At 63.2% G+C, this 114051-nt stretch carries 95 protein-coding genes and 7 pseudogenes (2 of these 102 running past the window's edge); 63 read left to right on the forward strand and 39 right to left on the reverse strand.

From position 1 onward, the window contains the following. Together WJU18_RS02085 and WJU18_RS02090 are read right to left on the reverse strand one after the other, a co-directional pair. Nucleotides 1-323, reverse strand: the 5' end (the start) of a protein-coding gene (locus WJU18_RS02085) for an ABC transporter ATP-binding protein (RefSeq protein ID WP_423458523.1). Its footprint begins 811 nt before the window's first position; the window shows 323 of its 1134 coding nt (coding positions 1-323); it begins with the start codon at nt 321-323; the stop codon falls past the left edge of the window. A 54-nt stretch (nt 324-377) separates the two neighbouring features. After that, a complete protein-coding gene (locus WJU18_RS02090) occupies nt 378-1427 on the reverse strand; it encodes an extracellular solute-binding protein (protein ID WP_423458524.1) in 1050 nt (349 codons plus the stop codon). A 373-nt stretch (nt 1428-1800) separates the two neighbouring features. On the opposite strand from WJU18_RS02090, the gene WJU18_RS02095 reads away from it, so the two are divergent. The 5 genes and pseudogenes from WJU18_RS02095 to WJU18_RS02115 all read left to right on the forward strand — a co-directional run bounded on the left by WJU18_RS02095 (nt 1801) and on the right by WJU18_RS02115 (nt 7240). After that, on the forward strand, nt 1801-3504 hold the full coding sequence (locus WJU18_RS02095) for an acetolactate synthase large subunit (protein ID WP_423458525.1): 1704 nt from the start codon (nt 1801-1803) through the stop codon (nt 3502-3504). A gap of 78 nt (nt 3505-3582) precedes the next feature. After that, nucleotides 3583-4050, forward strand: a pseudogene (locus WJU18_RS02100) (M81 family metallopeptidase); the annotation flags it as partial. Between the two features lie 52 nt (nt 4051-4102). Continuing rightward, nucleotides 4103-5008, forward strand: coding sequence for an MlrC C-terminal domain-containing protein (locus WJU18_RS02105; protein WP_423458526.1), 906 nt, complete (start codon nt 4103-4105; stop codon nt 5006-5008). Nucleotides 5009-5049: 41 nt separating this feature from the next. Beyond that, on the forward strand, nt 5050-5886 hold the full coding sequence (locus tag WJU18_RS02110; protein WP_423458527.1) for a LysR family transcriptional regulator: 837 nt from the start codon (nt 5050-5052) through the stop codon (nt 5884-5886). A 154-nt stretch (nt 5887-6040) separates the two neighbouring features. Beyond that, nucleotides 6041-7240, forward strand: a complete 1200-nt coding sequence (locus WJU18_RS02115; RefSeq protein ID WP_423458528.1) for a pyridoxal-phosphate-dependent aminotransferase family protein — start codon at nt 6041-6043, stop codon at nt 7238-7240. 4 nt (nt 7241-7244) lie between these two features. On the opposite strand, the gene WJU18_RS02120 is transcribed toward WJU18_RS02115, so the two are convergent. Next, entirely contained in the window at nt 7245-8735 is a 1491-nt protein-coding gene (locus tag WJU18_RS02120; RefSeq protein WP_423458529.1) for an amidase, read from the reverse strand. Between the two features lie 228 nt (nt 8736-8963). Between WJU18_RS02120 and WJU18_RS02125 the strand changes: the two genes are divergently transcribed. Together WJU18_RS02125 and WJU18_RS02130 are read left to right on the forward strand one after the other, a co-directional pair. After that, nucleotides 8964-10301: an NAD(P)/FAD-dependent oxidoreductase gene (locus WJU18_RS02125; RefSeq protein WP_423458530.1), complete on the forward strand. Its 1338-nt coding sequence runs from the start codon at nt 8964-8966 to the stop codon at nt 10299-10301. A 21-nt stretch (nt 10302-10322) separates the two neighbouring features. After that, nucleotides 10323-11660 (forward strand): aspartate aminotransferase family protein, encoded by a 1338-nt coding sequence (locus tag WJU18_RS02130; RefSeq protein ID WP_423458531.1) that lies wholly within the window; start codon nt 10323-10325, stop codon nt 11658-11660. Here the strand turns inward: WJU18_RS02130 and WJU18_RS02135 are convergent. Then, nucleotides 11657-12145 (reverse strand): Lrp/AsnC family transcriptional regulator, encoded by a 489-nt coding sequence (locus WJU18_RS02135; protein WP_423458532.1) that lies wholly within the window; start codon nt 12143-12145, stop codon nt 11657-11659. The two genes, WJU18_RS02130 and WJU18_RS02135, sit on opposite strands and share 4 nt — an antisense overlap. A gap of 178 nt (nt 12146-12323) precedes the next feature. On the opposite strand from WJU18_RS02135, the gene WJU18_RS02140 reads away from it, so the two are divergent. From WJU18_RS02140 to WJU18_RS02160, 5 genes are all read left to right on the forward strand, one after another. Beyond that, nucleotides 12324-15926, forward strand: a complete 3603-nt coding sequence (locus WJU18_RS02140) for an indolepyruvate ferredoxin oxidoreductase family protein (protein WP_423458533.1) — start codon at nt 12324-12326, stop codon at nt 15924-15926. Between the two features lie 238 nt (nt 15927-16164). Beyond that, complete coding sequence (yajC, locus tag WJU18_RS02145) at nt 16165-16506, forward strand: preprotein translocase subunit YajC (RefSeq protein WP_423458534.1); 342 nt, start codon at nt 16165-16167, stop codon at nt 16504-16506. A 286-nt stretch (nt 16507-16792) separates the two neighbouring features. Beyond that, the gene (secD, locus tag WJU18_RS02150) at nt 16793-18682 is read left to right on the forward strand and encodes a protein translocase subunit SecD (protein ID WP_423458535.1); all 1890 of its coding nucleotides are present in this window, start codon (nt 16793-16795) and stop codon (nt 18680-18682) included. 24 nt (nt 18683-18706) lie between these two features. Further along, entirely contained in the window at nt 18707-19657 is a 951-nt protein-coding gene (gene secF, locus WJU18_RS02155) for a protein translocase subunit SecF (RefSeq protein WP_423458536.1), read from the forward strand. 61 nt (nt 19658-19718) lie between these two features. Continuing rightward, nucleotides 19719-22010, forward strand: coding sequence for a DUF1631 family protein (locus tag WJU18_RS02160; RefSeq protein ID WP_423458537.1), 2292 nt, complete (start codon nt 19719-19721; stop codon nt 22008-22010). Between the two features lie 372 nt (nt 22011-22382). Here the strand turns inward: WJU18_RS02160 and WJU18_RS02165 are convergent, their stop codons facing one another. The 3 genes from WJU18_RS02165 to WJU18_RS02175 form a co-directional block, all read right to left on the reverse strand. Then, entirely contained in the window at nt 22383-22886 is a 504-nt protein-coding gene (locus WJU18_RS02165) for a DUF494 family protein (RefSeq protein WP_423458538.1), read from the reverse strand. Nucleotides 22887-23282: 396 nt separating this feature from the next. Beyond that, nucleotides 23283-24431: a DNA-processing protein DprA gene (gene dprA, locus WJU18_RS02170; RefSeq protein WP_423458539.1), complete on the reverse strand. Its 1149-nt coding sequence runs from the start codon at nt 24429-24431 to the stop codon at nt 23283-23285. A gap of 122 nt (nt 24432-24553) precedes the next feature. Further along, nucleotides 24554-25861, reverse strand: a complete 1308-nt coding sequence (locus tag WJU18_RS02175) for a LysM peptidoglycan-binding domain-containing protein (protein WP_423460916.1) — start codon at nt 25859-25861, stop codon at nt 24554-24556. A 189-nt stretch (nt 25862-26050) separates the two neighbouring features. Between WJU18_RS02175 and def the strand changes: the two genes are divergently transcribed. The 11 genes and pseudogenes from def to WJU18_RS02230 all read left to right on the forward strand — a co-directional run bounded on the left by def (nt 26051) and on the right by WJU18_RS02230 (nt 37308). Further along, nucleotides 26051-26578, forward strand: a complete 528-nt coding sequence (gene def, locus WJU18_RS02180; protein WP_423458540.1) for a peptide deformylase — start codon at nt 26051-26053, stop codon at nt 26576-26578. Then, on the forward strand, nt 26578-27168 hold the full coding sequence (locus WJU18_RS02185; protein ID WP_423458541.1) for a hypothetical protein: 591 nt from the start codon (nt 26578-26580) through the stop codon (nt 27166-27168). Before def ends, WJU18_RS02185 begins: the two co-directional genes overlap by 1 nt. Nucleotides 27169-27242: 74 nt before the next feature. Then, nucleotides 27243-27740: pseudogene (locus WJU18_RS02190) on the forward strand (methionyl-tRNA formyltransferase); the annotation flags it as partial. Between the two features lie 197 nt (nt 27741-27937). After that, nucleotides 27938-28243 (forward strand): hypothetical protein, encoded by a 306-nt coding sequence (locus WJU18_RS02195; protein WP_423458542.1) that lies wholly within the window; start codon nt 27938-27940, stop codon nt 28241-28243. Further along, the gene (locus WJU18_RS02200; protein ID WP_423458543.1) at nt 28240-29406 is read left to right on the forward strand and encodes an AzlC family ABC transporter permease; all 1167 of its coding nucleotides are present in this window, start codon (nt 28240-28242) and stop codon (nt 29404-29406) included. The genes WJU18_RS02195 and WJU18_RS02200 overlap by 4 nt, the downstream gene beginning before the upstream one ends. A 191-nt stretch (nt 29407-29597) precedes the next feature. Then, the gene (locus WJU18_RS02205) at nt 29598-30791 is read left to right on the forward strand and encodes a phosphoglycerate kinase (protein WP_423458544.1); all 1194 of its coding nucleotides are present in this window, start codon (nt 29598-29600) and stop codon (nt 30789-30791) included. Between the two features lie 61 nt (nt 30792-30852). Beyond that, nucleotides 30853-32415, forward strand: a complete 1563-nt coding sequence (locus WJU18_RS02210; RefSeq protein WP_423458545.1) for a phospholipase D family protein — start codon at nt 30853-30855, stop codon at nt 32413-32415. A 283-nt stretch (nt 32416-32698) separates the two neighbouring features. Continuing rightward, nucleotides 32699-34132, forward strand: a complete 1434-nt coding sequence (gene pyk, locus WJU18_RS02215) for a pyruvate kinase (protein WP_423458546.1) — start codon at nt 32699-32701, stop codon at nt 34130-34132. A 190-nt stretch (nt 34133-34322) separates the two neighbouring features. Then, entirely contained in the window at nt 34323-35387 is a 1065-nt protein-coding gene (fba, locus tag WJU18_RS02220) for a class II fructose-bisphosphate aldolase (protein WP_423458547.1), read from the forward strand. 44 nt (nt 35388-35431) lie between these two features. After that, nucleotides 35432-36337: a phosphoribosylaminoimidazolesuccinocarboxamide synthase gene (locus WJU18_RS02225; RefSeq protein ID WP_423458548.1), complete on the forward strand. Its 906-nt coding sequence runs from the start codon at nt 35432-35434 to the stop codon at nt 36335-36337. Between the two features lie 107 nt (nt 36338-36444). Further along, entirely contained in the window at nt 36445-37308 is an 864-nt protein-coding gene (locus WJU18_RS02230) for a hypothetical protein (RefSeq protein WP_423458549.1), read from the forward strand. Nucleotides 37309-37423: 115 nt separating this feature from the next. On the opposite strand, the gene WJU18_RS02235 is transcribed toward WJU18_RS02230, so the two are convergent. Together WJU18_RS02235 and WJU18_RS02240 are read right to left on the reverse strand one after the other, a co-directional pair. Next, entirely contained in the window at nt 37424-38233 is an 810-nt protein-coding gene (locus WJU18_RS02235; RefSeq protein WP_423458550.1) for an aspartate dehydrogenase, read from the reverse strand. Beyond that, on the reverse strand, nt 38230-39051 hold the full coding sequence (locus tag WJU18_RS02240) for an IclR family transcriptional regulator (protein ID WP_423458551.1): 822 nt from the start codon (nt 39049-39051) through the stop codon (nt 38230-38232). Before WJU18_RS02240 ends, WJU18_RS02235 begins: the two co-directional genes overlap by 4 nt. Nucleotides 39052-39223: 172 nt before the next feature. Here WJU18_RS02240 and WJU18_RS02245 point away from each other — a divergent pair, with 172 nt between their 5' ends. From WJU18_RS02245 to WJU18_RS02275, 7 genes are read left to right on the forward strand one after another with little or no spacing between them, the layout of a single operon-like run. Further along, nucleotides 39224-40177 carry an alpha/beta hydrolase gene (locus tag WJU18_RS02245; RefSeq protein ID WP_423458552.1) on the forward strand — a complete coding sequence of 318 codons (954 nt, stop codon included), beginning with the start codon at nt 39224-39226 and terminating at the stop codon, nt 40175-40177. Beyond that, entirely contained in the window at nt 40174-41535 is a 1362-nt protein-coding gene (locus tag WJU18_RS02250) for an amidase family protein (RefSeq protein ID WP_423458553.1), read from the forward strand. Before WJU18_RS02245 ends, WJU18_RS02250 begins: the two co-directional genes overlap by 4 nt. Nucleotides 41536-41576: 41 nt before the next feature. Next, nucleotides 41577-43262 carry an ABC transporter substrate-binding protein gene (locus WJU18_RS02255; RefSeq protein ID WP_423458554.1) on the forward strand — a complete coding sequence of 562 codons (1686 nt, stop codon included), beginning with the start codon at nt 41577-41579 and terminating at the stop codon, nt 43260-43262. A 51-nt stretch (nt 43263-43313) separates the two neighbouring features. Beyond that, a complete protein-coding gene (locus tag WJU18_RS02260) occupies nt 43314-44258 on the forward strand; it encodes an ABC transporter permease (protein ID WP_423458555.1) in 945 nt (314 codons plus the stop codon). A gap of 14 nt (nt 44259-44272) precedes the next feature. Beyond that, nucleotides 44273-45166, forward strand: coding sequence for an ABC transporter permease (locus tag WJU18_RS02265; RefSeq protein ID WP_423458556.1), 894 nt, complete (start codon nt 44273-44275; stop codon nt 45164-45166). Nucleotides 45167-45177: 11 nt separating this feature from the next. Beyond that, nucleotides 45178-46215: an ABC transporter ATP-binding protein gene (locus WJU18_RS02270; protein ID WP_423460917.1), complete on the forward strand. Its 1038-nt coding sequence runs from the start codon at nt 45178-45180 to the stop codon at nt 46213-46215. Then, nucleotides 46212-47243 carry an ABC transporter ATP-binding protein gene (locus WJU18_RS02275; protein ID WP_423458557.1) on the forward strand — a complete coding sequence of 344 codons (1032 nt, stop codon included), beginning with the start codon at nt 46212-46214 and terminating at the stop codon, nt 47241-47243. Before WJU18_RS02270 ends, WJU18_RS02275 begins: the two co-directional genes overlap by 4 nt. A 2-nt stretch (nt 47244-47245) precedes the next feature. On the opposite strand, the gene WJU18_RS02280 is transcribed toward WJU18_RS02275, so the two are convergent. Both WJU18_RS02280 and WJU18_RS02285 read right to left on the reverse strand, forming a co-directional pair. Next, nucleotides 47246-48418 carry a phosphoglycerate dehydrogenase gene (locus WJU18_RS02280; RefSeq protein WP_423458558.1) on the reverse strand — a complete coding sequence of 391 codons (1173 nt, stop codon included), beginning with the start codon at nt 48416-48418 and terminating at the stop codon, nt 47246-47248. A gap of 154 nt (nt 48419-48572) precedes the next feature. Then, on the reverse strand, nt 48573-49694 hold the full coding sequence (locus tag WJU18_RS02285; protein ID WP_423458559.1) for a phosphoserine transaminase: 1122 nt from the start codon (nt 49692-49694) through the stop codon (nt 48573-48575). A 74-nt stretch (nt 49695-49768) separates the two neighbouring features. On the opposite strand from WJU18_RS02285, the gene pyrF reads away from it, so the two are divergent. From pyrF to WJU18_RS02300, 3 genes are all read left to right on the forward strand, one after another. Continuing rightward, nucleotides 49769-50608 carry an orotidine-5'-phosphate decarboxylase gene (pyrF, locus tag WJU18_RS02290; RefSeq protein ID WP_423458560.1) on the forward strand — a complete coding sequence of 280 codons (840 nt, stop codon included), beginning with the start codon at nt 49769-49771 and terminating at the stop codon, nt 50606-50608. 313 nt (nt 50609-50921) lie between these two features. Beyond that, the gene (locus WJU18_RS02295) at nt 50922-51113 is read left to right on the forward strand and encodes a hypothetical protein (RefSeq protein WP_423458561.1); all 192 of its coding nucleotides are present in this window, start codon (nt 50922-50924) and stop codon (nt 51111-51113) included. Nucleotides 51114-51562: 449 nt separating this feature from the next. Then, nucleotides 51563-52375, forward strand: a complete 813-nt coding sequence (locus WJU18_RS02300) for an SDR family NAD(P)-dependent oxidoreductase (RefSeq protein WP_423458562.1) — start codon at nt 51563-51565, stop codon at nt 52373-52375. Nucleotides 52376-52407: 32 nt separating this feature from the next. Here the strand turns inward: WJU18_RS02300 and WJU18_RS02305 are convergent, their stop codons facing one another. The 4 genes from WJU18_RS02305 to WJU18_RS02320 form a co-directional block, all read right to left on the reverse strand. Continuing rightward, nucleotides 52408-53226: a M48 family metallopeptidase gene (locus tag WJU18_RS02305; RefSeq protein WP_423458563.1), complete on the reverse strand. Its 819-nt coding sequence runs from the start codon at nt 53224-53226 to the stop codon at nt 52408-52410. A gap of 68 nt (nt 53227-53294) precedes the next feature. Continuing rightward, nucleotides 53295-53462: a hypothetical protein gene (locus WJU18_RS02310; RefSeq protein ID WP_423458564.1), complete on the reverse strand. Its 168-nt coding sequence runs from the start codon at nt 53460-53462 to the stop codon at nt 53295-53297. 17 nt (nt 53463-53479) lie between these two features. Further along, the gene (locus tag WJU18_RS02315) at nt 53480-54622 is read right to left on the reverse strand and encodes a YeeE/YedE thiosulfate transporter family protein (RefSeq protein WP_423458565.1); all 1143 of its coding nucleotides are present in this window, start codon (nt 54620-54622) and stop codon (nt 53480-53482) included. Next, nucleotides 54619-55575: a sulfurtransferase gene (locus tag WJU18_RS02320; protein ID WP_423458566.1), complete on the reverse strand. Its 957-nt coding sequence runs from the start codon at nt 55573-55575 to the stop codon at nt 54619-54621. Before WJU18_RS02320 ends, WJU18_RS02315 begins: the two co-directional genes overlap by 4 nt. A gap of 228 nt (nt 55576-55803) precedes the next feature. Between WJU18_RS02320 and WJU18_RS02325 the strand changes: the two genes are divergently transcribed. Further along, the gene (locus WJU18_RS02325) at nt 55804-56409 is read left to right on the forward strand and encodes a hypothetical protein (RefSeq protein ID WP_423458567.1); all 606 of its coding nucleotides are present in this window, start codon (nt 55804-55806) and stop codon (nt 56407-56409) included. 23 nt (nt 56410-56432) lie between these two features. On the opposite strand, the gene uvrA is transcribed toward WJU18_RS02325, so the two are convergent. Then, nucleotides 56433-59420: an excinuclease ABC subunit UvrA gene (gene uvrA, locus WJU18_RS02330; RefSeq protein WP_423458568.1), complete on the reverse strand. Its 2988-nt coding sequence runs from the start codon at nt 59418-59420 to the stop codon at nt 56433-56435. A gap of 291 nt (nt 59421-59711) precedes the next feature. Between uvrA and WJU18_RS02335 the strand changes: the two are divergent. Continuing rightward, nucleotides 59712-60868, forward strand: a pseudogene (locus tag WJU18_RS02335) (MFS transporter). A gap of 124 nt (nt 60869-60992) precedes the next feature. On the opposite strand, the pseudogene WJU18_RS02340 reads toward WJU18_RS02335, so the two are convergent. Next, nucleotides 60993-62252: pseudogene (locus tag WJU18_RS02340) on the reverse strand (chloride channel protein); the annotation flags it as partial. 127 nt (nt 62253-62379) lie between these two features. On the opposite strand from WJU18_RS02340, the pseudogene ssb reads away from it, so the two are divergent. Together ssb and WJU18_RS02350 are read left to right on the forward strand one after the other, a co-directional pair. Then, nucleotides 62380-62891 (forward strand): annotated as a pseudogene (gene ssb, locus WJU18_RS02345) (single-stranded DNA-binding protein). 79 nt (nt 62892-62970) lie between these two features. Next, on the forward strand, nt 62971-63585 hold the full coding sequence (locus tag WJU18_RS02350) for a cysteine hydrolase family protein (RefSeq protein ID WP_423458569.1): 615 nt from the start codon (nt 62971-62973) through the stop codon (nt 63583-63585). 23 nt (nt 63586-63608) lie between these two features. Here the strand turns inward: WJU18_RS02350 and WJU18_RS02355 are convergent, their stop codons facing one another. Then, nucleotides 63609-64382 carry a GntR family transcriptional regulator gene (locus WJU18_RS02355; RefSeq protein WP_423458570.1) on the reverse strand — a complete coding sequence of 258 codons (774 nt, stop codon included), beginning with the start codon at nt 64380-64382 and terminating at the stop codon, nt 63609-63611. 153 nt (nt 64383-64535) lie between these two features. On the opposite strand from WJU18_RS02355, the gene WJU18_RS02360 reads away from it, so the two are divergent. From WJU18_RS02360 to WJU18_RS02395, 8 genes are all read left to right on the forward strand, one after another. Beyond that, nucleotides 64536-65540, forward strand: coding sequence for a Bug family tripartite tricarboxylate transporter substrate binding protein (locus WJU18_RS02360; RefSeq protein WP_423458571.1), 1005 nt, complete (start codon nt 64536-64538; stop codon nt 65538-65540). A 29-nt stretch (nt 65541-65569) separates the two neighbouring features. Further along, nucleotides 65570-66337, forward strand: coding sequence for a maleate cis-trans isomerase family protein (locus tag WJU18_RS02365; RefSeq protein ID WP_423458572.1), 768 nt, complete (start codon nt 65570-65572; stop codon nt 66335-66337). A 52-nt stretch (nt 66338-66389) separates the two neighbouring features. Next, nucleotides 66390-67604 carry an FAD-dependent oxidoreductase gene (locus WJU18_RS02370; RefSeq protein ID WP_423458573.1) on the forward strand — a complete coding sequence of 405 codons (1215 nt, stop codon included), beginning with the start codon at nt 66390-66392 and terminating at the stop codon, nt 67602-67604. Nucleotides 67605-67770: 166 nt separating this feature from the next. After that, nucleotides 67771-68952, forward strand: a complete 1182-nt coding sequence (locus WJU18_RS02375; RefSeq protein WP_423458574.1) for an ABC transporter substrate-binding protein — start codon at nt 67771-67773, stop codon at nt 68950-68952. Between the two features lie 146 nt (nt 68953-69098). Further along, entirely contained in the window at nt 69099-69956 is an 858-nt protein-coding gene (locus WJU18_RS02380) for a branched-chain amino acid ABC transporter permease (protein ID WP_423458575.1), read from the forward strand. Beyond that, a complete protein-coding gene (locus WJU18_RS02385; protein ID WP_423458576.1) occupies nt 69953-70966 on the forward strand; it encodes a branched-chain amino acid ABC transporter permease in 1014 nt (337 codons plus the stop codon). The genes WJU18_RS02380 and WJU18_RS02385 overlap by 4 nt, the downstream gene beginning before the upstream one ends. Next, nucleotides 70963-71724: an ABC transporter ATP-binding protein gene (locus WJU18_RS02390; protein WP_423458577.1), complete on the forward strand. Its 762-nt coding sequence runs from the start codon at nt 70963-70965 to the stop codon at nt 71722-71724. The genes WJU18_RS02385 and WJU18_RS02390 overlap by 4 nt, the downstream gene beginning before the upstream one ends. Next, nucleotides 71708-72415, forward strand: coding sequence for an ABC transporter ATP-binding protein (locus WJU18_RS02395; protein ID WP_423458578.1), 708 nt, complete (start codon nt 71708-71710; stop codon nt 72413-72415). The genes WJU18_RS02390 and WJU18_RS02395 overlap by 17 nt, the downstream gene beginning before the upstream one ends. A 5-nt stretch (nt 72416-72420) precedes the next feature. Here WJU18_RS02395 and WJU18_RS02400 read toward each other — a convergent pair whose 3' ends face one another. After that, nucleotides 72421-72807, reverse strand: a complete 387-nt coding sequence (locus tag WJU18_RS02400) for a universal stress protein (RefSeq protein ID WP_423458579.1) — start codon at nt 72805-72807, stop codon at nt 72421-72423. A 236-nt stretch (nt 72808-73043) separates the two neighbouring features. On the opposite strand from WJU18_RS02400, the gene WJU18_RS02405 reads away from it, so the two are divergent. From WJU18_RS02405 to WJU18_RS02415, 3 genes are read left to right on the forward strand one after another with little or no spacing between them, the layout of a single operon-like run. Continuing rightward, nucleotides 73044-73304: a hypothetical protein gene (locus WJU18_RS02405; protein ID WP_423458580.1), complete on the forward strand. Its 261-nt coding sequence runs from the start codon at nt 73044-73046 to the stop codon at nt 73302-73304. Beyond that, the gene (locus WJU18_RS02410; protein WP_423458581.1) at nt 73301-73801 is read left to right on the forward strand and encodes a hypothetical protein; all 501 of its coding nucleotides are present in this window, start codon (nt 73301-73303) and stop codon (nt 73799-73801) included. Before WJU18_RS02405 ends, WJU18_RS02410 begins: the two co-directional genes overlap by 4 nt. Nucleotides 73802-73835: 34 nt before the next feature. Next, nucleotides 73836-74711 carry a ZIP family metal transporter gene (locus WJU18_RS02415; RefSeq protein ID WP_423458582.1) on the forward strand — a complete coding sequence of 292 codons (876 nt, stop codon included), beginning with the start codon at nt 73836-73838 and terminating at the stop codon, nt 74709-74711. A 227-nt stretch (nt 74712-74938) separates the two neighbouring features. Here WJU18_RS02415 and WJU18_RS02420 read toward each other — a convergent pair whose 3' ends face one another. The 6 genes from WJU18_RS02420 to WJU18_RS02445 form a co-directional block, all read right to left on the reverse strand. Continuing rightward, nucleotides 74939-76027, reverse strand: a complete 1089-nt coding sequence (locus WJU18_RS02420) for a sulfate/molybdate ABC transporter ATP-binding protein (RefSeq protein ID WP_423458583.1) — start codon at nt 76025-76027, stop codon at nt 74939-74941. After that, the gene (gene cysW, locus WJU18_RS02425; RefSeq protein WP_423458584.1) at nt 76024-76908 is read right to left on the reverse strand and encodes a sulfate ABC transporter permease subunit CysW; all 885 of its coding nucleotides are present in this window, start codon (nt 76906-76908) and stop codon (nt 76024-76026) included. The genes WJU18_RS02420 and cysW overlap by 4 nt, the downstream gene beginning before the upstream one ends. Then, on the reverse strand, nt 76905-77780 hold the full coding sequence (gene cysT, locus WJU18_RS02430) for a sulfate ABC transporter permease subunit CysT (RefSeq protein ID WP_423458585.1): 876 nt from the start codon (nt 77778-77780) through the stop codon (nt 76905-76907). Before cysT ends, cysW begins: the two co-directional genes overlap by 4 nt. A 73-nt stretch (nt 77781-77853) precedes the next feature. Next, a complete protein-coding gene (locus WJU18_RS02435) occupies nt 77854-78852 on the reverse strand; it encodes a sulfate ABC transporter substrate-binding protein (protein ID WP_423458586.1) in 999 nt (332 codons plus the stop codon). Nucleotides 78853-78987: 135 nt separating this feature from the next. Beyond that, the gene (locus tag WJU18_RS02440) at nt 78988-79173 is read right to left on the reverse strand and encodes a hypothetical protein (RefSeq protein ID WP_423458587.1); all 186 of its coding nucleotides are present in this window, start codon (nt 79171-79173) and stop codon (nt 78988-78990) included. A gap of 15 nt (nt 79174-79188) precedes the next feature. After that, a complete protein-coding gene (locus WJU18_RS02445; protein WP_423458588.1) occupies nt 79189-80193 on the reverse strand; it encodes a sulfate ABC transporter substrate-binding protein in 1005 nt (334 codons plus the stop codon). 423 nt (nt 80194-80616) lie between these two features. On the opposite strand from WJU18_RS02445, the gene WJU18_RS02450 reads away from it, so the two are divergent. Next, entirely contained in the window at nt 80617-81624 is a 1008-nt protein-coding gene (locus tag WJU18_RS02450) for a C4-dicarboxylate ABC transporter (RefSeq protein ID WP_423458589.1), read from the forward strand. A 226-nt stretch (nt 81625-81850) separates the two neighbouring features. Next, on the forward strand, nt 81851-82795 hold the full coding sequence (locus tag WJU18_RS02455) for a PDR/VanB family oxidoreductase (RefSeq protein ID WP_423458590.1): 945 nt from the start codon (nt 81851-81853) through the stop codon (nt 82793-82795). A gap of 90 nt (nt 82796-82885) precedes the next feature. Here WJU18_RS02455 and WJU18_RS02460 read toward each other — a convergent pair whose 3' ends face one another. From WJU18_RS02460 to WJU18_RS02505, 10 genes and pseudogenes are all read right to left on the reverse strand, one after another. After that, on the reverse strand, nt 82886-83368 hold the full coding sequence (locus WJU18_RS02460) for a MaoC family dehydratase (protein WP_423458591.1): 483 nt from the start codon (nt 83366-83368) through the stop codon (nt 82886-82888). Next, nucleotides 83365-84210 (reverse strand): pyridoxamine 5'-phosphate oxidase family protein, encoded by an 846-nt coding sequence (locus tag WJU18_RS02465; RefSeq protein WP_423458592.1) that lies wholly within the window; start codon nt 84208-84210, stop codon nt 83365-83367. The genes WJU18_RS02460 and WJU18_RS02465 overlap by 4 nt, the downstream gene beginning before the upstream one ends. A gap of 37 nt (nt 84211-84247) precedes the next feature. After that, nucleotides 84248-85225 (reverse strand): Bug family tripartite tricarboxylate transporter substrate binding protein, encoded by a 978-nt coding sequence (locus WJU18_RS02470; protein ID WP_423458593.1) that lies wholly within the window; start codon nt 85223-85225, stop codon nt 84248-84250. Between the two features lie 35 nt (nt 85226-85260). Beyond that, nucleotides 85261-86798, reverse strand: a pseudogene (locus tag WJU18_RS02475) (class I adenylate-forming enzyme family protein). Between the two features lie 23 nt (nt 86799-86821). Continuing rightward, a pseudogene (locus tag WJU18_RS02480) lies at nt 86822-88329 on the reverse strand (carboxylesterase/lipase family protein). Then, nucleotides 88326-89702 (reverse strand): Rieske 2Fe-2S domain-containing protein, encoded by a 1377-nt coding sequence (locus WJU18_RS02485; RefSeq protein WP_423458594.1) that lies wholly within the window; start codon nt 89700-89702, stop codon nt 88326-88328. The pseudogene WJU18_RS02480 and the gene WJU18_RS02485 overlap by 4 nt, the downstream one beginning before the upstream one ends. 127 nt (nt 89703-89829) lie before the next feature. Beyond that, nucleotides 89830-91581: a thiamine pyrophosphate-requiring protein gene (locus WJU18_RS02490; protein ID WP_423458595.1), complete on the reverse strand. Its 1752-nt coding sequence runs from the start codon at nt 91579-91581 to the stop codon at nt 89830-89832. Beyond that, entirely contained in the window at nt 91578-92546 is a 969-nt protein-coding gene (locus WJU18_RS02495; protein WP_423458596.1) for a Bug family tripartite tricarboxylate transporter substrate binding protein, read from the reverse strand. The genes WJU18_RS02490 and WJU18_RS02495 overlap by 4 nt, the downstream gene beginning before the upstream one ends. 26 nt (nt 92547-92572) lie before the next feature. After that, complete coding sequence (locus tag WJU18_RS02500) at nt 92573-93247, reverse strand: flavin reductase family protein (RefSeq protein WP_423458597.1); 675 nt, start codon at nt 93245-93247, stop codon at nt 92573-92575. 15 nt (nt 93248-93262) lie between these two features. Beyond that, on the reverse strand, nt 93263-94183 hold the full coding sequence (locus WJU18_RS02505) for a Bug family tripartite tricarboxylate transporter substrate binding protein (protein ID WP_423458598.1): 921 nt from the start codon (nt 94181-94183) through the stop codon (nt 93263-93265). 286 nt (nt 94184-94469) lie between these two features. Here WJU18_RS02505 and WJU18_RS02510 point away from each other — a divergent pair, with 286 nt between their 5' ends. The 7 genes from WJU18_RS02510 to WJU18_RS02540 all read left to right on the forward strand — a co-directional run bounded on the left by WJU18_RS02510 (nt 94470) and on the right by WJU18_RS02540 (nt 104123). Continuing rightward, nucleotides 94470-95576 (forward strand): ABC transporter ATP-binding protein, encoded by a 1107-nt coding sequence (locus tag WJU18_RS02510; RefSeq protein WP_423458599.1) that lies wholly within the window; start codon nt 94470-94472, stop codon nt 95574-95576. Beyond that, the gene (locus WJU18_RS02515; protein WP_423458600.1) at nt 95573-97315 is read left to right on the forward strand and encodes an ABC transporter permease; all 1743 of its coding nucleotides are present in this window, start codon (nt 95573-95575) and stop codon (nt 97313-97315) included. The genes WJU18_RS02510 and WJU18_RS02515 overlap by 4 nt, the downstream gene beginning before the upstream one ends. 8 nt (nt 97316-97323) lie before the next feature. After that, on the forward strand, nt 97324-99207 hold the full coding sequence (locus WJU18_RS02520) for an AMP-binding protein (protein ID WP_423458601.1): 1884 nt from the start codon (nt 97324-97326) through the stop codon (nt 99205-99207). 52 nt (nt 99208-99259) lie between these two features. Further along, nucleotides 99260-100423, forward strand: a complete 1164-nt coding sequence (locus WJU18_RS02525; protein ID WP_423458602.1) for a thiolase domain-containing protein — start codon at nt 99260-99262, stop codon at nt 100421-100423. Between the two features lie 10 nt (nt 100424-100433). Then, on the forward strand, nt 100434-100826 hold the full coding sequence (locus WJU18_RS02530) for a Zn-ribbon domain-containing OB-fold protein (protein ID WP_423458603.1): 393 nt from the start codon (nt 100434-100436) through the stop codon (nt 100824-100826). Between the two features lie 32 nt (nt 100827-100858). Then, entirely contained in the window at nt 100859-103000 is a 2142-nt protein-coding gene (locus tag WJU18_RS02535; protein WP_423458604.1) for a 3-hydroxyacyl-CoA dehydrogenase NAD-binding domain-containing protein, read from the forward strand. A 64-nt stretch (nt 103001-103064) separates the two neighbouring features. Continuing rightward, on the forward strand, nt 103065-104123 hold the full coding sequence (locus tag WJU18_RS02540; RefSeq protein ID WP_423458605.1) for an ABC transporter substrate-binding protein: 1059 nt from the start codon (nt 103065-103067) through the stop codon (nt 104121-104123). A gap of 6 nt (nt 104124-104129) precedes the next feature. Here the strand turns inward: WJU18_RS02540 and WJU18_RS02545 are convergent, their stop codons facing one another. Next, nucleotides 104130-104990: an IclR family transcriptional regulator gene (locus WJU18_RS02545; RefSeq protein WP_423458606.1), complete on the reverse strand. Its 861-nt coding sequence runs from the start codon at nt 104988-104990 to the stop codon at nt 104130-104132. Between the two features lie 221 nt (nt 104991-105211). On the opposite strand from WJU18_RS02545, the gene WJU18_RS02550 reads away from it, so the two are divergent. The 3 genes from WJU18_RS02550 to WJU18_RS02560 all read left to right on the forward strand — a co-directional run bounded on the left by WJU18_RS02550 (nt 105212) and on the right by WJU18_RS02560 (nt 108891). After that, entirely contained in the window at nt 105212-106441 is a 1230-nt protein-coding gene (locus WJU18_RS02550) for a 3-hydroxyacyl-CoA dehydrogenase NAD-binding domain-containing protein (RefSeq protein ID WP_423458607.1), read from the forward strand. Nucleotides 106442-106525: 84 nt separating this feature from the next. Beyond that, nucleotides 106526-107758, forward strand: a complete 1233-nt coding sequence (locus WJU18_RS02555; protein WP_423458608.1) for an acyl-CoA dehydrogenase family protein — start codon at nt 106526-106528, stop codon at nt 107756-107758. Between the two features lie 149 nt (nt 107759-107907). After that, nucleotides 107908-108891 carry a protocatechuate 3,4-dioxygenase gene (locus WJU18_RS02560; RefSeq protein WP_423458609.1) on the forward strand — a complete coding sequence of 328 codons (984 nt, stop codon included), beginning with the start codon at nt 107908-107910 and terminating at the stop codon, nt 108889-108891. A 45-nt stretch (nt 108892-108936) separates the two neighbouring features. Here the strand turns inward: WJU18_RS02560 and mnmA are convergent, their stop codons facing one another. The 3 genes from mnmA to WJU18_RS02575 form a co-directional block, all read right to left on the reverse strand. Continuing rightward, the gene (mnmA, locus tag WJU18_RS02565) at nt 108937-110103 is read right to left on the reverse strand and encodes a tRNA 2-thiouridine(34) synthase MnmA (protein ID WP_423458610.1); all 1167 of its coding nucleotides are present in this window, start codon (nt 110101-110103) and stop codon (nt 108937-108939) included. Between the two features lie 27 nt (nt 110104-110130). Further along, a complete protein-coding gene (locus tag WJU18_RS02570) occupies nt 110131-110886 on the reverse strand; it encodes a sulfite exporter TauE/SafE family protein (protein WP_423458611.1) in 756 nt (251 codons plus the stop codon). A gap of 132 nt (nt 110887-111018) precedes the next feature. Then, nucleotides 111019-111501, reverse strand: coding sequence for an NUDIX hydrolase (locus tag WJU18_RS02575; protein ID WP_423458612.1), 483 nt, complete (start codon nt 111499-111501; stop codon nt 111019-111021). Nucleotides 111502-111701: 200 nt separating this feature from the next. Between WJU18_RS02575 and WJU18_RS02580 the strand changes: the two genes are divergently transcribed. The 3 genes in view from WJU18_RS02580 to WJU18_RS02590 are tightly spaced (at most 48 nt apart) and all read left to right on the forward strand, a layout consistent with a single transcriptional unit that may run on beyond the window. Further along, nucleotides 111702-112844 (forward strand): Re/Si-specific NAD(P)(+) transhydrogenase subunit alpha, encoded by a 1143-nt coding sequence (locus WJU18_RS02580; protein ID WP_423458613.1) that lies wholly within the window; start codon nt 111702-111704, stop codon nt 112842-112844. A 5-nt stretch (nt 112845-112849) separates the two neighbouring features. Beyond that, the gene (locus tag WJU18_RS02585) at nt 112850-113683 is read left to right on the forward strand and encodes a hypothetical protein (RefSeq protein ID WP_423458614.1); all 834 of its coding nucleotides are present in this window, start codon (nt 112850-112852) and stop codon (nt 113681-113683) included. Between the two features lie 48 nt (nt 113684-113731). Beyond that, on the forward strand, nt 113732-114051 hold the 5' portion of the coding sequence (locus WJU18_RS02590; protein ID WP_423458615.1) for an NAD(P) transhydrogenase subunit alpha. 4 nt of this gene lie beyond the right edge of the window; only the first 320 of its 324 coding nucleotides appear in the window; it begins with the start codon at nt 113732-113734; its stop codon lies off the right edge, out of view.

Below are 114051 nucleotides of genomic sequence, written 5' to 3' on the forward strand. Positions count from 1 at the left end.
CGCAACTGCAAGCCATAGGCAATGTTTTCGAACACGTTCAGATGCGGGAACAGCGCCAGATTCTGGAACACCATCCCGATGGGGCGCCGTTGTGTCGGTATGCCGGCCATATCGGCGCCATCGATGCGGATGCGCCCGGCGCTGGGAGCAATGAATCCCGCGATCAGCCGCAGCAAGGTGGTCTTGCCGCAGCCCGAGGGGCCCAGCAGCGTGACGAAGCTGCCGGGCGCGATGGACAAGTCCACCGCTGACAGAACCTTGGTTTCTCCATAGGACTTGGCCACCGCTTCGATGTCGATGGCGCCGACTTGGCGGTCATTCAATTGCGCACTCACCGGATTTCTGTATTGAGAGGGGTATGAAGGGGCTGCGGCAGATTACTTGGGGGACTTGCCGGCGTTCGCGAGCAACTGTTCCACCTTGTTGATGCGCTCCTCGTGGCGGGCTGCGATCTGCTTCCAATCTGGCACATACAGATGGGTCTTCAACTCCTCCAGCGTCGTGCCGAGGGATTCGACATAGTCGGCCGGCAGTTTGGCGTTGCGATTGGTCGGCAACTGCCCTCCCGCCATGGCTACGGCAGTTTGCGACTCGGGGCTGATCAGGTGATTGAGATAGGCGATGGTTTCCTTGCGGTTGCCTGAACCTTTGGGCGAAACAGCGAGATAGCTCAGTTTCAGGCCGCCCTCCTTGGGGATCACCATCTTCAGGTTTTTCATGCCTTCGCGGTTGAGGTGCCAGATGCGGGTCGAGTACATCGGCATCGCTGTGACCTCGCCTGTGCCCAGCAGCGTGTTGACGTGCGCCAGCGAGGTGTAGGTGGTCAGCGCATTGTCGATCAGGCCTTTGAGCAGGGGGACGCCCGGTTCGATGTTGGCGGCATCGCCACCGGCCGCGCGGGCCATGATGGTCAGGTCATAGGCTGATGCATAGACTGGCCGCGTGACACTGAGCTTGCCCTTCCACTTGGGGTCGGCCAGGCTTTTCCATGAACTGAAGTCCTCGGCCTTGGCGAGGTTGGCGTTGTACGCAATGCCATAGTAGGAGTAATAGGTCGACACGCCGACGATGCGGCCGTCCTTGTTCCGCAGCACGGTTTCGGGCGCCAGGTTCTTGACTTCCGGGATCTCTTCGTCCGTGAAGGGCTCCAGCAGATTCTTGTCGGCCATGGCGACGCCTTCGAAGAAGGTCACATCGACCACACCGTATTGCTTGGCCGCTGGCGAACGTACGGCACCCGCGGTATTCGGCACCTCGACCATGCGGGTGGCGATGCCGGTGGTCTTGGTGAAGGGTTCCTGAACTTTCTCGCGCAGCATCTTGGCGCCGCCACCGCCCCAGGTGGCATGGACGACTTCCGCGGAGGCGGGCAGGGCGGCGAACGCTGCGGTCAAACCGGCAAGCAACAGGGGAAGTCTGGCGCGCATATCAATGTGTCTCCAAATGATTGATTGAAACCCCCGTCTTTGCGGAGGCGGTGCGCCACTGTCCCCGAACGACCGGCCGCCTGTAAAGTTCCATTGTGGGCTGATTTCATAATTAATTTTTATGTTCTCCCGGAGGGGCGTACCGAAGGCCGGGACCAGACGCGGCCGCTTCTCCGCGGAAAGCCGGTGTTTTTGTGGTCGAGCGGATCGGCTCTTTCCATGCCCAGAACAGGTGCGCGGGCTCCGGTGCCAAGCCTCGAACATAACTTTTTTGAATCAAATACATTCATGCGGACCCTATCCTCCGCAAGTCTGGAACCCTAGCATTGCCGAAGCCCTCATCCGGGCCTATTGCAACTCAGGAGACCAACGCATGAATGGGGCAGAGATCGTCGTCCGGACACTTATCTCGCAAGGCATCGACCTTTGTCTGGCCAATCCCGGTACCTCGGAAATGCATTTCCTCGCGGCCATGGATACCCAACCCGGCCTGCGACTCGTCCTGGCGCTGCATGAAAACGTGGCCACGGGTGCGGCCGACGGTTTCGCGCGCATCGCGGGCCGCCCTGCCTCGACTCTGCTGCACCTCGGCCCAGGCCTTGCCAACGGATTGTCCAATCTGCACAACGCCAGCCGGGCGCTCTCACCCGTCATGAACATCGTGGGCGACCATGCGGTGGCACACCGCCGCCTGGACGCTCCACTGACCTCGGACATCGAGGCGCTCGCGCGCACTGTTGGCGTGTCCACCTGTACCGCACAGCCCGGTTCGGACATCGCGGGGGCGACGGCCTCGATGATCGCCCAGGCGCGCGGCCCGGTCCCGGGCGTGGCCACGTTGCTCCTGCCGGCCGATACCGCATGGTCTGAAGCGCCGGAGCATGCCGTAATGCCGCGGGCGGCCGCACGGCCTTCGCCGCCGGAAGCGTCCGCGCTGGACGCGGCGGCGGCAGCCCTTCGCCAGCCTGGCGCGGTGTTGTTCCTCGGATTCGGAGCCCTGCGCGGCCAAGCGCTGGAAGCCGCCGGACGCATTGCGGCCGCCACGGGCGCCGCCCTCCTCGGACAGACCACCAGCCCCGTGCTCGACCGCGGAGCCGGCCGCGTCTGCGTGGAGCGCTTGCCGTTTGCCTCCGATGCGGCACTGCGCCGTCTGGCTGCCGTGCCGGCGATGGTGCTGGCTGGCGCGCGGGCACCTGTGGCCTTCTTTGCGCGGCCGGAGCAACCTGGCCAGCTCTGGCCGCCAGGCTGCCGGATGGTGGAGTTGGCCGCACCGCACGATGATGCGCTGCGCGCACTGACCATGCTGGCCGAGCATATCGGCGCTGCGGCATCGGCAGACGTTCGCCGCTATCCCGCCAAGCTGGCGCATGAAGCCGAGAGCTGGATCGGGCAAGCCCTGGCCTCGTCCATGGCGGAAGACACCATCCTCGTTGACGAAGCCTTGACCCACGCAGTGGCCATCGCCTCGGCCACCGCTGCGGCGGCACCCCATCTGTGCCTGCAGAACATGGGTGGTTCGATCGGCTATGGCGCCCCTGCAGCGACTGGAGCCGCCCTGGCTGCTCCGGGCCGGCCGGTGATCGCTGTCATCGGCGATGGCTCCGCCATGTACACCATCCAGGCCTTGTGGACACAGGCGCGAGAAAAACTTCCGGTGATCACGCTGATCGTCGCCAATCAGGCCTATCGCATTCTCGAGCTGGAGGCGGCCCGAATGGGTGTGCGCGATCCTGGACGGGCGATGGAAAATGACCCCCACGCTTCCCCGCTTCGCGAGGTGCGCTGCCCCCCAGGGGGGCTTTCTCATCTTGGGAGCGGCCCGGCGATGAGAAATGACCCCCACGCTTCCCCGCTTCGCGAGGTGCGCTGCCCCCCGAGGGGGCCGCTTTCTCATCTTGGGAGCGGCCCGGCGATGAGAAATGCACTCCACATCGGCGCGCCCGACCTGGATTTCGTCAAGCTTGCCGAGGGCATGGGCGTACCGGGGCGCCGTGTGCGCAATGCAGCGCAATTGGCCGAGGCGCTGGCCGAGGGCCAGCGCCTGCACGGTCCCATGCTGATCCAGGCAGACGTCTGAGGAGCGTACTCCGTGAGCCGCGTCTTCATCGGAGGCATTGCCACCGAATCCAACTCTTTTGCTGCTGTCCCCACCGCGATGGCCGACTTCGAAGAAGCGGGGATTTTCCATGGCGATGCCACGCAGCACCCGTCCGCTCATTTCACCGCACCATTGCATCGCTGGCGACTCCATGCCGAGGCTGCGGGCCATGCGGTGGTGGAAGGCTTGATGGCTTGCGCCCAACCCGGCGGCATCACCACCGCCCGCACCTGGACAGCGCTGCACGACCGTCTCGTGCAGGACCTTCGAGACGCCGGTCCGGTGGACTTGATCCTGCTCAACCTGCATGGCGGCATGATCGCCGACGGCGAACCTGACTGCGAAGGTGCCTTGCTGCAGGCGGTCCGTGAGATCGCGCCTCGGGCGGTCATCGGCTGCGAACTGGACCCCCATTGCCACCTGACCGACCGCATGGTCCTCAACGCGGACCTGATCGTGACCTACAAGGAATATCCGCATACCGATATCGTTGCGCGGGCTGACGACCTGTGGCGGCTGGCCGCGAAGACCCTCGCGGGCGAGGTGCGGCCTGTGGCCGCGCGGGCGAGACTGCCACATGCTGTCGGTCTGGCACACGACGCGCGCGCCCATGAGCGAGTTCGTCCAGGAGATGCTGGCCGCCGAACAGCGTCCGGGGATCCTGTCCGTCAGCTTCTGCCATGCCTTCGCGCTGGGCGACGTGCCCGGCCTGGGTTCGCGTATGCTGGTCTATGCCGATGGCGACGCCGGGATGGCCCAGGCGCTTGCCAGCCAGATGGCGGAGCGTGTCTGGTCCATCAGGGCGCAAACCCGCATGCATGGGCTCGGTACGGTCGAGGGCGTCAACCAGGCCCTGGCTTACGGTGGCGGGCTGCCAGTCATCATCGCTGACGTCTCGGACAACCCGGGCATCGGCGCGGGGGCGGACAACACCGACCTGCTGGCGGAGTTGATCCGGCGGGAAGTGAAAGGTGCGCTCGTCGGCCTCGTATACGACCCGATGGCTGTCAACCTGTGCCTCGGGGTGGGTGAGGGGGCAGCCCTGCATTTGCGTGTAGGCGGGAAATTCAGTCCACGCTCGGGCGCGCCGCTGGATTTGCGGGCCCGGGTTCTGCGCCTCGCGCGGGGCCAGGAGCAGACCACCGTCGGGGGGCAGCGCATGGGCATTGGCAACGTCGTGCTGCTAGAGACCGAGGAAGGCATTCGCATCGCGCTGAACGATGTACGCACGCAACTCTTTCACCCCGACGCTTTCGCCGGCGCTGGCATCGATTTGACGAGTTGCCCGATCATCGTGGTCAAGTCCACTCAGCATTTCCATGCGGGTTTTGCGCCGCTGGCCGGCGAGATCCTGTACGTACGCACCTCGGGTGCAGTCCGGTTCGAAGGCCCTGCCTCGCCTTACCGTGAGCGAGATGGCGACTACTGGCCTTGCGTGGAATGGCCGACGGGGTGGGCGCATCTGAAATCCGCGTCGGGCTAGAGCCTGCTTACAGGCCCACACTAAATGAGAGACTTGGCGACATGCGCATCAATCACCGCCAACTGGAAGCCTTCAGGCAATTCATGGAATCCGGTACCGTGACGGCCGCCGCCGAGCGGTTGTATGTCACCCAGCCCGCGATGAGCAAGATGCTCGCGGCGCTGGAGTACGACCTGGGCCTCACGCTTTTCGTCCGCGAAAAGAAGCGCCTCACGCCCACGGACGATGCGCGTCTCCTGTACAAAGAGGTCCGGCGCCTCTTGTCTTCGGTCACAGCCATCGAGCGTTTCGCGCAGGATCTGCGCCATATCCGCGCAGGTGACCTGCGCATCGTCACCGCCGCGTCGCTGGGGCATACGCTGGTGGCCGACGCCGTTGAGGTCTTTGTCCGCGAGAATCCGGAAGTCAACGTCGCGCTCGAGATCTCTTCGTCGGTCGGGCAGGATCTGCTGGCGCAGAATGTCGATATTGGCTTTTCGGTCACGCAGTTCCATCATTCCGCGCTGCACTCCGCGCCGCTGTTCCATGCCGATGCGATCTGCGTAGTGCCGAAGGACCACCCGTTCAGCCAACGGGAACGCATTGTTCCCGAGGACCTCGAAGGGGTTGACTTCATCTCCTTCCTGCGCGAAAGCCGCATGCGCCACATCATCGATGCGGTATTCGAGCAAAGCCGCGTGAGCCGGCGCTTGCGCATGGAGGTTTTTCCTCTGCCGAGGCGAACGCGCTGGTTTCCCGCGGATTCGGCGTTTCCATTGTCGAACCGATCAATGTGCGCTACGGCTATTGGCCCGATCTGGTCGGCATTCCGTTTGTGCCCTCGATCGAGTTCACTTTTTCATGGATGCGGCCTCGCGAGCGGGGGAACTCCCGCTTGAGCGATCGTTTCCTGGAAATTCTCACGCAGCGGGTAGCGGACATCGCCGAAGGCGGCGCTCCGGATCTGCCGCGTCTGTCATTGCGCACACCCGCCCGCCCGCGGTAGGCCCGCTCGCGGCGAACTTCCTGCTACCACTGAAATCTCCATCCCCCATGCACGACACTGGCCGCCACTATCTCGCCATTCCCGGGCCCTCGGTGATCCCCGACCGCGTGCTGAATGCCATGCACCAGGCCGCGCCGGATATCTATGCCGGCCCGTTGCCCGATATGGTGCCCGGGCTGTTTGACGATTTGAAAGCGCTGGTGCGCACCAAACACCACCTTGCCGTCTATATGTCCAACGGACATGGTGCCTGGGAGGCTGCCAATGCCAACCTGTTTACGCGAGGAGACAGCGCGCTGGCCCTGGTGACCGGTCTCTTCGGAGAGTCCTGGGCCAAGACCGCTGAAGCCTTCGGGGTGACGGTCACGCGGCTGGATTTCGGGCTTCAAGGCGCTGTTCAGGCGGACCGTGTGGAATCCGCGTTGCGTGCGGATGTCCATCATCGTATTCGCGTTGTCCTGATGTCGCACGTCGACACCACCACGTCTGTGCGCAACGATGTCGCCGCCGTCCGGGCGGCCTTGGACACCGCAGGCCATCCAGCGCTCCTGGCGGTGGACGGCATTGCCTCGATCGGCTGCGATGTCATGGAAATGGACCTTTGGGGTGTCGACGTCTTGGTCGGAGCCAGCCAGAAGGGCATGATGACGCCTCCTGGTTTGGGTTTCGTCTGGCTGAGCGAAAAGGCGCGGCTGGCATGTGAAACGTCTGGATGGCGCACCCCTTATTGGGACTGGACGCCACGCATCCAGCCGGCCTATTTCTACCAGCGGTTCGGTGGCACGGCCCCCACGCACCATCTGCTGGCCCTGCGGGCTTCGCTCGACATGATCCTGCATGAGGAAGGGCTGGAAACCGTGTGGAAGCGGCACGCCTTGCTGGCCCGGGCGGTAGCTGCCGCATTCGATGCCTGGGGGGCGGATCCGCAATCGGCCATCGGATTGAATGTGCCTGATCCAGCTTGCCGATCGCACGCAGTGACCACGGTCCGCTTTCCCTCGCCGATGGCGACGCGTATCCGGCAATGGTTGCAGGCACATGCGGGGATCACGCTTGGCATTGGCATCGGCATGGCGCCCGAGGGTGATCCCGCCGCCGACGGCTACCTGCGTATCGCGCACATGGGGCATGTGAACATGCATATGACGCTGGGAGTCCTCAGTGCCCTGGAGGGGGCCATGCTGGCGCTGGGCGTTCCGCACGCGCCTGGCGGTGCTGCACGGGCCGCGGCCGTGTTGGCCGCCTGATACTTCAGCGGGCTGGCGGCGGGTAGGGGAGAGAGCCGCCTGCACCGGCCAGCGACGGCCAGTGGGATGCCCAGGGCATCATTTCTTCCAGTGCGGCTGCAGTCCCGAGGAGACGGGGCTCGGCATCCCACGGGGCCACCAACTGGACGCCCAGGGGCAGCCCCTGCGCATCGAAACCCGCGGGTACGCTCAAGGCCGGATGCCCGGTCAGGTTGAAGAGCCCGGTGTAGCAATACCACTGCTCGCGCAATGGGCCCACCGTTTCGCCATCGATGGCGAGCAGCTCGTGCTGCTGGTGGTCGACCCGTGGTGCGGCGGACGACACGGTAGGCGTCAGTAGAAGATCGTGGTCCGAGAAAAACGTTTCGACCGAGCGGTACAGAGCAGTCCGGTCCGCAGGCGCGCGCTGGACTTCTTCAAGGGTTTGGGATGCACCTTCTTCCAGGGCATCAACCAGCGAAGGATCCATGCGGTCCCGATGGGTCGCCAGCATCGGCCGCAGCCGGATGTTCTGGTAGGCACGCATCATGGTCACCAGGAGCTGGCGTCCGTTGTTCACCGGCTCCGGGTGCCAACGAACCACGGCACCGGCCTCCTGCAGCAGGCCGGCCGTGCGCTCCAGCGCGGCCCCCATGCCAGCCGAGACGCGAGCATTGCCCATCTTCTCGATCACCAGGACACGTCGCCCGCGCAAGCCGCTCAACGGGTTGTCCCCTTGCCTGAGCGGAGCGAGGTAGTCAGGGGGCTGGACACCGCGCGACCAGGGGTCTTCCGGCGCCGGGCCGGCAATGGCCTGCAGCCCCACGGCCAGATCAGCCACGGTGCGGGCGGCCAACCCCAGCGTGATGAAATTGGTGAAAAGCTCGACTGCCGCTTCGTTTGGAATACGTCCCAGTGTGGGCTTGAGGCCCAGCACGCCACAGGCGGAGGCCGGAATTCGGGCCGAACCCGAACCATCGGTGGTGAGGGACAGCGGCCCCAATCCTGCGGCCACCGCCGCCGTGGATCCGCCGCTCGAACCTCCCGGCGAATACTCGAAATTCCACGGGTTGCGGGTGTGCCCGTAACGCGGGCTCGAGGTCAATGCCTTGTGCCCATATTCCGGCGTAGTGGTCTTGCCCAGCAATACGCCGTCGGCCGCGCGCAGACGTGCCACAGCCACCGCATCGCGGGCGGGAACATTCCCTGCGAGCAGGTGCGATCCAAACGCCGTTTCGAGTCCGGCGGTCGCGATCAGGTCCTTGACGCTGAAGGGAACACCGCCCAGCGGACCCAGGTTTTCACCTCTTGCGAGCCGCGCGTCCAGTGCATCGGCGGTGGCCAGGGCGCCCTCGGCATCGACACAGGCAAATGCGTTGATCTTGGGATCCATCGCGCCGATGCGGTCCAGCATGGCCCGCGTGATTTCTCGAACACTGACCGTGCGCCGCGCCACGGCGTCAGCGATTTGTACGGCAGTCCATTGGTGCAGAGGATGGTGCAGGGGATGGCTCATGCGTCAGTTCAGAAGAGAGAAATCAGAAAGGGCTTTGCCCAATCATCCATGCGCGCGAAATGTGGCGCAAATAGCCAATTCAATCATGATCATTCCTTGCTGGCATGAACTGGCATCGAGGGCGCTTCCATAACGCGCAGGCATCAACTCCATGCCATTCCGACTTTGACGCCTTGGCCGGGCCGTCTTTCAATTGGGGCGTTATTGATTCACCTCCTCATTGCCAGCATGAGCCGCCGAAGCGACGACCTGTTCTCCTCCGATTTCCGCCCCGAACCCTATTGGTGGCGCGAGTTTCGCCCCACGCCACTTGAGACGTCCGACCCCGGCCGTACCCACGATGTCGCCGTCGTGGGCGGTGGATATGCAGGGCTCGCGGTGGCGCTCGAGGTGGCCCGCCATGGCCTGTCGGTCATCGTCTTCGAGGCGGGCCTCTTCGGGGAGGGCGCCAGCACGCGAAGCGGAGGTGCCCTGAGCGCGGGCCTGAGCATCGGCAAGAGCCTTACCGGCAAGGCCCTCGACTATCCGCCCCAGGTGGTTGACATGGTCGTGGGCTGGGCCCGCGACTCCTTCGCGCATCTGGAGCGCTTCATAGAACAGGAGCGCATCGATTGCCACTTCGAGCGGCGCGGGCGCTTCCTCGGCGCCTGCGCGCCGCGGCACTACGATTGGCTCAAGGTGCGCTTCGAGAAACTCCAGCGCAGCGGCGCCAAGGATTGCCGGCTGATCGAGCGTGGCGAGCAACGCCAGGAAATAGGCAGCGACTTCTACCACGGAGGCCTGGTTTTCAATGCGGCGGCCAAGCTGCATCCTGCCTTGCTGTACCGGGGCTACCTGCAAGCCTGCCTGAGGCAACCGGGCATCACCCTGGTGGATCAGACCAGAGTTCATGGCCTTGAGCGCAGCAGCAATGGCCGCGGCAGCGGCTGGGCCCTCGATACCGAGCGCGGGCGGTTCAGCGCGCGGCAGGTGGCGGTCTGCACCAACGGTTATACGGGCGATCTGGTTCCCAAGCTGCACCACCGGCTGGTGCCCGTGGCCAGCCACATCATCGTGACCGAGGAGATACCGCCCGAGCTGGCCAAGCGGATCTCGCCCAATGGCCGTACGTTCTCGGAGACGCGGCGCATCATGCACTACTTCCGGCTCACACCCGACGGCAAGCGCGTGCTGTTCGGAGGCCGCTCCAGATTCACTGAAACGCCCTTCGAGCTCAACGCGAAGCTGCTGCACAACAGCCTGGTCCGGCGTTTTCCAGAACTCGCCGACGTGCGAGTGGCCCACGCCTGGCAAGGCAACGTGGCCTTCAGCGGCGATGCGTTGCCCCACGCGGGCGAATTCGATGGCGTGCATTACGTGGCAGCCTGCTGCGGCGGCGGCATCACCGTGATGCCCTATCTGGGCTCGCAGGTGGGGCAGAAGATCGCCGGCACGGTGACGGGGCAGACCGACTTTGACCGGGTGGCGCTGCCGCCGATCCCTTTCTACCGTGGCAAGCCCTGGTTCCTGCCGGTGGTCGGAACGGCCTTCCGCGTGGCTGACTACGTCGATGAAAACATTCTCTGAACAGGACTGACAGGACTGCCCATGCCCTCTGCTTCCAACGTATCTCTGATCCAGGACATTGCTTCCGCCTGGAGCGCGCTCGAGCCTGAGTTTCTGGCGCGCACCCCTCGAAGCCACGCGCTATTCGAGGGGGCCCTCGCGCATCTTCCCGGCGGAAACACACGCTCCGTCCTGCACGCGGATCCATACCCCGTCTATGCGGCTTCGGCGGAAGGCGCCGAATCCGTGGACGTGGACGGGCATCGCTACATCGATTTCGTCGGGGAGTTTTCCGCGGGCCTTTTCGGGCACAGCGATCCCGTGATCCGCCGCGCCATAGAAGCCGCGCTGGACCGGGGCTGGGTGATGGCTGCGCCCATTGAGGAAGAGCAGCGCCTTGCGTCGCTCCTGGCTGATCGATTTCCCTCCATCGAACAGGTGCGCTTTTGCAATTCAGGCACCGAAGCCAACCTGCTCGCCCTGGCCACCAGCCGCGCATTCACGGGGCGCGACACGGTCCTGGCTTTCGAGCACGGCTATCACGGCGGCGTGCTGACATTCTCCGAGCGGCCTTCACCGATGAATGTTCCGTTCGATGTGCGCCTGGCTCGCTTCAATGATCTGGACTCCGTTGCCGCGCAGGTCAAGGAGATCGGTACCGGTTTGGCCGCGATTATCGTGGAGCCGATGCTCGGGGCTGGCGGCAACATTCCGCCGCTCCCCGGGTTCCTGGCCGGACTGCGCACGCTGGCCGATCGTGCCGGAGCCCTCCTGATTTTCGATGAGGTCAAGACGTCCCGGCTGGGCGCCGCTGGCATGCAGGGGCGCGAGGGGGTGACGCCCGACCTGACGACGCTGGGCAAATACCTGGGCGGAGGCCTTCCGCTGTCGGCGTTCGGCGGCCGGACGGAGATCATGCAGCGCTTCGATCCCAAATCGCCGCAGGGGCTGAAACATGCCGGCACGTTCAACAACAACATCTGTTCGCTTTCTGCGGGCCTCGCGGGTATGGGCATTGTCTACACGCCGGAGCGGGCCAACGCGTTCACCGCCTGGGGAGATGACGTGCGAGAGCGTATCAATGCCCGGTTCCGCGCGATGTCCCTGCCCATGAAGGCCACCGGCGTGGGCTCGATCCTGTCTCCTCATTGCACGACGGGGCCCATCTGCACTCCAGGCGACATTCCGCCTGCCAATGCGGCCATGGGCAAGCTCTTGCACAGGGCCCTGCAGCTGGAGGGCGTGCTGGTCTGCGCGCGCGGTGACATCTATCTCTCGCTTCCCATGACGGAGGCGCATATCGAGCGTCTGGTGGCCGGGCTGGCGAACGTTGGCGACCGTTACCGAGGGCTGATCGAACGCGCTGCCGTGGGTTTCTAACGCGCTTTTCTTTGCGTCAGGTGCCCCAGCGGCAGCGTGCCAACGGCTTTCACCTCGCCCAGTGAAAAGCTGGTGTGCAGGTCTTTCACACCGGGCAGGTTCAGCAGCACATCGCGGGCGAACTGGCTGAAGGCGTCCAGATCGCGGCTGACCACCTGCAGCTCGAAGGTGCCGCTGCCGCTGATGTAGTGGCAGGAAACCACCTCCGGCAGGTGCTTGATGCGCTCCTCCAGCTCGCGCGTGACGCTGCCGGCGTTGCGTTCGGCGTCCAGCCGCACGAAGGCCAGCACGCCCAGGCCGATCTTGTGGCGGTCGATCTCGGCGCGGTAGCCGCGGATGAAGCCGGCTTCTTCCAGCGCCCGCACCCGCCGCCAGCACGGCGCGGCCGAAAGCCCCACACGCTGGGCCAGTTCCGTGTTCGTCAGGCGGCCGTCGGCTTGCAGATGTTGCAGGATGGCCAGATCGTAGGAATCAAGTCTTTCCATGAGTGCTTGATTTTAGAAAGAATATTTCCATATTGGCGTTGGTAAGGGAACGCAAAGAAAACACTTATCACCTCAGGCGGCATACACTTTGCGTTCAAGCCACGGCGATTCCGCCCACCGGTGGAATCCACCGTTGATGCTGCCCACAAGGCGGTGAAGCCACAAGGAGACACGCACGATGAATGCCCCTCTGCCCGAGCACATCCGCAAGGCGCTCGAAACCGTCACGCTCGACGACAAGTACAGCCTGGACTACGGCCACGCCTTCATGAGCGGCATCCAGGCGCTGGTCAAGCTACCCATGCTGCAGCGCCAGCGCGATGCCCTCGCCGGCAAGAACACCGCCGGTTTCGTCAGCGGCTACCGCGGCTCGCCGCTCGGCGGCTACGACCAGGCGCTGTGGAACGCGAAGAAATACCTGCAGGCGCAGAACATCGTCTTTCAGCCCGGCGTCAACGAGGAGTTGGCCGCCACCGCCGTGTGGGGTACGCAGCAACTGGGTTTTGCCCCGCCGGGCTCGAACAAGTTCGATGGCGTGTTCGGCATCTGGTATGGCAAGGGCCCGGGGGTAGACCGCAGCGGAGACGTGTTCAAGCACGCCAACATGGCCGGCACCACGCCCTGGGGCGGCGTGATCGCCGTGGCTGGCGACGACCACGTCGCCAAGAGCAGTACCGCCGCGCACCAGAGCGACCACATCTTCAAGGCCTGCGGGCTGCCCGTGTTTTTCCCCGCGTCGGTGCAGGACATCCTGGACCAGGGCGTGCATGCCTTCGCCATGAGCCGCTACGCGGGCGTCTGGGCGGGCATGAAGACCATTCAGGAGATCGTGGAATCCAGCGCCACGGCGATGATCGATCCCGAGCGCGTTCAGATCAAGGTTCCCACCGATTTCGAAATGCCCCCGGGCGGCGTGCATATCCGCTGGCCCGACGCGGCGCTGGTGCAGGAAGAGCGCCTGTTCAACTACAAGTGGTATGCCGCATTGGCTTACATCCGCGCCAACCGCCTCAACCACAACGTGATCGAAGGTCCGAACGACCGCTTGGGGTTGATCGCCAGCGGCAAGGCCTACAACGACACCCGCCAGGCGCTGATCGATCTCGGGCTGGACGATATCACCTGCCGCCAGCTCGGTATCCGCCTGCACAAGGTGAACGTGGTGTGGCCGCTGGAGGCCACGGCCACGCGCGAGTTTGCGACCGGGCTGCGCGAGATCCTCGTGGTGGAGGAAAAGCGCCAGGTCATTGAGTACCAGATCAAGGAAGAGCTCTATAACTGGCGCGCCGACGTGCGTCCCAACGTAGTAGGTAAATTCCACGGAGACGAGGGTGGCGATTTCTCGGGTGGAGAATGGTCGCACGCCAATCCCATGGGCAACGAGTTGCTGCGCGCCACCGCCGATCTCTCCCCCGCGCTCATTGCGCGGGCGATTGCCCAGCGGCTGAGCAAACTGGGCATCGATGCCGACATGCAGGCGCGCCTGGACCGGCAGCTGGCCATTCTCGATGCCTCCGAGCGCGGCCTGAAGGCACTGGAGATCAGTGGCGCTGGCGCTCAGCGCCAGCCCTGGTTCTGCTCCGGTTGCCCGCACAATACCAGCACCCGTGTGCCTGAGGGCTCACGCGCCATGGCGGGCATCGGCTGCCACTTCATGACCATCTGGATGGACCGCGCCACCGTTGGATTCACGCAGATGGGCGGCGAGGGCGTGCCCTGGGTCGGCCAGCAGCCCTTCAGCAATGAGAAGCACATGTTCGCCAACCTGGGCGACGGCACCTATTTCCACAGCGGTATCCTGGCGATCCGCCAGAGTATCGCCTCGGGTGTGAACATCACCTACAAGATTCTCTACAACGATGCCGTGGCCATGACCGGCGGCCAGCAGATCGGCGAGCGGCCCGAGGGCCTTTCGGTGATCCAGATCGCGCAGAACATGCGCGCGGAAGGCGCCGCCAAGATCACCATCGTCACCGACGAGCCGGAAAAATACGACCATGCCCGCGAGCACGGCCTGCCCGAAGGCATCGAGATACAGCACCGTGACAAGCTCGACGCCGTGCAGCGCGAGTTCCGCGAGATCCCAGGCACCACCGTCATCATCTACGACCAGACTTGTGCCACGGAAAAACGCCGCCGCCGCAAGCGCGGCACCATGCAGGATCCGGCCAAGCGAGTCTTCATCAACGAACTGGTCTGCGAGGGCTGCGGCGACTGCAGTGTGCAGAGCAACTGTCTCAGCGTCGAGCCGCTGGAGACCGAGTTTGGCCGCAAGCGCACCATCAACCAGAGCACCTGCAACAAGGATTATTCCTGCCTGAAGGGCTTCTGCCCGAGCTTCATCACCGTGGAAGGCGGCACGCTGAAGAAGAAGGCCAAGGAAAAGGCCCGCGCCACTCCCCAGGATCTGGGCGCGCTGCCCGAGCCAGTCCTGCCCGCCATGCCTACGGCCTACGGCATCGTGGTGGCCGGGGTGGGCGGTACCGGCGTCATCACCATCGGGCAATTGCTTGGCATGGCGGCGCACATCGAAGGCAAGGGCATCGTCACGCAGGATGCGGCGGGCCTGGCGCAAAAAGGCGGCGCCACCTGGAGCCACGTGCTGATCGGCAACAGCCAGGACGATATCCGCACCACCCGCGTGAGCATGGCCGCGGCTGATCTGATCATCGGCTGCGATCCCATCGTCACGGCGGACAAGGAAACCGTGCTGCGCATGCGTGAAGGCCGCACGCACGTGGCGCTGAACGTGCACGGCACGCCCACGGCGGCTTTCGTGCGCGACGGCGCCTGGAACAACCCGGCCGAGCGCTGTGCCGCCGACATCGGGCGCGCCGTGGGCCCGCAGGGCCTGAGCGGCTTTGATGCCGACGCCATGGCTTCCCGGCTGATGAGCGACACCATCTACGTCAATCCCATGATCCTCGGCTATGCCTGGCAAAAAGGCTGGGTGCCGCTCGGCCGCGAAGCGCTGCTGCGCGCCATGGAGCTCAATGGGGTGCAGGTGGAGAACAACAAGACCGCGTTCGAGTGGGGCCGCCAGGCTGCCCATGACTGGCAGCGTGTCGAGAAGCTGCTCAAGGATGCCAGCGGCGCCGGTGGCGCCCAGGTGATCGAATTCAAGAAGCGCGAGACGCTTGAGTCCATCATCGCCCGCCGCGTCGAGTTCCTGACGGGTTACCAGAATGCCGCGTACGCCAAGCGCTACCGCGATTTTGTCTCCCAGGTGCAGCAGCGGGAAGCCGTCCTTGGCAAGACCGCCCTGAGCGAGGCCGTGGCGCGCTATCTGTTCAAGCTGATGGCCTACAAGGACGAATATGAAGTCGCGCGGTTGCACAGCGATCCGGCATTCGTGGAGCGGATCAAAGGCATGTTCGAAGGCGAATTCACGTTCAACTACTATTTGGCGCCGCCGAAAACCGCCCAGCGCAACGAAAAGGGTGAGTTGATCAAGAAAAAGTATGGCCAGAGCATGCTGCGCAACTTCCGCTGGCTGGCCAAGCTCAAGGGTCTGCGCGGCACCGCGCTGGACATCTTCGGCAGGACCGAGGAGCGCCAGACCGAGCGTGCCTTGATCGGGCAATACCGTGCCAGCATCGAGGAAGTGCTGGGAGCGCTGACCGCGGAGAACCACGCCACGGCGGTCGAAATCGCCCGTATTCCCGAGCAGATCAAGGGCTACGGCCATGTGAAGGAGCGCAACCTCCAGGCGGCTCGCGCACGCTGGGACGAGCTGATGGCCGCCTACCGCCAGCCAGGAGGGCAGCAGAAGGCGGCATAGGTATATTTAGATAGGGATATTAGATGGGGGGATCCTGGAGATACACCTATATCTAAGAGTCCCCGGTTTTACCCCCTCTCTCTGGGAGAGGGGGTAAAACCGGAGTAGAAGCCCGGCGTCTCAAGGGGCGGCTTGGTTTCCAGCTTTCCCAGGCGCTTAGAATATAAGGTTCTCCGCGCTCCCCAGGAGCGCCCGCGCGTGCCTGCGCCCATTCACCGCCTTTTCCAGGAGACCGCTGGTGTTCATTTCCAACGCTTTTGCCCAGACCGCCCCGGCCGCTGCCGCAGAGGGCGGCATGACGTCCTCGCTCATGAGCATGCTCCCCCTGCTGCTGATGTTCGCGGTGCTGTATTTCATCATGATCCGCCCTCAGATGCGCAAGCAGAAAGAGCATCGCGCCATGATCGACGCCCTCGCCAAGGGTGACGAAGTCGCCACCGCTGGCGGCCTGATGGGCCGGGTCACGGCCATCTCCGAAGGCAGCATGACGCTGCAGATCGCCTCGGGCGTCGAAGTGCAGATGCAGCGCAGCGCCGTGGTGCAGGTTCTTCCCAAGGGAACCATCAAGGCTGGTCTTTGATCCATTCCGAGGGTCTTTAGGAACGTGTTTACGATCTCCTCGCGGGTCCCTTGCGCCCGAAAAACTGCGTCTGCGGCGTTGAAAAGCCTCGCGATACCACAGGTATCCCTGCGTTTTTCGCCTTGCAGCCGCAGCTTTTCGAACACAAGAGCCCTCGCGACGAGATCGTGAACACGTTCCAAGTAAAAAGGCCCTGTCATTCCCGCGCAGGCGGGAATGACAGCCGCGCAAGTTCTATTAGCCTGGCCGCCCCCGCCTTGGCAGCCCATCGATCGAGTCTTTCCCCATGAACCGTTATCCGTTATGGAAATACGCCGTCATCGTCGTCGCGCTGCTGGTGGCGGTGATCTACACCCTGCCCAACCTGTTCGGCGAGGCGCCGGCAGTGCAGGTGTCGGCTGGCAAGACTTCCACGAAGATCGACACCTCCACCCAGGAAAGGGTTGAGCAGGCGCTGAAGGATGCCGGCCTGCAGCCGGACATGATCACGCTGGATGGCGGTTCGGTGCGTGCACGCTTCACCACGCCGGACGACCAGCTCAAGGCCAAGGACGCCATCCAGCATGCCCTGGTGCCAGATCCGTCCGATGCCGCCTACATTGTGGCGCTCAACCTGGTGTCGCGCTCACCTGCCTGGCTGACCGCCCTGCACGCCAAACCCATGTACCTGGGCCTCGATCTGCGCGGCGGCGTGCACTTCATGCTGCAGGTGGACATGAGCGCAGCGATCACCAAGCGCCTGGATACGGTGGCCAGCGACATCCGCGTTGCCCTGCGCGAGAAAGACATCCGCCATGGCGGCATCAGCCGTGAAGGCCAGACCGTCGAGATCCGTGCCCGCGACGCAGCCACCCTGGAGGCCGCCCGCCGCGTCATCACCGACCAGCTGCCGGACATGCTGGTGGCGCCTGCCACCGGCTCCGAGAACACGCTGGTGGCCACATTCAAGCCCGAAGCCCTGCGCAAGGTGCAGGATCAGGCCATCAAGCAGAACATTACTACCCTGCACAACCGGGTCAACGAGCTGGGCGTGGCCGAGCCGGTGATTCAGCAGCAAGGCGCCGACCGCGTCGTGGTGCAGCTGCCGGGTGTGCAGGATACCGCCAAGGCCAAGGACATCCTGGGCCGTACCGCCACGCTGGAGATGCGCCTGGTCGACGAAAGCGCGGAAGGCCACGCGGCCGAACTCAACAACGGCCCGGTGCCCTTTGGCTCCGAGCGTTTCCTGCAGCCTGACGGCCGCCCCGTGATCGTCAAGCGCCAAGTCATTCTCACCGGCGACAGCCTGACGGATGCGCAACCTGGCTTCGATTCGCAGACCCAGCAGCCCAAGGTCGATCTGACCGTGGACGCCAAGGGCGGCCGCATCATGCGCGATACCAGCCGCGAGAACCTGAAGAAACGCATGGCCATCATCTTGTTCGAAAAGGGCAAGGGCCAGGCGCTGACGGCACCCGTGATCCAGGGTGAGCTGGGCAACCGTTTCCAGATCTCGGGCTCCATGACGGTTCCCGAGGCCAACGACCTGGCCCTGCTTCTGCGCGCCGGCTCGCTGGCTGCGCCCATGGAGATCATTGAAGAGCGCACCATCGGCCCGAGCCTGGGCGCGGAAAACATCAGCAAGGGCTTCCACAGCGTGATGTGGGGCTTCGTGGTGATCGTGCTGTTCATGTCGGCCTACTACATGCTGTTTGGCGTGTTCTCGGGCATTGCGCTGTCGTTCAACCTGCTGCTGCTGGTGGCCATCCTGTCGATGCTGCAGGCCACGCTCACCCTGCCCGGCATGGCGGCCATGGCGCTGGCGCTCGGCATGGCGATCGACGCGAACGTGCTGATCAATGAGCGCATCCGCGAGGAACTGCGCGCCGGGGCTTCGCCGCAGGCGGCCATTCATGCGGGCTACGACCGTGCCTGGGCCACCATCCTGGATTCGAACGTGACCTCGCTGATCGCCGGCCTGGCGTTGCTGGCCTTTGGTTCCGGCCCGGTGCGCGGCTTCGCGGTGGTGCACTGTATCGGTATCGTGACCTCCATGTTCTCCGCCGTGTTCTTCTCCCGTGGCGTGGTGAACCTCTGGTATGGGCGCAAGAAGAAGCTCAAATCGGTGTCGATCGGCACGGTATGGCGGCCCGAAGCTACTGCGGGCGAGCTGGGTAAACCCGGCAAGACGGTATAAGTCGGGTTCAGGAAGGCCAGATCCATGGAATTTTTCAAGATCAAGCGGGACATCCCGTTCATGAAACACGCGTTGATCTTCAACGTGGTTTCATTCCTTACTTTCGCGCTGGCGGTGTTTTTCCTGGTCACGCGCGGGCTGCATCTGTCGGTGGAGTTCACGGGCGGCACCGTGATGGAAGTCGCCTACAGCCAGCCGGCCGATCTGACCAAGGTGCGCGGAACCGTCTCGTCGCTGGGCTACAACGATGTTTTGGTGCAGAACTTCGGCACTTCGCGCGACGTCATGATCCGGCTGCCGGTGCAGAAAGACAAGACTTCGGCGCAGCAGAGCGCCCAGGTGCTGCAGGCGCTCAAAGCCGACGCGCCCGATGTGGAATTGCGCCGGACTGAATTCGTCGGCCCGCAGGTGGGCCAGGAGCTGGCGATCGACGGCTTGAAGGCCCTGGCCTTCGTGATCATCGGCATCATGATCTACTTGGCTGTGCGCTTCGAGTGGAAGTATGCCGTGGCGGGCATCATCGCCAACTTGCATGATGTGGTCATCATCATGGGCTTTTTCGCTTACTTCCAGTGGGAATTCTCGCTGGCGGTGCTGGCGGCCATCCTGGCGATCCTGGGATATTCGGTCAACGAGTCGGTGGTGATTTTCGACCGTATCCGTGAGGCCTTCCGGCGTTTCCGCAAGATGACTCCGATCGAAGTGATCGACCACGGCATCACCGCCAACATCAGCCGGACCATCATCACCCACGGTTCCACGCAGATCATGGTGCTGTCGATGCTGCTGTTTGGCGGCGAAACGCTGCACTATTTCGCGGTGGCGCTGACGATCGGCATTTTGTTCGGTATCTATTCCTCGGTGTTCGTGGCTGCGGCCCTCGCCATGTGGCTGGGCGTCAAGCGTGAGGACCTGATCAAGCCGAACCGGCGTGAGGGCGACTCCAATGATCCGAACGCAGGCGCGGTCGTGTGAAGCTCGCCCGGCGCGGTGCGTCATGCGATACTGAAATCCGTAATCGCTCGCACTGCGCCTCATGGTGACTTCCTCGTCCCAGTTCATTCTTGACCGCCGCCTGGCACAGCAGGCGCGCGAGCGGTATGCCAAGGCGCTGGATCCGTTGATCACCGGGCTGGCGCGCACCATTCATCAAGAACTGCGAGGCCTGACGCAGGGCAACAGCAGCAACATAAGTTCCGCGCAGCTGGCAATGGACGCCTTCGTCCGTTTCCAAGCCGAATATCGGCGCTGGGCGACAGCGGTGTATCAGGACTGGCGGGCTGCCCTCCAGCGCAGCGGTACGGCCGACGCCAGCATCAGCCAGTCGGCCGCACTGGGGTTGCTGGACGACGAGGTCGTTGAAAAGGAGATCCTGGTCTCGCGTTTCAGTTTGGCGGTCCAGGACAAGGCGCACTGGGAACTCAACCACCTGCGCATGCGTATCCAGCGTCTGGAAGGCGGCAGGGAGTTGGCCGGCGCCGATCTCTTCCGCCCAGAAGTGTTCGCACGCCTGCTGATACAAGCCTGGCTGGATTGCGGAATGACACGCCCGATGTGGGCTTTGGTCCAGGACAGCGTGCATGCCCAGGTCGCCCAGCACCTGAACGAAACCTACCGGGACGTCAACGAATTCCTGGTCAAGAACGGCGTCATGGCGGAGATCGATCTGAAGTCCATGGTCCGGCGCACGGAGGACTCGGGTTCGCCAGCCTCACCAGCGCAGATGCGTGAAGCACAGGAAACGCGCCAGCATGGGGCCGCTTCTCCCATGGCTTCGGCAGCTACGGCCGCGGCGCCTTCTTCTCCCTTGGCGCGCGCGCGCCAGCGTGCATGGGATGTGCTCGGCCAGGTGCGGCGTCTGCTGGCTGACCACACTGCTGCGGGGTCAGCGTCAGGGTACGCTGCGGCGCCCTCTCTGGCATCCACCCCGCCCTCGCCGCCCCTGGCCCGGGCCTTGCTTGAGCGGCGGGATCCCTTCGCACCCACTGAGCTCGCGGCTTCGGGCCAGGCGGTGACGATGGTGATGCCGGTCAGCGTGGAGGTAGCGGCGCTGCGGTTGCGGGAGCGTGCCGACGAACTCAAGGCCAAGGCGGAGGCACCGACCGAAAAGGCCATCATTGAAATCGTGGCCTTGATGTTTCAATCCATTTTGGCCGAGGAGCGTATTCCTGCCTCCGTGCGGGTATGGTTTGCGCGCCTGCAGTTTCCCGTTCTGCGGCTGGCTTTGGCGGAGCCCGATTTTTTCGCATCGGTGGAGCATCCGGCGCGCCGGCTGATCGACCGCATGGGCGCGTGTGCCCTGGGTTTTCACGCGGGCGAGATCGCTGGCAGCCAGTTGGAGCGCGAGATCAAGCGTATCGTGCAGGTGATCGAGCAATACCCGGAAACCGGCCGGCGCGTCTATCAACTGCTGTTCGAGGAATTCAAGCGGTTTCTCGGCCGCTCGCTCACCAAGGGCAGCACCGCACAGCAAGTGGCCACTCTGGCGCAGCAGGTGGAGCAGAAGGAAGCGCTGTCGATCCAATACACCATCGAGCTTCGCAAGATGCTCGCTTCCTTGCACGTGCGCGAGGAGATGCGCGAGTTCCTGTTCCGCGTCTGGGCTGAGGTGCTGGCCATGGCCGCTGTGCGGCTCGGACCGCAGCACGAGCAGACCTTGCGCTACAAGCAGGCGGCCGCTGATCTGCTGTGGGCGATCAGTGCCAAGCCCACGCGGGCCGAGCGCAGCCGCGTGGTGCAGCAGTTGCCTGGTTTGCTGCACAGCCTGCGGGAGGGCATGAACATCCTGGCGATACCGGCTGCCACCCAGGACAGGCACATCAAGCTGGTCAATGACGCCGTGATGCAGGCTTTCGTCTCGCGGGCCGAAGGCATGTCCGCTGAAACGCTCGACGAACTGGTGCGCGGCATCGCCGGCCTGGAAGACGTGGTCACGAACGACGCCGAGGGCGACGTCATGCTCGATCCGGGCCTGATCGAGATGATGTCCGGTGTCGATGCCGCCATGCTGGAAGTGATCGCCATCGGTGGTACGGAGCCTACGCGCCCTGTGCTGGCATGGGCGGAGGAACTCGATCTGGGCGCCTGGTTTGCCCTTGACCGCAGTGGCTCGACGATGCGGGTGCAGTATGTCTGGAAAAGCCAGCGAGGCCAGTTGCACCTGTTTGCCTCCAGCGCCGGCAAGAGCTACCTCGTACAAACGCGCCGCCTGGCCTCCTACCTGCAAGCGGGCTTGCTGGTTCCCATGGAAGACGAAGCCCTCACCGTCCGCGCTACCCGCGAAGCCCTCGCCAAACTGGACGCCGAACCCAGCCGCCTGCTGGGATAAGGCGTTACCCAACCTACGAACCTGCAAGCTCAAAAGGCCGCGGAGCAGGCCATGCAAGTACTGCCGCGGAGCGGGCTTGGCCCGGCCGCTGGCAGCGTCCCCTAGGGGAAGGCGCGCCAGCGCCTCAGGGGGCTTAGTTAGGCAAGCTCAAAAGGCCGCGGAGCAGGCCATGCAAGTACTGCCGCGGAGCGGGCTTGGCCCGGCCGCTGGCAGCGTCCCCTGGGGGAAGGCGCGCCAGCGCCTCAGGGGGCTTAGTTAGGCAAGCTCAAAAGGCCGCGGAGCAGGCCACATACGCGGGCACCCGCGGAGCTGGCTTGGCCAGGCCGCTGGGCGCGTCCCCCTGGGGGAAGGCGCGCCAGCGCCTCAGGGGGATCAATTCCTCCAGCGGCTGCGCACGTCATCGCACAGCTCATCAAGGATCAGCACGTCCGGCTCTGCGCCGACGGACCAATACACCATCAGCACGATGATTTTCAGGTCATCCAGATCCAGTGGCGGTTCGGGGATGGCCAGAGCGCGGTCGATCACCACTTCGCGCAATTCGGGCGGCAGCGCTCCCGCGTCTTCCAGAAAACGGATGCAGGCGATGCATTCGGAACCCAGGCGCTCCATCTCCTGCGGTGCATAGACGCGCATGCTGTCCGGTGCGGCAGGCCAGGTAGGGGGCAGGGCGGCGGCGCGTGGGTTGCGTTCGCTGTCGTCGGGCACCAGCAGGCCGCGTGCGGCATTCTGCAGGCCTTCCAGCCAAGCGAGCGCTTGCTGGATGTCCTTGCGTTCGAACCCGGCCGTGCTCAGCTTGCGGCCGAGCTGCTCGCGATCGGGGCAAGCCGCGCCACCCCAATAGTTTTCGTACACGAACACGAGTACTTCATACATGAAGCCAATATAACACCCCCCTGAGGCGCTTGCGCGCCTTCCCCCCAGGGGGACGCACCTGGCGGCCTGGCAAAGCCGGGATAGGTTCCCCCCTGAGGCACTGCGTGCCTTCCCCCAGGGGGACGCACCCAACGGCCTGGCCAAGCCAGCTCCGCGGGTGCTCGCGTATGGCCTGCTCCGCGGCCTTTTGGGTTCGCTGCGCTCGACACAACCTGCCTGCTGAGCACCATACTGCCGTGCTTTTCAGAGGGAGTTTGCAAATTAAAGAGGCTCCTTCCCCTTCTGGGGGAAGGTTGGGATGGGGGCTCTCGAAGCGCATCAGACCAGCAGAGCTTGTTGGCCGCCCTAGTTCGTAGGTTGGGTTGAGCGAAGCCCAACAGGGGGCTGCTGTGTCTCTCAAGCCTGCACGAGGCGCTGAAACAATCCGCCTGGCAGGCGTGCCACGCGTCCATCGAGTTCCAGTTCCAGCAGCCGGGCTTGCAGCGTGGCGGTAGGCAAGCCTGTGCGCGCCTGCAGGGCGTCCAGGCTGGCGGGGTCCGCGCCGAGCGCCTCCAAAATGCCGGTTTCATCCCGGGCCGGCGCAGGGGGCGTCGAAAGAGGGCTTGGGGAAACCGGGGCCGCTGGCCAATGCAACTCCTCCAGCACATCCTGCGCGCTTTCCACCAGCTTGGCGCCTTGCTTGATCAGGGCGTGGCAGCCGCGTGATTGCGGGCTATGGATGGAGCCGGGGATGGCAAACACTTCCTTGCCCTGCTCGTTGGCCATGCGTGCCGTGATGAGCGAGCCCGATTGCAGCGCGGCTTCCACCACCAGCGTGCCCCGCGCCAGGCCGGAGACCAGCCTGTTGCGTTTGGGAAAATTGGGCGCCAGCGGCGGAGTGCCCAGCGGGTACTCGCTCACGATCAGCCCGTGCTGCGCGATGCGGTGCGCCAGATCCCTGTGCTGGCGCGGATAGACGCGATCGATCCCCGTGCCGATGACAGCAATGGTGGCCAGGCCGAGAGGCTCAAGCCACTGCTGGCTTCCTTCCAGTGCGCCTTCATGGGCGGCGCCATCCACACCCAGCGCGAGGCCGGACACCACCGTCAGCCCGGCGCTGCTGAATGCGCGGGCAAACTGCTGCGCGTTCAGGCTTCCCTGAGGGGTAGGGTTGCGACTGCCCACCATGGCGAGCGCGCGTACCGGCCAAGGGCGTACCTGGCCCAGCAGGTAAAGCATCAATGGCGGGTCCTCAATGGCCAGCAGGCTTTCGGGATAGTCTGCATCACCCAGGGTGACGATGCGCCGGACCGTGCCGCCCTCCGGATCGGCGCTGGCGTCTGCCAGCCAATCGAGCGTGGCCTGCAACTGCTCTGCCAACTTGGGCGGCTCCTGCGTCAGCGCCTTCGCCTGAGCGGGGCTCACCAATTGTTCCAAGGCCGCCGTGCCCTGTTCGAAAATCGCTTGTGGCAACCCGAAGGCGGAGAGTAGCCTGCGCGCACTGTCATTGCCGACGCCAGGCGTCATCGCCAGCCGTAGCCAGGCTCCCAATTCTTCACGGTCCATCGAAACGCTGAAATTCTAAAGGCTGCGGAGCAAGCCACGCCAAGGCACCCGCGGAGCGGGCTTGGCCCGGCCGCTGGGTGCGTCCCCCTATGGGGGGAAGGCGCGCCAGCGACTTAGGGGGGTCATGGTTTCACCAACTTGTCCCCTACCTGGACACCGTCGGAGATTTCCATCACCAAGGCATAGGAAACGCGCTCGAACGGGCGGAACACCAAGGCCACGCCGTTGCGTTCGTCGGGCAGCCGGATCGCCTCGCCTCTTTCCTTCTGGGTTTTGTCGAGCATGCGTTGGCCGGTGGACAGCAGTGCAAGCACGTGACCGTTTTCGATGCCGTCGCGCAGGCCCTTGTTGATCACCACCACCTGGTTTTGAGCGGCATAGCGCACGGCATTCCCGCCATACACCGACACCACCCGGGCATCGATGGGCAGATCCGGCGCGTGCGGCACATAGCTGCGGAAGTCACGCGGCGGCTCGGGCAGCAGGCGGTCACCAGCGCGCATTTCTTCCTTGTTGCTCAGGATCGTGAAGGTGGCGGGCACCGGTAGCGTTTCAGGCTGCCGGGTTTCAACGGTCAGGGAGGTGGCATCCTGCTCGCCTGGCGCCGGCATATTGGAGCGCGGCGCGGTGGACACCGGTTGCGTTTCGAGAGGTTCCTCGGCTTCGCTTTCCCCGCGCACCAGTTCGGCGCTGCCGACGTACTGGCCCTCGTAGCCCAGGATCTCGCCTGAGATCGGGTCTTTCAGGGGAGTGGCGTTGCGGAATATGCGAAAACGCGTCGGCAGGCCCGGCGCCAGCAGGACGGGCGCATCCTCGGGGCCCCGCACGTAGGCCCGGTCTCCCGTGACCAGCAGCACGCGGCGGTCGGTGTTGGTGGCCACGATGCGCGGTGCACGCTCGAAGGTGTCGTCGTCCACCACCAGCGGCTCGGAAAGGAAGGGCTCGATCAGGTGCGGTTGCAGGGTAGGGAGCGGCCCTCCGCCCAGCAACTCGCTGCGGTTGCGCGGAGAAATGCGCACGGTGCCACTGGGCTCGCCGTTCACGCCGCTGGCCATGCGCAGGCGCGCGCGCCCGCCCGAGCGGTCCAGGTAGAGCTGCTGGCCGGGATAGATGAGGTGAGGGTTGCGGATTTCCCCGAGGTTCATGCCCCAGAGAGCCGGCCAGCGCCAGGGAGAGCGCAGGAACTGGCTCGAAATGCCCCAGAGCGTGTCGCCCCGGCGCACGGTGTATTCGTCTGGCGCGTTGGGGGAGAGTTCGGAAAGCGGCACGCCCGCCTGTGCCACCTGCGCCGCCGTGCTGCGTTGCTCTGCGGTGACGGGGTAGCGTGGACCCTGCTGGGCTTGCGCCAGCGCAGGAGAGACCAAGGCCAGGTAGCCGAGAACCGTCAATGCGTGTCGCTGGCCGTTACTCAGCGTAAAACTATGTGTCATTTTCATATTGGCCGAGCCAAACTCTTGACAAAGCACTGTGTATTTTTGCATTCAAGTCCTTGTCGGGGCAATGAAAATGGGAGAGGGTGCCAGCGCGATCAGCAAAAAGTCGCGAAAATAACGACATCTTTACCCGCTTGGAACGTGTTCACGATCTCTACGAGGAGATCGTGAACACCTTCTTAGGACATGGCCCAGCTTTCAATTCTCCGTTATCCCGATGCACGCTTGCATAAAGTTGCCAAGCCCGTGCAGGCTGTCGATGCGCGCATCAAGGCGCTGATCACCGACATGTTCGACACCATGTATGACGCCAGCGGCATCGGTTTGGCCGCCACGCAGGTGGACGTCCATGAGCGCCTGATCGTGATCGATGTCTCCGAAGAGCGCAATGAGCCCATGGTGCTGATCAATCCCGAGGTCATCTGGGCCAGCGAAGAGCGCCTCAGGGGCGATGAGGGCTGTCTCTCGGTGCCCGGCATCTATGACGGCGTGGAGCGCCCGGCGCGCGTGAAGGTGCGGGCGCTGGATGGCGAAGGCCGTTCGCGCGAAATCGAGGCCGAGGGCCTGCTGGCTGTCTGTATCCAGCACGAGATGGACCACCTGATGGGCAAGGTCTTCGTGCAGTACCTCTCTCCGCTCAAGCAGAACCGCATCAAGACCAAGCTGCTGAAGCAGGAAAAGCAGGAGCGCCGGGAGCAACTGGAGAGCACCTGATGACTTCCGCCTGGCCCCCATGGCGGGCACTGCTTGCCGTCGTCGTGGCCTGGACCTTGGCCCTGGCAGGTTGCGCCAGTCAGCCTGAGAAGCTGCCTCCCGGCATGCCGCGCGCCGAAGTGCTGCAAGCCCTGGGCCAGCCCACTGCGACCTATCTGATCGAGAACGGCCAGCGCCTGCAGTACTCCATGCAGCCGGCGGGCCAGCGCGTCTACAACGTCGATCTGGATGCGAGCGGTCGCCTGGTGCGTGCGGAGCAAGCGCTGAACGAGGGCTTGTTTCCCAAGCGTATCCTGCCCGACCGCTGGACGCAGGAAGACGTATTGCGCGAATACGGCCGGCCGGCGCGCATCGAAGCCGTGCACAATTTCAACGGCCGCATCTGGGTCTGGCGCTATGCCGACGGCCCCATCTGGCGGCTGCTGTTCATCGATATTGACCCGCAAGGCATCGTGCGGGGCTACAGCGTGGGTGATGAGCCCATGCCGGACCCCCGGATCCGCCGCGCTAAGAACGTCTTGATCTGTTTTTTCCCCTTTCCCGTTTGGTGGGAGAAGGCTGAACGGAGCAGGCCATCCTGTGATGGGTAAGCCGCCTTTCCGTCAGCGGCATCATTTACTTTTGTCCGGATGTCCGGCCCTCCATTTCCTGAATGTCTTTTTCCATGAAAGTCGCCTTCGCCGGCACCCCCGAATTCGCCAGCGTGGCCCTGGAACGCCTGCATGCCGCCGGCTTCACCATTCCGCTGGTGCTGACCCAGCCTGACCGTCCCGCGGGGCGCGGCATGAAGCTGCAAGCCTCTCCCGTGAAACAGTTCGCCCAGGCTCATGGCATTCCTGTGGTCCAGCCGCGCAGCTTGCGGCTGGATGGCAAGTACCCCGAAGAGGCACAGGCCGCGCGTGCCGCCCTCGAGGCTGCCGATGCCGATGTGTTGGTGGTCGCCGCCTACGGACTGATCTTGCCGCAGTGGGTGCTCGACGGCGTGCCTTCGCCGCGCGAGGGGCGCAGGTGGCTTGGTTGTCTGAACATCCATGCCAGCCTGCTGCCGCGCTGGCGCGGCGCGGCACCCATCCATCGGGCCATCGAAGCGGGGGATGCGCAAACAGGGGTCACCATCATGCAGATGGATGCCGGCCTCGACACCGGCGACATGCTCCTGCTTGAAAAACTGCCCATCGGGGCGCGCGACACCACAGCTACGTTGCATGACAAGCTGGCCGTGCTGGGGGGCGCCTCATCGTGGAAGCGCTCGAAATCGCAGCCTGTGGAGGCTTCAAGCCCGTGCCGCAGCCGTCCGAGGGCATTACCTACGCGCACAAGATCGAGAAGAACGAGGCGAACATCGACTGGTCGCTGCCCGTGGCCGAGATCGAGCGCCGCATCCGCGCTTTCGATCCGTTTCCCGCCGCCAGCACCGTGGTACACGGCACCCCGCTCAAGGTATGGCAGGCGCAGGTACAGACGCAGGAAGATGCGGCTGCCAAGGGCGATGCCGGACGCATCCTTTCCATCGACGACACCGGCATCAGCGTGCAGTGCGGCTCCGGCGTGCTGCGCCTGACTGAGCTGCAGCGTCCTGGGGGCAAGCGGCTGCCGGTGGCGGATTTTCTGCGCGGCTTCCCGCTCGAGGCCGGCGAAGTGCTCGGAGACAAGGCCGCGGTATGAACATGCCTGCCCCCGAGAAGTTGACGCGCGGCCGCGTGGGCACGTGGCTGTCCCAGCGGGTCGAGGCGTTTTCCCACATCGCGCGCCATCCGCTCTACTGGGTCGGCGCGCGCGAAATGGCGGGGGTGTCGGTAGGGCTCACCGCGTGGTCCTTCATGACCGGCGTGGCCATGATCAAGTCCGGCATGTCGCTCACCGAGGCGGTGCTGATGTCGGTGCTGGTCTACGCCGGCAGCGCGCAGCTGGCGGTCATCCCGCTCATCGCGGTAGGCGCGCCCCTGTGGGTGATCCTGGCGACCGCCTTTTGCGTGAACCTGCGCTTCGTGGTGTTCAGCCTGCACCTGCGCGAGTATTTCATGTTCCTGCCCAAGGCCAAGCGCCTGTATCTGGGCTATTTCACGGGCGACGTCACTTACGTGCTGTTCACCAGCCGCTTTCCCAAGCCGGCGCAGACCGACACCCAGCGCCGGGCGCAGATGGCCTACCTTTGGGGCGGCAACATCACCAACTGGGGGTTCTGGCAGGTGATGAGCCTTCTGGGCATCTTTGTCGGCAATGCCTTCCCGACCCGCTGGGGTCTGGAGTTCGCCGGCACGCTCGCGCTCCTGGGCATGGTCTGCTCGCTTGCCACCACGCGCTTGCGCGCGCTGTCAGCCGTGGTGGCGGGCGCGGCCGCCATGGCCGTGTATGGTCTGCCCTACCGGCTCAACATCGTGGCGGCCATCGCCATGGCCGTGGCGGCGTGCATGCTGCTCGAATCCCGTGGCCGCGGGCCAACCCCCAGTTGCCCGGGCCTTCTTCCGACAAGGATCTTCATGGCTGAAACAGACGGCTGGACGCTGCTCGCGATCCTTTGCCTGACGGTGGTCAGCGTGGTCACGCGCAGCTTCTTCTTTATCTCCGAGCGGCCATGGAAGCTGCCCAATTGGGCGCAGCGCGGCTTGCAGTACGCGCCCATCGCGGCGCTCATGGCGGTGATCACGCCCGATATCTTCATGCTGAACGGCCAGCTCACCGTGCCCTGGCGCGATGCCCGCGTATTGGCCGCCATCGTGGCCGCCCTGTTCTATTTCTGGCGCCGCCAGAGTAGTCTGGCCATGTTGGGCACGATCGCCGTAGGCATGGCGGTGTACCTGCCGTTACGGCTGGGGCTGGGTTGGTAGCGCGTCTTCATTAAAATTGATCCCCCGGGGTCCCTCGCTCGCTCAGTGCTTGTTCCCGAAACATGGGGCCTACGCAAACCCGTCGTTTCCGCGCAGGTGGGAATTCAGCGACAACGCCGAGATAGAAGGCGGATGCCTGGATTCCCGCCTGTGCGGGAGCGACGATACGAGACAACTATTCCTTTGCCACCATGAACGTCATCCGCTTTTCAGATCTGTGTACCCAAGGCAAGGCCAAAGGCCAGCGCGTCTTCATCCGCGCCGACCTCAATGTGCCGCAGGATGACGCCGGCCGCATCACCGAAGACACGCGCATCCGCGCCAGCGTGCCCTGCATCAGGATGGCGCTGGAGGCCGGCGCCGCCGTCATGGTGACCAGCCACCTGGGCCGCCCCACCGAGGGCGAGGTGCGCCCCGAGGACTCCCTGGCGCCGGTGGCCGAGCGTCTCGGCGAGCTGTTGGGCATGCCTGTGCCCCTGGTGCGCGATTGGACCGACGGCGTGAGCGTGGCACCGGGCGCCGTTGTGCTGCTCGAGAACTGCCGCTGCAACAAAGGCGAGAAAAAGAACGACGAGGGCCTGTCGCGCAAGATGGCCGCGCTGTGCGATATCTATGTGAACGATGCTTTCGGAACCGCGCACCGGGCTGAAGCCACCACCTATGGCATTGCCCGGTTCGCGCCCGTTGCCAGCGCCGGCCCCTTGCTGGCCGCCGAACTCGATGCCCTGCAGCAAGCGTTGGCACATCCCAAGCGCCCGCTGGTGGCCATTGTGGCCGGCAGCAAGGTCAGCACCAAGCTCACCATCCTGCAAGCCCTCGCATCCAAGGTGGATCAATTGATCGTCGGTGGCGGTATCGCCAACACCTTCATGGTGGCCGCCGGCCTGCCCATCGGCAAATCCCTGGCCGAGCCCGATCTGGTGGATCAGGCCAAGGCGGTGATCGAGGCCATGAAGCAGCGCGGCGCGGAAGTGCCGATTCCCACGGATGTCGTCACGGCCAAGGAGTTCAAGGCAGATGCCCCCGCCGAGACCAAGAAATCCACCGAGGTGGCCGCGGACGACATGATCCTCGACATCGGCCCCGAAACCGCCGAGCGGCTGGCCGCGCAATTTAAAGCCGCTGGCACCATCGTCTGGAACGGACCCGTGGGTGTATTCGAGTTCGATCAGTTCGCGGGGGGCACCAAGGCCATCGCCGATGCCATCGCGCAATCACCCGCTTTCAGCATCGCGGGCGGCGGCGATACCCTCGCGGCCATCGCCAAGTACGGGATTGAAAAAGACGTGGGCTACATCTCCACCGGTGGTGGCGCGTTCCTGGAAGTGCTGGAAGGCAAGACGCTGCCCGCGTTCGAGATCCTGGCCCAGCGCGCGGCCGGCTGAAGCATGGTGGCATGACGCTGCTGCAGCGTAAGCACGTTCTCCGAGCTGAATGGTGAAACCCATGTGGCGCTGGATACTGATTGCAGTAGCCGTGCTGTTCGTGCTTTCGGTGCTGGCCCTGTGGTCCTGGGGGCACTTCGCGCAGCGCGCACGCGGCCAGCCGTCCACAGCCCTGCCGGTGGCGGCAGACGCTACGCGGCTGGACCGGCTGATCGCTCCGCTGTTGGCCGCGCAGGCACCGGGGGCTAGCGGCGCCGCATTGATCTCCCATCCCGAACAGGCCTTCGTCGCCCGCGCCCGCGGTGCCCGGGCGGCCGAGCGCAGCCTGGACGTGCAGTACTACATCTGGCGCCACGACCTCACCGGCCGCCTGCTGGAAAATGAACTGCTGGCTGCCGCCGACCGGGGCGTGCGCGTGCGCCTCCTGATCGATGACATGAACGTGGCCGGCCGCGATGACATATTGCTGGCCATGGACGCCCACCCCAACCTGGAGGTGCGCATCTTCAACCCGGCGCGCAGCCGCGCGGGCGGGTTGCGCCGGGCCATCGAGATGGGCTTGCGCTTCGTCGGCTTCAACCGGCGCATGCACAACAAGGCCTGGATCGCCGACAACCGCCTGGCCATCGTGGGCGGGCGGAACGTAGGCGACGAATACTTCGGCGCTTCGGAGAACACCAATTTCCAGGACGCCGACCTGCTCATGGTGGGGCCGGCGGTGGCGCAGACCAGCGCCATCTTTGATGCGTTCTGGAATTCGGCGGCCGTGGTGCCCTTGGGCGCGCTGCACGAGGGCAGCGCGCGCCTGTCTCCGGAAGCCCTGGCGGCCGAGCGCCGGAAATGGCTCGCCGAGGTCGGCGCGCAACCCTGGGTAAAGGCCCTGGCCGCGAACGACGACACCGACGAAAGACTGCGCCGGGGCGCGGTGACTTTCTACTGGACGCCGAACCTGCGCGTGGTGTCCGATCCGCCGGAAAAAGCAGCTCCCGTGGCCAGCCGGCGCGAGCGCGCGGCATGGCTGCTGTACGACGTCAACGCCCTGCTGTATTCGGCGCGGCATGACAGCTGGCTGATTTCGCCCTATTTCGTGCCGGGCGAGGCGGGCACCCTGATGCTGGCAGGCCAGGCTGCGCGTGGCATGCAGGTGCGTGTGCTGACCAACTCCCTGGCCGCCAATGATGTGCCCCTGGTGCATGCCGGTTACATCGACTACCGCGCCGCGCTGCTGGCGCAAGGCGTATCGCTGTACGAACTGAAGCCGGGCGCTTCCAGTCCTGACCGCGAGCTGATAGGCTCCAGCGGCGCCAGCCTGCACACCAAGGCGTTCGTGGTGGACGGGCAGCGCGGCTTCGTCGGTTCGTTCAACTTCGATCCCCGCTCCGCCCAACTCAACACCGAGATGGGCGTGATGTTCGATCATCCAGCCCTGGCCGCCGAGGTCAAGCAGATGTTCGACCACGGCACCCGGCCCGAATCCGCCTGGCGTGTCACGTTGGCCGAGGACGGCAGCCTGCGCTGGCACGGCGCGGCCGGCCGCGTATGGACCGAGGAGCCCGAAACCGGGGCCGGCCTGCGCTTGCTGGTGTGGTTGATGAGTTTTCTGCCGATCGAATCGCAGCTCTAGTGTCCTGAGTTGCAAATTCGTTGATAAATAAATCTGCCGAAATCGACGTCAGGCAAGCGGTGCGCCGATGCGACGCAAAACGCAGTGATACCGAGTGGTATCGCGAGGCTTTGCAACGCCGCATGGTGTTGATTCTCGGTAGATTTATTCAACGAATTTGCAACTCAGGACACTAGAGTGCCCTGGCGACAGCGTGGTGTCAAAGCAGTGACGTCTTGGCATGCCAGAATGAGCGCTTGCGGGCCACCATGCGGGTGACCCCTATCCCGAAGGATGTACTCCCATGACCTACCGCGCTACCAAAATCGTTGCCACGCTCGGCCCTGCTTCCAGCGATCCCGCGCTACTGGAGGAAATGATCCGCGCCGGCGTCAACGTGGTGCGCCTGAATTTCAGCCACGGCAAGGCCGAAGACCACATCGAGCGCGCACGGCTGGTGCGCGAAGCCTCCGAGCGGGCAGGGCGTGAGGTAGCCATCATGGCCGACCTGCAGGGCCCGAAGATTCGGGTGGGCAAGTTCGCCGAAGGCAAGGTCATGCTGGAGCCGGGTGCTTCTTTCGTGCTCGATGCCGCGCGCAAGGAGCCTGGCGACCTGACTGGCGTCGGCCTCGACTACAAGGAACTGCCGCGCGACGTCAAACCCGGCGACACCCTGCTGCTCAATGACGGGCTGATCGTGCTCACCGTGGATGCCGTGCGCGGCGAAGCCGTGCACACCATCGTGAAGCTGGGCGGTGAGCTGTCGAACAACAAGGGCATCAACAAGCAGGGCGGCGGGCTGACGGCGCCCGCGCTCACCGCCAAGGACATGGAAGACATCAAGACCGCGATGAGCTTCCAGGCGGACTACGTGGCGGTCAGTTTCCCGAAAAACGCCACCGACATGGAAATGGCGCGCCAGCTCTGCAACGTGGCCGCGGCCGAATTCCGCCACAAGCCCTACCTGATTGCCAAGATCGAGCGCGCCGAGGCGATCCCCAGGCTGGCGGAGATCCTGGCGGCCAGCGATGGCATCATGGTCGCGCGCGGCGATCTGGCGGTGGAAGTCGGCAATGCAGCCGTGCCCGCGCTGCAGAAAATGATGATCCGCGCGGCCCGCGCCAGCGACAAGCTGGTGATCACAGCCACGCAGATGATGGAGAGCATGATCACCAACCCGGTGCCCACTCGGGCCGAGGTGAGCGATGTGGCCAACGCCGTGCTCGATGGTACTGATGCCGTCATGCTGAGCGCCGAGACCGCGGCCGGAAAATTCCCGCTGGAAACCGTGCGGCAAATGGCGCAGATATGCGAAGCCGCCGAAGCGCATGATTCCGTGGAACTCGATGCCGATTTCACCGGCCAGACTTTTTCGCGCATCGACCAGTCGATCGCCATGGGAGCGCTTTTCACGGCCTACCACTTGGGCGCCAAGGCCATCGTGGCACTCACCGACTCTGGCTCCACCGCACTCTGGATGAGCCGGCACCGTGTGCGCATTCCCATCTATGCGCTGACGCCCAAGATCGGCACCCAGCGCAAGATGGCGCTGTACCGCAACGTGCGCCCCATGCTCATGGACACCAGCGCCAATCGGGACGAGGCCTTGACGCAGGCCGAAGGCCACCTCAAGCGCCAGGGCATCGTGGACCCCGGTGATGTCTACGCCATTACCTGTGGTGAGCCCATGGGGGCTCCCGGCGGCACCAACATGCTCAAGATCTGCCGTGTAGGCTAACAGGTTAGCCTTTCAACAAGTACGTGACGGAGTTGTCTTGTGGGCGGATTCGCTCACAGGCTGTTACCTGGCTTTTCAAGGTGTCGCCAAGAAAGGGCGGCCAAAGCGCACCCACGGGTAAAATGGCGGGTTAGCCAAGGGTTTAGGCCACATAAGCCCTTTTCTCCCACTTTTTACGACGAATCCGACCATGCCCCTCGTTTCCATGCGCGAGCTGCTCGATCACGCAGCAGCCAACAACTATGGCATTCCTGCTTTCAACGTGAACAACCTGGAGCAGGTGCAGGCCGTGATGGCCGCCGCCGACGAAGTGGGCGCGCCCGTCATCCTGCAAGCCAGCGCCGGCGCGCGCAAGTACGCAGGCGAAAGCTTCATCAAGCACCTGATTGCCGCCGCCGCCGAAGCCTACCCGCATATTCCGCTGGTGATGCACCAGGACCACGGCACCAGCCCGGCCATCTGCCAGGGCGCCCTTGACCTGGGCTTCGGCTCGGTCATGATGGACGGCTCCCTCAAGACCGACGGCAAGACGCCCGCCAACTTCGATTACAACGTCGACGTCACCCAGCAGGTCGTCGCCATGGCCCACAAGGTGGGTGCCACCGTGGAAGGCGAACTGGGGTGCCTGGGCAGCCTGGAAACCGGCGAAGCCGGCGAGGAAGACGGTGTCGGCGCCGTGGGCAAGCTCAGCCACGATCAACTGCTGACCGATCCCGAGGAAGCCGCGCAGTTTGTCAAGGCCACCCAGCTCGATGCCCTGGCCATCGCCATCGGCACCAGCCACGGCGCTTACAAGTTCACCCGTCCCCCCACGGGCGACGTGTTGGCCATCGGCCGCGTCAAGGAAATCCACGCGCGCATTCCCAACACCCACCTGGTGATGCATGGTTCCTCCTCCGTACCCCAGGACCTGCTGGCCCTCATCAACCAGTTCGGCGGCAAGATGAAGGAAACCTACGGCGTGCCGGTGGCTGAAATCCAGGAAGCCATCAAGCACGGCGTGCGCAAGATCAACATCGATACCGACATCCGCCTGGCCATGACCGGCGCGGTGCGCAAGTTCCAAGCCGAAAACCCTGACAAATTCGACATGCGCGAGTGGATGAAGCCCGCGCGCGAAGCCGCCAAGGCCATCTGCAAGCAGCGCTACATCGAGTTCGGCTGCGAAGGCCAGGGCGCCAAGGTCAAAGGTGTGCCGCTCACCGTGATGGCTGAAAAATATGCGAAGGGCGAATTGGCGCAGAAAGTGGTTTGAAAGCGTGAATGCGTTTTGACAGCCCGCCCGCACAGACAGAAATCATGAACACCACCTCAGCCCTGCACACCAGCGCCCTGCACAGCCTGCCCTTGCTTGCGCGCGGCAAGGTGCGCGACAACTACGCCGTGGGCAACGACCGCATCCTGATGGTGGCGAGCGACCGCATCAGCGCCTTCGATGTCATCATGGGCGAGCCCATTCCCGGCAAGGGCCAGTTGCTTACGCAAATGGCACTGTGGTGGTTCGAGCAGTTGAAAGGCATCGTGCCCAACCACCTCACGGGCGATGCCCCCGAAAGCGTGGTGGCGCCTGACGAGGTGGCGCAAGTGACCGGGCGCAGCATGCTCGTCAAGCGCCTGAAACCTATCCCCGTGGAAGCGGTGGTGCGGGGCTACCTGGCCGGCAGCGGCTGGAAGGAATACCAGGAAAACCGTGCCGTCTGCGGCGTGCCGCTGCCGGAAGGGCTGAAAAATGCCAGCAAGCTGCCGCACTCCATCTACACCCCTGCCGCGAAGGCGGAGGTAGGCGAGCACGACGAAAACATCACCTTCGAGCGCACGGTGGAAATGATCGGCCCTGAACTGGCCGCCAGGATTCGAGACGTGAGCATCCAGCTCTACGAGCGGGCTGCCGCCATCGCCCTGAAGAAGGGCATCATCATCGCCGACACCAAGTTCGAATTCGGTTTGGACGATGCCGGCCAGCTGGTGCTGATGGACGAAGTGCTCACACCCGATTCTTCCCGCTACTGGCCCGCCGACAGCTACCAGGAGGGCATCAACCCTCCCAGCTTCGACAAGCAATTCCTTCGCGACTGGCTGGAACAGGCGCGGGTGAACGGCAAGCCCTGGGCCAAATCGCCGCCCGCACCCGTTTTGCCGAAAGACGTGGTGGATGGCACCGCCGCCAAATACCGCGAAGCCATGGTGCGTCTGACCACCGTTTGACGCGCGCTGACCGGCCGGAGCCGGTTCTCCGTGCGATGGAACCAGCCGCCACCGCAGGTTACTCAATGGCGAGGATGAAGATCCATCCTCGCCAATCGTGACCTGCCATGCCCGACTTCGATACCCAAGCCCCCTCGTCTGCGCCCCCTCTGGCGTACGCAGGCTCTTTGCCGGCCGATGCCTCCAAGGTTGCGTTGCACGCGGGGCAGGGCGCTTCCAACGTGGAGGTCGGCCAGGACGAAACCATCCATGCGCTGCTGCACGAGGGCGTCGACGAGTCTCGCCTGGCTATCCAGACCAGCTTCGAGGCGCTTCGCAAAGCCAAGAGCACCTTCACGAATGAGCTCTCGGCAGGCATTTTCTCGGATGAAGAAAAGGACGCACTGGAGTTGCTGGGGCGAGCGCTCGATGAAACGGAGTCTGGCCAGAGAGCGATCGAGCTGCTCGAGCATGCGCGGGTGCGTTCGCGCAGAGGCGTCTGGGGCACGGCCTGGGAACAGCCATCGGATCACGGCGCGAAGCTGGTCGTCACGGTCAGTGAACTGGAAGCACTGGCACTGTGCCGGCAGGCCCTCATGAACGAAACGGATGGCTTGAGCAGCATTGTGAGGCTGCACGCCGGCGCAAGCGAGCGGCAGGCGGAGACCGCCCGGGAGAGCGCAGGGCTGATCGAAATCAACGAAGACCCGCACCCTCGGAGCTTTCCGCAGGAGTGGACCCTGCATCTCGTCCACCCTGGGACCACCACGCCGCTATGCAGCGGACTGCAGTTCTGGTGCGAATATGGCTTCGACGATGGCGATGACTGGCCGGTGTCCGTGCTGGTCATCGACGATCTCGACGATATCGAGACGCTCAGGAGGCCGGGATATATCGAGCGGGCCCTCCAGAAGCAAGACGAAGACAGCGAGTGGCGGCAGGCCGGCAGTCAGGTCCGCATGCAGCTTTTCAGATCACACGCACCCGAATGATGTGCGCCACGCTCTCGACGGCCATGCGCGGGGCGGGGGTACAGGCCATGCCGATGTCAAGCACTATGAAGCGAGGGTGCATCCTGCGGGCTGAGAGGAAGAATCGCGCTGGTTTTCAGGCCAGGCGCAAGGCGTTCGGCCCGCCGCGCAGGTAGGCCACGATGCTGTAGGCCGTGCTGCTGGAGGTCTTGGGGTTGCTGGCGGAGGGGCGTGCTTCCGTCTCGAACTCGAACCGGCCCAGTGCGCTCGCGCCATCCAACCGGTGGCGATTGACCGTGGCCTGAGGGTCGGCAATGAGGCGCACCGCAGTGTCTTCCATGCCCACGCCAGCCAACGCCACGGTGGCGGCCACATTGGCGTTCTTGGGGTAGGCCAGAGCCACTTCGCGGGCATTGCCTTCGAAGATAACGGTGGGGGCTGTCAGTGCGCCAAGATCAAACTGCGTGGCGGCAGGCGTTCCTTCCCATGCCGCTGCCGGCTTGATGCCGGTATAGCAAAGCGTTTGCAGGCCGGCGGCCTTGGCGCTCGTGATGGCATCAATGGCCGCCACGGCGCCATTGAGCACCAGAAGGCGCCTGTCGTTTTCGCGGGCGGCTGTACGAAGTCGCTCCAGCAGTACCTGATCGGCCAGCGAGCCCGACGAGATCAAGCCGAAATCCCGGCCCTGGGACAACGCCTGCTGTCCGTATTGCGGGACGGCGGAGTGGCCTGCGGTTTCGATGACGAGCCTGACATTGCCAGGCAGGGCGGCCAGGCTGTCGGTGACTCGCACTGTGGGCGGCACCATGTTTCTGTATTGATCCGCCTTGCCGGGCCGGACGACGACATGAATGTCCAGTTTCACGCCATCAGCTTCTTTCATCAGCTCCTGCACCACGGTCTGGGCCGTGCCGCCATAGCCGATGAGGGCGATCGGTTGCATCATGCGTTCTCCGAGCTGAGTTGCCGGGCGTAAAGGGTGGCCAGCCGGCTGGCGGCGGTTTGTAACGCCTGGGTCATGGTGGCCTTGTCGGAGTGCTTCATGCGTTCGGACGGCCCTACCAACGAAACCGAGAGGATGACCCCCACCTGTGCCAGCGGCACGGGGGCGGCGACGGCAATCAGCCCACGATCGATTTCCTCCATGCACCAGGCAATACCGGTACGGCGAACCTTCTCGAGTTCGGTTCTCAGAGCCTCCAGGGAGGTCAGCGTTCTGGGCGTTAGCGCGGGAAGCGGTTCGGTGCAGATCTGCCTGACCAGGTCGTCGGGCTGGTAGGCGAGGATGGCCTTCGCGGAGGCAGCGGCATGCGGCGGCATGAGGTGGCCGGGATTGACATAGCCATACCAGTCCCTCGGCGGCGTCATCATCATGATGCTTTCGATTTTCGTACCGCGCAGCATGCTGAGAAATGCGGTTTCGTGGAACTGTTCAGCCAGGTCCCGCAAGATGCCCTGGGACAGCGTGGCCAGGCGGTTGGGAGACACAGCGGCTCCCAGCAGGCGCTTGATGCGCGGCCCCAGCCAGTAGATGCGCCGCGCCGAGGTGCCTTCATCGGCTTCGCTCGAAGGGGGATCGGTTTCCAGGCAGCCGGCATGGAGCAGGCCGCTCAACAGGCGGTGCAGCGTGGCTTTCGGCAGCCCGAGGGTCTCACGCATCTCACCAAAGATCAGTCCCTCCGGATGCTGACTGAGCAGCTCCAGGATCAACAGTTGCCTCTCCAGGACCGCTGGCGCTTTGGGGTCAGTCGATGTTTCTTCCATGGTTCATTGAAGCACAAGGCTCTGAAATCGTGAGCCCGTTCCGGGATATCCGGGCGGGCCCACAAGTTTCTTCTTGACGGCCTCATGACAAGAAAAGCATAATAGTTCCGAATATCGATAGTATAGTTCCGAAATTCGAGACTAAAAAGAAAAAACGGGCAACACGACAGCAATGAGCAACAGTACAGCGGTAGCTTGGGACCGGGCAGGGCATCTGGTTCGAGTCATCTCCCCCGCAGGGGTGGAGATGTGTGGCTTTCACACGCCTGCTGCGAGCGATGCGCCCTTGCTGCTGTGCTTGCACGGGCTGAGCGGCCACATGGATACGAGCTTTGTTTTCGAATTCTTCAAAACCGGCTCGCCCTTGCGTTCGTTTCACGTGCTCTCCATCACCTCCAGCGGGCAGGGCAACATTTCCATGGCGCGCCAGGGCCAACTGCTTGAGTACCGGTTGGGCGGATCGGCCTATGAACGCTTCGAGGAGTGTGTAGGAGACCTGGCAGCTTGGGTCGATCATGCGGCACGGTGCACCTCGGGGCCCATCATCCTCCTGGGGCATTCGCTGGGCGCTTCGAAGGTGGTGCACTACCTCGCCCAAAGCGGGGATACGCGCGTCAAAGGCCTCGTGCTGGCCTCCGCGCCGGATCTGAAGGGGGCGTTCGTCGCGCTGCATGGTCCCGCACGGTTCGAGGCGTTCATGGCCGAGGCACGTGCCCGGGTCGCGCAAGGCCAGGGCCGCAGCCTCATGGGTGAGGACTGCGTCATCGGCCTGCTGCGCCAGCGCGTGTCGGCCCAGACGCTGCTGGACCGCTTTGAAGACGCGAGCGCGGCGGACACGTTCGATTTCTTCGGCCGCGAATCCAAGACGGCCTTTCGCGCCCTCGAGCAAGTGACGGCGCCTGTCCTGGCCATTTACGGGCAGCAAGGTGAAATCGTCGGTGAAAACGGCACGGCATCCGCCCTGGCGCTGCTGAAGCGGCACGCCACACGCGCCGCGTCGTTCGAGAGCCTCATCGTGGCTGGCAACCATTGGTACATGGGGGCCGAGGCCGCGCTCGCGGAGGCTCTGGCGCGCTGGGCCATGGCCCATGGCATGGCATCCTCTGCCGAGGAAGCCCGCGCATGACCTCCACGATCGCGGGACTCTCCGGTGCCTTTGCTTCCCGCCAGGCGGATCCGGCCGAGGTCCTGGAGGCCTGCATCCAGCGCATCCAGGACGAAAGCGCGGGTGCTCCGGGCATCATCGCGTCGCCCACTTTCGAACGGGCGCGGGCATCCGCCCATGCCAGCGCGGAGCGGTGGCGCAAGGGGCAGCCGCTGAGCGCCGTGGATGGCATTCCGATGGTCTGGAAGGACGTGTTCGACATGTCGGGCCAGGTCACCACATGCGGCTCGGCGGTCAGGAAAAACGCCAACCCCGCCACCGAGGATGCCGCGCTGGTCCGCCAACTGGAAGCCGGCGGCGCGGTCAGCGTGGCCCGGACGACACTGAGCGAGTTCGCCTATTCCGGCCTCGGCATCAATCCTTTCGCGGGAACGCCGGTCAATCCATGGGATCCGAAGACGCCTCGCGTCGTCGGAGGCTCTTCCTCGGGCAGCGCCGCAGCCGTGATCCGCGGCTGGGTGCCGTGCGGCATGGGGTCGGATACATCCGGCTCCCTCCGGGTCCCGGCGGCCTTCACGGGCCTCGTGGGGTTCAAGCCCAGCCACGGCCGGTACGTGGCCGGCGGCATGTTTCCGCTGGCTCCGTCGCTCGATACGGCGGGCCCGCTGGTGCGCGATGTCCGCGATGCCAGCTTGCTGGATGCCGTGCTGACAGGCGTGCCGGTGCCCGCCACCGCGCTGCGCGACTGGACTTTCGTCGTACCGGCAGGCCGTGCGCTGGCCGCCAACACGGACGAAGTGCAAGCCGTCTTCGAGCGGGTGCTCGGCCTGCTTCGCGGGCAAGGGGTGAAGTTCGTCGAGCGCGCCTTCGGTGCGTTCGAGGAGACGCGGGATCTGTTCGATCAGCATGGCACTCTTGTGGCTGTCGAAGCGACGCAAGTGCACCGCGAACTGCTGCAAAGCGAAGCCCTCGCCCTGGTGGATCCGCGGATCGCGGCCCGGATGAAGCTGGGGGCGCAGTTGAGCGCGGCCTCGGCGGCGGAGATCACCGGCCGGCGGGCGCCATTGCTCGCGCGGTCGCAGGCGGACATGGCGGCGGGCGAAGTGCTGCTGTACCCCACTGTCTGCATGACGGCCCCCGAGATCGGCCCTCTCAACGAAGACGTTGCCTGGTTCGCCGCCTGCAATGCGCGCGTCCTGCAGAACACGATGCTGGCCAGTTACCTCGATATGCCCACGCTCAGCTTGCCGGCAGGACTGGCGGTCAGCGGGTTGCCGGTGGGCTTGTCGGTCAGCATGGCCGCCGGGCGCGATGCCCTGCTGCTGGCGGTCGCGGAACGGCTGCAGGAAGCGCTGCAAGACAAGCTGCGGGCCGATTGAGTTTCCTTTCCAACCCGCCAAAGCCGAGAACCCTTTCTTTCATGTCCTCCAGGAGCACTTCAGTGAACCGTATCCCCTGCCCCCTGCCCTTGAAATCCGTCGCGGCGGGCGCCGCGATCTGCCTGCTGTCGCTGCTGAACCCGGCGCATGCCCAGGAAAAGACGCTGCGCATCGCCATGACCGTCGGTGACATTCCCCGCACGCTCGGCCAGCCTGACCAGGGGCTGGAAGGCACGCGCTTCACCGGCATCCCCATGTACGACGCGCTGACGCAGTGGGACCTGTCCAAGGCCGACGGCCCCAGCCTCCTGATCCCGGCCCTGGCCACGAGCTGGCAGGTCGACGCCAAGGACAAGACCAAGTGGGTGTTCAAGCTGCGCCCGGGCGTGAAGTTCCACGACGGCTCGGTCTTCAACGCCGGCGCAGTGGTCTGGAACGTGCAGAAGGTGCTGGACAAGTCCGCGCCCCATTTCGATGCCAGCCAGGTCGGCGTGACGACTTCGCGCCTGCCCACGCTGGTCTCTGCCCGCAAGATCGACGACCTGACGGTCGAGCTCACCACCACCGAGCCGGATTCCTTTCTGCCGATGAACCTGATCAACCTCTTCATGGCGTCGCCCACGCACTGGGAAGCCAAGCTGAAGGCGGTGCCGGCCAGCGTGAAGGACCCGGCCGAGCGCGCCAAGCAGGCCTGGAGCGCTTTCGCGGCGGATGCTTCGGGCACCGGCCCGTTCAAGATGACGCGGCTCGTGCCGCGCGAGAGGCTGGAGCTGGTGGCCAACAAGGCGTACTGGGATCCGAAGCGCACGCCCAAGCTCGACAAGGTCGTGCTGTTGCCCATGCCCGAAGCCAACGCGCGCACTGCGGCGCTGCTGGGCAATCAGGTCGACTGGATCGAGGCCCCCGCACCGGATTCCCTCCCGGTCATCAAACAGCGCGGCTTCGTCATTCATTCGAATGCGCAACCGCACGTATGGCCCTGGCAGTTGTCCATGGCGCCGGGCTCGCCCTGGCTGGACAAGCGCGTGCGGCATGCAGCGAACCTGTGCGTGGACCGCGCAGGGATGAAAACCATGCTGGGCGGCATGATGGCTGAGCCCAAAGGCGTGGTACCGCCCGGCCACCCCTGGTGGGGCAACCCGAAGTTCGACATCAAGTATGACGTGAAGGCGGCGCAGGCCTTGATGCAGCAGGCCGGCCACTCCGCCGCCAAACCGCTGAAGGTCAAAGTGCAAATCTCGGCTTCGGGATCGGGCCAGATGCAGCCGCTGCCGATGAACGAGTTCGTCCAGCAGTCGCTGAAGCAATGCTACTTCGACGTCGAATTCGACGTGATCGAATGGAACACGTTGTCCACGAACTGGCGCCTCGGCCCCAAGGACGCGTCAGCCCATGGCTCGAACGCCATCAATGTCAGCTTCTCGGCCATGGATCCGTTCTTCGGGCTGGTACGCTTCTCCTCGACCAAGACGTTCCCGCCGCTCTCGAACAACTGGGGCTACTATGGCAACGCGGAAGTCGACAAGCTGGTGGCTGACGCGCGAACCTCGTTCGACGACAAATCCCGCGATGCCGCGCTGGGCAGGCTCCATGCGCGCATGGTCGAGGACGCGCCGTTCATCTTCGTTGCCCATGACGTCGGTCCGCGCGCCATGTCGCCCAAGGTCAAGAACGTCGTGCAGCCGCGCAGCTGGTACATCGACATCGCGACGATGACCAAAGACTAAAGCCCGAGGGGGCACTTCCGTGCCCTCAGCTCCTGCCTGTCAGCTATCTCCATGCTCGCCTACATCCTGCGCCGCCTCCTTCACGCCATGCCCACCATCCTGGGGGTGGCGCTGGTCTGTTTCGCGCTGGTGCACCTCGCGCCAGGTGACCCGCTCGTGGCTATTCTTCCGCCGGACGCCACGGCCGAGCTGCAAGCGCAGTTGCGCGAACTGTACGGCTTCAACCGCAGCCTGCCCGAACAGTTCTTCAGCTGGGTCTGGCGCGCGCTGCATGGCGATCTGGGCACGTCCATCGCCACCAGCCGGCCGGTCGCGGACGAAGTGTTCACGGCGGTTGGCAACACGCTTCGCCTGGCCGTCGCCGCCACGGCCATTGGTTTCATATTCGGCTGCCTGTTCGGCTTCGTGGCGGGCTATTTCCGTAACTCCTGGATCGACCGGGCCGCCTCCGTGGTCTCGGTACTGGGCGTGTCCGTGCCGCACTACTGGCTCGGCATGGTCATGGTGATCGTGTTTTCATCGCTCCTGGGCTGGCTGCCGGCCTCGGGAGCCGGTTCCGGCGAGTCTCCCTGGAGCACGGATGGGATGAAATTCCTGATCCTGCCGGCCGTGACCATGGCCGTGATTCCCATGGGCATCGTGGCGCGCACCGTCCGCGCGCTGGTGGCCGACACGCTGGAGCAGGAGTTCGTGCTGGGTCTGCGTGCCAAGGGGCTGACGCATTTCGACATCTTCCGCCACGTCGTCAAGAATACCGCGCCCACCGCAATGGCCGTCATGGGCTTGCAGTTAGGCTACCTGCTTGGCGGCTCTATCTTGATCGAGACCGTCTTCAACTGGCCTGGTACCGGTTTCCTGCTGAATGCGGCGATCTTCCAGCGCGACTTGCCGCTGCTGCAAGGCACCATTCTGGTATTGGCCATGTTCTTCGTGGCGCTCAATCTGCTGGTGGACATTCTGCAAACCTTGCTCGATCCCAGGATCGAGCGCGCTTGAAGGAGTGTATTGACATGGACGCCATGCTTTCGTCTCCCGCCACCATGCAGCCGCATCAGGCTCAGCGTGGGCGCGGCTACTGGGCCTCGGTCTGGCTGCGGCTGCGTCGCGACCCTGTAGCCATGGGCGCAGCCATCGTGGTCGTGCTGCTGATCGGCCTGGCTGTGTTCGGTCCCTGGCTCGCACCGGCTGATCCCTATCAAGCCTCTATGCTCAAGCGGCTCAAGCCAATTGGCACCGAAGGGCATCTGCTCGGCACCGATGAATTGGGCCGAGACATGCTTTCGCGCCTGATCGTGGGGGCTCGGCTGTCCCTTTTCATCGGTATCACGCCGGTGCTGTGCGCTTTCGTGCTTGGCTCCATTGTCGGCATTACGGCCGGCTATGCAGGTGGCGCGGTCAACAGCATGATCATGCGCACCGTCGACGTGTTCTATGCCTTTCCTTCCGTACTGCTGGCCATTGCATTGTCTGGCGCTCTGGGGGCGGGGATTCTGAACTCGCTGATCTCGCTGACCATCGTATTCATTCCGCAGATAGCGCGCATCGCCGAGACCGTGACCACGCAGGTACGCGGCCGCGATTACGTGGAGGCCGCGCGCGCCACCGGGGCGGGGTCTTTTTTCATCGTACGTGAGCACGTGCTGGGCAATGTGCTGGGACCGATTTTCGTGTATGCGACCAGTTTGATCGCTGTGTCGATGATCCTGGCATCCGGCCTGTCCTTCCTCGGCATGGGCGTCAAGCCGCCCGAGCCTGAGTGGGGCCTGATGCTCAATACCCTGCGCACGGCGATCTACGTGCAGCCTTGGGTGGCCGCGTTGCCGGGCCTGATGATCTTCATCACCTCTATTTCGTTCAATCTCCTTTCCGACGGCCTGCGCACGGCCATGGACAATAAAGGGTGAGCCGCATGTCTATGGAACCAATAGCCGCCACGGCCACAGGTGGGCAAGGAGTCGAGCCGCTTCTGAAAGTAGGCGGATTGATGAAGCACTTTGCGCTGGCCAAGGGAACCTCTCTGCTGGGCGGACAGCGCAAGGTTGTGCGCGCCGTGGATGGCGTGGACTTCGAGGTCATGAAAGGCGAAACGCTAGGCGTGGTTGGTGAATCGGGCTGCGGCAAGTCGACCACGGCGCGTCTCCTGATGCAACTGATCGAGCCGAGCGCCGGCGAAGTGGTGTTCGATGGGCGCGTCGTGGGCAGCCGCGACTTGCCGCTCAAGGAATTCCGGCGTCAGGTGCAGATGGTGTTCCAGGATAGCTATGCGTCCTTGAACCCTCGGTTGACGATCGAGGATTCGATCGCCTTCGGTCCGCGCGTGCATGGTGTGAAGGCGCGGGAGGCGACGGCACGCGCGCGTGATCTGCTGGCGCGCGTTGGCCTTGAGCCTGGCCGCTTCGCCGAGCGTTATCCGCACGAGCTCTCGGGCGGCCAGCGTCAGCGTGTGAACATCGCTCGTGCGCTGGCGCTGCAACCGCGCATGGTGATCCTGGACGAGGCCGTATCCGCGCTCGACAAATCCGTCGAGGCGCAGGTGCTCAACCTGTTGATGGATCTCAAGGCGGAGTTCGGCCTCACGTATGTATTCATCAGTCACGATCTCAACGTCGTGCGCTTCATCAGCGATCGGGTGATGGTCATGTACCTGGGCCGGGTGGCCGAAATCGGTCCTTCGGATGCGCTGTTTGATGATCCTGCGCACCCCTACACGAGTGCATTGCTATCGTCCATGCCTTCCATGGATCCAGACCATCGCACCGAGGAGGTGCCGCTGGCCGGTGATCCTCCAAACCCTATCGATCCGCCGAGCGGCTGCCGCTTTCATCCGCGCTGTCCGCGGGCGGCCGCGGTCTGTTCAAAGACAGAACCGCCACGCGTGCTGCGTGCGCAGCAATCCGTCGCCTGCCTGATCCACCAGCGCGGCAGCGGCCACCCCGAGGCATTGCCGGCATGACTGCAGAAGGAACCTCCTTGAGTGCCGCCGCAGACCCCCTTGTTCGCCTGCGCGATCTGCACGTCACATTCACGGGCGGCCGCAAGCCTGTGCGCGCCGTCAATGGCGTCAGCCTGGACGTGCGCCAAGGCGAGGTCGTCGCGTTGATCGGAGAATCAGGCTCCGGCAAGAGCGTGACCATGCGCACCCTGCTGCGCCTGCATCCACCTCGTCGCAGCCAGATCTCCGGCGAGGTCAGCGTGGCCGGCCGCGATGTGCTGGCCATGTCTGGCCGCGAACTGGCGGACTATCGGGGCAAGTTCGTGTCCATGATCTTCCAGGAGCCGCTGCTGGCGCTGGATCCGGTCTACCCTGTGGGTGCGCAGATCATCGAGACCATCCGGCGGCACGAGCCTGTATCGAAGGTAGAGGCGCATCGGCGTGCGTTGGAGTTGTTCGAGCGCGTGCGCATACCGAGCCCCGAACGCCGGCTGCAGGCCTATCCCCATGAGATGTCAGGCGGCATGCGCCAGCGCGCGATGATCGCACTGGCCCTGGCTTGCCGACCGCAAGTGCTGTTGGCCGATGAACCGACGACCGCCCTCGACGCCACCGTGCAGATCCAGATCCTGCTGCTGCTGCGCGAACTGCAACGCGACCTTGGTCTGTCAGTCCTGTTTGTCACGCACGACATTGGTGCCGCCGTGGAGGTGGCGGATCGTATTGCCGTGATGTACGCCGGGCGCATCGTGGAAGAGGGGACGGCACGCGAACTGATCCGTGCACCGCGCCATCCCTACACTATCGCGTTGCTCAAGAGCCGTGCACACGGTGCCTTGGCGCGAGGCAGCCGGCTTGAAACCATTGGCGGGGCACCGCCGGATCTGGCAGCGCTGCCGCCAGGCTGTTCATTCGCTGAACGCTGCGGCCTGGCCGAGGAGCGCTGCCGGACTATGCAGCCTGAGGCGGTCACCTTATCGCCAGTCCACAGGGCATGCTGTCTGCGGACTGAGGCCGTGGCTGGGATTGCGACGATGACGGTCGGGTGAACTCAGATCACACGCACCCGAATGACGTGCGCCACGCTCTCGATGGCCTTGCGCGTGGCGGCACCGGGCACGGAGGCCACATCGATCAGGTTGTAGGCCAGTGCGTCGCGGCTGCGGTTGCTCATGTCGATGACGTTGAGGCCTGCTTCCGCCAACACCGAGAGCACGCTGCCCAGAACACCGGCGACATTGTCATTGGCGATGGCCAGGCGTGCCGCGCCTGGGGTCCTGTCCATGCGGATGGCGGGGTAGTTCACCGAGTTGGCAATGTGGCCGTGCTCCAGGAAATCGACCAACTGATCGGCGGCCATGACCGCGCAGTTCTCTTCCGATTCCTCGGTGCTGGCGCCGATATGCGGCGTGGCGATGGTTTTTTCATGCGTGACCAGTCCGGGCTCGGGGAAATCGCTCACGTAGCGGCCCAGGTGCCCGGCATCGAGGCTCTGGATGACGGCGGCGGGATCCACGATGGTCTCCCGCGCGAAGTTCAGCAGCACGGCGCCCGGCTTGATGGCGGCCAGCGCGGCGGCGTTGATCATGTGGCGCGTGCTGTCCAGGGCGGGAACGTGCAGGCTCACGTAGTCGGAGCGGGCCAGCAGCGAAGGCAGGTTCTCCATGCGCTGCACGGAGTTCGGCAGGCGCCAGGCGGCATCGATCGACAGGGCCGGATCGAAGCCCAGCACTTTCATGCCCAGCGCCAGCGCCGTATCGGCCACCATAGAGCCGATGGCTCCAAGGCCGACCAGCCCCAGCGTCTTGCCCCGCAGTTCGCTGCCCGCGAACCGTGATTTTTCCTTTTCAAGCAACTGATGCATCTCGGCCGAATCGGCCATGGCGCTGAGTGAGCGCGCATAGTCAATCCCGGGAAGGATGCCTCTCGTGGCCAGGAGCATGCCGGCCAGCACCAGTTCCTTCACGGCATTGGCGTTGGCACCTGGGGTGTTGAACACCACGATGCCTTGTCCGCCGTAATCATGGACAGGGATATTGTTGACTCCGGCTCCGGCGCGCGCCACCGCCAGCAGAGAAGGGGGCACCGGCTCGCCTTGCAGCTTGTGGCTGCGCAGCAGATAGGCCTCCGCCTGCACAACATCGCTGCCGACCTCGTAGTTTCCGGGGTCGAAGCGCTCAAGCCCTTTCGGGGAGATGGCGTTATAGGTCTTGATCTTGAACATGTGTCTCCTTCCAAAACCGGTGGCAGCCTCTAAAGTGCGCTTACGACCTCTTCACGGATCTGTTGCACACGATAGGCCGCGGAGCAGGCCATTCCAAGGCACCCGCGGAGCTGGCTTTGCCAGGCCGCTGGGTGCGTCCCGGCGCGCAAGCGCCTCAGGGGGTTTGCACCGCCTCATATCCCCAGGCCAGCCAGGGCATCAGTGCTTCCAGATCGCTCTTTTCCACCGTGGCGCCGCACCAGATCCGGATACCGGCAGGGGCGTCCTTGTAGGCGCCGATGTCATACGCGACACCTTCGGTTTCGAGCATTTTCACCAGCGCCTTCACCTTGTCTTCCGGCAGATCAAGCTGCAGGCAGACACTGGTGTTGGAGCGTGTCTCCACGGTCTTGGCCAGGAAGCTGATCCACGGATGAGCCGCGACAAAGTCTTCGATCACTTTCAGGTTGGCCTGGCTGCGCGCGATCGTGCCCGCCACGCCGCCCACGCTTTCGCACCATTTCAGTGCATCGAGGTAATCGGCAGCGCAGAGCATGGACGGGGTATTGATGGTGTCGCCCTTGAACAGGGCTTCGTTCAGCTTGCCGCCGCTGGTCATGCGGAAAATCTTGGGCAGCGGCCAGGGCGGGGAATAGCTTTCCAGCCGCTCCACCGCACGCGGCCCCAGGATCAGCATGCCGTGAGCACCTTCTCCGCCCAGCACCTTCTGCCAGGAGTAGGTGATCACGTCCAGCTTCTGCCAGGGCAGCTCCATGGCGAATACGGCACTGGTGGCGTCGCAGATAGTGAGGCCCTTGCGGTCATCGGGGATCCAGTCGCCGTTGGGCACGCGCACGCCGCTGGTGGTGCCGTTCCAGGTGAAGACCACGTCATTGTCGAAGTTGACCTGGCTCAGATCGACGATTTCGCCATAGCCCGCTTCCAGCTTGCGCACATCGGAAAGCTTGAGCTGTTTCACAACATCGGTCACCCAGCCGGAACCGAAGGATTCCCACGCCAGCATGTCGACGCCGCGCGCGCCCAGCATGGACCACATGACCATTTCCACCGCACCGGTGTCGGAGGCCGGCACCACCGCTACACGATAGCCCTCGGGCAGGCCGAGGATGCGCGCCGTTTCGCTGCAGCAGGCGCCCAGCACCTTCTTGCCGAGCGCAGACCGGTGGGAGCGCCCGAGGCTGGATAACTCCAGCTGTGCGACATCGTAGCCCGGCCGCTTGGCGCAGGGGCCCGAAGAGAAGTTGGGAATCCGGGGTTTGGTCTGAGGTTTTTGCATCTCGGGCTTTTTCGGGGAAAAGGGAGCGAAGAGGCATTCTAGAGTCTGCATAACCACCTAATTAAAATAGGTGAATGACCTTTCTCGACCAACTGCGCGCCGCTGAAAGCGCCAATGCATCGATGTTGTGTGTGGGGCTGGACCCCGAACCTGCGCGTTTTCCGGCTGGTGTGGCCCGGGATGCGGAGGGTATTTACAACTTCTGCGCTGCCATCGTGGAGGCGACGGCCGATCTGGTGATCGCCTTCAAGCCGCAGATCGCCTACTTCGCCGCCCACCGGGCCGAGGCGCAGCTGGAGCGTCTGATTGCGCGCATGCGCGCCGTGGCGCCGCAAGTACCCGTCATCCTCGATGCCAAGCGCGGCGACATCGGCTCTACCGCCGAGCAGTACGCGCGCGAGGCGTTCGAACGCTACGATGCCGACGCGGTGACGCTCTCGCCGTTCATGGGCTTTGATTCGGTGGCTCCCTACCTCAAGTACCCGGGCAAGGGCGCTTTTCTGCTGTGCCGTACCTCCAACCCCGGCGGTGATGATCTGCAGAACCAGCGGCTGGCTTCCGTCCCCGGCCAACCGCTGCTGTATGAACACATCGCGAAGTTGGCGCAAGGCCCGTGGAACACGAACGGACAACTTGGCCTGGTGGTGGGGGCGACCTATCCCCAGGAGATCGAACGCGTGCGCGAGCTCGCGCCCACGCTGCCTTTGCTGATCCCCGGCGTTGGGGCGCAGGGCGGCGATGCCACAGCCACGGTGCAGGCCGGCTGGCGCGGCGCGGCGGGCGCCACCACCGGGCCGGTCATCGTCAACAGCTCGCGTGCCATCCTGTACGCCGGCAACGGGCCGGATTTCGCGGATGCAGCCCGCGCCGCCGCCCAGGCCACCCGGGCGCAGTTGCAGGCTGCGCGCGGCTGAGGCTTCTTCTCCTCACCGCATGCGGGAGAGACTGACACAGGCAGACCTGCCGACTTGAGCCCCGGACCCGCCCCGGCTTCGTCATTCCGGCGAAGGCCGGAATCCAGGGATAGGAAGCGCGGATCCTCAAGTGTTTGCAGTAGGCTTGAAGCGACGGGAATGAAACGCCGGTGTTTGTAGGAGCGTCGATAGCCTGCAAGATACGGCTACAGCCGGTGCGCATCAAAGCTCCTCGGGCCTGAGCTTCAGTTACGGCGCAAGACGCCAATGCGGGAGCCAGCTTCAGTCAAGGCCGGGCAATGGCAGCTATGCGATGGTCACGGAGCAAAGCGATATCGCGGCGGGCCAGGGTGGCTTCGAGATCGATGTGACGGGCACCACGCAGCTGAAGGGCAGTCTGAGCGATAGCACCGCCAGCGCAGACAAGAACAGCCGGAGCACGGGCAAGCTGATCACGGAAGACATTGCCAACCACGGCAAAGTCAGCTGCATCGGCAAAGGCTAGGCTAGGTAACTCGGTGAATCAAGCCCGAAGCCCATCGTTTGAGGGGCTCATCGGCTGTCTTTCCTTCCCAGAGCTCCAGGGTGACCTCCACTCTCGCGGCACGCGCCTTGTCGGCCAGAATCAGCAGCGAAGGCTGCCCTGCGTGGTCAACGAAGCAGGGCGACACCAGCGGGTGATCCGGCGGTATCGTTTGCACATGCCGTAAGATAAAATTAGTTGTACTATTAATAATACTATAGGGTAATATGCATTCCGCCTAAGAAATGACAGAGGACATCACAACAGGTGCCCGCTAACTGGAAGTCTTCAGAGAGCGAGTGTCACGCTGATCACCGAACAGATCGTGATGTTCCGGCGCGGCAACTACGCCGACTAGTGTGAGCACGCCCTAACTGGATACCGGCTCCTTCAGGATTTTTTTGACGTCAACCGATGGGATACATCCGACCATGAACGCTTCACTTACCGCTGATCCGTCTTCCGTTTCGCCGTCCGCCGGCCGGCTTCTGGCAGGCAGGGTGGCCCTCGTCACCGGAGGCGCCTCCGGCATAGGGCGGGCCGCTTGCCTCTCGTTCGCGCGTGAAGGCGCGGCCGTCTGCGTCGCCGATAGGGATCTGGATGGTGCCAAGGCCACAGTGGCCGCCATACAGGCTGAGCTGGGCGAGGCACTGGCGATTCAGGCTGACGTGGCCAGCGAGGAACAAGTGCGGGGCATGCTGGATCAGGTAACGAGGCACTACGGCCGTGTGGACTGTTGTTTCAACAACGCGGGTATTGGCACCCTTGAAACCCACAGCCGGGGGAAATCCCTGGCCGACGTGGAATTCGGCGACTGGCAGCACATGCTGGCCGTCAATCTGTCTGGCGTGTTCCTATGCCTGAAGTACGAACTCAAGCTCATGGGCCAGAAAGGCGGATCGATTGTCAACACGGCGTCGATCGCGGGCCTGACGGCACTGCCGAACTCGGCGGCCTACGTGGCGAGCAAGCACGGCGTGGTGGGGCTTACGCGCAGCGCCGCGATCGAGTACGGCCACCTGGGTATTCGCGTCAACGCGGTGTGTCCTGGCCATATCGCCACTCCGTTGCTGGGCGCAAGCGATCCTGAAAAAGAGCGCCTGCTCTGGAGCCAGAACCCCATGGGGCGCTATGGCACGGCAGAGGAAATTGCGGAGTTGGCGGTATGGCTGAGTTCCGACCGCGCTTCTTTCATCAATGGGGCGGCGTTCACCGCCGACGGAGGGCGCCTGGCGGGGAGGTGATAGGAGATTCCCGCCTTACGGGAATGCCTTGCCTATCTGCGGCCGGACCGTGCGGCCTCATACAGCGGCATGACCTTGGGTACGGCCTCTTGCAGAGCGACCGTGCGGTCCCCGGAGGAGGGGTGCGTGGAGAGGAATCCCGGTCCGCTACTGCCCAGGCTGGCCATTTTTTGCCAGAGCGTGACGGCCGCGCGCGGGTCGTAGCCGGCGCGGGCAGCCAGTTCAAGGCCATACAGGTCGGCTTCGCTTTCCATGTGGCGTGAGAACGGCAGGTCCAGCGCCAGTTGCTTGCCCATGCCGGCGAGCTGAGTGCCGGCTTGGCCGAGGCCCAGCAGCGCACCGCCAATGGAGACCGCCAGGTTGCCCGCCGCGCTTTGCGACATCTTCTCGCGTGTGTGTTCGCGCAGGGCGTGCGCCATTTCATGCCCCATGACGGCGGCAATTTCGTCGTCGGTAAGTTTCAGTTTGCGGATCAATCCGGTATAGAAAGTGATCTTGCCGCCCGCCATCACATGGGCGTTCACGGTGTCTTCGTTGATCAGGACAAGCTGCCAGGGCCATTTGGCGGCATCGGGGCGAAACGTCGAGACCTGCGGGACCAGGCGCACCATGATCGCATGCACGCGGTTGTATTCGGGGCCGCTGGTGATCAGTGAGCCCTCCGAGCGTGCCTCACGGTTCTGCTCGTCGTAGTACTTCAGCGACTGCTGCGTCACTTCCTGCGATGAGACCAGCAGCAATTGCGACCGGCTTGAGCCTCCGGTCGTCACGCTGCCGGTAGTGGAGCTGGCGCAGCCAACGATCAGAAGGGCAGTAGCCGCCAGGGCCGCAAGGGGTGTCCAACGTGTCATGAGAATCCTCCGTCCAGATGGGCCGATTGTGCCAAGCTGTCTCTCATGTCCGCGTCGGACAAAAGCGATTATTTCGGCATGGCGCAATGTCCGCCGTGTACGGTCGAGCCTGAGCCGGCCGCGATGACGGGCGGCTCCAGCCGCAGATTCACGGGATCCGAGTGGGCAAAATCCCAGGCGATGAAGCCTACGAGGGCGAGCCAGAAGATCCAGCGGCGGGTGGCGGTGGTAGTCATGCAAGGCGCTCCGCGGGTCAGAATTTGAAATGTTTTCTTACCCGCACGCCGATCAGCGTACCGAGGAAGGCCATCGGTACCCAGATCCAGCCATGCAGGCTGCCGGTGGAGATGCCGCTGACCATGGCGCCTACGTTGCAGCCGAACGCCAGGCGCGAGCTGTAGCCCATCACGAAGCCCGCCAGCAGGCCGATCATCCACTGCTGAGTCGTGAGCGGGCGCGAGTTCTGCGGGCGTTTGGGCGCGACCCACAGCGCGCCGGCCAGGATGCCGATGTTGGTGATGCTGGTGATGTCCAGCAAAAGCGTTTGCGAGAGGCGCTGCGCGTGGCCGGGATCGCTCCAGAAGGCGTTCTGAGTGGGGTCGAACAGGCCGAGTGCCGTGGCGCCCTTGGCCGCCCATAGCCCGAAGCCGTAGACCACGCCCCAGGGCTGGCCGGCAATGAACAGGTTCAGCGCGGCGAACAGGGCCAAGGCCACGGCGCCCCATATCCAGCGCGCAGGCACGGTTTTGAAGCTGAAGCGCTTGCCGCTCCAGGCCCCGACCCCTACGGCCACCACAGCCAAGGCTACCAGCGTGGCGGCGAGCGCGCCGCCCGCGCCCAGGCGATCCACGAGGCCAATGGGTTCCGCAGCGCCCAGCGCCAGCCAGCCGTTCAGATGCACCGAGCCCAGGAAGCTTCCGAGCGCGAACAGCGGCAGGATGGCCATGTTGAGCGGCACGCCGAGGCCCGCCTTGTACAAGGTGCCCGAGCCGCAGCCGTCGGCGATCTGCATGCACAGCCCGAACACGAAGGCCCCCACCAGAAGGCTGATGGAAAGCGGGCCGAGCGCCGCCGTGGTTTCGGGAAAATGGGCAAGCATCGGCATCGAAAGCACCGCCAGCAGCGCGAGCAGCAGGATCTGCCCGTAAACCCCTGCAGGATCCTTGTTTTCGACCAGATGACGCCAGCCCGTGGTGAAACCGAAGCGCGCCGCCGCAAGCCCCCAGCCCAGGCCTACGCCTACCAGCAGCAGCAGGCCTTGCCGGACGGAAACGGACCACACCAGCCAACTGAAGAGCCCGGCGATGGCAAGCCCCAGCGGGAGGCGATGGGCCCATAGATTGGGCGAGGTAGGTGCCGGCGTGGTGCTGTCGGCGGTAGCGGCGAGCGTGTTCATGGTGCCTTGGTTCCCAGATTGCGATGCGACCAGCTCATGAACTGATAGCGCAATTGCGCCAGCCGGCCTGGCTCGTTCATCATGGGCAGCGGCTTGGCCGATTGAGTCCATTCCACCATGGAGCCTGGATACAGCTTCACATGGGGTTGCCCCAGGATTTCGGAGCGCACGAACCATTCAGTGGCCGACCAGTGGCCGGTGTTGCAGAACGCGATGGTTTCCGCATCGGGCTTGAGCGAGGGGGCATCGGCTTCCTGCTCAAGGGCGGCCTTGTCCATCAGCATCGCGGTACCGAGCTCGAAGTACAGATCGCTGTCGAGGTTGACGGCACCCGGCAACGTGCCCCGGGCCCGTGCGGCTTCCAGCGCGATGCGGCCGGTGAAAAACGGCGCCGGCCGCGAATCGATGAGGTTGACGTTCGGTTTGCCGATCTTGGAGAGGACTTCGGCCTGGGTGGCGATCATGTCCTGGTCCATGCGCGGCTGAAAATGGCTGCGCGCCACGGTGGCGGGCTGGTTGCTGACAGGCAATCCGGCGCCTTTCCAGGCCGTCAGGCCGCCGTTGAGAATGGAGAGATCCTTCATGCCCAGCATCTTGAGCGTCCAGTACACGCGCGCCGCGGATCCGAAATCGGTGGAGTCGATGCCCGTATACACAATGACGATGTGGTCCTCGGGCGTGAGGCCGAGCTCCTGTATCAGAGGGGTCAGTTGGCTGAGGGGCGGCACTGCCCCGGGGTTATCGGCCGGTCCGCGCCAGCGGCTGAAGTAAGGAGCCGACACCGCTCCCGGCACGTGCTGCATGGCGTAGGCATCTGCCTCGCGGACATCCACAATGCGCACGGTGCCCGCCTTGATGAGGGTATTGAGTTCTGCCGGTGTCAGCAAAGGCGGCGCCGCCATGGCCCACGCGGGCAGGCAGAGCGCCGCGAGGGCCAGCAGAAAGCGAAGCATGCGCATAGATCGGAAGAATCGAGGGAAACCTGGAATTTTCTCAGGCGGTGATCGGGTTGTTTATATAGATTTGGAAGAAGCTAATAACTAAAAGTTTTGAAGGCGGTGGGTTGTTGCAGGTGTTCACATATAGCGGGCAAACTTTTCCCGGAAGCCACAGAAGGCGGTGCAATGAGCCCTAAGCTGGTGTTCAAATCACTTGTGCCACTTCAGGCAAGGAGAACACTGATGTCTACCTATTCGTCCCACCCGCAGCGCCGAGGCGCCACGAGAATGACCGCTGCCGTTCTGGCGGCGCTGCTGGCTGCCAGCGTGCCTGCCTGGGCAGACAAACCATCCTGGGCTGGCGGCGGACGCGGTAACGACCAGGGGCAGCAGCGTGGCTGGGAAGACGGCCATGGCAACCGGAAAGATCCGCATCGCCGCCAGCATGACGACCGCGACCATCGGCGCGATCGGGACGATCATCGGGGCAGGGATGATCATCGCAGCCGGGCGCCTGCCCCCCGGGTGGTCTATGGAAGCTATTTCAACGATCACCAGCGCGTGGTGGTCCGCCAGTATTACGAACCCCAGTGGCGTGCAGGCCGCTGCCCTCCGGGCCTGGCGAAAAAGAACAACGGCTGCATGCCCCCCGGCCAAGCCAGGAAATGGCGCGTGGGCCAGCCGTTGCCGCGCGGCGTGACGTATTACGCGGTGCCGCAGCCCATCGTGGTGCAGCTTGGCGTTCCTCCGTCCGGCTACCGTTACGTGCGCGTGGCAGGAGACATCCTGCTGATGGCCATCGGCACGAGCATGGTGGTCGATGCCATCCAGGACATTGCGGGCTATTGAGTGCTATCGAGCGCTTTGAATGCTCACCGGGGTAGCAGCCGCTTGAGGTACCGCCCGGTGTAGCTGGCCTCGTTGGCCGCCAGTTGCTCGGGCGTGCCCGTGCCCACGACCGTGCCGCCGCCCGCGCCGCCCTCTGGTCCCATGTCGATCAACCAGTCGGCGGTCTTGATGACGTCGAGGTTGTGCTCGATCACCACAATGGTGTTGCCGGCCTCGCGCAACTGATTCAGCACCTTGAGCAGCAGGTCGATGTCGGCAAAGTGCAGGCCGGTGGTGGGTTCGTCCAGGATGTAGAGGGTGCGCCCCGTATCCCGCTTGCTGAGCTCCAGCGCCAGCTTCACGCGCTGGGCTTCACCGCCCGAGAGCGTGGTGGCGCTCTGCCCCAGGGTGATGTAGCTCAGGCCCACGTCCAGCAGGGTCTGCAGCTTGCGCGCAATGGTGGGCTGGTCCTTGAAGTAGGCGTGCGCGGCCTCCACGGTCATCTCGAGGATTTGCGCGATGTTTTTGCCCTTCCACAGGATTTCCAGCGTTTCGCGGTTGTAGCGCTGGCCCTGGCACACGTCGCAGGGCACATACACGTCGGGCAGGAAGTGCATCTCGACCTTCACCACGCCATCGCCCTGGCAAGATTCGCAGCGCCCGCCGCCACTTGATTGCGGCACGTTGAACGAAAAGCGCCCGGGGCCGTAACCGCGTTCCTTCGCGGTATTGGTTTCGGCCATCAGTTCGCGGATGGGCGTGAACAGGCCTGTATAGGTGGCAGGGTTGCTGCGCGGCGTGCGGCCGATGGGGGATTGGTCGACCGCAATGACTTTGTCGAACTGCTCCAGGCCTTCCACGGCTTCATTGGGCGACGGTTCATCGTGCGCCCGGTGGATCTGCCGCGCGGCGGCCTTGTGCAGCGTGTCGTTCACCAGCGTGGATTTGCCAGAGCCGGAAACGCCCGTCACGCAGGTGAGCAGGCCCACGGGAAAGTCCACGGTCACGTTCTTGAGGTTATTGCCGCTGGCACCCACGATGCGCAGCACGCCTTCGGGTGCTTTTCCGGCGGCTTCCGCCTCGGCCGTGCTTTCGTACTTGCCGGAGAGGGCCACAGGCGGCGGGGTGCGTCTGGGAATGGCGATGGTGCGCGCGCCGCTCAGGTACTGTCCGGTCACGGAATCAGGGGTCGCGGCCACCTGCTCGAACGTGCCTTGCGCCATCACCCTGCCGCCATGCACGCCAGCGCCAGGGCCCATGTCGACCACATGGTCGGCGGCGCGGATCATGTCTTCGTCATGCTCGACCACCAGCACGCTGTTGCCGATATCGCGCAGGTGCTTGAGCGTGTCGATCAACCGGTCGTTGTCGCGCTGGTGCAGGCCGATGCTGGGCTCGTCGAGCACATACATCACCCCCGTCAGGCCGCTGCCGATCTGGCTGGCCAGGCGGATGCGCTGCGCCTCGCCGCCGCTCAGGGTTTCGGCGCTGCGGTCGAGGCTCAAATAGTTCAGGCCCACGTCGTTCAGGAACTTCAGGCGGTTGCCGATCTCGCGGACTACCTTGTCGGCAATCTCGGCCCTGGCGCCCGTCAGGTGCAGCTCATCGAAATACGCCTTGGCCTCGCCCAGCGTGACATGGCTGATTTCATAGATGGCGCGGCGCTGCGCTCCGTCGCCCAGCTTCACGCTGCGCGCTTCCCGCTTGAGGCGCGTGCCGCCGCAGTCCGTGCAAGGCTGGTGGCTGCGGTAGCGGGCCAGCTCCTCCCGTACCACCTGCGAATCGGTTTCGCGGTAGCGCCGGGCCATGTTGGGCAAAATGCCCTCGAAAGGGTGCTTCTTGCTCACCTTCTTGCCGGCAGACGCGCCGGAGTCGAAGGTATAGCTGAACTTGATCTCTTCCTCGCCTGAACCATGCAAGATGACATGGCGCACTGCTTCCGGCAGGTCTTCGAAGGGCGTTTCGACATTGAACTTGTAGTGCTTGGCCAGGCTTTCGATCAGCGCGAAGTAGTAGCCGTTGCGCCGGTCCCAGCCCTTGATCGCACCACTGGCCAAGCTCAGCGAGGGGAAGGCCACCACACGCTCGGGATCGAAGAACTCCATGGTGCCGATGCCGTCGCAGGTGGGGCAGGCGCCCACGGGCGAGTTGAACGAGAAGAGGCGGGGCTCCAGTTCGGCGATGGAATAGCCGCAGGCCGGGCAGGCGAACCGGGCGTTGAACAGGTGCTCGCGCCCGGATTCCATCTCGAGCGCGATGGCGCGGCCGTCCGCCAGGCGCAGGGCGGCCTCGAAGCTGTCCGCCAAGCGGGACGCTGTGTCAGGACGCACTTTCAGACGGTCGATCACCACGTCGATGTCGTGTTTTTCGGCTTTCTTGAGAGCAGGCAGATTCTCGGTTTCGACGATCTGGCCGTCCACGCGAAAGCGCACGTATCCCTGCGCCTGCATCTGCTCGAACAGCGGGGTGAATTCACCCTTCTTTTCGCGCGCCACGGGCGCCAGGATCATCAGCCGGGTGCCTTCGGGCAACGCCAGGGCCGCGTCCACCATCTGGCTCACGCTCTGCATGGACAGCGGCAGATCGTGGTCGGGGCAGTAGGGCGTGCCGGCGCGCGCGAACAGCAAGCGCAGGTAGTCGTGGATTTCAGTGACCGTGCCGACGGTGGAGCGCGGGTTATGGCTGGTGGCCTTCTGCTCGATGCTGATCGCGGGCGAGAGCCCTTCGATCAGATCGACATCGGGTTTGTCCATCAACTGCAGGAACTGCCGCGCATAGGCCGACAGGCTTTCCACATAGCGCCGCTGCCCTTCGGCGTAGAGCGTATCGAATGCCAGGGAGGATTTTCCGGAGCCGCTCAGGCCCGTGATGACCACGAGCTGGTTGCGCGGAAGATCAAGGTCGATGTTCTTCAGGTTGTGCGTACGCGCGCCGCGCACGCTGATGCGCTGCGCGCGCAAGGCGGCGCCAAGATGCAGGGAATCATCAGCCCCGGTAGCGGGGGCAGGCGTGGGGAGGGAGCGGGCGTTCAAGATGGGGGCTCTCTTTCTCCCTTCCGCTCTGGGAGAGGGGGAAATGCGGACAGCAAGACAACCGCACATTATCGGTGGTACTGGGTTTTTGTGCAGGGAATGAAGAATCGACCGGTTGGAGCGCGTCCCCGGGAAAGTGCAGTCATTCCGCTGGAGGCCAGAGTTCTGCTAAAAACCAGCATTTCCAGGATGATCGACAATACGCCGTTGTCGATGTTTCGGCTGGTGCCTCTTCCTGCGCCCATGTCTTCTGCTGTTCCGCTTTCCCAGAACCCTACCTCTACCCACCGCATGACACCGGCCGAGCGCCGGGCCAGCATGTCGCTGGCGGCGATTTTCGCGTTGCGCATGCTGGGGCTGTTCCTGGTGCTGCCCGTGTTCGCCCTGGAGGCGGCGCGGCTGCCCGGTGGCGATGATCCCGCGCTCATCGGGCTGGCGATGGGGGTGTATGGCCTTACGCAGGCGGTGATGCAGGTCCCCCTGGGCTTGGCCTCCGACCGCTTCGGACGCAAGCGCATCATCGTGCTGGGCCTTCTGGTCTTCGCGCTGGGCAGTGTCTGGGCGGCCTCAGCCGGCAGCGTGCAGATGCTGGCCGTCGGCCGTGGTTTGCAGGGCGCCGGAGCTGTATCAGCCGCGGTCACGGCATTGCTGGCCGATCTGACGCGCGATGAAGTGCGTACCAAGGGCATGGCGATGGTGGGTGCGAGCATCGGCCTCACTTTCGCCATTTCTCTGATGGCCGCGCCCGTGCTGGCCGGGTGGTTCGGCTTGTCGGGCATGTTCGTGCTGACGGCGGTGCTGGCGGTGTTGGGCATCGTGGTGGTGCTGGGCTGGACACCGGCTGAGCCCGCACGCCACGCCGATCAGCCGCGCGGCCGCCTGGCCGATGTCTGGCTGCATCCCGACCTATGGCGCCTGGATCTGGGCGTGTTCGTGCTGCACACCGTGCAGATGTCGATGTGGGTGGTGGTGCCGGGCCTGTTGGTGCAGGCGGGCCTTCAGAAGGCAGAGCACTGGCATGTCTATCTGCCGGCTGTGCTGGCTTCGTTCGTGCTGCTGGGCGGGCTCTTTGCCCTGGAGCGGCGCGGACACCTGAGGGCGGTGCTGCGCGGTGCGATCGCGCTGCTGTTCCTGGTGCAGGCGGCATTCTGGCTGCTGGCCCCCCAGGCGCCAGGCTTGTGGGCCCTGGGTACCGTGCTGTTTTTCTTCTTCCTGGCCTTCAATATCCTGGAAGCCAGCCAGCCCAGCCTGATCTCCCGGCTGGCACCCGCCCACGCCCGAGGGGCGGCGCTGGGTGTCTACAACACCCTGCAATCGCTCGGTCTTTTTGCCGGCGGCGCCCTGGGCGGCCTGCTGCTCAAGACAGGGGGGCGGGGACGGTGTTTGCGGTGACGGCGGTGCTGGCGTTGGTGTGGCTGCTGCTGGGGTGGGGGCAGCGGGTGCCGTAGCCGCCGCCGCGCTGGAGGCGGCCGGGGCTTCCTCCGCGCTCTGCGCCTTCGCCGCCTTGACCTGCGCCACCATGAAAGCTGCCAAGGTCGCATAGAGCGGCCGGCTGATCATGCGCGAGACGCCGGCGGAGGCCATCGCCACTGCCATCAATGACAGCACCATCGAGCGCCCATCGATCATCTCCATCACGATGATGAAGGAAGTGAGCGGGGCTTGTGTCACGGCGGCCAGGAAGCCGGCCATGCCCATGGCGATCAGGGCGATGGCATTGGGGTGTCCGGTCAGTTGTGCCATGTCATAGCCTATGCCCGCACCGATCGACAGCGAAGGCGCGAAGATCCCGGCCGGCACGCCGCTCCAGGCCGTGAGCCAGAGCGTGATGAACTTGAGCGGGGCGAACAGCTCCGACGCCGGCGGGGCTTCGCCATGCAACAGGGCGCTGGCGGCCTCGGTGCCGCCGCCGAAGGTCATTCCTCCGCTGACCAGGCCGATCACCGCCACCGCGAAACCGCACCCGGCCGCGAAACGTACCGGGTATTGGCGCCTCCAGGCTGCAAAACGGTCATTGTGAGTACCCAGCAGAGAGACGGTCATCAGCCTGGCGAACAGGCCGCCCGCCAAGCCCGCAGCCAATGCCACGCCAATCCCGGGAAGCAGCAGCCCCCAATTGAGGGGCGGCACGCGCAAGGTGCCGAAATAGGCCGTGTTGCCGAACACCGACACACCGATCAACCCGGCTAGCACGATGGACGCCAGAATGACGCCGCTGTAGCGCGCTTCCATTCGGCGCGACAACTCCTCGATGGCAAACACCACGCCCGCCAGCGGCGCATTGAACGCCGCCGCGATACCGGCGGCCCCGCCTGCCACCAGGAGCGCATGCGGGCTGATGGTGATGGCGCCGCGCTGGCGGAACCAGCGCTGAGCATGCTGCATCACGCCTGCGGCCACCTGCACCGACGGGCCCTCGCGGCCGACCGAAAGCCCTGCCAGCAACCCTGCCGAGGCGAGCAGCACCTTGGCAATCGACAGGCGCAGCGAGACCAGGCTGCTTCGCTGGGCCGCGTCCAGGCTGGTGTCGAGCGCGGCAATCACCTGTGGAATACCGGAGCCGGCCGCGCGGGGGAATGCCTTTATCGTGATCCATGCAAGGGCGGCGGTGAGCAGTGGCGTCCATACCAGCACGATCCACGGCTGCCAGTGGTATAAAGCTTCGAACGCATGGAAGGCGCGTTGGCTGAGAAGGGTAAAACCCACGACCACCGCGCCCGCGAGGGCGCCGTAGGCCAATACCACGGCGCGGTCCAGCCACCGCCATCCGTCCATCAGTTCACGGCGGAGATGATGATAAAAGTCTGGATCGCGTGGTGTGGTTGGGCTCATCTTTCGGACACAGGCGAAGCCTGTGCGTCAGGCTGCTGCCGAACGGCCATTCTGGCATGAGCCGCTGCGGCACAATTAGGGGCATGGGCGGCGTGTGCCCTTCTTCATTTTTTCTGGATACCTTAGCATGGCCTCAGTCAACAAAGTCATTCTCGTCGGCAATCTCGGGCGCGACCCCGAGATGCGTTCCTTTCCCAGCGGCGATCAGGTCGCCAACGTGACCTTGGCCACCACCGATAAGTGGAAGGACAAGCAGAGCGGCGAGCAGCGCGAGCACACTGAGTGGCATCGCCTGGTGTTCAACGGCCGCCTGGCCGAAATCGTGGGCCAGTATTTGCGTAAAGGCTCGCAGATTTATGTCGAGGGCAGTATCCGCACGCGCAAGTGGCAGGATCAGCAGAGCGGGCAGGACCGCTACAGCACCGAGATCCGCGTCGACCAGATGCAGATGCTCGGCAGCCGCCAGGGCATGGGCGGTCCCGGTGGCGATGACGGCGGCTACGGCGGCGGTGATGCCTACGAAGCCCTCGCCGTCCGGCGGCGCCCGCGCCACGTGCGGCGCCCGCACCACGCGCACCGGCACCCGCCTCCAGGCCGTCGTCGGGCTTCGACGACATGGACGACGATATTCCATTCTGAAGCTTGACCCATGCTAGAGCGCGGGCGGCCGCTCCGGCCGGCCGGTAGCCCGCTTTCCTCCGATTCCGGTGATGCGTTCATGAGTCAAGACAACACCCTCGTTCCGGCCAAGACGGCCTTGGTCATCATCGACCTGCAGAACGACTTCCTGGATCCCCGAGGCGCTTATGCCAGGGGCGGTGACGTCAACCCGCCTGCACTCCTGTTGCCGGCCCGCGTGGCAGAGGTGGCGCGTGCGCTCAAGGCCGCCGGAGGGATGGTGGCAGCGAGCCAATTCACGCTCTGGACCGACGCCAAAGGAGAGCCCATGGTGTCTCCCCATCTCAAGGCCTTGCGCCCCTACCTGAAAAAAGGCGACTTCACCGTGGGCGGCTGGGGCCATGCCAATGTCGAGGCGCTTGCGGGCCTGGTCGACGTGATGGTCAACAAGGTCGCCTATTCGGCATTCTTCAACACCCAGCTCGACTGGGTGCTTCGCCGCGCCGGCATCGACACCGTGGCCGTTTGCGGCATAGTCACCAACGGTGGCGTCGCGAGTACGGTGCGCGATGCGCATATGCGTGACTATCACGCGATGGTCCTGGACGATGGTTGCGCGGCCTTCGGCGAAGAGCGCCATCAAACCGCGCTGGCGGACATGGGCAGTGTGGCCAAGCGCATGACCTGCGCGCAGTTCATTCAGGCGCTTGCCTGAACTTCGCAGGCCCGGCACGGCCGCTACTGAATGCGGGTATTGAGCTCCCGGCTGATCCACACGCTGGCGGTGTCGGCTTCTCCCGCGCGGGCCAGCTTCATTTCATATTCATAGCGGTCCGGGCGGTACAAGCCCTGAAGCCACTGAACGGGCTTCGAATCCTTGTCGAACACCACACGGTTGACTGCCAGCAGAGCCGTCCCGACCGGCACGGCAAGATGCCGGGCCACAAGATTGTCGGCCTGCCTTGCAGAGACTGTCTGGGTACCGCTCGAGATCTGAATGCCGGCTTCTTCAATCAGCGTAAGGATCGGCTTGCGTTCGAGCTTGCTTTTGGTCAGCCCTCGGAAGTGAGATGCGGGAAGCCAGGTCACGATATACGAGACCGGTCCATCGCTGGTGCTGCGCAACCTCACGATTCTCAGCACCTTGGTGCCCACGCCCACCTGCAATGCGGCTGCCACGGACTCGGTGGCGGGCAGATGCTCATGCTCCAGCACGGTCACGGTGGTGCTCTGGTTGATGGCCACCAGCTTGTCCAGAAGATGGGACGGGCCGGATCCGGGCGTGTTCTGGCCAGCGGCTCCGCTGGCATTTACTCGCCTTGTTCCCCGGCCGGCCGTCCTTTCGATCAATCCCTCAGCGACCAGATTGCCCAGGGCCTTCCGGATGGTGACCCTTGAAACCCCGAATTCGGTCGTGAGTTCCAGCTCACTGGGAAGCCCGCCGTTGTACAGGCCGTCCAGAAGCCGTTCTTTCAGAACGAGATAGGCCTGGTGGTACTTCGGCAAGGGCATGGAAGATTGCATAAGCAGGATCTTATTTGTATCATGATAGGTACATTAGGACAATTGCTGCAAGCGCTCTTTTCCTGATGACCGTGGGTATTTGGGCGCACTCTGAGGGCTCAAATACCAGTCTGGTTTCAACGACGACTGGGTAAGCGATTCATGACTTCCTCACCATGCCTTCGGGTTTCCTTCGATCGTATCTGGCGTTCGGCCGCACTTGCGCTGATGTCGTCGCTGGCCCTGAGCGGAGGCGCGGTCGCGGCGGACTCCTACCCGGACAAGCCCCTGCGAATGATCGTGCCATTCTCGCCCGGTGGCACTGGCGATATCGCCGGCCGCTTGATGGCCAACAAGCTGGCTGAAGGGCTGGGGCAAAGCGTCTACGTTGAAAATCGCGGCGGGGCGGGCTCGATCATCGGTACCGACAGCGGCGCCAAGGCCGCGCCCGATGGCTACACGCTGACTATCACGAACGGGGCGGCCATCACGACCGCACCGTTGATCGGCCAGAAGCTCGCATACAAGCCGATGGACGATTTCATCCATGTCTTCCTGATCGGCAGCTTCCCTAACATGCTGGTGGTTCGGGCCGATCATCCGGCCAAGACGCTGGCCCAGTTCATTGATTTCGCGCGCAAGGAGCCTAAAGGGGTGAGCTGGGGCTCAGCTGGTGTGGGCTCCGCGGGATTCCTGGCGGGCGAGCTTCTGCAGCGGCAGGCCAAGTTCCGCATGGTGCATGTTCCTTATAAGGGCACAGGCCCTGCCGTGACCGACCTGGTGGGCGGCACTCTTGGCGCGATGCTGACAAGTCCTGCCGTCGCGGCGGCACAGATCAGCAGCGGAAAACTTCGTGCACTGGCGGTCAGCAGCGCCACCCGGTTGCAGGAATATCCGGATGTACCCACGATGAATGAGCAATTCCCTGGGGCGGTGGGCGATGCCTGGTTCGGTATCTCCGTGCCGGCAAAGACACCCCAACCGGTGGTGGAACGCCTGCGCTCCGAGCTGGTGAAAGTCATTGAGCGTCCCGATGTCCGGGCACAGCTGCAGCAGGCCGGTCTCCATCCCATGGGCCTGGGGCCGCGTGAGTTCGAGAAGTTTCTCAAGCAGGAAACCACCAAGTGGGCGGCGGTTCTCAAGGACGTCAAGATTACGGCCGAGTGAGCGGGAAGCAGAAAGCAGGAACTGAATCCATGAGCGTTGAATACGCCCCGAAGGGCCTGGTCGGGCTGCTGACTCCGCAGGCCAACACCACTGTGGAGCCGGAATTCTCGATACTTCTGCCGCCCGGCTATGCACATATCAGCGCCAGGCTCGTCAGCGGCAAGGCCACCATCGAGGAACGCCTGCTGGATTACCTCGAAGTCGCGGGGCAAACGGCCAGCCAGTTTGCCAATGCGCCGGTTGCGGCGCTGGCCTTGGGTTGCACCGGAGCTTCTTATCTTGCCGGGCGCGAGAACGAAGAGCGCCTGATGGAACGCCTTGGCGCTGGCAGGGGCGTTCCTGCCTATACCGCGGCAACCGCGCTGGTCGATTGTTTGGCCCACATGAATGCCAAGCGCATTGCCTTGGCCACGCCTTATCCGGAAGGCCTGACCCAAAAGAGCGTGAAATACTGGGAATCGCATGGCTTGACCGTGGTGAAGGTGGCATCGGCCATCACGGATTCATCCGCTTTTCATCCCATCTATTCCTTGAGCGCTGAGCAGGCCGGCGGCGTGCTGGGTGAGCTGGGTTCGTTGAGCGGTGTGGACGCCGTGGTGATGCTGGGAACGGGGATGCCTACGCTGGCGCCCCTGCTGCGGGCTAACCTGGCCGGATCGGGCGTGCCGGTGCTTTCCTGCATGTTCTGCCTGGCCTGGAAGGCCGTAGAGCTGCTCACTCCCGGCGGCTATCCCATTCAAGACTGGCTCCAGGGCCGGCACTGGGGCGATCGCCTGGAAGCTCTTCAATGCCGATGAACCCATTTTGCCTCTGCTTCTGCTTCTGCTTTGCTTCTGCGCGTGCCTGACCATGTCTACAAACAAGCTTAATTCTCAACGTGTGATCATTGCGGGCGGTGGCCCGGTGGGTCTTACCGCTGCCCTGCTTCTGGGGCACTATGGAATCGAATGCCTGGTGCTTGAAGCCGATGCCGATGTGCCGCGCGAGCTGCGTGCCTCTACCTTTCACCCTCCCACGCTCGATATGCTGGATGAGTTCGGCATCACCTCGCGGCTGATCGAGGCCGGATTGGTGGCTCCCACCTGGCAAGTGCGTTGGCACACCACCGGAGAGTTCGCGGAGTTCGATCTCGGCGTTCTGAGGGCGCACACCGCGCACCCCTACCGCCTGCAATGCGAGCAATGGCGCCTGGCAGAGTTCCTGCTGGAATACATCCGGAACAAGCTGCCTGGCATCGAGGTGCTGTCCGGCTATCGTTTGCAAAGCTTTGCGCAGAACGAGGACGGTGTCGAGGTGACCGCTCAGGATGCGGCTGGCGAGCCGCACTCGTTCTTGGGCGCCTACCTGATCGGTGCGGATGGGGCCAGGAGCGCGGTCCGTTCGCAGCTGGGCCTCACATTCGAAGGCCATACTTTCCCCGAGACCACGGTGTTGGCCACCACCAGCTTTCCTTTCCACGAGCACCTTCCGGATCTCTCGTTCATCAATTACTGCTGGAAGGATTCCGGTACTTTCAGTCTGCTCCGGCTGCGTGACCTTTGGCGGGTAAGCCTCTACCCTCTGGACGGAGAATCCGACGAGGACGCGGTATCGCCCGTCTCCATTCAGGCCAAGTTGCAGGAGATTCTTCCCACGGCCGAGCCCTACGACATTCTGGAAATCCGGCCGTACCGGATTCATCAGCGCGTGGTGCAGGGTTATGTTCACGGCCGCGTGGTGCTTGCGGGCGATGCCGCGCACATCAACAGCCCGAGCGGCGGCATGGGCATGAACGGCGGCATCCACGATGCGTTCAACCTGGCCGGCAAACTCCGCAGAATCTACGCGGGAGAAGGGAGTGAACTGCTGCAGCTGTATGAGCGCCAACGCAGGCCGATCGCGGTCAAGCATGTGTTGGAGCAGTCCGGCAAGAACCGGGCGCGCATGCAGGAGCGGGACTCGGACAAGCGCCGGCGCTCCCTGACCGAGCTTCAGCGCAAAGCCTCGGACGAAGCGCTGGCCACGCAGCATCTACTTGAAACCTCGATGATCAGCGGCCTGCGCGAGGCCGCCGCGATTCAGTGAGTTGCGAGGGCTGATAGAGCGCATGTCAACGACATGCCGCGGGCTGCTGCGCGGCTTCTGTCCACGCTGCGCCTGTCGCAAACACGTTCTTACAGTTATATTGGAGGCTGAATGGAAAACCGCGCCCATCATGTGGTGCTCATTCAGTGCATGAGGAGACAACCGAATGATTTCTACCAGGTCTTTTGCCAAACAGCTTCTTGGTTTTGCGCTCGCCACGGCGTTTGCAGGCTCTTCCTATGCCGCAGATCCGCTCAAGATCGGGCTGGTGCTGCCTATGTCCGGTCCTTTTGCTGCTTATGGCAAGCAGATCGAGCACGGCGTCAAGCTCTACCTTGCCACCAATGGCGACACCATCGCCGGGCGCAAGATAGAGCTCGTGCTCAAGGACGACAGTCCCGGCACGGCCGGCGATGTGAGCAAGCGGCTCGCCCAGGAACTGGTGATCAAGGACAAGGTCGACATCCTGGCCGGGTTCGGCCTGACGCCATCGGCTTTCGCGGTGGCGCCGGTCGCCACTGAAGCCAAGAAGCCGATGGTGGTGATGAATGCCGCCACTTCGGCCATCACAACCAAATCGCCTTATATCGTCCGTACCTCGATGACGCTGCCGCAGAACTCGGCGCCCATCGCCACGTGGGCCGCACGCAGCGGCATCAAGAATGTCTTCGTTCTCATTGCCGACTACGGCCCGGGCTACGACGCTGGCGGCCAGTTCAGGAAGACGTTCACCGCCGCGGGCGGCAAGGTGGTCGACGAAGTCCGAGTGCCTGTGAACAACCCCGATTACGGCCCGTTCCTGCAGCGCATCAAGGATGCCAAGCCCGATGCCGTGTTCCTGTTCCTGCCGCCCGGCGCCGGGACGGTGGCCTTCATGAAGGGCTTTGCGGAACGTGGTCTGGCCCAATCCGGGATCAAGCTGATTTCAACCGGCGATCTGACCGACGAAGACATCCTTGATGCGCTCGGCGATTCGGCGCTGGGCCTGGTGACCTCGTTCCACTATTCCGCGGACCACAAGTCGCCCGAGAATCAGGCCTACGTCGTAGCCTATGCGAAAGCCTATCCCAAGGACCGTCCCAACTTCATGTCGGTGGGGGGTTATGACGGCATGCGGCTCATCGCCGATGTACTCAAGAAAACAGGTGGCAGTGCGGACGCCGAAAAATTCGTGGCGGCTGCCAAAGGCATGAAGTGGGTCAGCCCGCGCGGGCCGGTCATGATCGACCCTGCCACGCGCGACGTGGTGCAGACGATCTATATCCGCAAGGTCGAGCGGGTCGATGGCAAGCTCCAGAACGTCGAGTTCGACAAGATCGCCGACGTCAAGGACCCGGGCAAGGAGTAGCCCTGGAAACGGCAGTTGACCGCTTGTGATCTTCATAAGGGCTGCATGGATACTGGCTTCGTTACTTCGATGGCGCTCACCGATCAGGTGAGAGCGCTACGCACTTGCTTGCGCAGTGAGGCGGCGCGTGTGGACCGGTGGCGTCAATGACAGTCCTCTTTGATGGCATTGCCGCGGGCATGCTGCTTTTCCTGATCAGCGTCGGCTTGTCCGTCACGCTGGGCCTGATGAACTTCATCAATCTGGCTCACGGCGCTTTCGCCATGCTGGGCGGGTACGTCTGTGTCGTTTTGCTGAGCCGATTCGGTGTACCGTTTCTCGCCGCATTGCCATTGGTGGTGCTGGTCTCGGCCGCTGTAGGCGTGTTGTTGGAGCGGGTGCTGTACCGCCGGCTCTATGGCGCCTCGCATCTCGACCAGGTGCTGTTCTCGATCGGCCTGGTGTTCGTAGCGATTTCGGGTGCCAACTATCTTTTTGGCGCGCAGCAACAGCCTTTGCAGTTGCCGCCCATCCTCTCTGGGCAAGTACATTTGCCGGGGCTCGATATGGGCGTCTACCGCCTGTTCCTGATCGTGGTGGGCCTGGTACTGGCGGTCGGATTGCAGTGGCTGGTCTCGGGGACACGCTTTGGCGCCAAGCTGCGCGCCGCTGTGGACAACCCGCGGACCGCGCGTGGCCTGGGCATTGATGTCGATCGGGTTTTCGTGCTGACTTTCGCCCTGGGTTCGGCACTTGCAGGACTCGGCGGTGCGTTGGGTATCGAGATGCTGGGGCTTGATCCGGAGTTTCCAATCAGGTACATCATCTACTTCCTGATCGTGGTCGCGGTCGGAGGCAGTGGCAACATCCGGGGTTCGCTCTATGCGTCGCTCATCCTCGGCATACTCGATGTGGCGGGCAAATACTATGTGCCGCAAATAGGCCCCTTCGTGATCTATGCCGTGATGGTGGTGACGCTGATCTTCCGGCCACACGGGCTGTTCGGCCGCGGAGCAGCCAAATGAGCGCGCCCGCACCTACCGGCGCCGGACCGGCCGCCTTCGACATAGCCCCTCTGCGTGATGCTTCCCGCTGGAAGTGGCCGGAATACCTGTTCTGGGTGATTCCGGTCGCCGCGTATTTCCTGTTTCCCTCCGATCTGGCGCTGCTCTCGCAGATCGCGATCACCGCCTTGTTTGTTGTTTCCCTGGATCTGCTCCTGGGCTATGCCGGCATCGTGTCGCTGGGGCATGCGGCCTTCTTCGGTATCGGCGCCTATGCGGCAGGCCTGTTGGCGCAACACGGCTGGAACGATCCGCTCATGGGCCTCGCATGCGCTGGCGTGATCGCTGCTGCCGCTGGTTTTGCCACCAGCTTCCTGGTTCTCAGGGGCTCCGATCTCACACGCCTGATGGTCACGCTGGGTGTGGCATCGATGCTCTTCGTGGCCGCCAACAAGCTGACGTCGATCACGGGCGGCCTCGATGGTCTTCAGGGCATCGAATTCAAGCCGCTCCTGGGCAGCTTCGCTTTCGACATGTATGGCAAGACCGCCTATATCTACTGTGTGCTGGTGCTCTTCGTGCTGTTCTGGATCGCGCGGCGCATCGTGCACTCGCCTTTCGGGCTTTCGCTCAAGGGGATCAAGCAGAACGCATTCCGCATGCCCGCACTGGGAGCGCCGGTGAACAGGCGACTGGTGACGGTCTATACCCTGGGGGCCGCGTATGCGGGTGTGGCAGGCGGCTTGCTGACGCAGACCACGCAGTTCGTCTCGATCGATGTGCTCAGCTTCTCGCGCTCGGCGGAGGTGCTGCTGATGCTGGTGCTGGGCGGCACGGGGAGCCTGTACGGCGCGGTGCTCGGTGCCATCGTGTTCATGACCGTCCATCACCTGCTGTCGGACATCAATCCGCAGTACTGGCAGTTCTGGCTCGGCATCCTGCTGATCCTGGTGGTGCTGTTCGCGCGCGACGGCATCATGGGTGGGCTGCGTGCCATGGCCAGGCGTTTCCCGAGGGGAGGCCGCGCATGAGCTACGCGCTGCAGACGCGTCACCTCGTGAAGAAGTTCGGCGCCTTCGTCGCGACCAGCGACGTGACGCTGAATGTCGCCACCGGCGCGCGCCAGGCCTTGATCGGGCCGAACGGTGCCGGCAAGACCACATTGGTCAACCTCCTCACGGGGTTCCTGGAGCCCACGCAAGGCAGTATCTTGCTGAAGGGCGAGGACGTCACCAGTACCTCGCAGAACGACCGGGTCAAGCTCGGGTTGGCGCGCACGTTCCAGATCAACCGGCTTTTCGCCGACTTCACCGTGCTGGAGTCCGTCACGCTGGCCGTCTGTGAGCGGCGGGGCCTGGCCGGGCGGTTCTGGCGGCCAGTCGGCGCACATGGCGAGGCCGTGGCGGAAGCGGCCGAACTGTTGTGCCAGTTGCGGCTGCTCGATGTGGCGCATCACAGGACGAAAGACCTCGCCTATGGGCGGCAGCGGCTGATCGAAATCGCCCTTGCCCTGGCGACCAAACCGAGCGTGCTGCTCCTCGACGAACCGGCGGCAGGGGTGCCTACCAGCGAGAGCCGCGAGCTCTTCGAGATCATCGCCCAGTTGCCTCGCGAGATGACGATCGTGCTGATCGAACATGACATGGACTTGGTGTTCCGTTTTGCCGATCGTATTTCGGTGCTGGTGGGCGGCGCGCTATTGACCGAAGGCAGCCCGCAGGCCATTGCCGAGGATCCGCAGGTCAAGGAGATCTACCTTGGAGAGGGTGTCCATGGCGAACTTGCTTGAGGTCGAAGGCCTCTGGGCAGGCTATGGCGATGCCTCCGTGCTGGAAGACATCTCTTTCAGCATCGAGAGCGGTGCCAGCCTGGCGCTGCTCGGCCGCAACGGCATGGGCAAGACGACGCTGCTGGCCACGCTGATGGGCGCCACGCGGCAGACACGCGGCAAGCTCCGCTTTGGCGAACACGATCTGGCGGCGATGCCCAGCCACCGGCGTGCGCACGTCGGGCTCGGTTGGGTACCCCAGGAGCGCGACATTTTCCCGTCGCTGAGCGTGGAGGAGAACCTGACCGTGGTCGCACGGCCCGGCGCATGGGATCTCAGAAGGGTCTACCAGACCTTCCCGCGGTTGCAGGAGCGGCGCAGCAACATGGGCAACCAGCTGTCAGGCGGTGAACAGCAGATGCTGGCCATCGGCCGCGCCCTGATGCTCAATCCGCGCATGCTGCTGCTCGATGAACCGCTGGAGGGGTTGGCCCCCCTGATCGTCCAGGAACTGCTCCGTAGCATCGAGACGATGGTCCGCGAAGGGAGCATGGCCATGATTCTGGTGGAGCAGCACGCGCATCAGATTCTGCCGATCACGCAGAATGCGCTGGTTCTCGAAAGAGGGCGCGTGGTGCACCATGGCGCCAGCACGGCGCTTGCCGCGGACCCGGCCGCGCTGGATCGCTGGCTGGGCGTGGCGGGGCACTGATCGCCCTAGTCGGCCTTGACGGCCAGCACCGGGCAGGGCACGTTGAGCAGGATCTCCTGGGCCATGCTGCCCAGGATCAGTTTGCCGACAGGTGAGCGCTTGCGCAGGCCGATGATCAGCACCGACACCTGGAGTTCGTCGACCAGGTCCTCGATTTCCTGGATGGTGCTCTTGCCTCGCACGAAATGCTTGAGTTCCGCCTCGATGGGGAGCTTGGCCAGGCGTTCGGCAATGCGCTCGCCCTCATAGCCGTCGATCACGGACTCGTCTTTCCCGCCGGGGCCAGCGTTGACAACCACCAGGGGCTCATTGCGCCGGGTGGCAATTTCTATGCCTTTATCCAGGGCTGCCTGGCCTTCCGGCCGTGGAACATAGGCGACGAGGATGGTCATGCGCGGTCTTCCTTGGAGTAAGTGGTGGTGGATCACGGCGGCGTACAACAAAGCCAACCTCAGCCAGCATAGCTCGGTCTTACCAACTTGGCGAGGGAAAGAGGCACGCAGGCCCTTGGCGGTCCAGTACCAGTGGTGAATGTGTGGGTATTTTATTGAGAATGATTATCATTTAATATTGAGCATCAAAGGCCCCGCCATCTGAGAGTGGGGCTTCAATCTGAGGCGATTGCACGATGCCGTACCTCGAACAAGATCTGAACTCAGTAGCAGAGGAACATGTGATCTTCCTGCACCACTATGGGCGGTTGCAGCAGCGCTGCACGGAGCAGGCTCGCGCCCAGGCGCGGGAAATAGAGCGTCTGCAGGGGCAGATCATCCGCTTGCGCGCCCTGGTAATCGCGCATGAGAGTGAGTTGCGCATCGCGCGCATTCAGTCTTCCGGCCAGACCGAGCAACTAGCTTCCGAACTTTCATATGAAAAGGACACGATATGAATCACCAGACCGTTCAAGGTGCCACGCCACTTCATGCGGAGGCGGCGGAGCATCCGCTGCTAGCTGAGTGGAGGCGATTCACCAACGAAGGGCTGGCCGCGAGCCAGGCTCATTGCGTGGCGCATGCGGTGACCTGGCATGCGAGGGCGCTTCAGGTGGCGCATCACCTGATGGCCCGTCCTCAGCCAGGTATCGCGGAAGATGACTTGGTGGCGGCTTTCCTCGTGGCGCATGTGAACCTTGCCGACTGCCACGCCGAAATGGGCCAGACGGTCGATGCGGCCGACTGCCTGTATTGCGCTCATCACAAACTCATGGCGTTGCTGCACAGCGAGACGGCGCCGGAGGCGATGCAACTGGCCGCCGGCAAGCAACTGCACATGAGCCATGCGGCATTGAAGCAGCACTGCGCCAGGTACGGCGAACACCCGCTTCTTGCCAAAGCGCTGCACGAGTGCAGCCTGCATCTGGTCATGCCGGGAAGCCGGCTGCACTGACGCGATTCCATTGAGAGTGAAGACCATGTGGCCCATGAGACAACTCCGCCTCCAGACCCTGATAGGGCTGGCCATCTTTACCGCGGGTGTGCCGGTGCTATGCACCATGGTCTGGGATGGGCTTCATGATCAACCTGCCGTTCAGGGGGCCTTGCTTGGCGGAGCCGTCGCTGCGTTGGCCACCGCCTTGGGTACCTTGCCCGTGCTGCTGGCGCAAAGGCCTTCGGAGCGCATGCAGGATACGCTGTTTGGCTTCGGTGCAGGTGTGATGCTGGCGGCCAGTGCTTTCTCGCTTGTGATTCCCGGGCTCGAGGCCGCGCGCCAGGCGGGCACCTTTGGCGGCGGCCCCTGGGCGGCAGGTGGGGTCGTTGGAATGGCCGTGCTGCTGGGGGGCGCGGCGTTGCTGCTGCTGGACAGGGCGCTGCCGCACGAGCATTTCATCAAGGGCCGTGAGGGCGCGGCCGCGCAGAAGTTGCGCCGCACTTGGCTGTTCGTGTTTGCCATCATGCTGCACAACGTGCCTGAAGGTTTGGCCATTGGCGCTGGCTATGCGGGAAGCGATGGTGTGCCGGCCCACGCGCTGGCCATGGGCATTGCCATACAAGATGTCCCTGAAGGCTTTGTCGTGGCGGCCGCGTTGCTGGCGGCGGGTTACACGCGCGGCTTTGCCGTGATGCTGGGCGCGGTTTCCGGCCTGGTCGAACCGCTGGGCGCGGTGATCGGCGCTTCGGTTCTGAGCAATGCAGCCCTGCTGCCTTGGGGGCTGGGCTTTGCCGCCGGGGCGATGCTGTTCGTGGTCAGCCACGAAATCATTCCCGAATCCCACCGCAAGGGCCACGAGGTGTTCGCCACGGCCGGATTGATGATGGGATTTGTATTGATGATGGTGCTGGATACCGCGTTGGCGTGAATTGCTTCGCCACAGGCCCGGACAGCGCAGGCGGTTAGGCGCCCAAGCTCTAAGAACGTGTCAAAATCTCCTCACGGGTCCCTTGCGCCCGAAAAACTGCGTCTGCGGCGTTAAAAATCCTCGCGATACCACGAGGTAACCCTGCGGTTTTCGTCGCATCGGCGCACCGCTTGCATCCACAGATTTTCGAACACAACGGCCCTCGCGACGAGATCTTGAACACGTTCTTAGATCATCACGGCCGGATCGTCCGCCACTTCCAGGAACACGCGCGCTTTGCGTGGTGAGACGCTGACGCTGTCTCCTTCCTTGAGACCAAGCTGCCGATACTCTTCGGCGGGCATGTCGGCCTCCAGAATAGGCGCGGGCTGGTCGCGCGGTGTCAATTCCAGGCGGGCCTGCGGGCCGATCACCAGTGCGCGATCAAGCCTGGCCACCAGGCCGGGCGCGCCGGGCGTATAAGGCGCCACGGCCAGGTCGCTTGGGCGCACGAAGGCCATGGCCTCCGCATCCATGGCCTCGGCATGTTCGGGGGCGGCGATATGCCAATCTCCTACTTGCATCTGGCCACCGCTGGCCCGGCCGTGGAACAGGTTCACATCGCCCAAGAAGCCGTACACGAACGGGGTGGCCGGGTGTTCCCATACCTCCTGGGGTGTGCCGACCTGCTCGATGCGGCCCTTGTTCATCACCACCACCCGATCGGCCACTTCCAGCGCTTCTTCCTGGTCGTGTGTGACGAAAATGCTGGTCACATGCAGTTCATCATGCAACCGGCGCAGCCAGCGGCGAAGTTCCTTGCGCACCTTGGCATCCAGCGCACCGAAGGGCTCGTCGAGGAGCAGCACCTTGGGTTCTACCGCCAGCGCGCGGGCCAGGGCGATGCGCTGGCGCTGGCCGCCTGAGAGTTGAGAGGGGTAGCGGTCGGCCAACCAGTCGAGCTGAACCAGCTTGAGCAGCTCCTGCACCTTGGCCTTGATGCGTGCTTCGCTGGGGCGCTCGCCGCGCGGTTTCATGCGAAGACCGAAGGCCACGTTGTCGGCGACTGTCATGTGCCGGAACAGCGCATAGTGCTGGAACACGAAGCCCACGCCGCGCTCGCGCACGTGCACCTCGGTGGTGTCCTGGCCGTTGAACAGAATGACGCCTTCGTCGCTGGACTCCAGCCCCGCGATGATGCGCAGCAGCGTGGTCTTGCCGCAGCCTGAAGGGCCAAGCAGCGCCACCAGCTCGCCGGACCCGATGTCCAGGCTGACATCGTCGAGCGCCTGGAATGCGCCGAACTGTTTGGTGATGTGGCGGATCTCGATGCTCATGATTGACCTTCGGGAGATAGATTCTTCTGTTGCCTTCCCTGCTGCCACTCCACCGCGGTCTTGATGACCAGCGTGGCAATGGCCAGCAATGCCAGCAGCGAGGCCACGGCGAATGCAGCCTGGCCCTGGTATTCGTTGTAGAGCACCTCCACGTGCAGCGGCATGGTGTTGGTCTGGCCGCGGATATGGCCACTCACCACGGACACGGCTCCAAATTCGCCCATGGCGCGCGCGTTGCACAGGATCACGCCATAGATCAGGCCCCATTTGATGTTGGGGACTGTCACATGCCAGAAGGTCTGCCACCCGCTCGCGCCAAGGACCTGGGCCGCCTGCTCTTCGTCGCTGCCTTGTGCCTGCATGAGCGGGATCAATTCCCGGGCGATGAAAGGAAAGGTGACGAACACAGTAGCCAGCACAATCCCCGGTACCGCGAAGATGATCTTGATGTCGTGCTCGGCCAGCCAAGGCCCCAACCAACCCTGCGCGCCGAATACCAGCACATAGATCAGCCCGGCGACGACGGGCGACACGGAAAACGGCAAATCGATCAGGGTGGTCAAAAAGGCCTTGCCCTTGAAATCGAATTTAGCGATACACCATGCTGCCGCCACACCGAACACCAGGTTCAAAGGCACCGTGATCGCCGCCGTGAGCAGGGTGAGAAGAATGGCGGACTGGGCATCGGGCTCCTGCAGGGCGGCCCAGTAGGCTTGCCAGCCGCTCTTGAGTCCTTCGGCGAACACGGCGGCCAGAGGCAGAACCAAAAACAGGGCCATGAAACCCAGGGCCAGCGTTGTGAACAGCCAGCGGACTGCGGGTGATTCAGTGGTGCGGATCCGCTTCGGGGCGAACGCTTTGGAATGGGCCTGCGCACTCATGACACATTCCCGTAGCGCCGCCGCCCCCAGGCCTGCAGCCCGTTGATGATCAGCAGCAAAATGAAGGAGATCAGCAGCATCACCGAGGCTACGGCGGTGGCACCGGCATAGTCGTACTGCTCCAGTTTGCCAATGATGATGAGCGGCGTGATTTCCGACACCATCGGCATGTTGCCGGCAATGAAGATGACCGAGCCATACTCGCCCACCGCGCGCGCGAAGGCCATGGCAAAGCCCGTCAGCAGTGCGGGCGCGATGGCGGGGAAGATCACGTACCGGAAGGTTTGCCACCGTGTGGCGCCGAGGCAGGCCGCGGCCTCCTCCAGCTCTTTCTCGGTGTCTTCCAGCACGGGCTGCACCGTGCGTACCACGAAGGGCAGGCCGATGAAGATCAGCGCAATGACAATGCCGCCTGGTTTGAACGCCAGTTCGATGCCGAGTGGTTCCAGATACTGGCCGATCCAGCCGTTGCCCGCCAGCAGGGCAGACAGCGAAATGCCCGCGACGGCGGTGGGAAGGGCGAAAGGCAGGTCTACCAGGGCATCGGCGATCTTCTTGCCCGGGAACTGATAGCGCACCAGCACCCAGGCCACCAGCAACCCGGCCACCACGTTGAACGCCGCAGCGATCAGCGAAGCGCCGAAGGTCAGGCGGAACGACGCCAGCACGCGCGGCGCAGTCACCGCTTCCCAGAACTGGGGCCAGCTCAGCGAGAGCGTTTTGAACACCAACGCTGAAAGCGGGATGAGCACAATCAGGCCGAGGTACAGCAGGGTATAGCCCAGCGTGAGATTGAAGCCCGGAAGGACACGGCGGCGAGTCCGGCGGCGCGGGGCCGCAGCGGAGGGCGCGGCGAGCGTGAGGGTGGTCATGTCAGGAGTTGGAGCAGCATGGTGTTTGCACCCGCCCCCTCAGGGGGTAGGCGCATTCCAGGAGGTGATCACATCACTTGCCAGGCGTGTAGAGCTTGTCGAACTGCCCGCCATCGTTGAAGTGCACTTTCTGCGCCTCGGCCAGCGAACCGAAATACTGCTGCACGGTAAAGAGCTTGATCGGCTTGAAAACGGCCGCATGCTTTTTCAGCACAGCTTCATCACGCGGCCGGATGCCATGCTGGGCGGCGATTTCCTGGGCTTCTGGCGAATACAGGTAATCCAGGTACGCCTTGGCCTCCGCGGCCGTGCCTTTTTTGTTCACCGTACGCTCCACCACGGCAACCGGGTTTTCCGCCACGATGCTGGCGGAGGGGTGAATGGCCTGTACCTTGCCCTTGCCGAATTCGCGTTCCACAGACACCACCTCGGATTCGAAGGTGATCAGCACGTCGCCCACGTTGCGCTGCAGGAACATACCTGTGGCGTCGCGCCCTCCGCGTGCCAGCGCGGGCACGTTCTTGTAGAGCTTGCTTACGAACTCCGCCGCTTGTGCGTCAGTACCGCCCTTGGCACGCACCTGGCCCCAGGCTGCCAGATAGGCCAGGCGGCCGTTGCCTCCGGTTTTGGGGTTGACCACTACTACCTTCACATCGGGGCGCGTCAGGTCATCCCAATCCTTGATGTTCTTGGGGTTGCCCTGGCGGACCAGGAACAGCATGGTGGAGGTGGTGGGAGCGGCATCGTTCGGAAACTTGCTGCGCCAGTCCTTGGCCACGACACCTTTGTCGGCGAGGAAGTCGACGTCGGTGGTGGTGTTCATGGTGACCACGTCCGCGGCCAGGCCATCGGCCACGGCACGCGCCTGCGCGCTGGAGCCGGCGTGGGATTGGTCCACGCGCAGATCCTTGCCGGTGGTTTTCTTGTAATGCGCAATGAAGGCCGCGTTGTAATCCTTGTAGAACTCGCGCGCGACATCGTAGGAAACATTGAGCAGCGTGACCTGCGCACTGGCGGCCGAGGCCGCGGCCAGTGCAACAGCGGAAACGAAGAGTCGAAGCGAGGTTTTCATGACATCCCTGAAAGCTATGCCGGTCCGTGACCAGCTTGAGCAAGGAGTTTGCGAGGGTGTCTTTAAAACTCAAACGACTTTTTTCTCTTTCTTTATTTGTTATTGATATATATCCGTTGTCTTGGAGGTTTGCGGTCAGCGCCAGCCAGCCGCCGCTGCGGGATAGGCTGGCCAATAGGGCCATCGCCGCAACTCGCTGCCTGTCACCATGCCCATGGGCCGCGCCGGGCGGGAACATTGCGTCACCCTCCAAAGCGCCGCGGTCACGGCCAGCATGCGCAGGGCTTCGGGTGGCAAGGGGCGGGTGGCTGGGGAGGTCATGCAAAGCTCCTCTTGTCATTTATTGGTGTAGATCTGGTCGAAGGCGCCGCCATCGGCGAAATGGGTCTTGGCGGCTTGCGTCCAGCCGCCAAAGGCCTGGTCGATGGTGAAGAGGTTCAGCTTGGGAAACTGGGCGGCATATTTGGCGGTGGCTTTGGCCGAAATCGGGCGATAGAAGTTCTTGCCCGCGATATCCTGGCCTTCATCGCTGTACAGGTATTCCAGATAGGCCTGAGCCACCGCGCGCGTGCCCTTCTTGTCAACGTTCTTGTCTACCAAGGTCACGGCGGGCTCGGCCAGTATGGAGAGGCTGGGATAGACGATATCGAATTTCGTCCCGAACTCCTTTTCCAGCAGATGTGCTTCGTTCTCCCAGGCCACCAATACGTCACCCTGATTGCGCTGGCCGAAAGTGACGGTGGAGCCGCGTGCGCCAGTATCGAGCACAGGAACGTTTTGATAGAGCTTGGTGACGAAATCTTTGGCGGGCGCATCGCCGCCATACTTGCGTTTGGCGTATTCCCACACTGCCAGGTAGTTCCAGCGCGCGCCGCCGCTGGTTTTGGGGTTGGGTGTGATGACCTTCACGCCGGGTTTGACCAGGTCGTCCCAATCCTTGATCCCCTTGGGGTTGCCTTGCCGCACCACCAGCACAATGGTGGAGGTATAGGGCGAACTGCTATGTGGCAGACGCTTTTGCCAGTCCTTGGGAATCAGTGCGCCGTGCGCAGCCAGTGCATCGGTGTCGCCAGCCAGCGCGAGCGTGGCCACGTCAGCCTCCAGGCCGTCGATGATCGAGCGCGCCTGTTTTCCTGAGCCGCCATGAGATTGCTTGATGGTCACTGTCTGGCCGGTGTTGGCTTTCCAATGCGTGGCGAAAGCCTTGTTGAACTCGACGTACAGCTCGCGTGTGGGGTCATAGCTGACATTGAGCAGCGTCACCGGCGTGGGTTGCGCCAGCGCGGCGGGGGCGGCAAGGGCAAGCGCGACGGCTTGCAGGGTATGGCGGCGTGAAAACATATTGTTGAACTCCCGTGGAAATTTAAGTGGCCAGGCCGGCATGGTGGCTTCAGCTTCCGCGAAAGCGAACGAATCTTTTCTTGTTTGTTTATGTGTTTCCTGTTGAACGCATCGCGTTTCCTAGCTGGCCAAAAGGCCAGCTACCAGCATCACAATGGCCAGAACGACGTAGGTGGCCATTTCCAGACGAGTGATTTGAGAAGAGGTGGCAGGTTGCATGGCTTCTATGTGTGGATTTGATCGAAGCTTGCCGTTCTCTGCGAAGTGTTTTCGGAGGGCGGCATGAAAGCTTGTGGAGGACCCCGCGGAAGAGGGCGCAGTCCAGCCGGCATGGTGGCTTCAGCCGCCGCGAAAGCGAACGAATCTTTTCTTCTTTGTTTATGCATTTCCTGTCGTTTGCGCGTGCAATGGCATGATTCCGGCATGCCGCGACAACCCGATGCCCTTAAATACCTTGGTTTGAACTGGTTTGCCATCGTGATGGGGCTGGCCGGGCTTTCTCTGTCGTGGGGGCGTGCGGCGCCCTTCCTGGGCGACCTGGCGGGTGCCGCCTCGCTGGTACTGGCGGGAGCGGCCGCGCTGGTCTTCGTGCTGCTGCTCGCGCTCTCATGGGGGCGCTGGCAGCGTTATCCGGAGGCGCTGGCGGCGGAGTTGACGCACCCGGTGCGGCATGCTTTCGTGGCCACGATTCCGGTGTCTATGATTCTGCTGGCGACGTGCGGTGTTTCGCTGCTGGGGCCTCAGACCTGGCTGGCCGTGCTGTGGTGGGCAGGGTCGCTGGCGCAATTTGGAGCCACATTCTGGGTGATGACGCGCTGGCTCAGCGCGGACAAGGCCCTGGCGCTCGGCTGGCCTATGCTCACGCCGGCGCTGCTGGTGCCTGTGGTTGGCAACGTGCTGGCACCTCTGGCGGGCGCCAGCCTGAACGCGGGCGAGTGGGCCTTCGCGCAGTTCGGTGTGGGCTTGTTGCTTTGGCCTGTGCTGCTGGCGCTCATCTTTGCCCGTATGGCGGCAAAGGGTTTGTGGACGGAGCGCCTGCTTCCCATGACTTTCATCACCATCGCGCCGCCCGCGGTGGTGGGGTCGGCCTCGTTGCAAATGGGCGGGCCGGTGGAACTGGCATGGATGTGCTGGGGCATGGCCTTGTTTTTCCTGCTGTGGAGCGTGCAACTGGGCCGCCGCATGTTGGCGCAACCGTTCTCGGTGGCGTTCTGGTCCATGGGGTTTCCATTGGCCGCATGGGCTACCTTGACGGCGCGGCTGGCTGTGCATCAACCTGCCATGCAGGCGCTGGCGATGATCGCGCTGGCGTTGGCTTCGTTGGTGGTGGTGGCGCTTGCGGCCGCTACCTGGAAGGGCTGGCGTGAAGGAAGTCTGCTGCAGCCTGAGCCGGTGGCGATGATAGCCGTGACTGGCGATGCGAACCCATAACGACTCTGCATGCGATCGGAAGGCGCGAATACCGTGCCCGAGACGCGTAGCGCGCTCGCCGCCTGCTCTGTCTGACCATTCAGGCGACTCACGGTCTCCTGGATACTGAAAAGCGTTCAATCTGGATTTTCCAAGCTTCTGGATCCGGTCTGCTTTGTCGTGCCATGAAATTATGAAAAACAAAATATAATTTCATTAATAGATGAAACTGATGAGAAGCACGTCAATGGATCCTCAAGGATTTCAAGTGAAGTTGGTTGCCATTCGGCTTGCCGCCGAAGGCACCATGTTGTTCGAGCTGAAAAAACTCGACGCCAGTCCGCTGCCGCCGTTCACCGCCGGAGCGCATATCGATGTGACGCTGCCGAATGGGCTGGTCCGCCAGTACTCGTTGTGCAATGGGCCTCTCGACACGGATTGCTACGTGATCGGAGTCAAGCGTGACCGCAACAGCCGAGGCGGATCGGCCTATATGCACGATACGTTGAGGGTGGGAGCAGTCCTCGAGGTGAGCGCGCCGCGCAATCACTTTGAGCTTGACGAATCAGCTGCACACACCATTCTGATCGCGGGAGGCATCGGGGTGACGCCAATTGCATGCATGGCCGACCGCCTGTCGGCCTTGGGCAAGAGTTATGAGCTCCACTACAGCGTCAGATTGCGCGATGAAGCCTTGTTCCTCGACCGCTTGCCGTCTTCGCTGAACCTGCATGTCGACGAAGAGCAGCCTCCCGGCCAATTTCTCAATCTTGCCGGCATTGTGTCCAGGGCGCCTGCGGCCACCCATTTCTACTGCTGCGGACCGGGACCCATGCTCGATGCTTTCGTGGTGGCCACGGCCGGAAGGCCTGAAGGACACGTGCACCTAGAACGGTTCAGCGCGGATATAGAGGTGGCTGCCGAAGGCGGATTCTCCGTGGAGCTTGCACGCACTGGGTGCACGGTCAAGGTAGAGCCCGGTCAAACCATTCTTGAAGCGGTTCGGACATGTGGCGTGCAAGTACGCGCTTCCTGCGAGCAAGGTATCTGCGGCGCATGCGAGACACGCGTACTGCAGGGAACGCCCGATCATCGGGACACTCTTCTCTCCAGCGAAGAGAAGGCTGCCAACGATGTCATGATGATCTGCTGTTCGGGCAGCCTGGGGCCGAGGCTGGTTCTGGATCTCTGAGAACTGTACGATAGCCGCCTCAATTTGGGGTTGGGGCCTGGGCTTCTTGGCCATCCGCGCCAGGGCAGGCTACTCGGCCCTCGCGACGCGTTAAAAATAGTACTTGGCCAGAGTCTCTGCCACGCATGCAGGTTTTGCTTCGTTCTCGATCTCGATGGTCGAGCGCCATGTCATCTTGACACTGCCGTCGCGCTCTGGCTCCATGTCCGCGGACTCGAGATGGAGCCTGACGCGTTTACCGACACGGACTGGTGCCGTGAAGCGAACCCGGTTGAGGCCATAGTTGATGCTCATGCGCGTACCCTGAACCGAGAGCGTGGAAGCGCTTAGCGCGGGCAACAGGGACAAGGTCAGGAAGCCATGCGCAATGGTGCCGCCGAACGGCGACTCCTTGGCAGCCCGTTCGGCATCCAGGTGAATCCACTGTCTATCGCCGGTCGAATCCGCGAACGCCTGAACCATTTGCGGGGTGATGGCCATCCATCCGCTGGTTCCCACGTGCTGGCCCTTCAGCGCCAGCAGTTCGGGCAGGCCATGGACGATGCGCAATGACGAAACCGAGATGCTGGTCATGATGGAGAGGTCTCTGAAAAAGGAGGTCGGAAGGCGCCCGCCGGATGCCTCAGCAGCCGGACGCGGCCGGTTTGGCCATTCGGGCCGAGTCCCGCATAGCCTTCGATGCTGTCGAGTTCGATCACTACGGCCACCCCAGCCATGGCGAAGTCATGATCGCGTTCCACCTGCGGAGCAGCTTGGTAGATCCGCAGCCGGGTGTCATCGTCATTCACGACGCGAGCGCGTCCTTTGAACTGATAAGTGGCCTTTGAATCCTCATTGCGATACATCAACGCGACTCGCGGCTGTGTCGCGATGGCTGACACAAACCCGCCTTCCGCGTTGCGGATCCAAAGGCAGAGGCTGTCGTCTTCGTGCACTTGCACGGAGCCGCGAAACGAGAGATGAGGCTGCCCGTCAGGGCCTACGTGGCCCATCAGCATAGGGTGCCTTTCGGCCAGAGCTGTGTTGATCAGTGTGCGCAGATCGGAGGGAATGCGGAGTGGGCCGGCAGGTGCTGCGCGCGGTGCAGTACGTTGTTGGGCGACTTCGGCGATGCTGCCTTCCCGAACCTGAACGGTTAATACATAACCTCGTTCAGGCCGGTCGGAGGGCGAGTATGCGGTGATGACGATACGCCCCGTCTGCAGAACAGGGCCGGTCCAGCGCATCCCTGTGGATTCTGCGATGCGCGCCATGCCCTCCAACTCACGTTTCACTGCCGCACGCTCCTCCACCGTTCGGCCCAGTGCCCGAAAACGAGCACCAGGTGCCAGGAGTGCATGCAAGGCATCAGCCCGCCGCGCCGAGTCCGTCCGGGCGGCATCCAAGGCATCCCGCAACTGGCGAGCTGTATCCATGGGATCGTAATTAGACATCGTCTCGGGCTTGCAGGCTCTACTGCGGCTCTATGCCGGCTTCGCGGAAAAGTGCAGTCCAGCGTGGTTCGTCTTTTCGAATAAAGGCATCGACTTCCGCGGGAGACATCGTGAGGGCTCTTCCTGATTCGAGGATGGAGGTCTGCAACTCGGGCAGTTTGATGACCTCGGTAATTTGACGGTGCAGGAAATCGACAATGGGGCGCGGTGTCTTCGATGGCACGAAGAAGCCGGTCCATGTAGTGAGCGTGACTCCCGGCAGCTGTTCCGACAGTGCGGGCGTTTTGGGGAGCAGACCCACCCGCTCGGGACCCGTGATGGCCAGCGGAATCACCTTGCCTTGCTCGATCAAGGGCTGAGCCGAGGGAATCGGGCTGAATCCGGCAAGCACCTGGCCTGCCATCAGGTCAAGCAGCATGCGTGAGTTTTCCTTGTAGGGTACGTAGACCGTGTTCAGCTGGCCTTTGGTTTCCATCATCTTGGCGACCACGGTCGTCGTGACACTGGCACCCGCGAGGTTCACTTTGCCAGGGTTGGCACGTATCCTTCGGATCAGCTCGGCCAAAGTCATGCCCTTGTTCGCGCTGCTGGTCACAAGCACGAAACTCGTATCCTGCAGCATAGCCACGCCGCTCAGGTCGGCCATGGGGTCGTAGGGCAGCGACTTGACCATCGAGCGCGCCGCGGAGATGCCGGAGTTGGTGCCGTACAGAATGGTGTAGCCGTCGGCCGGCACGCTGCGGGCCACGTATCCGGTCCCCAGCATGCTATTCGCGCCAGGCTTGTTTTCCACCACGATCGGCTGATGCAGCCGCTCGGACAACTCCTTTCCCATCTGCCGGGAGAATTGATCCGGTGAGCCTCCAGGGCCGAACGGAACGATGATGCGTATTGGCTGGGAGGGATAGGGCTGTTGGGCATGAACAGGGGCTGCCCATGGGGCTGCTACCAAACCAGGCAGTGCCAGCATGAGGCGCCGGCGTTGAATGTCTCTCATGTTTTTCTTTCCATCGTGGCTCGTTATCAGGAAAATCAAACTGCCGCGACTCTGTCCCGCAGTTCGCGCTTCAGCACTTTGCCAATGGCATTGCGCGGGAGTTCATCGAGAAGGTCGAGGGCGACGAGCCGCTGGGTCTTGCCCACACGCTCATTGGCCCATTCGCGCAGCGATGGTGCATCTATGGTCCCGGCGTCGCCGCGCAGCACGACAAAGGCAGCAGGAGATTCCCCCAGGTCGCGGACGGCACGCCCACCACAGCTACCTCCAGTACGGCAGGGTGCTTGCGCAGAACATCTTCAAGATCGCTGGGGTAGATGTTGAAGCCGCCGGAGATGATCATGTCCTTCTTGCGATCGAACAGAATCAGAAACCCATCGTCGTCGAAACGACCGATATCTCCTGTCCGGATGAAGCGCTTGCCTTGCGGATCGAACCATTCGGCCTCGCGCGTCTTGGCTGGCTGCCCATGGTAGCCCTTCATCATTCCACCCGAGTGACCGACTACTTCGCCCGCATGGCCAAGTTCCACTTCATGCCCCTCATCGTCAATCAGGCGGATGTCGCTGCCGCTTGCGGGGCGGCCGACCGTGTGTAGTTTGTCCGGATGGTGATGGGCTTCCAGGATGCAGGTGCCACCTCCTTCCGTCATGCCGTAATACTCAATCAGGCCACCAGGCCAGCGGCGGAGAACATCGGCCTTGAGCTCGGCGGGAAACGGCGCGCTGGTGCAGAACTTGCCGACGAAGGTGGACAAGTTCGTGCGGTCGAACTGATCGCTGGCCATCAAGCGCTGATACTGCACCGGGACCAGCATCGTATGTGTGGCCCGATGCTTCTCGCAAGCCTCCAGATAGCCAGAGACGCTGAAGCGGGGCATCAGAACCACCAGGCCGCCGAATGCCAGCGTGGGAAAGAAGACGACCAGAGTGGTGTTGGAGTAGAGCGGCGTGGAGAGTACCGCAACACTTTCGGGCGTATAGCCGTAGGGGCGGCCCCGTTGCATATGGACCCAGCGCATGCCATGCGGCTGGACAATGCCCTTCGGGTCTCCCGTCGTTCCCGACGAGTAGATGATATTGAAGGGCGACCCGGGCTCCAGCGTCACCGGTGAGGGCCGGGCGTCCTGAGCGGTCAGCCAGCTTTCGAACGCCATGCCGTACCCGGAGCCATCCAATGCAATCCGGGCAGGATCTGAGGACTCGCAGGGGTTGATCAGGGCGGCTGCCGAAGCGTCCACGAAAAACAGGCGGGCCTGGGAGTCAGCCAGCATGCGCGCCAACTGATCGGGTGTCGAGGACGGCGAGAGCGGCGCGACCACGATGCCGAAGCGAAGCGCTCCCAGGAAGACGGCCGCGTAAGTCTTGCTTGACTGCCCGCAGATGGCGATGCAATCGCCCGCCGAAAGTCCTGAGGCTTGCAGGGTGGCGCCGATCCGGTCCATCAGGCGATCCAGATCGCCGTAGCTCAGGAGGTCTTCAGGGGCGCCGACGTCCATCAAGGCTGGGCGGGCAGGATTCCGTTGCGCGTGCATACGGATCAAGCCGCCGATAGTGCCGAACGCTTCATCCATGAAATGGGTCAATTGATGGCTCCTCAAGCGGCTGCGTTGATACGGCCGCTGTAGATTCTCTCCAGAAAGCCGAGTTGCGGGGCGCGCCACGCTCGGCCGGAGATCACCGAGTCGCCCAGGACCAGATGCCCGTCTTCGGCGCTGTCGTAGGGTGCCCAGGTCCGGCCTGAAGGATCTGGATTTCCGCAGGAAGCGAATGCCACCCAGGAGCGCATCATGAAATCGCTGAGCGACTCATCGGCGGTATCGAATGCCGTGGGAGAGCCGGCCCGTCCGGCAGCCAGGTTGCCGAAGACGTGGCCTACTTCCTGCCCGTGGTGAGGACCATCGGTTTGGCCGGGACGGCGGCGCGTGAACAGGTAGCGCCATACCGGGCGGCTTTGGGCCACCATGGCGCGCGCAAGCAACTGCGTCCCATAGTTGAACTGGGTGTCGGCAAACAGCTCGGCCACGCGCTGGCGCACTTCGCCATCGTTCGTGGCGGGGTAGTGGCTCAGGGCCGTGCGGGTGTTCTCCCCGAAGTTCTCGTGGACCAGTGCGCGGTAGGAGGCCATGTCCTTGACCGGCCAGGAGGCCGTGAGCATCGATCCCTCATCCAGGTTGCTGCCCAGGAGGATCGGCATGGCATGCAACCGGCCTGCCAGAAATGCGGTGCGTTCTTCCTCGGGTATCAACCAGCCATCATGTATGGGCCGGAGTACACGTGGTGTGGTGAGGCCCCGCACCTTGGGTGTGAAGCGAGAGGTCAGGTCCAGGATCGTGGTGCTATCGAAGGCCCGTAGAGCCCGAATGTCGGGGTTGATTTGCACACCAAGCGCTTCCGCATCATGCAGGGTGGCCAGCGGACGGCCGGTACCAGGGCTTTGCAGAATCGCCTGGCTGAACAAGCCCGCGGCATGGGGAGATACCAGCAGCAGGGCAATCGAGGCTGAGCCGGCCGATACGCCGAAGACAGTGACCCGTGTGGGGTCACCGCCGAAAGCCTTGATGTTCTGCTGGATCCAGCGCAGCGCGCAGATCTGATCCAGCAGGCCATAGTTGCCGGACACGTGGTCGGGGGATTCCGCGCTGAGCCCGGGATGGGCCAGGAAGCCGAACAATCCCACCCGGTAGTTGAGCGTGACGACCACGGCTCCTTTCCCGGCGAGCGCTTGTCCATCGACCCGTGCGTCAGCACCCGACCCCCCACGAAACTGCCGCCATGCAGCCACACCATCACGGGCAAGCTGCCCGGCACCGCTGCCTCCGGGGCCCAGACGTTCAGATACAGGCAATCTTCATTCATGCCAGGGGCCCGCGTCGGGTTCTGCGCGCTTTGGGGACAATCGGGACCAAAGTCAATGGCGTCGCGCTCGCTCGGCCAGGGCGTCATCGGCTGCGGTGGCCGCCACCGCAACTCGCCCACCGGCGGCTGGGCATACGGGATGCCCTTGAACGCCCGGATCCCACTTTCCGGGTTCAACGTGCCGCGCAGAGCCCCGCATGGCAGCTGCAGGCGGGGAGGTGGCGTGTGGGAGGCACTCCCGCTCATTTGGCGGGTGCGAAAGCTTGTGCTGGCGTGGCCTTTTCGGCGTCGGCACGCTTGGCTTCCAGGGCGGCGATGGCATTGGGCGCGCGCCGGGCGCGATTGATCTGCTCGTTGTAGGCGTCCAGCCACTCCACCTCCTGATCGGCCAGGAAGTAGCCGCTGCGCGCACCCAGGAACACTTCCGGATCGTCTACGCCGGGCGGGACGGTGCCGTTTTCGGCGAACGCGCGTGCGGCTTTCAATAGGCGGCGGCGCGAGCGCGCGATCATCTGGTCGGCAGGACTGAGGTGCTCGAAATCATGGTCGGTGATGCCGCCCATGCTTTCTGTCACAGCTTGATCCTGCAGATGGATGTTCTCGATGCCCGAGTAGATGGTGTTGTCCTTCTGGGCCTGGCGGTCGATGGTCCAGTCGTTGGACTCATTGGCCTTGAGGCGCCAGCGTCCCAGCCATTCGGTGGAGATCGGCTGGTACTCGGCGGGCTTCAGGCTTCCGCCCAAAAAGGTGCCATCTTTCAGGGGCAGCTGCCGCAAGTTGGGCATGTCGCTGCGCCAGCTGATGAACACCATCATGGTGTGCGTATCGTCCAGCGGCACCCAGGCTCGTGCATGAACATTCTTGTCGAACTCGCCCTGAGGCGTTTGTGTCCAGAACGGCAGCATGAAGTTGGCGAAGCGCCAATAGGTCTTGCCCTTGCCGGCATCCCGGTAAGCGCCGTAGCTGGTACCCCAGCCCGCGTCACGTACGTTGTAGCGGGGGGCGCGTTCCTTGGCGGTATGGTCGAGCGGGTGTCCTTCAGGCACATTGTCGGGGTCGAGGTTGCCCGCGTGCAGGAAGCCGAAATGCGAGGTGTCGATATCGCCTTCCAGGCTTTGCACGAAGTTGCAGTCGCGCAGCACCATGCTGACCGTGACTTCCGCATCAGGCGCGATGGCGGGTTCGATGAGCGGCAATGGAGGCGGTTCCTTGCGGTCACCCATATACACCCAGATCAGGCCATTGGCCTCACGGGTCTTGTAGACCTTGGCCTTGACCTTGTCCTTGAAGTTCTGGTCGTCCGGGACGCTGGGCATGTCGATGCAGTTGCCTTCCACATCGAATTTCCAGCCGTGATAGATGCAGCGCAGGCCGTTCTCCTCATTGCGTCCCAGGAACAGCGAGGCGCACCGGTGAGGACAGCGGTGATCCATGACGCCCACGCGGCCCTGGCTGTCGCGGAAGGCGATGAGCTTCTCGCCCAGGAGCATCAGCCTCATGGGGGCACCGTCGGCTTCGAGCTCGCTCGACATCACGGCAGGCATCCAGTACTGCCGCATGAAATTGCCCATGACCGTGCCCGGGCCGACGCGGCACATGTCTTCAGTGTCTTTGTTCATCGCTTGTGCTCCTTGTAATGCCGCCACGCCGGTGGCGAGGATGGGTTTTTAATTTCAAAAATAAAATTATATTTCGTTTATTGGAATTTCTCAATTCAAGAGCGACATACTCCAGCGGCATCCCCTCCTAGGAACCGATCACATTCAATAGAGCCTGACGCCCTGAACGTACGGCCTTGGCTGCGCGCTGAAGAGCGGGCCGCAGCTGCGCCCGCACGGTGACGCGTTCGCCGTACCCGCGCGAGGCTTCGACGTAGCGCTCGAAATCAGGTACTGGCGCTATCGACGCCAGGGGCGCCTTCCGGCCGGCCTGGGTGACAGCCGCTGTGTGCGAATCCGGGTAGACGCCCAGTGCGGCAGACTGCACGGCGCCCCAGCATTCGTTGTTGTAGACGACCGTGAGCACCGGCAAGCCATGCATCTCGGCCGCCTGATGGCAGGCTGCAGGGTTGGCGAAAAGATAGGCACCGTCGCCGAACACGCCGATGACCATGCGTCCCGGGGCTGCCTGCTGAGCCCCCAAGGCGGCTGGCATACCCCAGCCCAACCCGGCGGACGGCGGCATGCCGAAGTAGGCACCGGGCTGGATGAGATCCAGGCCGTCGCGCTGCAACGAATACTCGTTCACCACAATGGCATCAGCGGGTTTGAACTCGTTGATGCACTGAGACAGGAACGACTTATTGATGGGGGCGTTGTCGTCCGTGCCTACGGCTTGCGTCCAGCGCCGGCCGCGAACCGCAGCCAACTGGGCAGCAAGACTTTCCACGCGGTCGCGCCGGCTGCTGGTGGTTGGAGCCGCATCAGCCAAGGCCGTGTCCAAGGCGGGCAGCAGTGCCGCGACGGTGGTGGTCAATGTCACATCGGAGCGGAAAGCGCGCGAGGGATAGCGTGCGAACAGGGGATCTGTGCCCGCGTGCGCCACGAAGGTAGCGGCTGGCGGCTCGCTGCGGCCCGGAAGCCACGGGACGTCGCTTTCCAGAAACAGCAGTGCATCCGCATGCGGTGTCAGCTCAGCTACGCTGCGGCCCAGGTACAAGGGATGATCGGTCGGAAAGTTCATGACGCGGCCGTTCGCCTCAGCCACCCCAATGCCGAAGCGTTCGCACAAAGCCACCAGCGGCGCGACGGTTTCGGGGTCCGCTCCGCTGGCTGTGCAGACAATGACGGGACACATCGCCGTGGTAAAAGCTTGCGCGATCTTCCGTACGCCCTGCGCGTCCGGTGCCGGCCCGCATGGCAGCGGGAGAGGGCACGGCACGCCTGACAGCGCCGTGGGTGTAGCCGGGGTTTGCGCCAGGACTTCGCGCGGAAGCGTCAGGCTGACGGGTCCCCGGGGGTGGGTCTGGGCTATGGTGAGTGCGCGCTCGATGATGTCGCGTACCTGCAGGCCGTCGCGCAACTCGTAATCCCATTTGACCAGCTCGCGGATCATTCCGGCCTGGTCGAACATCTCCTGGGCCCAGTGGATCTCCGAATTCCGCGAACCCTTGTGGCCATGGTCATACAGCGGCGTGCGCCCGGCGGTGAACAGCATCGGTATCTGGGCCCGCGCGGCGTTCATGATTCCGCACACCGCGTTGGCTGCACCGACGCTCACGTGCAGCATGACGGCCTGTGGCCGCCCCGTCACCATGGTGTAGCCGTGGGCCATGCCAACCGCCAGATTCTCATGCACGGCCACGATGGGCACCGGATACCGTGGTGAAACATGGCCTGGCCGCTGAGCTCGGGCGTAAGCTTCTACCAGAGGTGCGGTATCTGTGCCCGCGCCCATGTAGAGATAATCCACGCCGTGCGCGCCCAACAGCGCGAGATAGTCTTCCGCCACTGATTCCACGGCAGCGGTGAGCGACAACGTCTTTTCCGGCGTGTTCATTGCGCTTCGATTCCCGCGTCGCGCAGCAGCTTCTGCCAGCGAGGGCCTTCGGTCTTTACATAGGCATCGGTCTCCGCGGGTGTCATTTGGACGGTGGCCGCACCGGTTTCTTCAGTTGCCGCCTTGAAATCCGGCTCGTTGATGACTTCGGCCGTCTTCGCGTACAGGAAGTCGATGACCGGCTTCGGGGTACCGGAGGGAACCCAAAACCCTACCCAACTGGAGAGCTCGAAGCCGGGCAGCGTTTCGGCTACCGTTGGAACCTGGCTCCATTTGCCCGGGAGCCGTTTGGCCGAGGTGAACGCGAACACGTGCAGCTTGCCCGATTCGACCAATGGTTGAAGCCCGCTCAGTGCGTTGATGCCCATGCTCAGGCTGCCGCCGATCACGTCGGTGGGAATGTTGGCGCCGCTGTAGCGGGCATAAGGCTGCTCGATGCCCGCTTGCTTCTGGAGCATCTTGTTGATCACTTCCTGCGTGATCGCCGCGCCCCCAATGGGGTGTTTGCCCGGTTCCTTGCGCATGCGCTCCAGCATCCCTGCCAGGCCCAGCTTGCCGTCCTCGGGGCGCCCGATAAGGATCATCGGCGATTCGTAGGTGACCGCGATGGCCGAGAAGTCCTTGATGGGGTCGTAGGCGATCTTCTTGAAAAGATAGGGGGCCGCGGCCAGTGAGGAGTTGCTGCCATATACCATGGTGTAGCCATCAGGCTTGGCGCGCGCGGCCTGCGCCATGCCGATGGTGGTCAGGGCCCCAGGACGATTCTCGATTACGACTTTCTGGCCGACCTTCGTACCGAATCGCTCCGCGAACCGGCGTGAGTACTGGTCCGGGGGCGATCCCGGTGCATAGGGCACGATCAGGGTAATCGGCTTGGATGGAAAGGTGTCGGCGTTCGCGGGTATGGCCAGGGTGGCGGCGACACTTGCGGCAGCCAGCACGAATATGCAAGCAGGGTTTTGCATGATTGAATCCCTTTGCGAAGTCGGGCTCAGGGGTGAACAGAAAGCCGGCCAACGGCCGGGCCTTCCATATCACTGATTCCAAGGGGGTCGCGGTGGGGCGGCACCATGGTGAACGTACTTTCCACGCTGGTGTAGTCCAGGTAACCCAGGCGGGCCAAGGGGCGAATGCGTACGATGTCCAGCTTGCCGTTGGTGTCGATGGCTTCGTCATCGATGTGAATCGCCACCACGCGACCAAACACGACATCGACGGCCGCTGAACCGTTGCCAGGCAGACTGACGGTTTGCATATAGCGGCACTCGAAATGCACGGGCGACGAGGCTACACGGGGAGGCTTGACGATCCGGGAGGGCAAGCGCTCGAGGCCGACTTTCTCCATTTCGTCAATACCCCAGGGAAAGTCTTGCGACGATCTATTGACCGCATCCCGTTGCGCATATGTGGCCATGTTCCAGACGAACTCTCCTGTATCCTGGGCGTTCCGCACCGTGTCCTTGGGATCTCCATTGGATCTCTTGTTGCCGGCGAACATGACCATGGGTGGGTCGTAGCTCACGTTCTGGAACTGGCTGTACGGCGCCAGGTTACCGATGCCGTCGCGGCTGAGGGTTGAGATCCAGCCGATCGGGCGGGGTACCACGCAAGACTTGAATGGGCGATAAGGGAGGTTGTGATCAGTGATTCCTGGCTCGTAGTACATGATGGGCCTCGTGGTTTACTGGGGTTCGATGCCGACGCTCTTCAACAACTTTTCCCAACGAGGTCCCTCGGTTCTGACAAAGGCGTCGGATTCCTCGGGAGTCATGAATATGGTCCGAGCTCCCGTGTCTTCGCTGCGCCTCGAAAATTCAGCATCCTTGAGGATCTCGGTGGTCTTGGCGTGCAGGTAATTGACGATCGGTTTTGGGGTCCCCGCGGGCACCCAGAAGCCCACCCAGCTCGACAACTCGAAGCCTGGTAGCGTCTCTGCGACCGTTGGGATGTCCTTCCACTTGCCGGGCAATCGTGTGGCGGAAGTAGAAGCAAATACGTGCAGCTTCTTGTCCTCGACCAAGGCAACGACACCGGACAGCGCGCTGATGGCCATGTCCAGCTGGCCTCCTATCAGATCAGTATTCAAATTGGGATTGCTGTAGCGGGCGTAAGGCTGATCGATTCTGGCCTGCGTTTGAAGCATCTTGTTGATGACTTCCTGTGTGATCGCACCACCACCGATGGGGTGTTTACCAGGTTCCTTGCGCATGCGTTCAAGCATGCCCGCGAGGCCAATCCTGGCGTCCTCGGGACGCCCAAGAAGAATCATGGGGGAGTCCTGAGTGACTGCGATAGCGGAGAAGCTCTTGATGGGGTCGTACTGCAGCGTCTTGAAAAGCCAGGGCGCGGCGGCCAATGACGAGTTGCTTCCGTAGACCACGGTATAGCCGTCGGGCTTGGCTCGCGCCGCTGCGCCCATGCCGATGGTCGTCAGAGCACCCGGACGGTTCTCCACGATGACGGACTGTCCGACCTTGGCCTTGAGCTTCTCGGCAAACAAGCGGGTGTACTGATCCGGTGGAGATCCGGGAGCGTAGGGAACGATGAAAGTGATCTGCTTTGACGGGTACTTGCTGCCCTCCTCGGCATGGGCGCTCAGCATGCAAGAGCTCGCGGCAAACGCGATACACATAGCCCGTCCGATCGATCGAAACGTGCACAGATATGAATCATCGGCAGGTGGCATAGATGTCTCCATGGTGTCAGAAACTTGTTCTCGTAGATTTGAAAATTGAAATATTATTCTGTTTTAGAGGTTGTGCATAGAGGAGGAGGCTCTATCCGTCGCCAAGTCCTCTTGCGATATGAAGAAAAAACAGAATAAAATTTCAAAAAACAGTTCGGCGGCATTTGTGTATGCAGCGCTGCTGAATCAAAAGGAGACATTCATGCCACAGGTTCAGCTCGAGGCTGTCACCAGGCGCTTCAATGGCGTCCCGGCGGTCGACAACATCAATCTCCACTTGAGCGACGGCGCCTTCGTGACGCTGCTTGGGCCGAGCGGATGTGGAAAAACCACCACCCTGCGCATGATCGCGGGCCTGGAGTACAACGACACCGGTCGAATCCGGATCGGCGACCGGGTAGTAAGCGATGCTGCAGCTGGCGTCTTTCTTCCGCCGGATCAGCGGGACCTCGGCATGGTGTTCCAGTCGTATGCCATCTGGCCGCACATGACGGTGTTCGAGAACGTGGCTTATCCGCTGGCGGCTAGGCGCGCGCCCGCCGCCAGCATCGCCAGCCAGGTTCATAAGGCCCTCGAGATGGTGGAAATGGCCGCTTACGCCGATAGGCCCGCTCCGGCGCTGAGTGGCGGCCAACAGCAGCGTGTAGCTATCGCGCGCGCGCTGGTGTCCCAGCCCCAAGTTCTTCTGATGGACGAGCCTCTGTCCAACCTTGATGCGAAGCTGCGAGAGCAGATGCGAGTGGAATTGCGCGAACTGCAAAGAAGGTTGGGCATCACCACGATTTATGTCACGCACGATCAGCGCGAAGCCATGGAGCTGTCGGACTATGTCGTCGTCATGCATGGAGGCCGCGTCATGCAGGCGGGAAGTCCTAGAGAGGTCTATCACAGACCGTCCAGCGGCGGGGTGGCCGCGTTCATGGGCTCACCCAATCTGCTGTCTGCCGAGGTGACGGATGCCCAAGCGGGAGGCGAAGGCACGATCCTCAAGGTGCTGGGTGATGGCTGGCAAGGCCAATGCCGTGGGGCCGATGGCATCCGCGCAGGCGACAAGGTGACCGTGATCGTGCGTACCGAATCGATCGCGCCTGCAGGAATGCGGCCTGCATGTGCCGAGGACATCACATGGAGCGGGGAGATCGTCAGCGCCTCGTATCAAGGACCTTCCTACACGATCCGCGTGTCCATACCAGGGGCCACCTTGCAGGCGGAAGTCGATGCGCAATATCAACCACGTGTCGGGGAGCGGATCGCCTTGATCACCAACGCCGCCCACGCGTGGGCTGTGCCGATGGGGGGCATGCAATGACCGGCTCTCAGGCTGCGCTGTCTCCGCTCAATATGGGGCCGGTGACTGCCCTGAGAGGGCATGTGGCTCTGCGCCGTGGGGCCATCGTGGCATTGCTGGCGTTGTTGCTTGCCTTTCTTACGCTGTATCCGCTCCTCATGCTGCTGTATGGCAGTTTCCATACGGCGCCGCCCGGTGAGCAAGGGGTCTTCTCGCTGGATGGCTATCGTCACATGTTGACGGGCGAGAACTTCGCCGTGCTAATGAATACCGTGGCGATCTCGCTGACCAAGACCGTGTTGTCTCTGCTGATTGCGGCGGCACTGGCGTTCCTGGTAGCCCGAACCGACGTGCCCATGCGGGGGCCGTTGGAGATACTGATCACGCTGCCCTTCTTCATTCCGCCCATCCTCACGGCCATGGCCTGGGGCATGCTCGGTAATCCCCAGATTGGGACGATCAACTTGATGTGGAAGTGGATCTCCGGTAGTGAGAATGCGCTCTTCAACGTGTACTCGTGGGGCGGTGTGGTCTGGCACATGATGCAGTACTCGATTCCGTTCCTGTTTCTGCTGCTGGTAGACGCGTTCCGTGCCGTCGATCCCTCACTGGAGGAGAGCAGCCGGACCAGCGGGGCAGGTGCCTTGAGGACCATGCGCCGGATCACGCTCCCGCTGCTGTTGCCTATCCTGAGCAGCTTGTTCGTACTGTCGTTCATTCGAGGCATCGAATCATTCGAGTCGCCGATGTTCTTTGGCACCCCTGCGGGTATAGAGGTCATTACCACCCGCATCTATCACCTCATCAATCATCAGACGGTGCCTGACTACCAGACGGTGACAGCCATGTCGTTGGGTATCGTGGTGCTGATGATGCTGATCGTGATCTGGCAGCGCCGTTTGTTTGGGGGGCGCAACTTCCAGACCATCACGGGCAAGGGGTTTCGGCCGCGCTTGGTGAGGCTGGGCGCATGGCGTTGGCCGGCCTTCGCTTTCTGCATGCTGTTTTTCGTGCTCACGGTGCTCATGCCGGTCGGGCAATTGCTATTGGGCAGCTTCTTTCAGTTTGTCGGCTTCTACCAGGCCGACATGTTGACCACCAAACACTATGTGTCGGTCTGGGAAAACGCTGTGTTCTGGCGCGCGCTGGCTAACACCGGACTGCTGGGGGTGACGGCTGCTACGGCCACCATGGTGTTGGGCGCGGTGGTGGCCTATATAGGCGTGCGAACCAGGTGGCGCGGCCGGAACCTGCTGGAAACGCTAGCTTGGTTGCCTTGGTTCATGCCGGGCATGGTGTTGGGTGTAGGTTTTCTGTGGGCGTTCTCGCTGCTGCCGAGCTGGATCCACATCTATGGCACCGTCTGGGCGCTTTTCCTTGCCTATGTAGCACTGGGATCGCCGCTGGCCGCGCGGGTGATGTCGGCGTCGTTCATGCAGATCTCGCAAGATCTCGAGGAATGCTCGCGGGCCCACGGTGCAAGCTGGAATCGGACATTCTGGCGGATTCTCGTTGCACTGGCCTGGCCGTCATTCGCGGCGGGTTGGGTATTGACCTTTTTCATGGTGCTGCGCGAGCTCAGCGCGTCCGTCCTGCTGTACTCGGCGGGCAGCGAAGTGCTTTCGGTTGTCATGATGCGCTTGTGGATGGACGGCAAGGCCGAGGAAGTCAGCGTCATCGGTCTGCTCATGCTGCTGTTGGTACTGCTGTTCCGCTTTGTCGAGTTGCGCCTGGTCAAGCGCCGTATCAGCACGTTCTGAGGGTTGCCATGAACAGTATCGTTACTCTGACACCGGAAGAGGTTACACGCGCACCTTATCGGCCACTGAATGCCCCGGAGCCAGCTGTGGATGTGCAGCACCGCGCCGATGGAAGCATGGTGCTCACTTGCCCCTACGCGCTTGGACCCGTTGCCAACGACGCTGTGGCGTGGCTGCGCCAATGGGCAGATACCGATCCGCATCGGGTGATGCTCGCCGAACGGGATATGGCGAGTGGAGACTGGAGACGCGTGAGCTACGGCAAAGCGCGTTCGCAGGCGGACGCCATTGGCCAGGCATTGCTTGACATGGGCCTTCGTTGCGGCGACAGCCTTGCCATTCTTTCGGCCAACTCGCTGGAGCATGCGGTCATGGCTTTGGGTGCGATGACCGTAGGTGTGATCGCTGTTCCGATTGCGCCGGCCTACTCGCTCATAGGCAAGACCCTGGCCAAGCTGGCGCATGTGGCTGATGTCGCGATGCCCAAGGCTGTCTTCGCCCAGAATGGTGAGAGATTTGCGCCAGCCTTGAAACTGATGCATGAGCGCAACGCGCAACTCATCGTTGCCGAAGGCGAATTGGCATTAGCCCACCACCGTTTCGAGACGCTCACAGCCACTGTCGCCACGTCCGAAGTGGATGCGGCCTATGCCCAAGTGGGGCCGGATACCATCGCAAAGATTCTGTTCACCTCGGGCTCCACGGGGCAACCCAAAGGTGTCGTCAACACGCACCGCATGATGTGCGTGAACCAGGCGATGACCGCGGCATTGCGCACGGGCGTCTCGGATCAACCTCCTGTCACGCTGTCCTGGTTGCCATGGAACCACACCATGGGTGGCAACGCCCTGTTCAACCGCAACATGCGTCTCGGCGGAACGCTGTATTTGGACGATGGCCGCCCTTTGCCAGGTGAGTTTCAGCGAACGATCCGCAACCTTCGCGAGGTTCTGCCTTCTACCTTCTCGAACGTTCCCGCGGCGTTTGCCATGCTCGCGGACGAACTGGAAGCGGACCCGGCGTTCAATCGCGCTTTCTTCGGAAACCTGGAAGCGCTGTCCTATGCGGCAGCTGCGTTGCCTGACGAATTGTGGCATCGGATACAACGCCTGGCCGTGCAAGGCTCAGGTATGCGGGTGCCTTTCACGTCGGGATATGGCAGCACCGAGACAGCGCCGATGATCACCACGCTCTACTGGATTGCCGAAGGCGCCAGTCTGATCGGCTTGCCGGCACCCGGCGTGGAGGTCAAGCTTGCCCCCGTCGCTGACGGACGTTATGAGTTGCGGGCGCGAGGGCCGAACGTCACGCCAGGGTACTACGGCCAACCCGAGTTGACCGCACAGGCGTTTGATGAAGAGGGCTTCTTCTGCATGGGCGATGCGGCGAGGTTTGTCAATGCCTCGGATCCGTCGCAGGGTTTGTTCTTCGCAGGCAGGGTGAAAGAGGATTTCAAGCTTCTGACCGGCACCTGGGTAGCCACGGGGCCTCTGCGGGCTGCCGTGCTGGATGCGCTGGCCCCGTTGGTGCAGGATCTGGTGATCACTGGCCACGATAAGCCGTGGTTGGGAGCCTTGATCTGGCCTTCTCTGCAGGCGTGCCGGCGCCTCATGGGTGAACCGCAGGCCTCGCTTGCGCAGGCTGCGGCTTCTCCCGCAGTACGGGCAGCAATGGCTGCGGGACTGGCGCGCCACAACCGGGCCTATTCCGGTTCTTCTACTCGCATGCTGCGCGCGCTTCTGTTGACCGAGCCGCCATCAACGGAAGACGGCGAGATCAATGAAAAGGCCTACGTCAATCAATCAGCGGTGCTCTCACGCCGCCAGGACCTGGTGGCCCAACTGTATGCCGAGCCGCTGGCCGACGGCGTGCTGCTGCCTTCACCGGACTGACGGCTTCATCCAGATTCGTTATTCCATCCTTTTCCATGAGCGGACACAGACAATGAGCATCAAAGGCGCGGCCTATATTGCCGGAATCTATGAACACCCCACGCGCAAGGCCACTGATATTGCCCTGGCGCAACTGCACGCCGAATTGGCCAAGGGCGCGCTTGACGATGCCGGCCTTTCTCTTGCCGATGTGGACGGCTTCTTCTGCGCTGGAGACGCTCCTGGACTTGGTCCCCTGTCCATCGCGGACTATCTGGGCCTGAGACTGCGCTATATGGATACCACGGAAACCGGCGGATCCTCGTACATGATCCACGTGCATCATGCCGCCCAGGCTATCGCTCAGGGAAAGTGCGAGGTGGCCTTGGTCACGCTGGGAGGACGTCCCCGCTCGGAAGGCATGGGATCGGGCCTGGGTAACAGTCTGGACAAGTATCCGGAGAGCCAGTTCGAGCGCCCTTTCGCTCCGGCGATTCTCAACTTGTACGCCATGGTGGCTCAGCGCCATATGTATGAGTTCGGCACCACGAGCGAGCAACTCGCCTGGATCAAGGTGGCGGCGTCGCACCATGCGCAGCACAACCCAAACGCCATGTTGCGCAATGTAGTAACCGTAGACGAGGTGCTGAACTCGCCGTTGGTTGCCGATCCGCTACACAAGCTGGACTGCTGCGTCATCAGTGACGGTGGCGGGGCGCTCGTGATCACGACGCCTGAGATCGCCAGATCACTCAAGAGGCCGCGCGTGCGGGTTCTTGGATGCGGCGAAGCGAACAAGACGCAGAACGGTGGGGAGATCGATATTACCTACTCGGGTGCCGTCTGGTCGGGGCCCGCGGCATTCGCTGAAGCGGGCGTGAAACCCTCGGACATCAAGTATGCCTCGATCTACGACAGTTTCACCATCACTGTGCTTGTGCAGTTGGAAGACCTGGGTTTCTGCAAAAAGGGTGAGGGCGGAAGGTTTGTGGCAGAGGGAAATCTGATCTCCGGCGTGGGTAAGCTGCCTTTCAACACGGATGGGGGTGGACTGTGCAGCAATCACCCGGGTAACCGTGGCGGTATGACCAAGATCATCGAAGCGGTGCGCCAAGCCCGGGGCGAGGCGCATCCTGCTGTCCAGGTGCCGAACTGCGATCTCGTGCTGGCCCATGGCACCGGAGGCATGCTGGCCACCCGGCATGGCAGCGCCACCATCATCCTCGAGAGAGAGTAAGGAAGACATCATGGCTGCGATTCCCGACCGCAAGATCACCCCACCTGTCCAAACCCCCGAGACCACTTCCTTCTGGAGCGCAGCCAGCGAAGGCCGCCTGCTATTGCGCCGCTGCACGGTTTGTCGGAAGCCGCATTTCTATCCGCGCACGTTGTGCCCATTCTGCTTGGGAAAGACGGATTGGGAACAAGCCAGCGGCCGCGGTGAAATCTATTCGTACTCGATCATGCGCCATGCACCACAGCCTTACGTGATTGCTTACGTAAGGCTCGATGAGGGGCCCACCATGATGACCAATGTCGTCGATTGCGACTTCGACGATGTGCGCATCGGCCAGAAAGTGCGTCTCGTCTTCAAATCCAGCGATGGTGGCCCGGACGTGCCCATGTTCACCCTCGCCTGAATTTTTTTCATTCCTTCTACTTGAAAGCACCCATGACCAGAATCAATGAAATCGTCACGCTCGCGCGCCAGGGCAACGTCTCAGTCGTCACTCTCAATAATCCTCCTGTCAATGCCTTGTCTCATGCACTGCGCGAGGGTTTGCTGAACGCGATCGCGCACGCTGGCCGCGACAAGGAGAGTGCCGCCATCGTGATCGTTTGCGAGGGCCAGACTTTCGTCGCGGGAGCGGACATCACCGAGTTCGGCAAACCTCCCAAGGATCCCCGCATCAATGCGGTGATCAGCGCCATCGAGGAGAGCCCGAAGCCCGTCGTGGCGGCGATGCATGGCACCGTGTTGGGGGGTGGGCTCGAGTTGGCACTGGGATGCCACTACCGCATAGCCGTGCCATCGGCACGATTCGGGTTTCCCGAGGTCAATCTGGGAATCATTCCCGGCGCGGGCGGCACGCAGCGGTTGCCACGCATCGTGGGCGTGGAGCGTGCCATCGAGATGATCACTTCAGCCAGCCAGATCTCTGCAGCGCAAGCCAGAGAGGCGGGATTGCTTGACGAGGTCGTGCTGGGTGAGTTGTTGGCGGGGGCCTTGGCTTTCGCGCAGAAGCTCGTGACAGAGAATCGTCCGCTCAAACGCGTACGAGACCGTGACGAAATGCTGAAGCCCGTACGGGGAAATACCGAGCTGTTCGCCAAGGCTCGCCAGAGCGTGGGCCGCAAGGCACGCGGCCTGAAGGCGCCCCTTGCCGCCATCGATGCCATCGAAGCCGCGGTCAATCTACCGTTCGAGCAGGCGCTGCAGCGCGAGCGCGAGATCATCATGGCGCAGGTCGGCTCCGACCAATCGAAGGCACTACGCTACTTCTTCTTCGCAGAGCGCGAAGCAGCCAAGATTCCCGGTGTGGATACCTCCAATCAACCCAAGGTCATGCAGGCTGCGGTTATCGGAGCAGGCACCATGGGCGGCGGCATCGCGATGAGTTTTGCCAATGCCGGCATTGCTGTCACGCTGATCGATGTGAGCGAGCAGGCCTTGGAGAAAGGCATCGGCATCATCCAAAAGAACTACGAGAATACGGCCAAGCGCGGAGGCATGAGCGAGGCGGACGTGGGCAAGCGCATGGGCCTGATCACGCCATCCACGAAGCTGGCAGACGTAGCTGGCGCCGAAGTGATCGTTGAGGCGGTGTTCGAGAACACGCAACTCAAGAAGACTGTTTTTGCCGAGATCGACCGTCATGCGCAGCCTGGAGCCATCCTGGGTACCAACACTTCCACGCTGGACATTGATGACATTGCCAGTGCGACGAAGCGGCCAGAAAGCGTGATCGGCCTGCATTTTTTCAGCCCAGCCAATGTGATGAAGCTGCTGGAAGTGGTGCGCACCGGGAAAACCGCACCCGCAATCGTCGCTCGCTCCATGGCCCTCGGCCGCCAGATGCGCAAGGTGCCCGTGCTGGTGGGCACTTGCGATGGTTTTGTCGGGAACCGCATTCTCCGCGCGCGCAGCAAGCAAGCTGAGCAGATCATCATGTATGGAGGCTTCCCGCATCAGGTCGATGGTGTGCTGCAGGAATTCGGTTTTCCTATGGGGGTATTCGCCATGGGCGACATGGCCGGGCTCGATATCGGCTGGCGTATCCGGCAGGAGCGCGGCTTGAAGTCCCCGGTGGCAGACGCGTTGTGCGAGATGGGCCGGTTGGGCCAGAAGACAGGCGCCGGCTACTACCGCTACGATCCACAAAACCCCGCTGGCGCACGCACGCCCATCGTGGACCCCATGGTCAACGAGCTGATCGTCAAGGCTTCGAACGACGCCGGTATCGAACGCAAGGAGATGAACAATGACCTGGTTCGCGAGCGCTTGCTCTACCCCATGATCAACGAGGCCGCGAAGATCCTTGAAGAGGGCGTGGCGCTGCGCGCGAGCGACATCGACGTAATCTGGATCTATGGCTACGGCTGGCCCCGCTACCGGGGAGGGCCGATGCATTATGCCGACGCGATAGGCCTGAGAGCAGTTCGCGATCGCCTGCGGGAGTTCGAGCGCGAGTTCGGGGAGGCGTTTAAACCTGCTGCGCTGCTCGACCGTCTGGCTGATGAAGACAAGACCTTTGCGGAATATACGGCTGAAGTCAAGGCGGGAGCCGCAAAGCTGGAGCCCGCCGCGGCTTGATTTCGAGCGCTGGTGTGAACATGCGCCAGCTCATTCCTGAAGGAAAAATCAAGGAGACACTCGCATGGTATTTCTGAATCGCCGCCGTTTCAATGGCGCCGTGCTGGCTGGTGGCGCATTGGCCACGGGCGTTCGCGCTCAAGGACCTGCAACCGCTCCTGCCGCAGGAGCTCCTGTTTCAACGAAGGCATGGGAAGAGGTAGTAGCTGCAGCCAGGAAGGAGGGTAAGCTCGTTCTATATAGCGGCGCGGCGACCCCCAAGACATTGGGCCCCGTCATGGAGTCCTTCGAGAAGCGCTACGGTATCAAGGTGGACTTGCTGTTCGGCCGTCCGAGCGAAATTCGCGAGCGGGTACGTGCAGAGCAGGCGGCTGGCCGCGTACACGCCGATCTGTCCATGGACGGGCCTACCATCAATCAGCCGAGTTTCATCGGCTCCTACGTGCCTCATGAAGGAATTCCCAATAGCAGCAAGCTGGTAAGTCCCTTCGTGGATGACGGCCGGCTGCTGCCCGTGGGCATTGGGCGCCAGACGGTATTGATGAATACACGTCTGGTCAAGCCTGCCGATGAGCCCAGGAGCTGGTTCGATCTTCTCGATCCCAAGTGGAAGGGGAAGATCGTCACGGACGATCCCCGCAGTCCCGGATCCGGTAGCCTTGTCTACGATGTGCTGAATGAAAAGCTGGGACCTCAGTATCTGCAAAAGCTCGTATCGCAGAATCTGGTCGTCTCCACGGATATTTCACTCAATGAGCGTCGTGTGGCTCAGGGTGAGTTCGCGTTTTTCATTCCCTTCCGCATTCAAAGCGTTCCGAATCTGCGCGGCCTGCCCGTCAAGGCCATGACAGCCAAGGAAGGAGATGTCTACATTGTCATGACACTGCAGCGAGTGAAGAATGCATCGAGGCCCAACGCCGCGCGGCTATTCATGAATCACTTCCTGGATTCTCCGACGCAGAAGCATCTCCTGGAGACAGCTTATGGCAGTGTCACAGGCGAGAGCGATGCCCAGTTGCCCGAGGATCTGAAAGCCATCAACAGAGGCCCGTTGCTGGGGGCTTCCGAACCTCAAGGTCTGGATGAGCGTCGCAAAGCCTTCGCGGCCTTGTTCGTGAAATGACACGTCCTAGTTGGATGGATACATGGGATCCGGTGTGCCTCGGAGCAGCCGCTCGCGAACCTGCTCGGTCATCTCGATCAATCTCTTGCCGATGCGTGCCATGCGCGCTGGCGTTTGCAGATGCGCCGGGCCCTGCGAGTTGAAAGCCATGAAGTTGCCTGAATCTCCCCACACGAAGGGCACGGCAACCGTGTTCGTCAGCTTGGCGAACGTTCCGACGGCAAAGCAGTATCCGTACTTCTGGTATTGCTCCATAGCCACTTCCAGCTCTTCCCACAAGGCTTTCCAGTCCTTCGGATAATAGAGTTGCATTAGTTCGAGCACCGCCCTTTGCTGCTCCGGAGGCATGGCAGCAACACAGGCGCGCCCCATGGCCGTACGTACGACAGGCACGCGGAATCCCACTCGCTGCCGCCGGTTCGATTTCGGGTCGCCAGGCGCATACTCGAGATAGAGCATGCTCAGGCCTTCATTGACACCCAGACCGACATTGGTGCTCGTTTCAGTCGCCAGCTCGAGCATTAGCGGACGTGCCGCGGACGGGACCACCTGCTTGGCAATATAGGGATAGGCCAGTCCAACCACCCCGGCGGCGACCTCGTACTTGCCAAGCTCTTCGCGATAGCGCAGGTAACCCAGTTGTGTCAGCGTGTAGGTTAGCCGGGAGACCGTGGGTTTGGGAATGCCGGTGCGTTCGGCGATGTCTGCGTTGGCCAGATAGCGCTGATCAATATGAAAGGATCGCAGGATGGCCAGGCCGCGAGCCAGAGCGCTGTTGAAGCGCGGATCATCGTCCTCGATCTTCAGCTGGAGCCCTTCTGAATAGTCGGGGACAACGACTTTATCCTTGCGGCTAGGACGACCCATGGCGCTCCTTCAGTATCTTTTCAAGTTGATGAATTTTAATGGAATAAGTGTTCAGAAAAGTTGACCAGGATCAGCATTGGTGAGGACGGAGGACGGCTTGCGCAGCGGCATTCCTGCCTGAAATGCTGGTCAAAAGATCTTGCTAAATTTAGAAAATGAAATTATATTTTAATAATAGAAATTGATACTGGTCGCCCTGGCGGCATCGAGGTAGCGCCAACATGAAGACGTCAGTGAGCAATGCAGTGGTCATCGGTGCGGGCACTATGGGGCGGGGCATTGCCATGTGCCTTGTGGATGCCAACATCTCCACCTGCCTTATGGACGTAGACCAAGGTCGGCTGGAGTCGGCCATGGCTTCAGTGAGACGCACCTACGAGGGGCAGGTCCGGCGGGGAAGCCTCACGGATAGCGACATGGCGGCACGGCTGGCGATTCTTCATCCTATGCGGGATGACGTTGGACTGGAGACAGCTGATCTGGTGATAGAGGCGGCCGTGGAAGATATGAGCGTCAAGACCGCAATCTTCCGGAAGCTGGACGCGTGCACGCGGCCGGGCACCATCCTCGCTACCAACACTTCCGCCCTTGATGTGGATGCCATTGCTGCCGTCACTGGAAGGGCGGCGGATGTGATTGGGATGCACTTTTTCAGCCCGGCGCATCGCATGCGATTGCTGGAAGTGGTGCGCGGCGCGGCTACTTCGCCGAAGATCGTTGAAGCTGTTCTTTCATTGGGCCGACGGCTCGGAAAGGTCGCTGTCGTCTCCGGCGTGTGCGACGGGTTCATCGGCAATCGGATACTCGCCCGCTACCAGGCGGCGGCCAGCTTCATGGTTGCGCAAGGCGCGTCGCCGAGGCAGGTAGATGACGCCCTTCAGGCGTTTGGTTTCGCACTGGGACCGTTGCGCATGACCGACCTGGCCGGCTTGGATATCGGGTCGGCTGGCCGCCGGCGACGCGCCAGATCCCAGCCTGGCGTACGGCATTTGATTCTCGCCGACGCGCTGGTCGATGCTGGCAGGCTGGGGCAGAAGACAGGCGCAGGCTGGTACCGCTACGACGACGGGCGAACTCCGCTACCGGACCAGAAGGTGGATGAAATCGTTCGGGCGTGGCGTGCGGAGAACGGCATCTGCCCGCGCAAGGTGTCCAGCGACGAAATCGTGGATCGGTGTCTCTTTGCCATGGCCAATGAAGGCGCGGCGATCGTCGCTGAGGGCATTGCCGCCAATGAGGCTGATGTGGATGCGGTCTATCTGCACGGCTACGGTTTCCCAGGAAGCCGTGGAGGGCCGATGCAGTATGCGCGCGAAGTGGGCGTGAGCCAAGTGGCGGAGGCTCTCCGTGGCTTCGCCGGGACAGCCGGTGAATATGCCCATATCTGGGAGCCGCGGTCCGCGTTCCTGGCGCTCACTCAAGCCTCCATTGCCCTCGGGCATGTGGCATGACAACCGCCATCAGCAATTCATCAGCCAGGACCCGAGTGGCCCGGCGCAGTGTGTCGCGAATCCATCCATTTATCGAGGAAGCTAATGTATTTTGACCATTCGGAGAGAGCCAAAGGCTTGCTGACCCGGCTTCATGCTTTCATGAACGAGCACGTATATCCAGCCGAGAAAGTCTACGAGCAGCAGATGGCTGCTGCCAGGCAAGCCAGAGAGGCTTGGCAGTCCGTGCCCATCATGGAGGAACTGAAGCAAAAGGCCAGAGCGGAAGGACTTTGGAATCTCTTCCTTCCGCATTCCGCGCTGGGCGCTGGTTTGACCAACCTGGAGTATGCACCGCTATGCGAAGTCATGGGGCGTTCACCTATCGGCGCAGAGCCTTTCAATTGCTCGGCGCCGGATACCGGCAATATGGAGACACTGGAGCGCTACGGTACCCCGGAGCAACAGGAGCGGTGGCTCAAGCCGTTGCTGGCTGGGGAGATCCGCTCAGGCTTCGCGATGACTGAGCCGGCATCACCATCTTCCGACGCGACGCAGATTGCTGCACAGATAGTTCGTGAGGGCGATCACTATGTGCTGAATGGCCGGAAATGGTGGACGTCGGGTGCCAATGACGAGCGTTGTGAGATTCTTATATTCATGGGGAAAACCGATCCGGACAACCCGGATCGTCATAAGCAGCAATCCATGATCCTCGTTCCCAGGGACACGCCGGGTGTTCGGATCATTCGGCATCTGCCTGTGTTTGGCTACGATGACGCGCCGCACGGTCATGCAGAGATCGAATTCAAGGATGTCCGCGTTCCAGCGTCGAACATCCTGTTGGGTGAAGGCCGTGGGTTCGAGATTGCCCAGGGGCGGCTCGGCCCAGGGCGAATCCATCACTGCATGCGGCTGATCGGCAGGGCCGAGCGGGCGCTGGAGATGATGTGCGATCGGGCCATGTCCCGTGCGCCCTTTGGGCGACCTCTCTCCGACCAAGGGGTGACACGTGAGCGCATTGCCAATGCGCGCATCATGATCGACCAGACCAGATTGCTCGTGCTGTATGCCGCGCACCGCATGGATACCGTAGGAAACAAGGAAGCCCGCCAGGAAATCGCGATGATCAAGGTTGCCGCGCCGGCCATGGCTTGCAAGGTGATCGATTGGGCCATGCAAATTCACGGTGCAGCATCGGTTTGCGATGATTTTGGCCTTGCCCGCTCATATGCCCAGGCACGTACTACCCGCTTCGTCGACGGGCCTGACGAAGTCCATCGCAATGCGATTGCTCGTGAAGAACTGGCGCGCAGGCGGGCAAAGGTGGGGGCGTGAGCGCGGCCTCGAGCGAGGAGCGGCTGGCGCTACACCGCCGGATTGGAGCGGAAGAGGCCATCGACTACGTCACCCGAGATTTATTTTTTAACCTTGAATTGATGATTTGCCTGCTATTTCGATAGACGGGCTCTAAGCAGGAATTGAAAATGGCAAAGATTGTTCTCGGAGTAGGTACATCGCATACTCCCATGCTGAATGCCCCGGTAACCGACTGGACTCGCTTCATCGAGAGAGACAGTACGCGTGATCACCTCGACAAGGAGGGCAATCCGGTGACTTACGAGCAATTGAAGGCGCTCGCGGGGCCCGCCATGGAAGCCCAGTTGGAGCCGGGACTGCTGCACTCCCGGCACGCCGCTGCCTTGGCGCATGTCGACATGCTGGGCAAGACTTTGCGAGAAGGCCGGCTGGATGCCCTCATCGTGGTAGGGGACGATCAGAAGGAGCTGTTTCAAGACAGCAACATGCCGAGCATGCTCATCTACCATGGCGAAAGTATCCGCAACGTACCGCTCAAGGAGTCGGGCGCGCCTCAGTGGGCCAAGGACGCATCGGCACGTTATTACGAGCCCGCCAAGCCTCGCGACTATCCTGTCGATGCCGCGCTCGCGCGTCACATCATAGGCAACCTCGTCGAGGACGAGTTCGACCTCTCCATTGCGGACCAGCTTCCCGATGGATTCGGCGAGGGGCATGCTTTCGGCTTTGTGCACAACCGCTTGTTGAATGGCACCCTGATTCCGGTCGTGCCGGTGTTTCTCAACACCTACTACCCGCCCAATCAGCCGACGCCAGGGCGCTGCTATCGCCTGGGCCAGGCCATCCGGGCGGCGGTGGAGTCTTTTCCGGGGGACGCCCGTGTCGGGGTGCTTGCCTCGGGCGGTCTGAGCCATTTCACCGTGAATGAGGAGTTCGATGCCCAGGTCATCAAGGCGCTGAGGGAGAAAGACGCCGCTGCCCTTGCCGCATTGCCCCGCCGCCAACTCAACGCAGGAAACTCCGAGATCCGGAACTGGATCTGTATGGCCGGCGCCGTGGATGCCTTGTCGTTGAAATCCTTGGAATACATTCCCGCGTACCGCACGCCTGCCGGGACGGGGACGGGGCTGTGCTTCGCAGTTTGGGAGTAACGCTGGGGAGTGGCCGTCAGCAACAGCCCAAGGCTGTTGCTGCCATCACGCCTTGGCTGCCGTGAGCGCTAGGGCTCGGTCTTGATCCGGCAGGTCGCCAGTGCGTGCGCTGGCGATCACACCGCCGCCCAGACATACCTCGCCGTCATACAGCACCGCGCTCTGGCCCGGGGTCACGGCCCATTGAGGCTCGGAGAAGCGTAGGCGGAAGGTGCCCTGCGTTTCGCCGGCTGAGAGGCTGCATGCGGCATCCTGCTGCCGATAGCGCGTCTTGGCAGCCAGAGTGCCGGGCTGAGGCGGCTCATCGGTGGTCCAGGCAGCGTTGTCGAAAGTCAGCTCGTGCGAGAGCAGCCAAGGGTGCTCATGCCCTTGCACCGCGTACAGGGTGTTGCGCGCCATGTCTTTGCGGGCCGCGAACCAGGGCGCATGTTCGCCGCCGCCTCGGGCCGCGCCTTTTTCCTTTACACCTCCGATGCCCAGCCCCTGGCGCTGGCCGAGGGTATAGAACGAGAGCCCCACATGTTCACCGATGGTGCGCCCGCGCTCGTCCTTGATCGGGCCGGGCTTGGTTTGCAAGTAGCGGTTCAGGAACTCGCGGAACGGCCGCTCGCCGATGAAGCAGATACCGGTGGAATCCTTTTTCTTCGCGTTCGGCAGTCCGATTTCGGCGGCGATACGCCGGACCTCGGTTTTCAGTAACTCGCCGACGGGGAACATGGTCTTGGCCAACTGCGCCTGGTTCAGCCGGTGCAGGAAATAACTTTGATCCTTGGAGGGATCCAGGCCTTTGAGCAGTTCGTGGCGGGCGCGCGCCTCGTTATGGCGTACGCGGGCATAGTGGCCGGTGGCGATCTTTTCTGCGCCCAGACGCATGGCATGGTCGAGAAAGGCCTTGAACTTGATCTCGGCATTGCACAGCACGTCAGGGTTGGGCGTGCGCCCCGCCTGGTATTCGCGCAGGAACTCGGCGAATACGCGATCCTTGTACTCTGCCGCGAAGTTGACGTGCTCGATCTCGATGCCGATCACATCCGCCACGGCAGCCGCATCGACGAAGTCGACGTTCGACGAACAGTACTCGCTGTCGTCGTCGTCTTCCCAGTTCTTCATGAAGATGCCCACGACCTCGTGGCCCGCTTTTTTCAGCAGGTAGGCTGTGACGGCGGAATCCACACCGCCCGAGAGACCGACAACGATACGGTGTTTGGACATCCCTGAATTATCAGGTGCGCGGTGAAATCACGTTTTCGTGAAGAACAATACGCTCATGACCAGTCCGGTCACGATCACGATGGCGCGCACCACCCTGGCCGGAAGGCTGCGGGCCAGGCGCGCCCCGGCGAAACCGCCGAGAGTGGCGAATACGGCCATCAGCAGGGCCTGCTTCCACACGATGGCGCCGCCAATGGCGAAAGCGATGACCGAGACGACTGAAAGCACGAAAGAGTTGAGGTTCTTGAGCGCATTGACGGTGTGCATGCGGTGCTCCCCGCATACGAGGTAGAGCGCCATCAAGAGGATCCCCAGGCCGCCGTTGAAATAGCCGCCGTAGATGGCCACCAGCAGTAGTGCGGGATTGCGCCAGCGGGAAAGGCCGCTGCCATGCTCGCCACCGGCCCAACGCGAAAGAGAGGGGCCGAACGCGAACAGCACGGTGGCGAACAATAGCAGCCAGGGCACGATGCCTGAAAACACCGAAGCGGGCGTGACCAGCAGCAGCAGCGCGCCGGCCACGCCGCCGAGGGCGCTCAGGATGAGCTCGCGCACCAGCAGCGAGCGCGGGAGCGCTGCCAGCTCGGCCCGGAATCCCAATGTGCTGCCCAGATAGCCTGGGCTCACGGCCAGCGCGCTGGTGGCATTGGCGGCGATGGGCGGCACGCCGGTCAGGACCAGGGCGGGAAAAGTGAGAAAAGTGCCGCCGCCGGCAATGGCGTTCAGGATGCCGGCGCCAAAGGCTGCAGCGGACAGCAGGAAGAAAGAAGCAATAGGGTCCATGGAAAATACTCGAGCGGATCGTGTCTCAACGGCAGAAGGCTGCGGAGCAAGCCATTCGGGTCCGTCGCGGTGCGGGCTTTGCCCCGCCGCTGGCGGTGTCCTCTGGGGGCGCCCGGCGTAGAGGATGGCGCGTCAGCGCCTCAGGGGGAGCATAGTCCTATCCATCACGATAGCTGACAGATCGAAGCGTTTTCCCTTTATGTGATCCTGCACGCAGCGCCAGACCAGGGGGCTGCGGTGGCGATCCTGGCTGGTTTCTATCTCGGCAGGGGTCATCCATACGGTGCGCACGATCCCTTTGTCGAGTGGCCGCGCGGGGTCTGCTTCACTGGCATTGCCCGTGAACGCCAGCCGCATCCAGGTTGCCGGCGCGCCTTGGATGTCATTGCTCGCTGCCATGTAGATGCCCAGCAGCGCGGTAGGGGTGAAGAGGCGGCCAGTTTCCTCCAGCGCCTCGCGTACGGCGCCCTCCGCAGGCGATTCTCCAGGCTCCAGGTGGCCGGCCGGTGTGTTCAGGCGAAGTCCGTTGGCGGTGTGTTCTTCCACCAGCAGGTAGCGCCCGTCCTGCTCAATCACCGCTGCTACGGTGACGCTGGGTTTCCATCGGGTGTTCATGGGCGGATTATCCAGGGCAATATGCGGATCGTCCGAGGATTGCAACAGGTATGGTGCCAGAACGTCGCCAAAGTGTCTCGGTAGTCCATGGCAGGCGGGATTTGCCGTGAATATGCCCTGGAAGATGCTAAGCTCGGCTGGATTCGGGCGGCCACCCAGGCGGCAGCACGCCCGAGCACCATGAATGAGGAGAATTTTCCATGCTGATTGGCGTGCCCACCGAGACGGCGGCCGGCGAAACCCGTGTCGCAGTGACCCCGGAGACGGCCAAGAAACTCATTGCCCAAGGCCATGCCGTGCGCGTGCAAGCCGGTGCCGGCGTGTCGGCTTCCGTGACCGATGCCGCTTATCAGGCGGCGGGCGCTGAAATCACCGATGCTGCTGGCGCACTGGGGGCCGACATGGTGCTGAAGGTGCGTGCACCGTCGCCCGAAGAGATTTCGCGGATGAAGCCCTCGGCCGTGCTGATCGGCATGCTCAACCCCTTCGATGCCGAAGGACTGAAACGGCTGGCCGCTGCCAGGCTGACTGCTTTCGCTCTCGAAGCCGCCCCCCGGACGACACGCGCCCAGAGCATGGACGTGCTTTCGAGCCAGGCCAACATTGCCGGCTACAAGGCTGTCATCATGGCAGCGGACCGGTATCAGAAGTTCTTCCCCATGCTGATGACCGCCGCTGGTACCGTGAAAGCGGCGCGCGTGGTCATCCTGGGTGTCGGCGTGGCCGGCCTGCAGGCCATCGCCACTGCCAAGCGCCTGGGCGCGGTGATCGAAGCCAGCGACGTGCGCCCGAGCGTGAAGGAGCAGGTCGAATCGCTGGGCGCCAAGTTCATCGATGTGCCCTACGAAACCGCGGAAGAAAAGGAAGCCGCCGAAGGCGTGGGAGGCTATGCGCGCCCCATGCCGCAAAGCTGGCTCGACCGCCAGAAAGCCGAGGTGGCCAAGCGTGTGGCGCAGGCCGATGTGGTGATCTCCACCGCCCTGATTCCCGGCCGTCCGGCGCCTGTGCTGATCACCGGGGACATGGTGGCGAGCATGAAGCCCGGCTCGGTGATCATCGACATGGCCGCCGGCAAGGGCGCGCCAAATCCCGACGGCAGCGTGGGAGGTAACTGCCCGCTGACCGAAGCCGACAAGACCGTGGTCAAGCACGGTGTGGTGCTGGTCGGTGAAACCAATCTGGCCGCTTTGGTGGCCGCTGACGCCTCAGCGCTGTATGCGCGCAACGTGCTCGATTTCCTGAAGCTGGTGCTGCCCAAGGAGGGCGGCTTCACGCTGGACCGGGAAGACGACATCGTCGCCGCCTGCCTGATGGCGCATGAAGGTGCCGTCACGCGCGGCTGAAAAGCATGAAATTGAAGTACGCCATGAATACCGCGGCTCGCCCGCTGGGGGCCTTGTTGCTCGCGTTGCTGGCAGCGGGCTGTGCCGCGCCAGCGCCGGGCGGCAGTTCTGCCGCTGCGGCTTCCTCCGTGGCCGCCGCGCCTGCGGCGGCGCCGCAGATCTCGGTGCCGCCCGCCAGCATCGGCACCTGGTATGACCTCGGCACGGATCCCGCGCCCTGGCTGGGTGGTGAGGGATTGGTGCCGGTGTCCGGCGCCACTGCCCCCACGCGGGCCGTGGGCCTGCAGCGCGAGGACGGCCATTGGCTGGCGGTGGTGGTGGTGCAGGCGGCTGCGGCCAACGGCGGGCCCGTCTGCCCGCAGGCCGACAGCATGCACCTGGCCGGCGGCAATGCGTCCGATTGCCTGAGGATGCGCCGCGACGCGGATCTCGACCACTGGCTGAAGGCACAGCACGCGATGCTGTGGCAATGGCTCGAAAAGCGCAACCTGGCAAGCACCCCGCGCGCCTGGGTGGGGCATCGCATCAGCGCCGGCGGCCGTTTGCTGGAGGTGCATGCGCTGGTCGATCCGGCACTCATCGAATCCGTGACGCGCAACAACACTGACTTTCTGGCCGCAGGCGAACCCGGTCAGCGATGGGCGCAGGCGCTTGCGGCTGCCAGCCGGGCCGCTGCTGGCGGCGCGGCGCTGGCCGTGCCGCCATTCCCGTATATGCCGCAGGTGGCGCCACCGCCACCGCCACCGGCCGTGACGATACCCACGCCCGCTCGCGCTATCCAGGTACCGTCATCCGACGCGAAGCCTCCGGCCCTGGCACCGCGCCGCGACCGGGAATAAGACATCACGCTTCGCGACAGAACTCATTCGAATCCCAGGAGACTCCGCATGGACATCGTGTCCCCGACCATCATCAACCTGATCATCTTCGTGCTGGCCATCTATGTGGGCTACCACGTGGTGTGGACCGTGACGCCCGCATTGCACACGCCGCTGATGGCGGTGACCAATGCCATTTCGGCGATTGTCATCGTGGGCGCCATGCTGGCGGCGGCGCTCACCGAAGGCACCGTGGGCAAGGCTATGGGCGTGGCGGCGGTGGCCCTGGCGGCCGTGAACATCTTCGGCGGTTTCATGGTGACGCGCCGGATGCTGGAGATGTTCAAGAAAAAAGAACGCAAGGCGCCTGCTGAAGCGCCGGCTGGCAA

Origin of the sequence: Ottowia sp. VDI28 (assembly GCF_049532675.1) — a bacterium.
In the GTDB taxonomy this organism is placed as follows: Bacteria; Pseudomonadota; Gammaproteobacteria; order Burkholderiales; family Burkholderiaceae_C; genus Ottowia.

What these genes read in the sequence shown, in the direction of transcription:
- WJU18_RS02090 (WP_423458524.1), bottom strand. Translation starts at nt 1,427, where the DNA reads ATGCGCGCCAGACTTCCCCTGTTGCTTGCCGGTTTGACCGCAGCGTTC.
- WJU18_RS02095 (WP_423458525.1), top strand. Translation starts at nt 1,801, where the DNA reads ATGAATGGGGCAGAGATCGTCGTCCGGACACTTATCTCGCAAGGCATC.
- WJU18_RS02105 (WP_423458526.1), top strand. Translation starts at nt 4,103, where the DNA reads ATGCTGTCGGTCTGGCACACGACGCGCGCGCCCATGAGCGAGTTCGTC.
- WJU18_RS02110 (WP_423458527.1), top strand. Translation starts at nt 5,050, where the DNA reads ATGCGCATCAATCACCGCCAACTGGAAGCCTTCAGGCAATTCATGGAA.
- WJU18_RS02115 (WP_423458528.1), top strand. Translation starts at nt 6,041, where the DNA reads ATGCACGACACTGGCCGCCACTATCTCGCCATTCCCGGGCCCTCGGTG.
- WJU18_RS02120 (WP_423458529.1), bottom strand. Translation starts at nt 8,735, where the DNA reads ATGAGCCATCCCCTGCACCATCCTCTGCACCAATGGACTGCCGTACAA.
- WJU18_RS02125 (WP_423458530.1), top strand. Translation starts at nt 8,964, where the DNA reads ATGAGCCGCCGAAGCGACGACCTGTTCTCCTCCGATTTCCGCCCCGAA.
- WJU18_RS02130 (WP_423458531.1), top strand. Translation starts at nt 10,323, where the DNA reads ATGCCCTCTGCTTCCAACGTATCTCTGATCCAGGACATTGCTTCCGCC.
- WJU18_RS02135 (WP_423458532.1), bottom strand. Translation starts at nt 12,145, where the DNA reads ATGGAAAGACTTGATTCCTACGATCTGGCCATCCTGCAACATCTGCAA.
- WJU18_RS02140 (WP_423458533.1), top strand. Translation starts at nt 12,324, where the DNA reads ATGAATGCCCCTCTGCCCGAGCACATCCGCAAGGCGCTCGAAACCGTC.
- secD (WP_423458535.1), top strand. Translation starts at nt 16,793, where the DNA reads ATGAACCGTTATCCGTTATGGAAATACGCCGTCATCGTCGTCGCGCTG.
- secF (WP_423458536.1), top strand. Translation starts at nt 18,707, where the DNA reads ATGGAATTTTTCAAGATCAAGCGGGACATCCCGTTCATGAAACACGCG.
- WJU18_RS02160 (WP_423458537.1), top strand. Translation starts at nt 19,719, where the DNA reads ATGGTGACTTCCTCGTCCCAGTTCATTCTTGACCGCCGCCTGGCACAG.
- WJU18_RS02165 (WP_423458538.1), bottom strand. Translation starts at nt 22,886, where the DNA reads ATGTATGAAGTACTCGTGTTCGTGTACGAAAACTATTGGGGTGGCGCG.
- dprA (WP_423458539.1), bottom strand. Translation starts at nt 24,431, where the DNA reads ATGGACCGTGAAGAATTGGGAGCCTGGCTACGGCTGGCGATGACGCCT.
- WJU18_RS02175 (WP_423460916.1), bottom strand. Translation starts at nt 25,861, where the DNA reads ATGACACATAGTTTTACGCTGAGTAACGGCCAGCGACACGCATTGACG.
- def (WP_423458540.1), top strand. Translation starts at nt 26,051, where the DNA reads ATGGCCCAGCTTTCAATTCTCCGTTATCCCGATGCACGCTTGCATAAA.
- WJU18_RS02185 (WP_423458541.1), top strand. Translation starts at nt 26,578, where the DNA reads ATGACTTCCGCCTGGCCCCCATGGCGGGCACTGCTTGCCGTCGTCGTG.
- WJU18_RS02200 (WP_423458543.1), top strand. Translation starts at nt 28,240, where the DNA reads ATGAACATGCCTGCCCCCGAGAAGTTGACGCGCGGCCGCGTGGGCACG.
- WJU18_RS02205 (WP_423458544.1), top strand. Translation starts at nt 29,598, where the DNA reads ATGAACGTCATCCGCTTTTCAGATCTGTGTACCCAAGGCAAGGCCAAA.
- WJU18_RS02210 (WP_423458545.1), top strand. Translation starts at nt 30,853, where the DNA reads ATGTGGCGCTGGATACTGATTGCAGTAGCCGTGCTGTTCGTGCTTTCG.
- pyk (WP_423458546.1), top strand. Translation starts at nt 32,699, where the DNA reads ATGACCTACCGCGCTACCAAAATCGTTGCCACGCTCGGCCCTGCTTCC.
- fba (WP_423458547.1), top strand. Translation starts at nt 34,323, where the DNA reads ATGCCCCTCGTTTCCATGCGCGAGCTGCTCGATCACGCAGCAGCCAAC.
- WJU18_RS02225 (WP_423458548.1), top strand. Translation starts at nt 35,432, where the DNA reads ATGAACACCACCTCAGCCCTGCACACCAGCGCCCTGCACAGCCTGCCC.
- WJU18_RS02230 (WP_423458549.1), top strand. Translation starts at nt 36,445, where the DNA reads ATGCCCGACTTCGATACCCAAGCCCCCTCGTCTGCGCCCCCTCTGGCG.
- WJU18_RS02235 (WP_423458550.1), bottom strand. Translation starts at nt 38,233, where the DNA reads ATGATGCAACCGATCGCCCTCATCGGCTATGGCGGCACGGCCCAGACC.
- WJU18_RS02240 (WP_423458551.1), bottom strand. Translation starts at nt 39,051, where the DNA reads ATGGAAGAAACATCGACTGACCCCAAAGCGCCAGCGGTCCTGGAGAGG.
- WJU18_RS02245 (WP_423458552.1), top strand. Translation starts at nt 39,224, where the DNA reads ATGAGCAACAGTACAGCGGTAGCTTGGGACCGGGCAGGGCATCTGGTT.
- WJU18_RS02250 (WP_423458553.1), top strand. Translation starts at nt 40,174, where the DNA reads ATGACCTCCACGATCGCGGGACTCTCCGGTGCCTTTGCTTCCCGCCAG.
- WJU18_RS02255 (WP_423458554.1), top strand. Translation starts at nt 41,577, where the DNA reads ATGTCCTCCAGGAGCACTTCAGTGAACCGTATCCCCTGCCCCCTGCCC.
- WJU18_RS02260 (WP_423458555.1), top strand. Translation starts at nt 43,314, where the DNA reads ATGCTCGCCTACATCCTGCGCCGCCTCCTTCACGCCATGCCCACCATC.
- WJU18_RS02265 (WP_423458556.1), top strand. Translation starts at nt 44,273, where the DNA reads ATGGACGCCATGCTTTCGTCTCCCGCCACCATGCAGCCGCATCAGGCT.
- WJU18_RS02270 (WP_423460917.1), top strand. Translation starts at nt 45,178, where the DNA reads ATGGAACCAATAGCCGCCACGGCCACAGGTGGGCAAGGAGTCGAGCCG.
- WJU18_RS02275 (WP_423458557.1), top strand. Translation starts at nt 46,212, where the DNA reads ATGACTGCAGAAGGAACCTCCTTGAGTGCCGCCGCAGACCCCCTTGTT.
- WJU18_RS02280 (WP_423458558.1), bottom strand. Translation starts at nt 48,418, where the DNA reads ATGTTCAAGATCAAGACCTATAACGCCATCTCCCCGAAAGGGCTTGAG.
- WJU18_RS02285 (WP_423458559.1), bottom strand. Translation starts at nt 49,694, where the DNA reads ATGCAAAAACCTCAGACCAAACCCCGGATTCCCAACTTCTCTTCGGGC.
- pyrF (WP_423458560.1), top strand. Translation starts at nt 49,769, where the DNA reads ATGACCTTTCTCGACCAACTGCGCGCCGCTGAAAGCGCCAATGCATCG.
- WJU18_RS02295 (WP_423458561.1), top strand. Translation starts at nt 50,922, where the DNA reads ATGGTCACGGAGCAAAGCGATATCGCGGCGGGCCAGGGTGGCTTCGAG.
- WJU18_RS02300 (WP_423458562.1), top strand. Translation starts at nt 51,563, where the DNA reads ATGAACGCTTCACTTACCGCTGATCCGTCTTCCGTTTCGCCGTCCGCC.
- WJU18_RS02305 (WP_423458563.1), bottom strand. Translation starts at nt 53,226, where the DNA reads ATGACACGTTGGACACCCCTTGCGGCCCTGGCGGCTACTGCCCTTCTG.
- WJU18_RS02310 (WP_423458564.1), bottom strand. Translation starts at nt 53,462, where the DNA reads ATGACTACCACCGCCACCCGCCGCTGGATCTTCTGGCTCGCCCTCGTA.
- WJU18_RS02315 (WP_423458565.1), bottom strand. Translation starts at nt 54,622, where the DNA reads ATGAACACGCTCGCCGCTACCGCCGACAGCACCACGCCGGCACCTACC.
- WJU18_RS02320 (WP_423458566.1), bottom strand. Translation starts at nt 55,575, where the DNA reads ATGCTTCGCTTTCTGCTGGCCCTCGCGGCGCTCTGCCTGCCCGCGTGG.
- WJU18_RS02325 (WP_423458567.1), top strand. Translation starts at nt 55,804, where the DNA reads ATGTCTACCTATTCGTCCCACCCGCAGCGCCGAGGCGCCACGAGAATG.
- WJU18_RS02350 (WP_423458569.1), top strand. Translation starts at nt 62,971, where the DNA reads ATGAGTCAAGACAACACCCTCGTTCCGGCCAAGACGGCCTTGGTCATC.
- WJU18_RS02355 (WP_423458570.1), bottom strand. Translation starts at nt 64,382, where the DNA reads ATGCCCTTGCCGAAGTACCACCAGGCCTATCTCGTTCTGAAAGAACGG.
- WJU18_RS02360 (WP_423458571.1), top strand. Translation starts at nt 64,536, where the DNA reads ATGACTTCCTCACCATGCCTTCGGGTTTCCTTCGATCGTATCTGGCGT.
- WJU18_RS02365 (WP_423458572.1), top strand. Translation starts at nt 65,570, where the DNA reads ATGAGCGTTGAATACGCCCCGAAGGGCCTGGTCGGGCTGCTGACTCCG.
- WJU18_RS02370 (WP_423458573.1), top strand. Translation starts at nt 66,390, where the DNA reads ATGTCTACAAACAAGCTTAATTCTCAACGTGTGATCATTGCGGGCGGT.
- WJU18_RS02375 (WP_423458574.1), top strand. Translation starts at nt 67,771, where the DNA reads ATGATTTCTACCAGGTCTTTTGCCAAACAGCTTCTTGGTTTTGCGCTC.
- WJU18_RS02380 (WP_423458575.1), top strand. Translation starts at nt 69,099, where the DNA reads ATGACAGTCCTCTTTGATGGCATTGCCGCGGGCATGCTGCTTTTCCTG.
- WJU18_RS02385 (WP_423458576.1), top strand. Translation starts at nt 69,953, where the DNA reads ATGAGCGCGCCCGCACCTACCGGCGCCGGACCGGCCGCCTTCGACATA.
- WJU18_RS02390 (WP_423458577.1), top strand. Translation starts at nt 70,963, where the DNA reads ATGAGCTACGCGCTGCAGACGCGTCACCTCGTGAAGAAGTTCGGCGCC.
- WJU18_RS02395 (WP_423458578.1), top strand. Translation starts at nt 71,708, where the DNA reads ATGGCGAACTTGCTTGAGGTCGAAGGCCTCTGGGCAGGCTATGGCGAT.
- WJU18_RS02400 (WP_423458579.1), bottom strand. Translation starts at nt 72,807, where the DNA reads ATGACCATCCTCGTCGCCTATGTTCCACGGCCGGAAGGCCAGGCAGCC.
- WJU18_RS02405 (WP_423458580.1), top strand. Translation starts at nt 73,044, where the DNA reads ATGCCGTACCTCGAACAAGATCTGAACTCAGTAGCAGAGGAACATGTG.
- WJU18_RS02410 (WP_423458581.1), top strand. Translation starts at nt 73,301, where the DNA reads ATGAATCACCAGACCGTTCAAGGTGCCACGCCACTTCATGCGGAGGCG.
- WJU18_RS02415 (WP_423458582.1), top strand. Translation starts at nt 73,836, where the DNA reads ATGAGACAACTCCGCCTCCAGACCCTGATAGGGCTGGCCATCTTTACC.
- WJU18_RS02420 (WP_423458583.1), bottom strand. Translation starts at nt 76,027, where the DNA reads ATGAGCATCGAGATCCGCCACATCACCAAACAGTTCGGCGCATTCCAG.
- cysW (WP_423458584.1), bottom strand. Translation starts at nt 76,908, where the DNA reads ATGAGTGCGCAGGCCCATTCCAAAGCGTTCGCCCCGAAGCGGATCCGC.
- cysT (WP_423458585.1), bottom strand. Translation starts at nt 77,780, where the DNA reads ATGACCACCCTCACGCTCGCCGCGCCCTCCGCTGCGGCCCCGCGCCGC.
- WJU18_RS02435 (WP_423458586.1), bottom strand. Translation starts at nt 78,852, where the DNA reads ATGAAAACCTCGCTTCGACTCTTCGTTTCCGCTGTTGCACTGGCCGCG.
- WJU18_RS02440 (WP_423458587.1), bottom strand. Translation starts at nt 79,173, where the DNA reads ATGACCTCCCCAGCCACCCGCCCCTTGCCACCCGAAGCCCTGCGCATG.
- WJU18_RS02445 (WP_423458588.1), bottom strand. Translation starts at nt 80,193, where the DNA reads ATGTTTTCACGCCGCCATACCCTGCAAGCCGTCGCGCTTGCCCTTGCC.
- WJU18_RS02450 (WP_423458589.1), top strand. Translation starts at nt 80,617, where the DNA reads ATGCCGCGACAACCCGATGCCCTTAAATACCTTGGTTTGAACTGGTTT.
- WJU18_RS02455 (WP_423458590.1), top strand. Translation starts at nt 81,851, where the DNA reads ATGGATCCTCAAGGATTTCAAGTGAAGTTGGTTGCCATTCGGCTTGCC.
- WJU18_RS02460 (WP_423458591.1), bottom strand. Translation starts at nt 83,368, where the DNA reads ATGACCAGCATCTCGGTTTCGTCATTGCGCATCGTCCATGGCCTGCCC.
- WJU18_RS02465 (WP_423458592.1), bottom strand. Translation starts at nt 84,210, where the DNA reads ATGGATACAGCTCGCCAGTTGCGGGATGCCTTGGATGCCGCCCGGACG.
- WJU18_RS02470 (WP_423458593.1), bottom strand. Translation starts at nt 85,225, where the DNA reads ATGAGAGACATTCAACGCCGGCGCCTCATGCTGGCACTGCCTGGTTTG.
- WJU18_RS02485 (WP_423458594.1), bottom strand. Translation starts at nt 89,702, where the DNA reads ATGAACAAAGACACTGAAGACATGTGCCGCGTCGGCCCGGGCACGGTC.
- WJU18_RS02490 (WP_423458595.1), bottom strand. Translation starts at nt 91,581, where the DNA reads ATGAACACGCCGGAAAAGACGTTGTCGCTCACCGCTGCCGTGGAATCA.
- WJU18_RS02495 (WP_423458596.1), bottom strand. Translation starts at nt 92,546, where the DNA reads ATGCAAAACCCTGCTTGCATATTCGTGCTGGCTGCCGCAAGTGTCGCC.
- WJU18_RS02500 (WP_423458597.1), bottom strand. Translation starts at nt 93,247, where the DNA reads ATGTACTACGAGCCAGGAATCACTGATCACAACCTCCCTTATCGCCCA.
- WJU18_RS02505 (WP_423458598.1), bottom strand. Translation starts at nt 94,183, where the DNA reads ATGCTGAGCGCCCATGCCGAGGAGGGCAGCAAGTACCCGTCAAAGCAG.
- WJU18_RS02510 (WP_423458599.1), top strand. Translation starts at nt 94,470, where the DNA reads ATGCCACAGGTTCAGCTCGAGGCTGTCACCAGGCGCTTCAATGGCGTC.
- WJU18_RS02515 (WP_423458600.1), top strand. Translation starts at nt 95,573, where the DNA reads ATGACCGGCTCTCAGGCTGCGCTGTCTCCGCTCAATATGGGGCCGGTG.
- WJU18_RS02520 (WP_423458601.1), top strand. Translation starts at nt 97,324, where the DNA reads ATGAACAGTATCGTTACTCTGACACCGGAAGAGGTTACACGCGCACCT.
- WJU18_RS02525 (WP_423458602.1), top strand. Translation starts at nt 99,260, where the DNA reads ATGAGCATCAAAGGCGCGGCCTATATTGCCGGAATCTATGAACACCCC.
- WJU18_RS02530 (WP_423458603.1), top strand. Translation starts at nt 100,434, where the DNA reads ATGGCTGCGATTCCCGACCGCAAGATCACCCCACCTGTCCAAACCCCC.
- WJU18_RS02535 (WP_423458604.1), top strand. Translation starts at nt 100,859, where the DNA reads ATGACCAGAATCAATGAAATCGTCACGCTCGCGCGCCAGGGCAACGTC.
- WJU18_RS02540 (WP_423458605.1), top strand. Translation starts at nt 103,065, where the DNA reads ATGGTATTTCTGAATCGCCGCCGTTTCAATGGCGCCGTGCTGGCTGGT.
- WJU18_RS02545 (WP_423458606.1), bottom strand. Translation starts at nt 104,990, where the DNA reads ATGGGTCGTCCTAGCCGCAAGGATAAAGTCGTTGTCCCCGACTATTCA.
- WJU18_RS02550 (WP_423458607.1), top strand. Translation starts at nt 105,212, where the DNA reads ATGAAGACGTCAGTGAGCAATGCAGTGGTCATCGGTGCGGGCACTATG.
- WJU18_RS02555 (WP_423458608.1), top strand. Translation starts at nt 106,526, where the DNA reads ATGTATTTTGACCATTCGGAGAGAGCCAAAGGCTTGCTGACCCGGCTT.
- WJU18_RS02560 (WP_423458609.1), top strand. Translation starts at nt 107,908, where the DNA reads ATGGCAAAGATTGTTCTCGGAGTAGGTACATCGCATACTCCCATGCTG.
- mnmA (WP_423458610.1), bottom strand. Translation starts at nt 110,103, where the DNA reads ATGTCCAAACACCGTATCGTTGTCGGTCTCTCGGGCGGTGTGGATTCC.
- WJU18_RS02570 (WP_423458611.1), bottom strand. Translation starts at nt 110,886, where the DNA reads ATGGACCCTATTGCTTCTTTCTTCCTGCTGTCCGCTGCAGCCTTTGGC.
- WJU18_RS02575 (WP_423458612.1), bottom strand. Translation starts at nt 111,501, where the DNA reads ATGAACACCCGATGGAAACCCAGCGTCACCGTAGCAGCGGTGATTGAG.
- WJU18_RS02580 (WP_423458613.1), top strand. Translation starts at nt 111,702, where the DNA reads ATGCTGATTGGCGTGCCCACCGAGACGGCGGCCGGCGAAACCCGTGTC.
- WJU18_RS02585 (WP_423458614.1), top strand. Translation starts at nt 112,850, where the DNA reads ATGAAATTGAAGTACGCCATGAATACCGCGGCTCGCCCGCTGGGGGCC.